120 protein-coding genes, 1 pseudogene and 4 riboswitches (2 of these 125 cut by a window edge) are annotated in these 113,285 nt (G+C 43.3%); of the genes and pseudogenes, 73 read left to right on the forward strand and 48 right to left on the reverse strand.

Annotated features, from left to right (window positions below; genetic code table 11):
• The 3 genes from B5X77_RS08780 to B5X77_RS08790 form a co-directional block, all read left to right on the forward strand.
• Window positions 1-14, forward strand: the 3' end of a protein-coding gene (locus tag B5X77_RS08780; RefSeq protein WP_079507155.1) for a Na+/H+ antiporter family protein. It extends 1,297 nt beyond the left edge of the window; the window shows 14 of its 1,311 coding nt (coding positions 1,298-1,311); the start codon falls outside the window, past its left edge; the stop codon is at window positions 12-14.
• Between the two features lie 284 nt (window positions 15-298).
• Window positions 299-895, forward strand: coding sequence for a sulfite oxidase-like oxidoreductase (locus B5X77_RS08785; protein ID WP_079507157.1), 597 nt, complete (start codon window positions 299-301; stop codon window positions 893-895).
• 95 nt (window positions 896-990) lie between these two features.
• Window positions 991-1,176: a hypothetical protein gene (locus B5X77_RS08790; protein WP_079507159.1), complete on the forward strand. Its 186-nt coding sequence runs from the start codon at window positions 991-993 to the stop codon at window positions 1,174-1,176.
• 231 nt (window positions 1,177-1,407) lie between these two features.
• Here B5X77_RS08790 and B5X77_RS08795 read toward each other — a convergent pair whose 3' ends face one another.
• Entirely contained in the window at window positions 1,408-1,749 is a 342-nt protein-coding gene (locus tag B5X77_RS08795) for a hypothetical protein (RefSeq protein WP_079507161.1), read from the reverse strand.
• Between the two features lie 204 nt (window positions 1,750-1,953).
• On the opposite strand from B5X77_RS08795, the gene B5X77_RS08800 reads away from it, so the two are divergent.
• A complete protein-coding gene (locus tag B5X77_RS08800; protein WP_079507163.1) occupies window positions 1,954-2,592 on the forward strand; it encodes a DedA family protein in 639 nt (212 codons plus the stop codon).
• A gap of 31 nt (window positions 2,593-2,623) precedes the next feature.
• On the opposite strand, the gene B5X77_RS08805 is transcribed toward B5X77_RS08800, so the two are convergent.
• On the reverse strand, window positions 2,624-2,785 hold the full coding sequence (locus B5X77_RS08805) for an asparagine synthase (protein ID WP_079507662.1): 162 nt from the start codon (window positions 2,783-2,785) through the stop codon (window positions 2,624-2,626).
• Between the two features lie 131 nt (window positions 2,786-2,916).
• Here B5X77_RS08805 and B5X77_RS08810 point away from each other — a divergent pair, with 131 nt between their 5' ends.
• Window positions 2,917-3,303, forward strand: a complete 387-nt coding sequence (locus B5X77_RS08810) for a PaaI family thioesterase (protein WP_079507664.1) — start codon at window positions 2,917-2,919, stop codon at window positions 3,301-3,303.
• 104 nt (window positions 3,304-3,407) lie between these two features.
• On the opposite strand, the gene B5X77_RS08815 is transcribed toward B5X77_RS08810, so the two are convergent.
• The 8 genes from B5X77_RS08815 to B5X77_RS08850 all read right to left on the reverse strand — a co-directional run bounded on the left by B5X77_RS08815 (window position 3,408) and on the right by B5X77_RS08850 (window position 10,468).
• The gene (locus B5X77_RS08815; protein ID WP_079507165.1) at window positions 3,408-4,556 is read right to left on the reverse strand and encodes an FAD-dependent monooxygenase; all 1,149 of its coding nucleotides are present in this window, start codon (window positions 4,554-4,556) and stop codon (window positions 3,408-3,410) included.
• 151 nt (window positions 4,557-4,707) lie between these two features.
• Window positions 4,708-5,079 (reverse strand): monovalent cation/H(+) antiporter subunit G, encoded by a 372-nt coding sequence (gene mnhG, locus B5X77_RS08820; protein ID WP_079507167.1) that lies wholly within the window; start codon window positions 5,077-5,079, stop codon window positions 4,708-4,710.
• Window positions 5,057-5,347 (reverse strand): Na(+)/H(+) antiporter subunit F1, encoded by a 291-nt coding sequence (locus B5X77_RS08825; protein ID WP_079507169.1) that lies wholly within the window; start codon window positions 5,345-5,347, stop codon window positions 5,057-5,059. The genes mnhG and B5X77_RS08825 overlap by 23 nt, the downstream gene beginning before the upstream one ends.
• Entirely contained in the window at window positions 5,347-5,823 is a 477-nt protein-coding gene (locus B5X77_RS08830; protein ID WP_079507171.1) for a Na+/H+ antiporter subunit E, read from the reverse strand. Before B5X77_RS08830 ends, B5X77_RS08825 begins: the two co-directional genes overlap by 1 nt.
• Before the next feature lie 6 nt (window positions 5,824-5,829).
• Window positions 5,830-7,311, reverse strand: coding sequence for a Na+/H+ antiporter subunit D (locus tag B5X77_RS08835; RefSeq protein WP_079507173.1), 1,482 nt, complete (start codon window positions 7,309-7,311; stop codon window positions 5,830-5,832).
• A complete protein-coding gene (locus tag B5X77_RS08840) occupies window positions 7,304-7,645 on the reverse strand; it encodes a Na(+)/H(+) antiporter subunit C (RefSeq protein WP_079507175.1) in 342 nt (113 codons plus the stop codon). Before B5X77_RS08840 ends, B5X77_RS08835 begins: the two co-directional genes overlap by 8 nt.
• Entirely contained in the window at window positions 7,645-8,067 is a 423-nt protein-coding gene (locus tag B5X77_RS08845) for a Na(+)/H(+) antiporter subunit B (protein ID WP_079507177.1), read from the reverse strand. Before B5X77_RS08845 ends, B5X77_RS08840 begins: the two co-directional genes overlap by 1 nt.
• Complete coding sequence (locus B5X77_RS08850) at window positions 8,054-10,468, reverse strand: Na+/H+ antiporter subunit A (protein WP_079507179.1); 2,415 nt, start codon at window positions 10,466-10,468, stop codon at window positions 8,054-8,056. The genes B5X77_RS08845 and B5X77_RS08850 overlap by 14 nt, the downstream gene beginning before the upstream one ends.
• A gap of 383 nt (window positions 10,469-10,851) precedes the next feature.
• Here B5X77_RS08850 and B5X77_RS08855 point away from each other — a divergent pair, with 383 nt between their 5' ends.
• Both B5X77_RS08855 and B5X77_RS08860 read left to right on the forward strand, forming a co-directional pair.
• On the forward strand, window positions 10,852-11,055 hold the full coding sequence (locus tag B5X77_RS08855; RefSeq protein WP_079507181.1) for a hypothetical protein: 204 nt from the start codon (window positions 10,852-10,854) through the stop codon (window positions 11,053-11,055).
• Between the two features lie 267 nt (window positions 11,056-11,322).
• Window positions 11,323-11,880: a YufK family protein gene (locus tag B5X77_RS08860; protein WP_079507183.1), complete on the forward strand. Its 558-nt coding sequence runs from the start codon at window positions 11,323-11,325 to the stop codon at window positions 11,878-11,880.
• 648 nt (window positions 11,881-12,528) lie between these two features.
• Here B5X77_RS08860 and B5X77_RS08865 read toward each other — a convergent pair.
• Window positions 12,529-14,346 (reverse strand): transglycosylase domain-containing protein, encoded by a 1,818-nt coding sequence (locus tag B5X77_RS08865; protein WP_079507185.1) that lies wholly within the window; start codon window positions 14,344-14,346, stop codon window positions 12,529-12,531.
• Window positions 14,347-14,561: 215 nt separating this feature from the next.
• Between B5X77_RS08865 and kapD the strand changes: the two genes are divergently transcribed.
• A complete protein-coding gene (gene kapD, locus B5X77_RS08870) occupies window positions 14,562-15,185 on the forward strand; it encodes a 3'-5' exonuclease KapD (protein WP_079507187.1) in 624 nt (207 codons plus the stop codon).
• Window positions 15,186-15,222: 37 nt separating this feature from the next.
• Here kapD and B5X77_RS08875 read toward each other — a convergent pair whose 3' ends face one another.
• Window positions 15,223-15,612 (reverse strand): kinase-associated lipoprotein KapB, encoded by a 390-nt coding sequence (locus tag B5X77_RS08875; protein WP_079507189.1) that lies wholly within the window; start codon window positions 15,610-15,612, stop codon window positions 15,223-15,225.
• 106 nt (window positions 15,613-15,718) lie between these two features.
• Here B5X77_RS08875 and B5X77_RS08880 point away from each other — a divergent pair, with 106 nt between their 5' ends.
• The 3 genes from B5X77_RS08880 (at window position 15,719) to B5X77_RS08890 (ending at window position 17,494) form a co-directional block, all read left to right on the forward strand.
• Complete coding sequence (locus B5X77_RS08880; RefSeq protein ID WP_079507191.1) at window positions 15,719-16,468, forward strand: peptidylprolyl isomerase; 750 nt, start codon at window positions 15,719-15,721, stop codon at window positions 16,466-16,468.
• Window positions 16,469-16,541: 73 nt separating this feature from the next.
• Complete coding sequence (locus B5X77_RS08885) at window positions 16,542-16,754, forward strand: hypothetical protein (protein WP_079507193.1); 213 nt, start codon at window positions 16,542-16,544, stop codon at window positions 16,752-16,754.
• A gap of 290 nt (window positions 16,755-17,044) precedes the next feature.
• Window positions 17,045-17,494 (forward strand): hypothetical protein, encoded by a 450-nt coding sequence (locus B5X77_RS08890; RefSeq protein WP_079507195.1) that lies wholly within the window; start codon window positions 17,045-17,047, stop codon window positions 17,492-17,494.
• A 97-nt stretch (window positions 17,495-17,591) separates the two neighbouring features.
• Here B5X77_RS08890 and B5X77_RS08895 read toward each other — a convergent pair whose 3' ends face one another.
• The gene (locus B5X77_RS08895; protein WP_079507197.1) at window positions 17,592-18,761 is read right to left on the reverse strand and encodes a MalY/PatB family protein; all 1,170 of its coding nucleotides are present in this window, start codon (window positions 18,759-18,761) and stop codon (window positions 17,592-17,594) included.
• A gap of 85 nt (window positions 18,762-18,846) precedes the next feature.
• Here B5X77_RS08895 and B5X77_RS08900 point away from each other — a divergent pair, with 85 nt between their 5' ends.
• Window positions 18,847-19,107 (forward strand): DUF1871 family protein, encoded by a 261-nt coding sequence (locus B5X77_RS08900; protein WP_079507199.1) that lies wholly within the window; start codon window positions 18,847-18,849, stop codon window positions 19,105-19,107.
• Window positions 19,108-19,132: 25 nt separating this feature from the next.
• Here B5X77_RS08900 and B5X77_RS08905 read toward each other — a convergent pair whose 3' ends face one another.
• The 3 genes from B5X77_RS08905 to B5X77_RS08915 all read right to left on the reverse strand — a co-directional run bounded on the left by B5X77_RS08905 (window position 19,133) and on the right by B5X77_RS08915 (window position 21,942).
• Complete coding sequence (locus B5X77_RS08905; protein ID WP_079507201.1) at window positions 19,133-19,990, reverse strand: alpha/beta fold hydrolase; 858 nt, start codon at window positions 19,988-19,990, stop codon at window positions 19,133-19,135.
• Window positions 19,991-20,247: 257 nt separating this feature from the next.
• The gene (locus B5X77_RS08910) at window positions 20,248-20,505 is read right to left on the reverse strand and encodes a helix-turn-helix domain-containing protein (protein WP_079507203.1); all 258 of its coding nucleotides are present in this window, start codon (window positions 20,503-20,505) and stop codon (window positions 20,248-20,250) included.
• A gap of 93 nt (window positions 20,506-20,598) precedes the next feature.
• The gene (locus tag B5X77_RS08915) at window positions 20,599-21,942 is read right to left on the reverse strand and encodes a sodium-dependent transporter (RefSeq protein WP_079507205.1); all 1,344 of its coding nucleotides are present in this window, start codon (window positions 21,940-21,942) and stop codon (window positions 20,599-20,601) included.
• Between the two features lie 282 nt (window positions 21,943-22,224).
• On the opposite strand from B5X77_RS08915, the gene B5X77_RS08920 reads away from it, so the two are divergent.
• The 4 genes from B5X77_RS08920 to B5X77_RS08935 all read left to right on the forward strand — a co-directional run bounded on the left by B5X77_RS08920 (window position 22,225) and on the right by B5X77_RS08935 (window position 26,483).
• A complete protein-coding gene (locus B5X77_RS08920) occupies window positions 22,225-22,782 on the forward strand; it encodes an RNA polymerase sigma factor (protein ID WP_079507207.1) in 558 nt (185 codons plus the stop codon).
• Entirely contained in the window at window positions 22,775-24,466 is a 1,692-nt protein-coding gene (locus B5X77_RS08925; protein WP_079507209.1) for a hypothetical protein, read from the forward strand. Before B5X77_RS08920 ends, B5X77_RS08925 begins: the two co-directional genes overlap by 8 nt.
• Before the next feature lie 121 nt (window positions 24,467-24,587).
• Window positions 24,588-24,980 carry a S1 domain-containing post-transcriptional regulator GSP13 gene (gene yugI, locus B5X77_RS08930; RefSeq protein WP_079507211.1) on the forward strand — a complete coding sequence of 131 codons (393 nt, stop codon included), beginning with the start codon at window positions 24,588-24,590 and terminating at the stop codon, window positions 24,978-24,980.
• Between the two features lie 309 nt (window positions 24,981-25,289).
• Window positions 25,290-26,483, forward strand: a complete 1,194-nt coding sequence (locus tag B5X77_RS08935; RefSeq protein WP_079507213.1) for an ornithine--oxo-acid transaminase — start codon at window positions 25,290-25,292, stop codon at window positions 26,481-26,483.
• A 35-nt stretch (window positions 26,484-26,518) separates the two neighbouring features.
• Here B5X77_RS08935 and B5X77_RS08940 read toward each other — a convergent pair whose 3' ends face one another.
• A complete protein-coding gene (locus B5X77_RS08940; protein ID WP_079507215.1) occupies window positions 26,519-26,752 on the reverse strand; it encodes a DUF378 domain-containing protein in 234 nt (77 codons plus the stop codon).
• A 203-nt stretch (window positions 26,753-26,955) separates the two neighbouring features.
• Between B5X77_RS08940 and B5X77_RS08945 the strand changes: the two genes are divergently transcribed.
• The 3 genes from B5X77_RS08945 (at window position 26,956) to B5X77_RS08960 (ending at window position 30,323) form a co-directional block, all read left to right on the forward strand.
• Window positions 26,956-28,119 (forward strand): iron-containing alcohol dehydrogenase, encoded by a 1,164-nt coding sequence (locus tag B5X77_RS08945; RefSeq protein ID WP_079507217.1) that lies wholly within the window; start codon window positions 26,956-26,958, stop codon window positions 28,117-28,119.
• Between the two features lie 229 nt (window positions 28,120-28,348).
• A complete protein-coding gene (locus B5X77_RS08950; RefSeq protein WP_079507219.1) occupies window positions 28,349-29,695 on the forward strand; it encodes a glucose-6-phosphate isomerase in 1,347 nt (448 codons plus the stop codon).
• A 220-nt stretch (window positions 29,696-29,915) separates the two neighbouring features.
• Entirely contained in the window at window positions 29,916-30,323 is a 408-nt protein-coding gene (locus tag B5X77_RS08960; RefSeq protein WP_079507223.1) for a YugN-like family protein, read from the forward strand.
• Here the strand turns inward: B5X77_RS08960 and B5X77_RS08965 are convergent.
• Window positions 30,320-31,309, reverse strand: coding sequence for a potassium channel family protein (locus B5X77_RS08965; protein ID WP_079507225.1), 990 nt, complete (start codon window positions 31,307-31,309; stop codon window positions 30,320-30,322). The genes B5X77_RS08960 and B5X77_RS08965 overlap by 4 nt on opposite strands.
• A 209-nt stretch (window positions 31,310-31,518) precedes the next feature.
• Between B5X77_RS08965 and B5X77_RS08970 the strand changes: the two genes are divergently transcribed.
• From B5X77_RS08970 to B5X77_RS09000, 7 genes are all read left to right on the forward strand, one after another.
• Window positions 31,519-31,725, forward strand: a complete 207-nt coding sequence (locus tag B5X77_RS08970) for a hypothetical protein (protein WP_079507227.1) — start codon at window positions 31,519-31,521, stop codon at window positions 31,723-31,725.
• 121 nt (window positions 31,726-31,846) lie between these two features.
• On the forward strand, window positions 31,847-32,431 hold the full coding sequence (locus B5X77_RS08975; RefSeq protein WP_079507229.1) for an undecaprenyl phosphate transporter UptA: 585 nt from the start codon (window positions 31,847-31,849) through the stop codon (window positions 32,429-32,431).
• A 123-nt stretch (window positions 32,432-32,554) separates the two neighbouring features.
• On the forward strand, window positions 32,555-34,099 hold the full coding sequence (locus tag B5X77_RS08980; protein ID WP_257391757.1) for a spore germination protein: 1,545 nt from the start codon (window positions 32,555-32,557) through the stop codon (window positions 34,097-34,099).
• A 3-nt stretch (window positions 34,100-34,102) separates the two neighbouring features.
• Window positions 34,103-35,203, forward strand: a complete 1,101-nt coding sequence (locus B5X77_RS08985; protein ID WP_079507231.1) for a GerAB/ArcD/ProY family transporter — start codon at window positions 34,103-34,105, stop codon at window positions 35,201-35,203.
• Window positions 35,187-36,443 (forward strand): Ger(x)C family spore germination protein, encoded by a 1,257-nt coding sequence (locus tag B5X77_RS08990; protein WP_079507233.1) that lies wholly within the window; start codon window positions 35,187-35,189, stop codon window positions 36,441-36,443. Before B5X77_RS08985 ends, B5X77_RS08990 begins: the two co-directional genes overlap by 17 nt.
• 252 nt (window positions 36,444-36,695) lie before the next feature.
• The gene (locus tag B5X77_RS08995; RefSeq protein WP_079507235.1) at window positions 36,696-37,583 is read left to right on the forward strand and encodes a helix-turn-helix domain-containing protein; all 888 of its coding nucleotides are present in this window, start codon (window positions 36,696-36,698) and stop codon (window positions 37,581-37,583) included.
• A gap of 50 nt (window positions 37,584-37,633) precedes the next feature.
• Window positions 37,634-38,011, forward strand: coding sequence for a hypothetical protein (locus tag B5X77_RS09000; protein WP_079507237.1), 378 nt, complete (start codon window positions 37,634-37,636; stop codon window positions 38,009-38,011).
• 156 nt (window positions 38,012-38,167) lie between these two features.
• On the opposite strand, the gene B5X77_RS09005 is transcribed toward B5X77_RS09000, so the two are convergent.
• A complete protein-coding gene (locus B5X77_RS09005) occupies window positions 38,168-38,425 on the reverse strand; it encodes a hypothetical protein (protein WP_079507239.1) in 258 nt (85 codons plus the stop codon).
• A 105-nt stretch (window positions 38,426-38,530) separates the two neighbouring features.
• Here B5X77_RS09005 and B5X77_RS09010 point away from each other — a divergent pair, with 105 nt between their 5' ends.
• The 6 genes from B5X77_RS09010 to B5X77_RS09035 all read left to right on the forward strand — a co-directional run bounded on the left by B5X77_RS09010 (window position 38,531) and on the right by B5X77_RS09035 (window position 44,023).
• The gene (locus B5X77_RS09010; RefSeq protein ID WP_079507240.1) at window positions 38,531-39,109 is read left to right on the forward strand and encodes a TVP38/TMEM64 family protein; all 579 of its coding nucleotides are present in this window, start codon (window positions 38,531-38,533) and stop codon (window positions 39,107-39,109) included.
• On the forward strand, window positions 39,099-40,109 hold the full coding sequence (locus B5X77_RS09015; protein WP_079507242.1) for a F510_1955 family glycosylhydrolase: 1,011 nt from the start codon (window positions 39,099-39,101) through the stop codon (window positions 40,107-40,109). The genes B5X77_RS09010 and B5X77_RS09015 overlap by 11 nt, the downstream gene beginning before the upstream one ends.
• Window positions 40,110-40,291: 182 nt before the next feature.
• Window positions 40,292-40,870 (forward strand): sulfurtransferase TusA family protein, encoded by a 579-nt coding sequence (locus B5X77_RS09020; protein ID WP_079507244.1) that lies wholly within the window; start codon window positions 40,292-40,294, stop codon window positions 40,868-40,870.
• 13 nt (window positions 40,871-40,883) lie between these two features.
• Window positions 40,884-41,273, forward strand: coding sequence for a DsrE/DsrF/DrsH-like family protein (locus B5X77_RS09025; RefSeq protein ID WP_079507246.1), 390 nt, complete (start codon window positions 40,884-40,886; stop codon window positions 41,271-41,273).
• A gap of 31 nt (window positions 41,274-41,304) precedes the next feature.
• A complete protein-coding gene (locus tag B5X77_RS09030) occupies window positions 41,305-42,426 on the forward strand; it encodes an MBL fold metallo-hydrolase (RefSeq protein WP_079507248.1) in 1,122 nt (373 codons plus the stop codon).
• Window positions 42,427-42,592: 166 nt separating this feature from the next.
• A complete protein-coding gene (locus tag B5X77_RS09035; RefSeq protein ID WP_079507250.1) occupies window positions 42,593-44,023 on the forward strand; it encodes a bifunctional metallophosphatase/5'-nucleotidase in 1,431 nt (476 codons plus the stop codon).
• 243 nt (window positions 44,024-44,266) lie between these two features.
• Here B5X77_RS09035 and B5X77_RS09040 read toward each other — a convergent pair whose 3' ends face one another.
• From B5X77_RS09040 to B5X77_RS09070, 7 genes are all read right to left on the reverse strand, one after another.
• Complete coding sequence (locus B5X77_RS09040; protein WP_079507252.1) at window positions 44,267-44,854, reverse strand: peroxiredoxin family protein; 588 nt, start codon at window positions 44,852-44,854, stop codon at window positions 44,267-44,269.
• Complete coding sequence (locus B5X77_RS09045; protein ID WP_079507254.1) at window positions 44,851-45,462, reverse strand: hypothetical protein; 612 nt, start codon at window positions 45,460-45,462, stop codon at window positions 44,851-44,853. The genes B5X77_RS09040 and B5X77_RS09045 overlap by 4 nt, the downstream gene beginning before the upstream one ends.
• A complete protein-coding gene (locus B5X77_RS09050) occupies window positions 45,459-45,872 on the reverse strand; it encodes an OsmC family protein (RefSeq protein WP_079507256.1) in 414 nt (137 codons plus the stop codon). The genes B5X77_RS09045 and B5X77_RS09050 overlap by 4 nt, the downstream gene beginning before the upstream one ends.
• 68 nt (window positions 45,873-45,940) lie before the next feature.
• The gene (locus B5X77_RS09055) at window positions 45,941-47,008 is read right to left on the reverse strand and encodes an ATP-binding protein (RefSeq protein WP_139378324.1); all 1,068 of its coding nucleotides are present in this window, start codon (window positions 47,006-47,008) and stop codon (window positions 45,941-45,943) included.
• Window positions 46,995-47,690 carry a response regulator transcription factor gene (locus B5X77_RS09060; protein WP_257391758.1) on the reverse strand — a complete coding sequence of 232 codons (696 nt, stop codon included), beginning with the start codon at window positions 47,688-47,690 and terminating at the stop codon, window positions 46,995-46,997. Before B5X77_RS09060 ends, B5X77_RS09055 begins: the two co-directional genes overlap by 14 nt.
• A gap of 45 nt (window positions 47,691-47,735) precedes the next feature.
• The gene (locus B5X77_RS09065; RefSeq protein ID WP_079507258.1) at window positions 47,736-48,449 is read right to left on the reverse strand and encodes a cytochrome c biogenesis CcdA family protein; all 714 of its coding nucleotides are present in this window, start codon (window positions 48,447-48,449) and stop codon (window positions 47,736-47,738) included.
• 285 nt (window positions 48,450-48,734) lie between these two features.
• Window positions 48,735-48,920 (reverse strand): hypothetical protein, encoded by a 186-nt coding sequence (locus B5X77_RS09070; protein WP_079507260.1) that lies wholly within the window; start codon window positions 48,918-48,920, stop codon window positions 48,735-48,737.
• A gap of 41 nt (window positions 48,921-48,961) precedes the next feature.
• On the opposite strand from B5X77_RS09070, the gene B5X77_RS09075 reads away from it, so the two are divergent.
• Window positions 48,962-49,864, forward strand: a complete 903-nt coding sequence (locus B5X77_RS09075) for a LysR family transcriptional regulator (RefSeq protein ID WP_079507262.1) — start codon at window positions 48,962-48,964, stop codon at window positions 49,862-49,864.
• A 21-nt stretch (window positions 49,865-49,885) separates the two neighbouring features.
• Here the strand turns inward: B5X77_RS09075 and B5X77_RS09080 are convergent, their stop codons facing one another.
• The 6 genes from B5X77_RS09080 to B5X77_RS23675 all read right to left on the reverse strand — a co-directional run bounded on the left by B5X77_RS09080 (window position 49,886) and on the right by B5X77_RS23675 (window position 54,865).
• Window positions 49,886-51,466, reverse strand: coding sequence for a beta-propeller fold lactonase family protein (locus B5X77_RS09080; protein WP_079507264.1), 1,581 nt, complete (start codon window positions 51,464-51,466; stop codon window positions 49,886-49,888).
• Window positions 51,467-51,493: 27 nt separating this feature from the next.
• The gene (locus tag B5X77_RS09085; protein ID WP_079507266.1) at window positions 51,494-52,105 is read right to left on the reverse strand and encodes a 4Fe-4S binding protein; all 612 of its coding nucleotides are present in this window, start codon (window positions 52,103-52,105) and stop codon (window positions 51,494-51,496) included.
• A 16-nt stretch (window positions 52,106-52,121) separates the two neighbouring features.
• Window positions 52,122-52,517: a c-type cytochrome gene (locus B5X77_RS09090; protein ID WP_176167276.1), complete on the reverse strand. Its 396-nt coding sequence runs from the start codon at window positions 52,515-52,517 to the stop codon at window positions 52,122-52,124.
• Window positions 52,518-52,600: 83 nt separating this feature from the next.
• Entirely contained in the window at window positions 52,601-53,143 is a 543-nt protein-coding gene (locus tag B5X77_RS09095; protein ID WP_079507270.1) for a cbb3-type cytochrome c oxidase subunit II, read from the reverse strand.
• A gap of 15 nt (window positions 53,144-53,158) precedes the next feature.
• The gene (locus tag B5X77_RS09100; protein WP_079507272.1) at window positions 53,159-54,532 is read right to left on the reverse strand and encodes a cbb3-type cytochrome c oxidase subunit I; all 1,374 of its coding nucleotides are present in this window, start codon (window positions 54,530-54,532) and stop codon (window positions 53,159-53,161) included.
• A gap of 210 nt (window positions 54,533-54,742) precedes the next feature.
• Entirely contained in the window at window positions 54,743-54,865 is a 123-nt protein-coding gene (locus tag B5X77_RS23675; RefSeq protein ID WP_257391759.1) for a hypothetical protein, read from the reverse strand.
• A 146-nt stretch (window positions 54,866-55,011) separates the two neighbouring features.
• On the opposite strand from B5X77_RS23675, the gene B5X77_RS23680 reads away from it, so the two are divergent.
• The 7 genes from B5X77_RS23680 (at window position 55,012) to B5X77_RS09130 (ending at window position 61,317) form a co-directional block, all read left to right on the forward strand.
• The gene (locus B5X77_RS23680; protein WP_257391760.1) at window positions 55,012-55,146 is read left to right on the forward strand and encodes a hypothetical protein; all 135 of its coding nucleotides are present in this window, start codon (window positions 55,012-55,014) and stop codon (window positions 55,144-55,146) included.
• Between the two features lie 423 nt (window positions 55,147-55,569).
• Window positions 55,570-56,049, forward strand: coding sequence for a DsrE/DsrF/DrsH-like family protein (locus B5X77_RS09105; RefSeq protein WP_079507274.1), 480 nt, complete (start codon window positions 55,570-55,572; stop codon window positions 56,047-56,049).
• A gap of 27 nt (window positions 56,050-56,076) precedes the next feature.
• The gene (locus B5X77_RS09110; RefSeq protein ID WP_079507276.1) at window positions 56,077-56,655 is read left to right on the forward strand and encodes a sulfurtransferase TusA family protein; all 579 of its coding nucleotides are present in this window, start codon (window positions 56,077-56,079) and stop codon (window positions 56,653-56,655) included.
• Between the two features lie 42 nt (window positions 56,656-56,697).
• Window positions 56,698-57,819, forward strand: a complete 1,122-nt coding sequence (locus B5X77_RS09115; RefSeq protein WP_079507278.1) for an MBL fold metallo-hydrolase — start codon at window positions 56,698-56,700, stop codon at window positions 57,817-57,819.
• A 59-nt stretch (window positions 57,820-57,878) separates the two neighbouring features.
• Window positions 57,879-58,106: a sulfurtransferase TusA family protein gene (locus B5X77_RS09120; protein WP_023626705.1), complete on the forward strand. Its 228-nt coding sequence runs from the start codon at window positions 57,879-57,881 to the stop codon at window positions 58,104-58,106.
• Window positions 58,107-58,197: 91 nt separating this feature from the next.
• The gene (locus B5X77_RS09125; protein WP_079507280.1) at window positions 58,198-58,974 is read left to right on the forward strand and encodes a sulfite exporter TauE/SafE family protein; all 777 of its coding nucleotides are present in this window, start codon (window positions 58,198-58,200) and stop codon (window positions 58,972-58,974) included.
• A gap of 507 nt (window positions 58,975-59,481) precedes the next feature.
• A complete protein-coding gene (locus tag B5X77_RS09130; RefSeq protein ID WP_257391761.1) occupies window positions 59,482-61,317 on the forward strand; it encodes a M6 family metalloprotease domain-containing protein in 1,836 nt (611 codons plus the stop codon).
• Between the two features lie 33 nt (window positions 61,318-61,350).
• Here the strand turns inward: B5X77_RS09130 and B5X77_RS09135 are convergent, their stop codons facing one another.
• On the reverse strand, window positions 61,351-62,247 hold the full coding sequence (locus B5X77_RS09135) for a diacylglycerol/lipid kinase family protein (protein ID WP_079507284.1): 897 nt from the start codon (window positions 62,245-62,247) through the stop codon (window positions 61,351-61,353).
• A 44-nt stretch (window positions 62,248-62,291) separates the two neighbouring features.
• Window positions 62,292-62,861, reverse strand: coding sequence for a GNAT family N-acetyltransferase (locus B5X77_RS09140; RefSeq protein ID WP_079507286.1), 570 nt, complete (start codon window positions 62,859-62,861; stop codon window positions 62,292-62,294).
• 175 nt (window positions 62,862-63,036) lie between these two features.
• Here B5X77_RS09140 and B5X77_RS09145 point away from each other — a divergent pair, with 175 nt between their 5' ends.
• The 13 genes from B5X77_RS09145 (at window position 63,037) to B5X77_RS09210 (ending at window position 80,001) form a co-directional block, all read left to right on the forward strand.
• Window positions 63,037-64,266 (forward strand): ATP-grasp domain-containing protein, encoded by a 1,230-nt coding sequence (locus B5X77_RS09145; protein WP_079507288.1) that lies wholly within the window; start codon window positions 63,037-63,039, stop codon window positions 64,264-64,266.
• A 15-nt stretch (window positions 64,267-64,281) separates the two neighbouring features.
• Window positions 64,282-66,246, forward strand: a complete 1,965-nt coding sequence (locus B5X77_RS09150; protein ID WP_079507290.1) for a hypothetical protein — start codon at window positions 64,282-64,284, stop codon at window positions 66,244-66,246.
• 190 nt (window positions 66,247-66,436) lie between these two features.
• Window positions 66,437-68,266 carry a hypothetical protein gene (locus B5X77_RS09155; protein ID WP_139378326.1) on the forward strand — a complete coding sequence of 610 codons (1,830 nt, stop codon included), beginning with the start codon at window positions 66,437-66,439 and terminating at the stop codon, window positions 68,264-68,266.
• A gap of 282 nt (window positions 68,267-68,548) precedes the next feature.
• Window positions 68,549-68,691, forward strand: a riboswitch (cyclic di-AMP (ydaO/yuaA leader).
• Window positions 68,692-68,870: 179 nt separating this feature from the next.
• Window positions 68,871-70,211, forward strand: a complete 1,341-nt coding sequence (locus tag B5X77_RS09160; protein WP_079507294.1) for a TrkH family potassium uptake protein — start codon at window positions 68,871-68,873, stop codon at window positions 70,209-70,211.
• Window positions 70,212-70,223: 12 nt separating this feature from the next.
• Entirely contained in the window at window positions 70,224-70,880 is a 657-nt protein-coding gene (locus tag B5X77_RS09165) for a potassium channel family protein (protein WP_079507296.1), read from the forward strand.
• Window positions 70,881-71,037: 157 nt separating this feature from the next.
• On the forward strand, window positions 71,038-72,018 hold the full coding sequence (locus tag B5X77_RS09170; protein ID WP_079507298.1) for a BMP family lipoprotein: 981 nt from the start codon (window positions 71,038-71,040) through the stop codon (window positions 72,016-72,018).
• 23 nt (window positions 72,019-72,041) lie between these two features.
• Window positions 72,042-73,697 carry a methyl-accepting chemotaxis protein gene (locus B5X77_RS09175; protein WP_079507300.1) on the forward strand — a complete coding sequence of 552 codons (1,656 nt, stop codon included), beginning with the start codon at window positions 72,042-72,044 and terminating at the stop codon, window positions 73,695-73,697.
• Between the two features lie 379 nt (window positions 73,698-74,076).
• Window positions 74,077-74,652 (forward strand): chromate transporter, encoded by a 576-nt coding sequence (locus B5X77_RS09180; protein WP_079507302.1) that lies wholly within the window; start codon window positions 74,077-74,079, stop codon window positions 74,650-74,652.
• Entirely contained in the window at window positions 74,649-75,179 is a 531-nt protein-coding gene (locus B5X77_RS09185; protein WP_079507304.1) for a chromate transporter, read from the forward strand. The genes B5X77_RS09180 and B5X77_RS09185 overlap by 4 nt, the downstream gene beginning before the upstream one ends.
• A gap of 235 nt (window positions 75,180-75,414) precedes the next feature.
• A riboswitch (SAM riboswitch) is annotated at window positions 75,415-75,519 on the forward strand.
• 75 nt (window positions 75,520-75,594) lie between these two features.
• Window positions 75,595-76,608 (forward strand): methionine ABC transporter ATP-binding protein, encoded by a 1,014-nt coding sequence (locus B5X77_RS09190; protein ID WP_079507306.1) that lies wholly within the window; start codon window positions 75,595-75,597, stop codon window positions 76,606-76,608.
• Complete coding sequence (locus B5X77_RS09195; RefSeq protein WP_079507308.1) at window positions 76,598-77,263, forward strand: methionine ABC transporter permease; 666 nt, start codon at window positions 76,598-76,600, stop codon at window positions 77,261-77,263. Before B5X77_RS09190 ends, B5X77_RS09195 begins: the two co-directional genes overlap by 11 nt.
• Before the next feature lie 19 nt (window positions 77,264-77,282).
• Window positions 77,283-78,113 carry a MetQ/NlpA family ABC transporter substrate-binding protein gene (locus tag B5X77_RS09200; RefSeq protein ID WP_079507310.1) on the forward strand — a complete coding sequence of 277 codons (831 nt, stop codon included), beginning with the start codon at window positions 77,283-77,285 and terminating at the stop codon, window positions 78,111-78,113.
• 628 nt (window positions 78,114-78,741) lie between these two features.
• The gene (locus tag B5X77_RS09210; RefSeq protein WP_079507314.1) at window positions 78,742-80,001 is read left to right on the forward strand and encodes a DUF445 domain-containing protein; all 1,260 of its coding nucleotides are present in this window, start codon (window positions 78,742-78,744) and stop codon (window positions 79,999-80,001) included.
• Window positions 80,002-80,073: 72 nt separating this feature from the next.
• Here the strand turns inward: B5X77_RS09210 and B5X77_RS09215 are convergent, their stop codons facing one another.
• The 3 genes from B5X77_RS09215 to B5X77_RS09225 form a co-directional block, all read right to left on the reverse strand.
• Window positions 80,074-80,844, reverse strand: a complete 771-nt coding sequence (locus B5X77_RS09215; protein WP_079507316.1) for an STAS domain-containing protein — start codon at window positions 80,842-80,844, stop codon at window positions 80,074-80,076.
• A 107-nt stretch (window positions 80,845-80,951) separates the two neighbouring features.
• The gene (locus tag B5X77_RS09220) at window positions 80,952-81,452 is read right to left on the reverse strand and encodes a DoxX family protein (protein ID WP_079507318.1); all 501 of its coding nucleotides are present in this window, start codon (window positions 81,450-81,452) and stop codon (window positions 80,952-80,954) included.
• A gap of 189 nt (window positions 81,453-81,641) precedes the next feature.
• Window positions 81,642-82,157 carry a DoxX family protein gene (locus tag B5X77_RS09225; protein WP_079507320.1) on the reverse strand — a complete coding sequence of 172 codons (516 nt, stop codon included), beginning with the start codon at window positions 82,155-82,157 and terminating at the stop codon, window positions 81,642-81,644.
• A gap of 192 nt (window positions 82,158-82,349) precedes the next feature.
• On the opposite strand from B5X77_RS09225, the gene B5X77_RS09230 reads away from it, so the two are divergent.
• The 5 genes from B5X77_RS09230 (at window position 82,350) to B5X77_RS09250 (ending at window position 89,168) form a co-directional block, all read left to right on the forward strand.
• On the forward strand, window positions 82,350-83,531 hold the full coding sequence (locus B5X77_RS09230; RefSeq protein ID WP_079507322.1) for an MFS transporter: 1,182 nt from the start codon (window positions 82,350-82,352) through the stop codon (window positions 83,529-83,531).
• Window positions 83,532-84,210: 679 nt separating this feature from the next.
• Window positions 84,211-85,596, forward strand: a complete 1,386-nt coding sequence (locus B5X77_RS09235) for an MBL fold metallo-hydrolase (RefSeq protein ID WP_079507324.1) — start codon at window positions 84,211-84,213, stop codon at window positions 85,594-85,596.
• 433 nt (window positions 85,597-86,029) lie between these two features.
• The gene (locus tag B5X77_RS09240) at window positions 86,030-86,728 is read left to right on the forward strand and encodes a response regulator transcription factor (RefSeq protein WP_079507326.1); all 699 of its coding nucleotides are present in this window, start codon (window positions 86,030-86,032) and stop codon (window positions 86,726-86,728) included.
• Window positions 86,718-88,124, forward strand: coding sequence for a HAMP domain-containing sensor histidine kinase (locus B5X77_RS09245; RefSeq protein ID WP_079507328.1), 1,407 nt, complete (start codon window positions 86,718-86,720; stop codon window positions 88,122-88,124). Before B5X77_RS09240 ends, B5X77_RS09245 begins: the two co-directional genes overlap by 11 nt.
• Before the next feature lie 60 nt (window positions 88,125-88,184).
• Window positions 88,185-89,168 (forward strand): Gfo/Idh/MocA family protein, encoded by a 984-nt coding sequence (locus B5X77_RS09250; protein WP_079507330.1) that lies wholly within the window; start codon window positions 88,185-88,187, stop codon window positions 89,166-89,168.
• Between the two features lie 39 nt (window positions 89,169-89,207).
• On the opposite strand, the gene B5X77_RS09255 is transcribed toward B5X77_RS09250, so the two are convergent.
• Entirely contained in the window at window positions 89,208-90,263 is a 1,056-nt protein-coding gene (locus B5X77_RS09255) for a lactonase family protein (protein ID WP_079507332.1), read from the reverse strand.
• A gap of 219 nt (window positions 90,264-90,482) precedes the next feature.
• Here B5X77_RS09255 and nadE point away from each other — a divergent pair, with 219 nt between their 5' ends.
• A complete protein-coding gene (nadE, locus tag B5X77_RS09260) occupies window positions 90,483-91,304 on the forward strand; it encodes an ammonia-dependent NAD(+) synthetase (protein ID WP_079507334.1) in 822 nt (273 codons plus the stop codon).
• 58 nt (window positions 91,305-91,362) lie between these two features.
• On the opposite strand, the gene B5X77_RS09265 is transcribed toward nadE, so the two are convergent.
• Window positions 91,363-91,707 (reverse strand): DNA ligase-like domain-containing protein, encoded by a 345-nt coding sequence (locus B5X77_RS09265; protein WP_079507336.1) that lies wholly within the window; start codon window positions 91,705-91,707, stop codon window positions 91,363-91,365.
• A gap of 538 nt (window positions 91,708-92,245) precedes the next feature.
• Window positions 92,246-92,330: riboswitch (cyclic di-GMP riboswitch) on the forward strand.
• Window positions 92,331-92,602: 272 nt separating this feature from the next.
• Here B5X77_RS09265 and B5X77_RS09270 point away from each other — a divergent pair.
• Window positions 92,603-92,827, forward strand: coding sequence for a hypothetical protein (locus tag B5X77_RS09270; RefSeq protein WP_079507338.1), 225 nt, complete (start codon window positions 92,603-92,605; stop codon window positions 92,825-92,827).
• A gap of 53 nt (window positions 92,828-92,880) precedes the next feature.
• Here B5X77_RS09270 and B5X77_RS09275 read toward each other — a convergent pair whose 3' ends face one another.
• From B5X77_RS09275 to B5X77_RS09295, 5 genes are all read right to left on the reverse strand, one after another.
• Window positions 92,881-94,065, reverse strand: a complete 1,185-nt coding sequence (locus B5X77_RS09275) for an acetyl-CoA C-acetyltransferase (protein WP_079507340.1) — start codon at window positions 94,063-94,065, stop codon at window positions 92,881-92,883.
• 67 nt (window positions 94,066-94,132) lie between these two features.
• Complete coding sequence (locus B5X77_RS09280; RefSeq protein WP_079507342.1) at window positions 94,133-95,575, reverse strand: GntP family permease; 1,443 nt, start codon at window positions 95,573-95,575, stop codon at window positions 94,133-94,135.
• A gap of 39 nt (window positions 95,576-95,614) precedes the next feature.
• On the reverse strand, window positions 95,615-97,210 hold the full coding sequence (locus tag B5X77_RS09285) for an acyl CoA:acetate/3-ketoacid CoA transferase (RefSeq protein ID WP_079507344.1): 1,596 nt from the start codon (window positions 97,208-97,210) through the stop codon (window positions 95,615-95,617).
• A 46-nt stretch (window positions 97,211-97,256) separates the two neighbouring features.
• On the reverse strand, window positions 97,257-97,982 hold the full coding sequence (locus B5X77_RS09290) for a beta-ketoacyl-ACP reductase (protein WP_079507346.1): 726 nt from the start codon (window positions 97,980-97,982) through the stop codon (window positions 97,257-97,259).
• Between the two features lie 197 nt (window positions 97,983-98,179).
• Entirely contained in the window at window positions 98,180-99,064 is an 885-nt protein-coding gene (locus B5X77_RS09295; RefSeq protein ID WP_079507348.1) for a LysR family transcriptional regulator, read from the reverse strand.
• 178 nt (window positions 99,065-99,242) lie between these two features.
• On the opposite strand from B5X77_RS09295, the gene B5X77_RS09300 reads away from it, so the two are divergent.
• Window positions 99,243-99,578 carry a nucleoside triphosphate pyrophosphohydrolase gene (locus tag B5X77_RS09300; RefSeq protein WP_139378327.1) on the forward strand — a complete coding sequence of 112 codons (336 nt, stop codon included), beginning with the start codon at window positions 99,243-99,245 and terminating at the stop codon, window positions 99,576-99,578.
• A gap of 45 nt (window positions 99,579-99,623) precedes the next feature.
• On the opposite strand, the gene B5X77_RS09305 is transcribed toward B5X77_RS09300, so the two are convergent.
• Window positions 99,624-100,139 (reverse strand): DoxX family protein, encoded by a 516-nt coding sequence (locus B5X77_RS09305; protein ID WP_079507352.1) that lies wholly within the window; start codon window positions 100,137-100,139, stop codon window positions 99,624-99,626.
• Between the two features lie 249 nt (window positions 100,140-100,388).
• On the opposite strand from B5X77_RS09305, the gene B5X77_RS09310 reads away from it, so the two are divergent.
• Window positions 100,389-100,841 (forward strand): DinB family protein, encoded by a 453-nt coding sequence (locus tag B5X77_RS09310; protein ID WP_079507354.1) that lies wholly within the window; start codon window positions 100,389-100,391, stop codon window positions 100,839-100,841.
• 109 nt (window positions 100,842-100,950) lie between these two features.
• Window positions 100,951-101,346, forward strand: a complete 396-nt coding sequence (locus tag B5X77_RS09315; protein ID WP_079507356.1) for an HIT family protein — start codon at window positions 100,951-100,953, stop codon at window positions 101,344-101,346.
• 32 nt (window positions 101,347-101,378) lie between these two features.
• Here the strand turns inward: B5X77_RS09315 and B5X77_RS09320 are convergent, their stop codons facing one another.
• Entirely contained in the window at window positions 101,379-101,591 is a 213-nt protein-coding gene (locus B5X77_RS09320; protein WP_079507358.1) for a methionine aminopeptidase, read from the reverse strand.
• Between the two features lie 335 nt (window positions 101,592-101,926).
• Between B5X77_RS09320 and B5X77_RS09325 the strand changes: the two genes are divergently transcribed.
• From B5X77_RS09325 to B5X77_RS09340, 4 genes are all read left to right on the forward strand, one after another.
• Entirely contained in the window at window positions 101,927-102,334 is a 408-nt protein-coding gene (locus B5X77_RS09325) for a DoxX family protein (protein ID WP_079507360.1), read from the forward strand.
• A gap of 15 nt (window positions 102,335-102,349) precedes the next feature.
• Window positions 102,350-103,219 carry a VOC family protein gene (locus B5X77_RS09330; protein WP_079507362.1) on the forward strand — a complete coding sequence of 290 codons (870 nt, stop codon included), beginning with the start codon at window positions 102,350-102,352 and terminating at the stop codon, window positions 103,217-103,219.
• A 19-nt stretch (window positions 103,220-103,238) separates the two neighbouring features.
• On the forward strand, window positions 103,239-103,838 hold the full coding sequence (locus tag B5X77_RS09335) for an NADPH-dependent FMN reductase (protein ID WP_079507364.1): 600 nt from the start codon (window positions 103,239-103,241) through the stop codon (window positions 103,836-103,838).
• A 126-nt stretch (window positions 103,839-103,964) separates the two neighbouring features.
• On the forward strand, window positions 103,965-104,600 hold the full coding sequence (locus B5X77_RS09340; RefSeq protein WP_079507366.1) for an FMN-dependent NADH-azoreductase: 636 nt from the start codon (window positions 103,965-103,967) through the stop codon (window positions 104,598-104,600).
• 200 nt (window positions 104,601-104,800) lie between these two features.
• On the opposite strand, the pseudogene katA reads toward B5X77_RS09340, so the two are convergent.
• Window positions 104,801-106,265: pseudogene (katA, locus tag B5X77_RS09345) on the reverse strand (catalase KatA).
• Window positions 106,266-106,790: 525 nt separating this feature from the next.
• Between katA and B5X77_RS09350 the strand changes: the two are divergent.
• Complete coding sequence (locus B5X77_RS09350; protein ID WP_079507672.1) at window positions 106,791-107,378, forward strand: cell wall hydrolase; 588 nt, start codon at window positions 106,791-106,793, stop codon at window positions 107,376-107,378.
• 146 nt (window positions 107,379-107,524) lie between these two features.
• Window positions 107,525-108,436, forward strand: coding sequence for an NERD domain-containing protein (locus B5X77_RS09355; protein WP_079507368.1), 912 nt, complete (start codon window positions 107,525-107,527; stop codon window positions 108,434-108,436).
• Window positions 108,437-109,275: 839 nt separating this feature from the next.
• On the opposite strand, the gene dacB is transcribed toward B5X77_RS09355, so the two are convergent.
• Window positions 109,276-110,775: a D-alanyl-D-alanine carboxypeptidase/D-alanyl-D-alanine endopeptidase gene (gene dacB, locus B5X77_RS09360; protein WP_079507370.1), complete on the reverse strand. Its 1,500-nt coding sequence runs from the start codon at window positions 110,773-110,775 to the stop codon at window positions 109,276-109,278.
• A 102-nt stretch (window positions 110,776-110,877) separates the two neighbouring features.
• Here dacB and B5X77_RS09365 point away from each other — a divergent pair, with 102 nt between their 5' ends.
• The 4 genes from B5X77_RS09365 to ribE all read left to right on the forward strand — a co-directional run.
• A complete protein-coding gene (locus tag B5X77_RS09365; protein ID WP_079507372.1) occupies window positions 110,878-111,078 on the forward strand; it encodes a hypothetical protein in 201 nt (66 codons plus the stop codon).
• Between the two features lie 119 nt (window positions 111,079-111,197).
• Window positions 111,198-111,539 (forward strand): metal-sensitive transcriptional regulator, encoded by a 342-nt coding sequence (locus tag B5X77_RS09370; RefSeq protein ID WP_079507374.1) that lies wholly within the window; start codon window positions 111,198-111,200, stop codon window positions 111,537-111,539.
• A 57-nt stretch (window positions 111,540-111,596) separates the two neighbouring features.
• Window positions 111,597-111,742, forward strand: a riboswitch (FMN riboswitch).
• 131 nt (window positions 111,743-111,873) lie between these two features.
• Window positions 111,874-112,956 (forward strand): bifunctional diaminohydroxyphosphoribosylaminopyrimidine deaminase/5-amino-6-(5-phosphoribosylamino)uracil reductase RibD, encoded by a 1,083-nt coding sequence (gene ribD / locus B5X77_RS09375; protein ID WP_079507674.1) that lies wholly within the window; start codon window positions 111,874-111,876, stop codon window positions 112,954-112,956.
• 12 nt (window positions 112,957-112,968) lie between these two features.
• A protein-coding gene (gene ribE / locus B5X77_RS09380) for a riboflavin synthase (protein ID WP_079507376.1) crosses the window boundary here: on the forward strand, window positions 112,969-113,285 show its beginning. The gene runs 340 nt beyond the window's last position; 317 of the gene's 657 nt are visible here — the first part of the coding sequence; the start codon lies at window positions 112,969-112,971; the stop codon falls past the right edge of the window.

Consider the following 113,285-nt stretch of genomic DNA (forward strand, 5'->3'; position numbering starts at 1 on the left):
CAATGATTTTATAATCTCAAATAGAGCCGTTCTCCTTTTACAGGCAGGACGGCTTTGTTTATTTTAAAGGGCTCTTTTCTCAAATTTAGTTGCTATTGATAACGAAATCTGATTGAATGACCAATGTTGCTACACTAAAAATTAAAGCTTATTATGAGAAAAGAGCTTGCACACTTAATACCGAACTACATAACTGCATTTTATCACGATAAAATCGGCTTTAGGATTTTAACAACAATCTAACGAAAACAGCCTTTTAAAAAGAAAATTCAGTAGGATAATAAAAAGAGGTGATGAAATGTACTTCGGAAAACCGCGGAAAAAGGGTCCCACGGACAGAGTCCCGCCAAATCAAAATGTGACGACGTCTTTTCCTGTTTTGCATTATGGAAATGTCCCATATTATAAAAATCTTGATGAATGGACACTGAAGATTTATGGACTTGTAGAAAAAGAGGTCACCTTATTATATAAAGAACTGATGTCCTTGCCTCAAACGACCTCTGGCAATGACATCCACTGTGTGACTGGCTGGTCCAAGCTGGATAATGTTTGGGAGGGAGTTCCCACTCAACAGCTGGCCAAAATGGCCCAACCAATGGAATGTGCCAAATATGTCATCCTCCATGCTGAAGAAAATTGGACGACCAACCTTCCTGTTGCGGATTTTCTAAAAGAAACGAGCCTGCTTGCCCATACCCATAATGGTGAACAGTTATCTCCAGAGCATGGGTACCCATTGCGGGCGGTCATTCCTCACTTATACTTCTGGAAAAGCGCAAAATGGATCCGGGGAATTGAATTTACTTCTGAAAACCAGCCGGGATTTTGGGAGGAAAATGGCTATCATATGTATGGAGACCCCTGGAAGGAACAGCGTATGACCTGGGACTAGGCATTTTTTTCAGTATAATGGACAAACGCCTATTCAACTGTCCCTCTGTATGCATATGAAGTAATATAGGCATACAAAATGAGGGAGGTAGCTTGATGAATAGGAGAAGACCATTTTATGGCGGCCGGCGTCCATTCGGTTTTGGTTTTGGGGGTCCTTTTATTGGAGGAGTACTCGGTGGCCTTTTAGGCAGTGCGTTATACCCGGGCGCATATGGCTATGGTTACGGCGGATACCCGCCCTACGGCTATGGTTATGGATATGGATACCCATTTTATTAAAAGGCTGTTTTCGTAAAGATTGTTGTTAAAATCCTAAAGCCGATTTTAACGTGATAAAAGCTATTTTGCAGGTCGGTACTAAGTTGGCAAGCTCTTTTCTCTTATTAAGCGTTAAATTGTGAAGAAACTTAAGTAATTCCATCCTATTTTGTATTCAATAGCAACAAAGTTTGAGAAAAGAGCCTATTAAAAATAATTATAGCCGCTGTTCTAACAGCGGCTTTTTTCAATTCAGTGCCACCTTAGCTGAGTGATAATATGGCAGCATTCTTTTTCCCCTGCATAATCCGTGAAATTCATGGTAATTCCATCGGGGTTATAATCGATTTTAGGCATTTTCTTGATTCCTGTTGCTCTGATCATCCGTTCCACTTCTTTTCTATTTGATTGTTGTGCAGCAGACATCAAATCCCTGGAAAAAGAGGACGAAGATGTGATCTGGGACATTACGATATTTGCATCTTTCATCAGGGCAATTGATTTTTGAGCGGATGTTTTGAACAGGGTTGCATTCACTTCAGGAAATGGACGAGCATCGGAATGTTTATTTTTATAAAAAAATAAACAATGCATAGGTACCTCCCCTCCAGACGGGTAATTTCATAATATGATTCAATGTATGAAAGCCGCCTCCTAAGTATGTAGGAGGGAAAAGCTCAAAAATACTTATATGCTGGAAAAAAAGGGTATACAAACGTAAAAGGAGAATTGTTATACATAATAACTTCTGAGTTGAAATAGAATCGGACCAAGGTATGCATGAAAGGGGGAGACCTCATGGATTTGGATCTGGTCGTCAATATTATTGACGAAAACGGCTATTTAGGTTTGTTTTTATGGTTGTGGTTTGGGGTGTTTATCCTTCCAGTACCAAACGAGGTCATCTTGATGACTGTCGGCCTGGCTTCGTCCCAGGGAGCTTTAACCCCCATGCTTGCCTTTTGTGTTACATATTTGGGTATATCTGCGGCTTTCACTTCCAGCTATATTTTTGGGAGGGTGATAGGAAGAAGATTATTACGGTTAATGCGAAGAAAAAAGCGGTTCGTGAATTCAATTGAATCAGCCATGGGGTTAATGGAGAAATACCATGCATTTTCCCTATCCCTTAGTTGTTTTGTTCCCGGAGCCCGTTATTTGGTGCCATTGCTTTATGGGATCAGCCGGCTTTCATTCAGAACGTTTGCCATCTTTGCATATAGCGGTGCTTTTGTATGGGTATTGATTATTTTTGTGTCAGGCTACCTATTTGGCGATAAAATGGATCTGGTCATGAAGTATAGCGATGAGTTGTGGCTGGTGGTCCTTGCTGGGGTGATTGTCTTTGTCAGCATCATAGTACGGCGGAAAAAAACTATTAAGGAAACAGGCACTGGAATGGAGAAAGCCATTTATCAGGAAAGGCAGCAAAAATAGCTGCCTTCACCTGTAACTTGTCCTTTATTGGCTAAAATTCGTTCCTGTGTTCAACCAGATCGATAGCCCCAAGAACAATATGGGCCAATCCGAAACCGAATACTGTGTTGGAAACCATTTTATCTATTTTGCGATTTTGTTTCATCGCATACCCGGCTGCTGTAACAGCTGTGCCTAAAACGGTGGGAATCATGCCTTCGCGAATTCGGTTCAAATGAATCACCTCGTGTAATAGATACGTCCTTTACTGTGAAGGACAATATTAGCTTTTCCCACAATCACTGTGAATTGTTTGCCAAATATAAGGAGGTTCGGAATATGAATATGAATTTGAACAACACTCTGCTAGGATCCCTAGGAATTGAAGTCACAGAACTGCAAAAAGGAAAGGTGGTCGCCACGATGCCCGTTGATGACAGAACAAGGCAGCCGTTTGGCCTGCTGCATGGCGGAGCTTCGGTTGCACTTGCAGAAACTGTGGCCAGCGTAGGTGCCTTCGAGTTGGTCGACAAAGAAAATGAAGTCGTTGTTGGTCTGGAAATCAACGCCAACCACATCAGGGCAAAAAGAGAAGGAGTGGTCACAGCCGTTGGCACAGTCCTCCACCAGGGAAAAACGACCATGGTCTGGGATATAAAAATAACAGACGAAGACGACAACCTTGTTTCCGTTTCAAGATGTACCATTGCGGTGATTAAACGCAAGAAGTAAACCAGCCGATTTGGCTGGTTTTTGTTTGGACATATTGAATAATAGCGACCTTTAAATCGCAATTCACACAGGGAACCATGCCCGAAGTCTGACAGACCCAAAACTTATTGCATTGCATCCATATCCTCTTCTATTTCAATAACCCTTCGCAATTTCTCGTTATGGAAGGAGGGGGGTGCCATTTTAAGCAGTTTATTTCGAATGGAGCAAAGAATCGGGAAATCGACTTGGGAGGCAAACCCATAAATTTTCATTTCATCTTTAATCATCTTGATCCGTTCTTGTCTGTGCAGAGTGTATTTTATAAAAGCCTCTGACACTGAATCTTCCTTACTCACCCATTTTGCAAGGTACACAGCATCTTCAACTGCCTGTGAAGCTCCCTGGCCTATATTGGGCATTGAGGCGTGAGCTGCATCACCGAGTAATAGAATATTCCCGGATTGCAGAGGGGTTAGTGGTTTCAGTTCATACAAATCGTCGTAAATAATCTGGTCGTTTGGGGTGTTTTCTAATATTTCCTGGATTGGATCATGATAGTAGAAAAAGTTGAACAATAAGTCGATTGGAGCCCATTCGTGCAGGCTGCCTTCTGTCGATTTTATTAATGCGTACCAAAAGATTTGCTGGTCTGGTAAAGGAGCGATGCCGAATCTTCCTCTAGCTCCCCAGGTTTCGGTATAGGCAGAGACTTTGAAAGGGGAATCTTCGATAATTCCTCGCCAGCAAGAAAACCCTGTAAAGCTGAGTGTGCTGTTTGGAAACAGTTTAGAGCGAACGGAGGAGGCTGCACCATCGCAGGCGATCAGATAGTCTGATTCTGCGCTGGTGCCATCTTTAAAAAATAATGTTATGGCTCCATTATCTGTAAAGTCGGTCATATGCTTTTCTAAATGAAGAGAACCTGGAAGGAGCGCATCCAATAGTAACCTTTGAAGGGATGAACGTTGGATGAACAGGTAATTTGGTATATGGGCGGGAGGCTGGTAATGAAAATTGGCAATGGTGTTCCCCAAATCGGATTTCAGCAGACAACCATCTGATTCAAGGCCGTTATTCCGTAATTCGGGTCCCAAACCCATGATGTAAAAAGCGCGCATTGCATTACCGCTTAAAATGATTCCTGTATCCGGTTCACTGACCCGCTTTTCTTTTTCATAAACCTCTGCATGGATCCCATTTTTCTGCAGGGCAATGGCTGTGCATAATCCGCTGATACCGCCGCCTACTATTGCGATTCTGACATCATCCATTATTCTCCCTCCATTCCGCCAGGGCTGAATCTTATGTTATTTCACCTTAACTATACTGCACCGTCACAGTGGTTGGTATGGATAAAATTTGAATTTTCCATGTACAAAAAAAAGGCCATCAGGTGGATGTGCCTGATGGCCTTTCAAATGGTTATTTAAATTGATTTTCAGCCATCTTTTTCCGTGCTTCTGCAAGGTCATCCTGCACAGTACGGTCCGACAGCTTTACACCGCTGTTATATGCTGCTCTTGATATCAGATGCCCGGCAACAGGGGATGTAAGGAAAATGAAGCCTATTCCCAGCAATAATCGGGAATTAAAGTGATCTTCAATAAGCCAAAAATAAAGGAAGGTTCCAAGCAATACAAGCATTACACCCAATGTGGCACTTTTAGATGCCGCGTGGTTCCTTGTATAAACATCAGGCAGCCTGATTAGCCCGAAAGCTGTCACAAGGCTGAGGAATGCGCCGAACAGGATAAACAAGCCTGCAAAAAACTTAACGATCTCCATTTCTGTCATATTCCATGATTACTCCCTTCTCAAGAAACTTTGAAAAGGCGACTGTCCCGATGAATGCCAGTATTCCGATCAGCAGGATGATATCGAGAAAGGCGCTAGTATCGAGAAGGATCGACACTAAAGCAACTACAGAAACCAGACTGATGCCGATCGCGTCCAGGGCAACTACCCGGTCAGCCACCGTCGGCCCCTTGATCACACGGTAAATCAGGCCAATCATCGCAAGTGATATGAAGGTAACTGAAATCCACATAACGGTTTCGAACATTATCGGCTCACCTCCATAATCGCTTTTTCGAACGTATTTTTAATGCTCTCGATGGCTTCATCCGCATCGTTGATATCCATTGCATGTATATATAAAATCTTATTATCTGCAGAAATATCAACAACCAGTGTTCCAGGAGTTAAAGTGATCAGATTCGCCAGCACCGTAATCTCCCAATCTGCTTTCAATTCCGTTGGAAATGCGAAGATCCCTGGTTTGATATTAAGCTTTGGCCTTAGGACGGCCTTTAGGACGTCAATATTTGAAAGAATTAATTCCCTCGTAAAAATGTAGATCAGATTTACAACTGCCACTACCCTCAACAGATAAAACCGGGAAGTGAAAAACCGGCGGAAAATATAAATGATGAGCAGGCCGAAGAAATACCCGACGAAAAACGAGGCCGGGGAGTAGGATGTCTTAAGGAACATCCAGACAAAGGCCAAAATGAAATTCAGCAAGATTTGGAAAGCCATAGCTCATCACTCCTTTAAAACAGCATTGATGTAGATTTCCGGATTGGCCAGTGTTTCTGCAGCTGCAGAAATAACCGGATAGATAGCTTCCGTACCAAAACCGTATAAGACAGCGAACACTGTCAGGACAGCTGGTGCGATCAGAAGCCATTTGACTGGTACCTCATCCTCATCCTTATAAGCTCTTGGAGTTCCCCAGAAGCCACTGATGAAAATCTTCATGATTGAAAACAGAACCAGCAAACTGGACATCAGGACAACAAATGCACCAATATAGCTTTCGTTCTCAAATCCTGCACGGACAATCATAATCTTTCCCGCGAATCCGCTCAGCGGTGGTATGCCGGCAAGAGCAAGGGCCGCGATAAAAAAAGTCCATCCCAGTGCAGGATACCTGTTGATCAATCCGCTTATTTTATTTAGATCACTCGTACCCGTGATTGCAATGATGATTCCTATCAAAAGGAACAGAGTCGCTTTGATATTCATGTCATGGATCAGGTAAAATACCGAGCCAGTTAGAGATTCAGGTGTCAGGACAGATACACCGAACAAGATGACTCCGACAGCCACGATAATATTATAGATAACGATTTTTTTTACGTCTGTATAAGCAATTGCACCGATAACCCCCGCGATAATCGTCAAGACAGCCAGGATCTGGAGCAATTGATGCGTATAGCCGGCATCGTGGTAAAAGAACAGTGTGTAAGTCCTGGTAATAGAGTATACCCCTACCTTAGTGAGCAGTGCCCCAAACAAAGCCATGACAGGGGCAGGCGGGGCGTAATACGATCCAGGAAGCCAGAAATAAAGCGGGAAAATCGCTCCCTTCAGACCGAAGACGATCAGGAATAAAACAGCAAGCACCGTAATGATTCCTGCGCTTCCAACCTCGCTAAGTCTTACTGAGATATGCGCCATATTCAATGTCCCTACGACTGAATACAAATAAGCGACTGCAATGACGAACAGTGCTGATGAAATGACGTTCACAAGTATGTACTTAATCGATTCGCGAAGCTGGATTTTCGTGCCGCCCAGTACAAGCAGTACATATGAAGACATGAGCATGACTTCGAAAAATACAAACAAGTTGAAAATATCGCCTGTGGTAAAGGCTCCGTTCACTCCAACAATCAGGAAGTTAACGACAGGGTAATAGAAAAATCGTTCGCGAGATTCCCCTATGGATTTAAAAGAGTAGATCAAAGCAGCAAAGGCAATGATGCTGGTTGTCAGCACAAGCAGGGCGGAAAGCATGTCCGAAACGAGCGTGATTCCGTAAGGAGCTTCCCAGTTACTGAGATCCATTGTCTGGATGCCGTTTTGATAAACCTGGCTTGCCAGCATGAAGGATACAATTATCGTGATCAGTCCGCTTATCGCTGAAATCCAGCGCTGGGCCATGATATTTTTCGTAAAAAAGATAAGTACAACCCCTGTAATCAGAGGAATCAAGATAGGTAAGATAATTAGATTATTCATGTCCTTCCTTTCCTCTCAAGCGATCCATATTATCGGTTCCAAGCTCCTGATAGGCCCTGTAGGCCAGTACAAGGAAAAAGGAAGTTACACCAAAGCTGATAACGATCGCAGTCAGGATCAGTGCCTGTGGCAGCGGATCGACATAGTTTGGGGCATGTTCTCCCAGGAGCGGAGCTGCACCTCTCTTCAGGCCTCCCATGGTTAAAATCAGGAGATGGGCACCATGGCTCAGCAGTCCTGTCCCGATAATGATTCTGAGCAAGCTTTTTGAAAGCATAAGGTAAGTAGCTGTCATAAATAAAATTCCAATTAGAAAAGCCATTAAGATTTCCATTATTCGCTCTCTCCAATCGTTTGAATAATGGTCATTGTTACTCCAATGACGACAAGGAAGACTCCTGTATCAAATAATACCGCAGTATGCAATGAGGTTTTGCCCAAAAGCGGCAAGTCCACATAGGTATATGCATGTGTCAGGAATGGCATATCGAAAAACAATGCTCCAGCACCTGTTCCAATCGCAAAAAGAAGGCCGACAGCCACCATTTTGATATAATCAATCGGCAAAATCGACTTGACCGTCTTGATATCGAAGGCAAGCAAAAGCAGGACGATTGCTCCGGATGTCATCAGCCCGCCCACGAAGCCGCCTCCAGGATAATAGTGGCCCGCAAAAAACAGGTGGATGGAAAAAAGGATGATGACAAACAGGGTGAACTTTGTAACGGTCTGGAGGATTATATCATTTGTTTTCATCCAATTTTTTCCCCCTCGTCAGCCGAAGCTTGATCATCGCGAAAATGCCAAGGGCTGCGATGCCAAGGACGGTAATTTCAAACATCGTATCAAAGCCCCGGAAATCAACAAGGATAACGTTGACCATATTTTCGCCGCCGGCTTTTTTATAAGTGTTTTCCACATAGTACTCAGCAATGGAGCTGAACATCTTGTTGCTATGCGCGGATAATGCAATCATCGTTACGATTGCTCCTACACCGATCGATATCAGCGCGTTAGTAACCTTGAAACCGATTCGTTCCTCCGTTCTTATCTTCGGCAGGTGGTAAAATGCCAGAAGGAACAGCGCTACAGAAACCGTTTCTATCACAAGCTGTGTAAGTGCAAGGTCAGGTGCCCGGAAGATGACGAAGAATAGTGCGACTGTATAGCCGACAGCACCTAGCAGGATAATAGAAGTCAATCTTGATTTGGCAAACAAAATCATAATCGATGAAAGAGCAATGATCGAAACCAGAATGATTTCCATGATATGTACAGGTGCTATATTGCTTAAATCTAATTTAAAAGCATTTTTATAGAAAAGCGTAAATGCCAGGATCAGAGTAAAGAATGAAAAAATATAAACCAGATATGACCTGATGAACCCTGTCATGTAGGACCTGGTTATTTTCTTGGACACCTGCTGGACGCCTTCAAGCCCTCGGTCATAAAAATGATTCAATGCCAGTCGGTCAGGGAATACACGATAAACGCCTGTCCACTTTGGCATGAACTTAAATAGCAGGATTCCGATTAAAACAACACCGATAGTCATGAATAGCTCAGCAGTCGGTCCGTGCCAGTGCGAAATATGTACATCAAAGCCTTCACCATTTTCCAGCAATGATGGAAGGATGGCCCCCATTGCAGGTGATATGATGTTATGCGACAAAACATTCGGGAAAATACCGAAAATGATCACGAGTGATGCAAGGATAACTGGAGATATGAGCATGCCGATAGGCGCTTCATGCGGTTTCTTCTCCAATTTCTCAGGCTGGTATTTACCCAGGAAGGTTTTGAATACATACATCATGCTGTAAAGGAATGTGAAGACACTTGCTGTCCAGGCAATGACAGGGAACAGGATTCCCCAAGTTTCCATATTGAAAATGTCCATTTCCGCTAAGCGCAGCATGCCTGTGAAAAACATTTCTTTACTCAGGAATCCATTGAACGGTGGAATGCCGGCCATTGAGAATGTTCCGATAATGGCAAGCGTGAACGTGATCGGCATGAAGTTCATCAAACCGCCAAGCTTTCGGATATCTCTTGTACCTGTTTCATGGTCTATGATACCGGTCACCATGAACAAGCTCCCTTTAAAAGTAGCATGGTTGATCAGATGGAAGACCGCAGCAGTGACCGCCACGATATAATAGCCATCCTTAATCGTGCCATAATGCAGCGCGGCGGCCCCTGCCCCAAGAAGGGACATGATCATTCCGAGCTGACTGACCGTTGAAAAAGCAAGAATTGCCTTTAGGTCCGTTTGTTTTACAGCCGAAAAGGATCCCCAGAATAACGTAAGCACCCCTACTCCAGCAACCAGCCATACCCAGGTACCTGAATGTGCGAAAACAGGCGTCATTCGGGCAACGAGATAAATTCCAGCCTTGACCATCGTCGCAGAGTGCAGATATGCACTGACAGGGGTTGGTGCTTCCATGGCGTCAGGCAGCCAGATGTGGAAAGGGAACTGAGCTGATTTCGTAAAAGCGCCTAGCAAGAAGAGAATCAGCGTCGCGGTGAATAAGGGATGATTAACGACCTGATTGGACATCTCGATAGTTTCGGAAATGCTGAAGGTCCCGGTGATGATATAGAGCATCAGAATGCCCCCCAGCATCGACAATCCTCCGAAAACAGTAATAAGCATTGATTTTTGCGCCCCGTAACGGGAGCGTTCACGATGATTCCAGTACCCGATCAACAGGAAAGATGAAAAGCTTGTCAATTCCCAGAAGGAATACAGCACAATGAGGTTGTCGGATAAAACGACTCCCAGCATCGCGCCCATGAACAGAAGCAAATAGACGTAGAATGTATTCAGCTTCTCTTTCTCCGGTGACAGATAATAAATAGAATACAGCACAACCAGAGCGCCGATTCCAGTGATCAGGAGGGCGAATAATAGCCCAAGTCCGTCAACTTTTAACGCGAAATCAATTCCAAGCGAAGAAATCCAGGGCACAGTTTCCATAACAGTGCCGCCATGTCTGGTTGTGCTGATGAACTGCAGGAAATACACAAACAGAACAGCTGGCAGCGGCAACAGGAACCACCCTGTATGGATACTCTTGAAATACTTATGTAAGAATGGAATTAAGATCGCGAGTAAAAGCGGTGATAAAACTGCAAGGTGTAGTAAAGACAAATGATAATACCTCCTTTTTAATTCCATTTCCATGGCTTTAACATTATATTTTTTGCCATTTTAACCAACTTCATGCCCGCAATGCATATATGTAAAAAGTATAGCGTAAAAAAGAAGGGGATGCATGTCATCGGCCTTGATAAATCAGAGTTTTCTTAATAAAGCTCAAGTTCCCAAGCGACCAGACACGCTCCAGACCGAGCGCCAAAACACGAACAACTTAACCGTTCCGTCCTCACACACAACCGGAAGTTAAGCCCTGCCTGCCGCAAAACATCGTTTTAGGCGTAGCTAGGCTTAACGGGTTTGTTGAGCTTTTCGTTAAATGCGGTATAAAAACACGATTCTCTTTGCATACTAACAGAGAATAGGGGGGATAAGCCATGACCCGAAAGCTGATTGTATGCGTTGGGATATTCCTGAGTTTATTTACGGGGTTTATGTTACTTGATCAGAAGGATGACAATGAGTTGTCTAACGAAAGAACTGGAGTACTGAATGTTCAGCAATCTGATATGGACGAGGTTGAAACAGCTGAGAATTTTCCATTCGGCTCAAGAGAATACGTCCGGATTGTGCCACGATAGCACCAGTCTTTACATACGGGAGAAAAGAGAAAAGGTTTCAAAAAAGTGAAAGTTCCTTTATAGGAGCTTTTTTAGTTACGGCACCTGGTCCGACCCAACCTTTGCAAACGCCTACCCAAATCAGCGCTCCCAACATTAAAAAAGCCTTCTTAAGTCAGCCCTCCTACTTTAGTCGAAATCGAGGAGCTGGCACTTTTTCTGTTGCCAGCTTTCACCATTTCTCTCATAATACTTATTGAAGGATTACGAAGGAATGAGTGAAACAACATGAGGAACGCCTACTTTACAAGTTACTTTCCATTGATGTCCATATTGATGTTCAGTTTGGCCCTCTCTGTCCGCACGGAAATGGAGCTGCTCTTAGTACTGAAGAGCGCCGGGATTTATGATGGAATGCTTGAATTCTTTTCTGACACCGGAATCAAACTTTCTCTGCTCGCCTTGCTGATGGTGGTGTTTTTCATGGTAATCGCAGCCATGAAACTCATTGCCGATACGATCAATGAGGTCAGCCTTTTATTGTTTTCCCGAGATCATGAAGGTGAAAGTTTAAAACTGATCCGCAAAGGAGCTGTAATTTATTTTGCAGGCGGGATAGCCTCGCTGGTCAGCTTCTTCAGTTTCATCGGTATTGTGGCCATTTTCTTACTGGCAACAATGGTCTATTTCATTTATTTTGTCTATAAAATCAGCCCAAAGCTTACAATGTCAGGAATGATTGGTACTGTCTTCTTTCAAGTTATTTTTTGGAGCACCCTCGTGCTCGGTATAGTTTATCTCGCAGTTAAAGTATACAACAGCCTGCTCGCAAGCTTGCCCATTTAGTACTGTTTTAGTGGAATTCCTGTCAAAGCTGCCCCAACATGTAGTTAACCTTGGGCAGCTTTTCTGTATACATGTGAAAACTGTCCGATTATGAAGCTGCTTTGGACAGCTTTACCTATAATCTTGCCCAAGATGTCCGATTATGAAGCTGCTTCTGCCAGCTTTTCATGTAATTTCGTCAAAATTGTCCAAACATAGAGCTACTTTGGACAGCTTTTCCTGAAATCCTGCCTAAGCTGTCCAAACACGGATCTACTCCTGCCAGCTTTTCTTGTAATACCGTCGAAGCTGTCCAAACATGGATCTGCTTCTGCCAGCTTTTCATGTAATACCGTCAAAGCTGTCCAAACATAGAGCTACTTTGAACAGCTTTTACTATAATCCTGCCCAAGCTGTCCAAACAGGAATCTGCTTCTGCCAGCTTTTCATGTAATACCGTCAAAGCTGTCCAAACATAGAGCTACTTTGGACAGCTTTTCCTGAAATCCTGCCCAAGCTGTCCAAACATGAAGCTGCTTTTGACAGCTTTTCCAGTAATCCTGATTAAGCAGTCCAAACTTGAGCCGACTTCTGCCAGATTTTTCTCTATTCCCTCCAAAGCTGTCCAAACAGCAAGAAATCAATGGAAAAACCGGGCCATAACCCGGTTTATTTTTTCATGATATCCCGCCAGATCAATAGATGGGGGGACTGGTGGTTGATGTCTTCCATGCTTTGCGGATTGTCTTTGCCTACCCAAACGCCTGCGGTGAGTGGCCCGTTGAATCCGACAATCCAGAAGTCCTTGAAGTCATTTGTTGTCCCTGTCTTTCCGCCAGCTTCTGGCCCAGCGCTTGCTGCTTTTCTTGCTGTTCCCGAGGAAACAGTCTTTTGCATGAGCGACCTTACTTTTTCAATGGTACCTGGATTCCACACCTTAACTGGCGTTTCTTCCCATTCATAAAGAACCTCGCCAGCATTATTGGTTACTTTTACAATCGCATGTGGTTTCAAATAAAGCCCTTTATTGCTGAAGACTGTATAAGCTGAAGTCAACTCTAGCGGGCTTACTCCAGTTGTGAAACCGCCGACGGCTGCGGCGGGAATATGATCCTGGAGCGTTACTTTTTTGAATTGGAATGGCTCCAGGTCACGGAAGGCTTTGTCAACGCCTACTTGCTGCAAAATTCTTACGGCAGGTGTGTTGTATGAATGGGTGAACGCTTTTTCAAGCGTGACCAAACCATAGGTTGAGCCTCCATAGTTTTTTGGGCAATATCCATGCACACAAATTGGGCCGCCATTGATTTTAGTGCCGCTGTTTACATCGAATCTAGCGAAGTAAGGGGCATATACAAGCAGCGGCTTGATAGCCGAGCCAGGCTGGCGGAACGCCTGGTATGCTCGGTTAAAGTCACCAATCTGATAATCCTTGCCTCCAGCCATGGCGATAATCTTGCCGTTCTCATGATTAATTATAGTTGCGGCACCCTGGACCGCAGTATCATGCAGGTGGGAAGCGACCGCTGTTATTGCTCGTTTTTGTAAATCGACATCAAGGCTGGTGTGGATGGTCACGCCAGAACGTAGCAAGGCCTCGACCCTCATACTTATTTCCTCAGGATCATCAAGTTTTTCCTGTTTGGCAATCAACTCCTGCAGCTCGAACAATGCAAAAGAAGAGTAATCAGGATACAAGTTTTTACGTGAATCAACCTTGAGCAGGACAGGTTCACTTTTGAGTTTAGCGGCTTTTTCAGATGTTATGATCCCGTGTTCCTCAAGCTGTTCAATCAACAGTTCCTGCCTTTTTTTTGTCCTGTCAAAATGCTTGATCGGATTGTAATATGACGGGTTATTCGGAATGGCAGCCAGGAAAGCCTGTTCAGCCTCGGACAGATCCTTAGGTGCCTTTTTAAAATAAAAGCCAGCGGCCGCCTTGATTCCGTAGGCATTGTTATGAAAATAGATGGCATTCAAATATTGCTCCAGAATCTCTGCTTTTGAAAAAGTCCTCTCCAGCTGGTATGCATATAAGACTTCACTCAGCTTCCGATTATATGATTTATGATGATTTAAATATTGGTTCCTGGCCAGTTGCTGAGTAATCGTGCTCGCGCCCTGCTCAATGCCATCTGAATGGGCATTGATGGCAAGCGCACGTCCAATCGCCGGCAGATCAAAGCCCGGATGTCTTTCAAAATTCCGGTCCTCAGATACAATGAACACGTCTTTTATAAAATCGGGAATCTCGTGTCCTGCAGCATAGCTCCTGTTCATCGGCCTGTGAATTTCGGTGATGACCTCGCCGTTCTCTGCAAGGATGAAACTTGTCTGTGAAAGCTTTGTTTCTGTGAGGTCTATTTTTTCATCCAATGTTTTGTTGAAGCTGACTGCTTTGCCCGCTTCCGTATAGCTCAAAATGACCACCGCAATAAAAGCGGGAATCAATAGCAAGATCATAAGATAACCTGTGAAAATACGCACGGTAATTCCTTTCTTTCATAAAGAATGATGTTCACTTTAATATCGGAACAGAACTTCAGAAGCTTTACCTTCTTTTTCAGACAAAAAAATGACAAGGATAAATTGCAGAAAATTTAAAAATTTATAAAGAAACGTGCTATAATAGAAAAAATAATGCACCGAAAAGCATATACTGGTTACATACAACTACTGGCTTTTCAGAAAGTTGGGGAAGCATGAGCGAAAGAGAAAGGACAACATTATTTATTGATTTTGAATTTACGATGCCAGACCGCAATAGCAGAAGACGGGGCTTTTATCAGGAAATTATTGAAGCAGGAGCCGTCCTCGTGGAAAATAATAAGGTGGTTGAGGAATTTTCATCTTATGTAAAACCAATGCGGTTTCCCATTCTGACAGAACGATGCCGTTCTTTCCTGAGTATTTCTCAGGATCAGGTTAACTCGGGAATCACTTTCAAGGATTTGGTGGAGAAGCTTAAGTCACTGGGAGGGAACAAAAATTGCCAGGTTGTGACCTGGGGCAATATGGACATGAAGGTGCTTCAGCAAAATTGCCAGCAGGCCTCGGTCGGTTTTCCGTTACCGGGAAAGCAGATCGATCTTTCAATGGAGTATAAGCGTTTCTTTGGCGATCAGAATCAGACTGGACTTTGGAAAGCGGTACAGGAATATGGAAGGGAAGGGACAGGCAAACATCACCGGGCACTGGATGATGCATTGACGACCTACCATATTTATAAGCTTGTAGAAAAAGACAAACAATATCTTCAGAAGCCCGAACCCGCGACAATCGGGGACATGGTCGATTTTTCGAAGCTGCTCAATAAATTTGCATAGAAAAGCCAGATTGGAAAAAACAATCTGGCTTTTGGCGTTATAGAGAGTTTTTAAAATAATCCTTTTCCAGTGAGTCAAGGTTTCTTAAGGATTGCTGCGCCCACGCGGAATCATCACCCTCGAGTTCAGCGCGCAGCTTGTTTGTTGCTTCCCTTAAAGATTCGAGGTAATCAGGTATTTCCCCTTCGAACGGCTTGACCATTTTTTCAGGGATATTGGCCTGTTCACGGAAGGATAGGGCCTTCCTTTCATGAAAAAATCCAACCGCTGCATCCTTGGGGTTGTGTAGGTCGCCCTGCATAGGGTGTTTTGCGACAGCCAGGACACGGACAAGATAATGCTGCGGACGGCGTTCCGTGATTTCGCCTATGTATTTTCCGGTTTTATAAATGCCGGTTACCTTATCGCCAATATTCAATTCAGCCATGGGAGAAGCTCCTTTCTGGATCTTGTAATTTCTTATAGTATAGCAAAAAACAAAGATGCAAAACATTTTGTAATCGTTTAAAGTGTCTATAGGAGGGATACATACAATGACTAAAAAGATACTGGCAGTATTATTTGCGATGATGATGGTTCTTGCTGGCTGCGGCACAGCTGGTGAAAAGCAGGAAGCAGACAATCAGAAGGAAGAAACGACGAATGGTGGACAGGCAGCTGATGAAGATTTGGATTACCCTCAAGCGACTGCTGAAGTTCAGGATAATGAAAGACTTGTTGAAATGGTCACTTCTATGGGGAAAATCAAAATCAAGCTTTTCCCTGAACAGGCTCCAAAAGCTGTAGAAAATTTCATTAAGCATAGTGAAAAAGGCTATTATGAAGGCATCATTTTCCATCGTGTTATCGACGGGTTCATGATCCAGGGCGGCGATCCTGAAGGAACTGGCATGGGCGGCGAGAGCATTTACGGAAAACCGTTTGAGGATGAATTTTCAAGAGAACTTTTTAACATCCGCGGGGCATTATCAATGGCCAATTCTGGCCCGAATACAAATGGAAGCCAATTCTTTATCGTCCAGAACAAGGAGCTGGATGCTAGTTTCCCAGAGAAGTTGAAGCAGGCAGGTTACCCTGAAGAAGTCCTTAAGATGTATGAAAATGAAGAAGTCCTTAAGATGTATGAAAATGGCGGAACGCCTCACCTTGATCACAGGCACACCGTCTTCGGCCAGGTAATCGAAGGCATGGATGTCGTGGATAAGATTGCCGCTGTTCCAACTGCAGCGGGGGACAAGCCGGAAAAAGACGTTGTCATTGAAAAAATCAATGTACTGAAGTAGGCAATGGCCAGCGGTTGGACGAATCTGCAAACCTTGCTATAATGTGTGGAGAGCTGATGAAAGGAAGATGAGAATGAGTAAGTGGTTAGTCATCTCATTGTTTTTATATTTCCCGGAAGATAAAACAGAATATATCCCGGCTGCGATTACTTCACTCGTTTTCCTGATTGGGGCAATCCTGACGATGAGATTCATTATTAAGGTTTCCAAAAAGGAAGCGGAGAAAGCAAAGGAACACGAGCAAGTAATCATAAAGCAAATGAATGAGACAAAGGAGAACAGCTGATTCTTGGCTGTTCTTTTTTTTGCGGAATTACTGGAAGAAACGTCTGGAATTTCCAATTCGTATTTTCGCCATAAAACTTTCAATTTCGCTATTATTCGCTAAAAAATCCCTCGCTCCGCTATATTCCAGTAATGCAGACGTATTTTAAAGCTCAAAGTTCCAAGAATTTTATTAAAAAAGCCATTTGCAGGTTTAGTCACAACAAAATCGGGGTAAATACTATCTTTTAATTATTTTGCTAAAACGTTATAATACAATTTATATTCTAATTTCAAGAGTAGGGGTATAAATTGAAAAACATACAGATAGAGAAGATTGTCGAACGAATTCTTGTCCAATCTGGCAGCAGTGTGAAAGTTGAACTTGAAGGTTTTTTCCCTGGGGACCGATTTGCGGGCGGGAAATATAATTTTGGGAATCATACCATTACTTTATATATCGAAGAGATCAAGGCGCAATGCCAGCAGATTTTTTCATCAATGGATCAATTTGAAGATTATCTTGCCGTTGTTTTCGCCCACGAGATCGGCCATGCAGAAGACCGCGAACTAGCGGAGCTGATTCAGCGGATGGATGGCACCGGCAATGACATATTGAAGAAAGGGATTGCCCTCCAGATTGAGATGAATGCCTGGGATTATGCGAGAAAATTGATTCCGCAAAAGCATCATCCATTTATGGACACAATCATCCACTATTCATTACTGCCATATTATGAAGCCCTTGAAGTGAGTGCATAAAAATGGAGCCATTCCGATTCCGGAGGCTCCATTTGTTATTTTCGGGGATTTGGATTGCATGAACGAAAAGGATTGAGTCAGCTCTTATAAATAGTACTTAACTAAACGCCTTCTTCAGCCTCTCTAGTCCTTCATTCAGGGTTTCGCGCGGACAGGCAAGGTTCATCCGGACGAAACCTTCGCCGCCGGCACCATACTTCGTTCCTGGTTCCAGTCCCAGCTTGCCTTTTTCCAGCAGCTGATCCTTGATTTCCTCATCGCTTAAACCAAGTTCACGACAGTCGATCCAGAGCAGGTAGGTGGCATCAGCTTTCATCGGCTTGAGTGCTGGCAGATGTTCATTCATAAAGTCAGTTGCGATTTTCATATTCTCATCCAAATAGGCCAGCAGCTGGTCAAGCCATTCCTCGCCATAGCGGTAAGCAGCTTCCATTCCTGCAATCGCAAAGGCATTTAGTGTGAAAAATCCTTGCTGCTCCTGGATTTTCTTGAATTTTTCCTTCAGTTCCGCATTCGGGATCAATACGGCAGAAGCCTGCAATCCGGCAAGATTAAACGTTTTGCTTGGCGCAACGAATGTGGTCGTAATATCTCTGAAATCTTCCTTGATCGACGCGATCGGGATATGGACATTCGGCTTAAACACAAGGTCAGAATGGATTTCATCTGATACTATCAGGCAGTCATGCTTTACGCACAAATCGCCGATCCTTTCCAATTCATCCCTCGTCCATACCCTGCCTCCCGGATTATGCGGGTTGCAGAGAATAAACATCTTCACGCCATCCTTTAGTCTAGCTTCAAAATCAACAAAATCGATTTCGAATCGGTCATTCTCAACCTTTAAATTTGAAGTAACCAGTGTGCGGTCATTATTTTTGACCATGTTGAAAAATGGCGTGTACACAGGGGAATGAACAAGCACTTTATCTCCTTTTTCTGTAAATGCACGGATAGCCGTACTGATTGAAGGGACCACGCCTTCGCTAAAAAGAATGGATGATTGCTTAAATTCGCAATCATGGCGATTTTTCATCCAGTTCTGTATGGCTTCTGTCACAGACATCGGAACAAATGTATATCCGAATATCCCATGTTTGATTCTTTCCTTTATTGCATCGGTGACCGCCTTAGGGGGATGGAAATCCATATCCGCGACCCACATTGGCAGGACATCGTCTTTGCCAAACACTTTTCCGACAGCATCCCATTTCACTGAATGCGTATTATTCCGGTCAATTACTTTGTCAAAATCTATTCTTTCCATTATGTAAGCACCGCCTTATCCAGAAAAATTTTTCTCAACCTATGTTTATGATAAAATATTTTTAAAAAATAATCAGGTGATTGAATTGGAATCGAAAGAACTTAGCTATAAATTAATAAAAGTTTTAAATAAATGGGATCCATTCAAGGTTGGCGAAGGCCAGTTCGACCCAGAAATTGCTGATATCCTCCAGGCTGTCCATGATTATGATGAACCCGCAAAAATTGCCCGCAGGATTCAGTCAGTATTCGAATTTTCATTTGAACAATTATTGCCTTATGAACAATGTCTCAAAATCGCAAACACTCTAGTGTCGATCAAAAATGAGGATGCATGCTCATTATAAGAGGCATGAACGGAAACGGCAGCCATCAGCGGCTGCCGTTTGCTGTTGCTTCTTCAACTGTTTCCTCTGCAGCGATGAACCGATTGATAAGTTGATGCACATCTTCTGGCCGCTCCTCAGGGACAAGGTGGCCTGTCTCTTTCAGGATAATGAGTTCGGAATTCTTCAGGTCATTATTCAGCTTCCTGCCAATCCGGACCGGGACGACTTTATCATGCTCTCCCCAGATAAGCAGGCATGGAGCCTTGATTTTTCTCAGTTCTTCTGATGAAAGGTCGCCCTCCCGGTGTCTGATCATCATCGTCAGCGCTTTGAAAATATCGTCCTCCAGAAAGGGCGTGAGATAGCCATACAGCATTTCATCATTGATCATTGAATGATCATAGACGACGTTCTGCAGGTTCTGCTTCACTCCAGAGCGTGCCAGGTGGAACTTTACATACAGGTGGAAATAAGGAATGTAGCTGGACAGGACGAGCGGCAGGCTTGCCTTTTTTAGATATCCTGAACTGCATAACAGTATCCCTTTTTTTGCGTGTCCTGGATGGTGAAGCAGAATATTCATTGCGATTTGGCCGCCCATTGAGTGGCCAACGACTTTGAACTCATGGATGCCAAGGGATTTCATCAACTCAACTACTGTTGCGGCCAGGTTCTCATAGGAATATTTAAAACTCGATATCTTGCCGCTTTTTCCAAAAGGAGGAAGGTCGACAGATATGACGTTATAATCCTCTTTCAGCAGCGGAATCAAATGCCTGAAGCTGAAAGAGGAAGAAAGAAAACCGTGGAGCAGAACGAGGCTTTCCTTAGCGTCAGGGTTATGATAGTGCTCATAATAAAGATCGATTCCTCTTACAGTCTTATTCCTGGCGAATTCCATCGGCTTTCACTCCTGACATTATGAACGAATTGAGATAGGTATGTCTTTTATTTTCCCCGTGAATCGAAAGTTCACACAAAAAATTGCTCTTAAAACAAAAAAAGATGGACACCAAAACTGGTATCCATTAAAAAGGGGGGAATACTAGAAAGCCTTATGGGACTAGGATAGCCAGTTTCGCAGAATCATATACCTTGTTATCGAAACTTTTTGGCAAGAAAATTTAAAAAATAGAGCAGGCATTCATCTTAGCCTGCTCACGTTTCTTTTAATAAACTGGTTGGTTTCTGCTCGAGTTCCGGTGTTGCAGCGTAATAAATTTCCCCCATAAGCACAGATGCCGGGACATCAAGTGCTGTGGAAATCTTTAAAATCGTCTGAGAGTTAGGTGTTTGCTCGCCGCTTTCGTATCTTTGGATCGTTTGAGTACCTACCCTGATTTTTAAAGCGAGCTCCTCCTGGGAAACCCCGGCTCTTTCACGGCACAATTTGATATTCTGTCCAATTGCAGTCATCGCTCTTCACCTCCAAAAATAAAATATCTCTTACTATAAGTTTAACATTAAATTTTTGAAAATATCGACAATAATATGAACGTTTTCTTAACTTTAGATTATACCAATCGATTGCAAAAAAACAATTCCGATCCCAATTGGTACGATGTACCGAATGGAGAAATACCAGATATTGAATAATAATGTGTTTTTTCCGGTGCCTTGCTCCAGTTCTTGCCTGACCATTTTTCTTGGAAGCACATAGCCCACAAATATCGCAATGAAGAAGGCTCCGAGCGGCAGGGCAATATTGCTTGTCATGAAGTCGGCAAGGTCAAAGAATGTCTTCCCGAAAAATTTCACTTCTGCCAGGATACCAAAGGACAGGGCATTCGGAATACCAGCAGCAAATACTAGCAGCCCGCCAATCCAGGAATATTTCTTCCGCTTTCCTTTGTCACCCTTCGAAAGGACGGCGACGATGATTTCAAGGATCGAAAACGCGGAAGTAAGGGTGGCAAACAATAACAAAACCAGGAAAATCGTCAAGAACAATCCGCCAAACGCTAATTGGTCAAAGACGGCTGGCAGCACGACAAAAACCAGGCCAGGGCCTGCTTCCGGTTTAAAACCAAGCGCGAAAACTGCCGGGAATATTACCAGTCCGGCCAGCAGAGAGATGATAATGTTCAAGCCGACTACTGAAAATGCTGATTTAGCGAGACTTTCGCCCTTGGATAAATAAGAGGCGTAAGTCACCATGACGGAAAGACCGACGCTTAAGGCGAAGAAGGATTGTCCAAGGGCCATCAATATGGTTTGCCCTGTAACAGCAGACCAGTTAGGCTTGAGGAAAAATTCCACCCCAGCCATTGCCCCATCCAGGGTCAATGACCTGATTGCCAGGATGATAAACAGGATGAACAAGGCGGGCATCATGTATTTGCTCGCTTTTTCAATGCCCTGCTGCACGCCGCCCTGAACGACCCAGATTGTGAGGATGAGGAATAACAGCTGTACAGCGACAGCCTCAATTGGATTGGAAATGATGCTTTCAAATTTAGCTCCATATTCTTCCTGAGTCAACCCTGAAAGTGATCCCGTCAGGCTCCGACCTAAATAGGAAAGAATCCAGCCGCCAACAACACTGTAAAAAGAAAGAATCAGGAAGGAAGCGATAACTCCGCCATACCCAAGCAAAGGCCATGCGCTTTTTGGAGCCAGGTGCTTATAGGACATTACGGCATCCTTTTGTGTATTCCGGCCGATGATGAATTCAGCCAGTAAAATAGGGGCGCCTATAAAAATGGTCATCAGCAGGAAGAAGATGAGGAATATGCCGCCTCCATTAGTACCTGCCATATAAGGGAATTTCCAAATAGCCCCTAGTCCAATCGCAGATCCTGCCGCGGCAAGGATGAATCCGAGCTTTGATGTCCATTGATCTTGTTTGCTCATGAAAAAACTCCTTTTTTTTAAAGAGACTGAATATTTATATTTTCTGACAAAATCCAAAAATACCTTTTCATGTTACTATTTTTTGTGGGAAAAGCATAGTATTTTCAGGCATTAAACAATTATTTAGCATTTTGTTATTTTTTTGAAACAAAACGGGAATTCTTCCGTTTTACAGGTGAAGTGTTGTTCACAGGCCTCTACTGGACGCTATCGGCCGCAGCCGTCACAGAAGGATCATGTGAAAACACCTAAATAAAGATTGTATCAGTTTGGGGGTTCCAAATGAATGATGATGAATTAGTATTCCGGGCACGAAATGGCAATATGCAAGCATTTGCGGAATTGATTGATATCCATACTCCGACCGTGAAGCGCTTTGCCTTCCAGCTTGGGAATAAATATGACGACATAGATGATATCACACAAGAAGTCTTCGTAAGGGTTTACCGCTTTCTTGATCAGTTCTCACATGCCCAATTCACCACATGGCTTTATAAAATCACCCTTAATGTTACGAGGGATTTTGCCCGGAGTAAACAAAGGCAGATCAAAAAGGTCCTGAAGATCGGCAAGGAGAGAACATATGACGGCAAGACCGCAGAGGAAAGTATCCTGCGGTTCGAAGAGGACAGAGCCCTGCATGAGTGTATCCAAAAACTTGATGAGAAATATCGCATACCAATAATCCTTTTTTATTTTCATGATAAAAGCTATGAAGAGATTGCAGAAATTACCGGAGCTACCCTGCCGAATGTAAAAACCCGGATGCTGAGAGGCAAAGAGCATTTAAAGAAGCTGCTGATTCTGGCTGAAAAAAAGGAGGGTGAAAACCATGGATGATCAGTTATTGGAGAAACGTCTCGACAGTCTGAAGAAAGCATACAATGATATGCCCGAAGAAGAGAACCGTTCAGCCATCCTAGCGGCTATAAAAAAAGATCAAAAAAAGCAGAAAAAGAACACGTGGTTTCACTTGCCATACGCTGCGAGCTTTATCGGAGTCGGCATGATCGCCGGAGTCTTGATGATGCAATATATCGGGGAACATGTGACTTCCGATGAGAAGACAGAGCTTAATCAGGCAGTATCGGATGAAAAAAATGCCGGGGTATTGAAAAGGTCCGATGTGAAAGCAGAATTTGATGCCTTGCAAAAGTATTATGTCGAGAAGGAGCTTAAGACGAAAGAGAAGCTGGGTTTTTTATCTGGATTCGAAAATTCTCTGCACAGGGATATCCCAATGGAGCTTAACGAGGCAGAGACAGCTTTTCTATCAAATCTGGAAGACCAGGAACAAATAGATTTAGAGGAGGTTAGGAAAAGGTATACCAGTGAGATTGACCAGGCGTTTACTCTGCCATCAGAGATTATCGATAGGCTCTTACGTGAAAAAAATGACCAAATTTCATTAAGTGGGCCTGAATATAATCTTCTCAACCAACTAGATTCTTTTATGGGCGCTTATTATCTGTCGATGACCTTTTACGAGGATCATCTAAATAAAGCGGTTGAGCAAGAAGGCGCGGAAACGGTGATCAAAAAAATGAATGCCGGCGGCAAAGGGCTTTCCTCTCCCAGGTTGAAAGAGATGTCTGCGGGGGCTGTAGAGAACGGTTATGCCTTCAAGGATGAAGACGGAAGGATTGTCCCATATGTTAATTTTATGGGGATTGCTGACCGGCTTCGTGGTGAAGTAAATAAAGATTATGTGAAATATCTCGAGCTAAGAAGCAATAGAGTCCATAATGACCAGGGCGAGGTTATTTCCTACAAGAACTTGGCAGATGTACTGGTAAAACTTGAAAAAACAATCGCCACAGTAAAAAATAGCACCATCGAGGAAACTATGAGGAACGACGCCCAGTCACTTTACGCGCTCTTTGTTGCCAGTCCGATCCTATTTGATAAAAGAGATGTTTTAAAAGATGAAGTGAAAACTGCCTATTTATATTTAATTGAAAGCTATCCGGATACCGACACTGCTAATGCGGTTAAGTTGATGTTTGAACAGATGCAAAGAGAAAAATTCCAAAGGCCTGCTGATGAGATGGAGATGCAAAACAATCTTATTTATCCGGGTTATCTGAATATCCGGACTGATATAAAGGAAGAGGATATCATTAACCGAAGAGTGCTTCCGATTTCAGATTTCATGCTGTCCAGCTACAAGAAATTCGCCGCCAATAAGAACTTTGATATCTTGAAACATTACGGACCATTTGAAATTATGCAGCTTTATTTTCACGCGGACCAGATAGGAGATTATGAGACAAAATATGCTTTATACAGTAAGAAAAGCGTGCTTCTGCCAGAGGATCAATATATAAAAGAAATGCAGGAAGCGGAAATGGATATCAGCGAAACGCTTAAAGGATACGAGTTTGCTTCCCTTTATCGCTCGTCAGATCAACCGGAAAACGTGATTGGAGTCCAGCTGCATTTTAAAGATCGGTCGGATGCTCCGGTCTTCCAGATGGTCCAGGAAGACGGTTTTTGGAAAGTACAATATTTGCCATTCCAATAAAAGGATATGGAAACACGACAATTGAATTATCTTATTCCTTTTGATAAATGCTACAGATTATGATATAATTTTTAATTGCGTATTAATGGGATAAAATAAAACAATATTTAGGAGTGTTTCCATGTCAGAAAATATTCAAGTAGGCAGCGTTTTATCAGGTAAAGTAACAGGAATCCAGCCATACGGCGCGTTCGTAGCATTAGATGAAAATACCCAAGGTCTAGTGCACATTTCAGAAATCACACACGGTTATGTTAAGGATATTAACGAGCACCTTTCAGTTGGCGATGAAGTGAAAGTGAAAGTTTTGTCAATTGATGAAGCTGCTGGGAAAATTGGCTTGTCAATCCGTGCAACAGAAGAAGCTCCAGAACAGCCGCAACGCGCAAAGAAGCCACGCAGCAAGCGCCCTGCTGCAGTTGTACAGCACCAGGACGACTCAGCACAAGGCTTCAACACTTTGAAGGATAAGCTTCAAGAGTGGATCAACCAGTCAGATATGGCTAATAAATAAGTTTCAAAGCGGAAACCGGACATTGCGTCCGGTTTTTTTTTTATTGAGTACGTGTCCGTGAGCGGTGCTGGGTGTCGATTTTACTAAAGGATTCCAGGATTAAGTGATTTCAGGGGGATTCAAACGGAAGCACTGAAAGATTGTCCAAACCAGGGCTCACTCCTGAAAACCGCGGCTAAAACTCTGAAAAGCTGTATAGCTTTTATAAGAAAATCCCCTTCAACCATTTTTAGGGGGTTAAAATGAAAGAGCTTACAGGTTACAATATGATTGTCTAACCAATTTTTTCATTGGAACGGAGGAAGGTTCATGACGACAAAAACGAGTTCGCTGATTGAACAGACGCAAAAATACGGTGCGAATAATTATCATCCGCTGCCAATCGTAATTTCCCGGGCAGAGGGTGTTTGGGTAGAGGATCCTGAAGGCAACAAATATATGGACATGCTTAGTGCATATTCTGCAGTCAACCAGGGGCACCGCCACCCTAAGATCATTCAGGCACTGAAGGACCAGGCAGATCGTGTGACGCTTACTTCAAGAGCATTCCATAATGACCAGCTTGGTCCCTGGTATGAGAAGATTTGCTCGTTAACTAACAAAGAGATGGCCCTGCCGATGAACACAGGAGCTGAGGCAGTGGAAACGGCTGTGAAGGCTGCTCGCCGCTGGGCTTATGATGTCAAAGGGGTTGCAGAAAACCAGGCGGAAATCATCGCTTGTATTGGCAACTTCCATGGCCGCACAATGACGGCAGTATCTTTATCCTCTGAGGAAGAGTACAAACGCGGTTTCGGCCCGATGCTTCCAGGGATTAAATTGATTCCATACGGAGATCTTCAGGCTCTGAAGGAAGCGATTACGCCGAATACAGCAGCTTTCCTGATTGAACCAATTCAGGGTGAAGCGGGTATCGTCATCCCGCCCGAAGGCTTCATGAAGGCAGCCTATGATGTATGTAAGGAGAATAATGTCCTGTTCATCGCGGATGAAATTCAGGCTGGCCTGGCAAGGTCTGGTAAGATGTTCGCATGCGAATGGGAAGGAATCGAGCCTGATATGTATATCCTTGGCAAAGCACTTGGCGGCGGAGTATTCCCAATTTCATGTGTCGTTGCGGACAATGACGTTTTGGGCGTCTTCAATCCAGGTTCCCATGGATCGACTTTCGGAGGCAATCCAATGGCTTGTGCGGTTTCCATCGCTTCACTTGATGTGCTGATTGATGAAAAACTTCCTGAACGTTCACTGGAACTTGGAGAATATTTCATTGCCAAGCTGCGCGAAATCGATAACCCAATCATCAAGGATATCCGCGGACGCGGCTTGTTTATTGGCGTCGAGCTTACAGAACCAGCCCGCAAGTACTGCGAAGAATTAAAAGAAGAAGGCCTGCTATGCAAAGAAACGCATGATACGGTCATTCGTTTCGCCCCTCCACTAGTCATTAGTGAAGAAGAACTCGACTGGGCAATTGAACGAATCAAGAAAGTATTATCTTAAAATGATAAAACCCGCCATTCGGCGGGTTTTTTGTATTAGCGAGTAGCACGAGGTTCTGCTGCTCTTTCCTCCCTTTCGCTCGGTGCGAAAAGAAGTCCAATGTTAATTAAACCGGCAAGACCGACCAAACCATAGACGATCCTTGACAATGCTGAATCCTGTCCGCCGAAGATTGCTGCAACAAGGTCAAATTGGAAGAATCCGATTAGCCCCCAGTTGATGGCTCCGATAATGGTAAGAACAAGTGCTGCACGTTGAATACCGCTCATGGATGTTTCCTCCTTAAAATTAAATTTGTTCTTTTATAGAGTGTTTCAGCCCGGTATGAATTATTCATCCTCTATATATTAAAAACTTACCCGAATAAAAAAAGTTGTAACATTTTGCAGCACATTAGAGAACATTAAGAAGTGTATTTTTTGCAATGCTTTTTGAAAAAGAACATAATAATCTCTAGAGGAAGGTGACTTAAATGGATAACTTTACTTTTTACAATCCAACAAAACTTATATTTGGAAAAGATCAGCTAGAAGAACTTAAAAATGAAGTTCCGCAATACGGAAAGAAAGTTCTTGTTGTTTATGGCGGCGGCAGCATCAAGCGAAACGGGCTTTATGATTCCGTCATGAACACTCTTAAAGAAATTGGAGCAGAAGTATACGAGCTTCCGGGTGTTGAACCAAACCCTCGACTCTCGACTGTTCATAAGGGTGTTAAAATTTGTAAAGAAGAAGGGATCGAATTTCTGCTTGCCGTTGGCGGCGGAAGCGTCATCGACTGCACAAAGGCAATCGCTGCAGGCGCAAAGTACGACGGCGATGCATGGGACCTGGTAACCAAGAAGGCTTTTGCTGCAGAAGCTCTTCCATTTGGAACGGTGCTCACTCTGGCAGCAACAGGCTCTGAAATGAATGCTGGTTCGGTCATCACCAACTGGGAAACGAATGAGAAATACGGCTGGGGCAGTCCGGTGACATTCCCGAAATTCTCGATCCTCGATCCTGTAAATACTTTTACAGTCCCGAAAGATCAGACGATATATGGAATTGTTGATATGATGTCCCATGTATTTGAACACTATTTCCACCTGACCGAAAACACAGAATTCCAGGATCGCATGTGTGAATCCTTGCTGTTGACAGTAATGGAAACAGCTCCAAAGCTTCTTGAAGACCTGGAAAACTATGAATACCGTGCAACGATCCTTTATTCCGGAACAATGGCGCTGAATGGAATCCTTAATATGGGCTATCGCGGTGACTGGGCGACTCATAATATTGAACATGCTGTTTCAGCTGTATACGATATCCCTCATGGTGGCGGATTGGCCATCCTGTTCCCGAACTGGATGAAGCATAATCTGAAGGTAAAACCAGAACGCTTCAAAAAGATGGCTGTAAGGGTCTTCGGTGTGAATACGGAAGGCAAGACAGACGAAGAAGCTGGTCTGGAAGGAATCGAAAAGCTGCGCGAATTCTGGAACAGCATTGGTGCTCCATCACGGCTTGCTGATTATGACATCGATGACAGCAAACTGGAATTGATGGCTGACAAAGCAATGGCGAATGGCGAATTTGGAAACTTTGCAAAGCTAAAACGAGACGACGTACTTGATATCTATCGTATGTCTTTATAAAATTGGCCGGATCCGGGTATTTCCCGGATCCTTCTTTTTTAGGGTAAAACAGCACCGTGGTTCTTCATAAAAAGTGTTTAAAAGCGGCCAAATAGGAAAAAGATAAGCGAGTCGCAGAAGAGTAAAAAATATTTCACAATTGGACACGCTTACAAGTTGGGGTGTTTCTTGATTATTGGGATTCATTTCGATAAAGTGATAGAGAATATAAAATATTGGAGGATCAGACATGACACATGTTCGTTTTGATTACTCAAAGGCGCTTAGCTTTTTTGGTGAACACGAAGTTACATACTTAAGAGATTTTGTAAAAGTAGCACATCATTCATTACACGAAAAAACGGGTGCAGGCAGCGACTTCTTAGGCTGGATTGACCTTCCTGTAGATTATGATAAAGAAGAATTTGCCCGCATCCAGAAGTCAGCGGAAAAGATCAAGAATGATTCTGATGTCTTGCTGGTTGTCGGAATTGGCGGCTCTTATCTGGGAGCACGTGCTGCTCTGGAATTTTTACAGCACAGCTTCTATAACGCGCTTTCTAAAGAAAAGCGCAAGACTCCGCAGGTCATTTTCATTGGCAACAACATCAGTTCAACTTATATGACCGATGTGATGGACCTTTTGGATGGAAAGGACTTCTCCATCAATGTTATTTCAAAATCCGGTACAACAACCGAGCCGGCAATTGCCTTCCGTATTTTCCGCAAGCTGCTTGAAGAGAAATACGGGGCAGAGGAAGCACGAAAGCGCATTTACGCCACAACTGACAAAGCTCGTGGAGCACTAAAGACTCTCGCTGACGAGGAAGGCTACGAATCATTCGTGATTCCTGACGATGTCGGTGGACGCTATTCTGTGTTGACTGCAGTAGGCTTGCTGCCAATCGCCGTCAGCGGTTCAGATATCGAAGCTATGATGAAAGGTGCTGCACAGGCAAGGGAAGACTTCAGCAAGTCAGAACTTGAAGAAAATCCTGCCTACCAATATGCTGCAGTCCGTAACGCTCTTTACAATAAAGGCAAGACGATCGAAATGCTGATCAACTATGAGCCATCACTTCAGTACTTCTCTGAATGGTGGAAGCAGCTGTTCGGCGAAAGTGAAGGAAAAGACCAGAAGGGAATCTATCCTTCTTCAGCCAACTTCTCGACTGACCTTCACTCACTTGGACAATACGTCCAGGAAGGCCGACGTGACTTGTTTGAAACAATCATCAAAGTCGAGAAACCACGTCATGAATTGACTATTGAAGAGGCTGAAAGCGACCTTGACGGTTTGAACTATCTAGCCGGCCAAACAGTTGACTTCGTTAACAACAAAGCATTCCAGGGAACAATGCTAGCTCATACAGACGGTGGTGTACCGAACCTGGTCTTGACGATTCCACAATTGGATGAGTACACATTCGGCTACCTGGTATACTTCTTTGAAAAAGCATGCGCAATGAGCGGATACCTGCTCGGCGTAAACCCATTCGATCAGCCAGGCGTAGAAGCATACAAAGTGAACATGTTCGCATTGCTTGGAAAACCGGGATTCGAAGAAAAGAAAGCAGAATTGGAAAAGAGACTTTAATAATGCAGGAACAGGAGTACCCGACAGGTTCGGGTGCTCCTTTTTTCACGGATGAAGAATGGTGAAAATCACGTAAATTTTCCAATTCGAGAAGCCATGACGGCCAAAAAATGGCATCGATACAGAAGAAGTGTCCGTCACCAAGCAGAGCTTTCTGTACTTATTAATTCGTGTCTTTTGGTTAAAACTAAGCAAAACACATGGAAAGGCGGACTAACCATTGATCGAGATACAATCTGAGCTTGAGGGCAAACATTTTGATCTTTTTAAATTGGAACAGATGCTTAAACCGTTAGGATACTCGATAGGGGGTAACTGGGATTACGACCATGGGGCTTTTGATTACAAAATAGATGATGAGGTTGGCTACCAATTTTTGCGGCTGCCTTTTAAGGCTATTGATGGCCAGTTAGACTCAAAGGGCTGCACGGTTGCCTTGCAGCGTCCATTCCTGATTTCGCACAAATATCAGCGAGGAATAGATGACCATGCGGAGATAGGGAATGCCAGCGCATCCTTCAACCAGTTCCAGGAACCGGTGGATAAGGATGCGAGCTTTCCGGAAAAGTACATCGAAGTTGGGCGTTCGCTTGTCCGTGAAGTAGAATCTGCCTTATTGCCACATTAATCGTTTGAAATGGCGAGAAGCTGATCATCATATTTGATCTTGATATTGTTTAGGGGGCTGACGATTACGTTATCCCCTCTTTTTATTCCAATCAAAATAATCTTCCGTTCCCTCTGCAAAAAACTGCTGGCTTCCGGGAAGTCCTTGTTGATCAGGGAAGCTTCTGCCTCAATATAAGACAAGTGTTTCCCGTTTAATTCGCCGAGCAAATCCAATAAAGGGCTCACCACCTCAGGGGAGGAGATGCTGTTTAAAAGGACCGCGCTAGTTAAAGCATTAGTGGGGATCAGCTCATCCGCTCCAGCCCTCCTTGCGTTATTAATCTGTTCGCTAGTTTGAATTTCAGCAATGCAGCGGATATCCGGATTCAATCCTTTTATGGCAAGCAGCGTAAGGATTGTATTCATGTCAGCCTGGAGTTCATCAAGGTTTTGGTCGGAAGTAATAATCACTTTCTTTGCTGTAGAGATGCCGGCATTCAATAAGGTTTCATCCTTGTTTGCACGCCCCCTTATGAAATGGACATTATCATCCTTAATCGGATTAGACCCCAGGGTGTCATCTACAAGGATGAGTGATTCAGTTTTAATCAGAGATCTTAAAATCGTACGAGACCTTTCGTTCCATCCAATGATAATGATATGCCCGTTGCCTTTAAAACCTACTCTCCCCTCCGAGTAAGCATTCTGTTTGTTAACAGTTGCCGCAGAAAGATGGATAAAATAAGATGACAAAAAGCCTGTCCCTACCAGCAGCAGGATCATTCCTGTAACTCTTCCTGCAACAGAAACCGGGTAAAAATCCCCGTATCCGACTGTTGATGCCGTAATGATTGCCCACCAGACGCCATCAAAAATGGTCGGAAAGCTTTTGGGCTCTATATAATGAATGAGCGAGCCAAACAGAAAAATCATCACAGCAGCAATCATCAGGATCCTTGCCAAAATAGGCAGCCTGATAAAGCGCATGTATAAATGGTTCGTCATTTTGATTCCTCCTCTTTTCTTCTTGTTATATGTATGAAAACAATATTTACTTTTCCCTTTTTTCCTACTCAAAAACAGGTGTAGGAAGATTTATGTAATTCTATTCTTGTCGAGCACAATATTTTTTACACAAAAAAGTCAAAATTGTTCATTAGCCCGTACCGAGACAGATGTTCATACATATGCTGGGAGTAAAGGAGGGATAATCAATGTCGTTCAGTAACTCTAATTTGTTTGTATTTCTTGCAGCCATTGTGGCTGGATGGGTACTTTTCAGATTTGCTCCTGCATCACTTGCTGCACTTTTAGGCTTGCCATTCTTAAAATTAATCGGGCTTGTCATCATCCTGATCTTTGCACTTGTCATTATTTACATCGGCCTTAGGATTTTACTGAGAGGCGGCTGGCGCTGCTAGCTTCTCCTTTAAAAAGAACCTGTCCAAAGGGCAGGTTCTTCTTCGTGTACAGGAAAAGTAGAAATAAACTTGGACATACATAAATATATTTTTAAAAGTGAGCGGAATAGGAGTGGTGTAAATGCATGAATTTGTCGGGACTGTACTGGACTGGCTTTCGAGCCTTGGGTACTTGGGAATTGCCCTCGGTTTGATGCTTGAAGTCATCCCAAGTGAAATTGTCCTTGGATATGGAGGGTATATGATTTCTGAAGGCACTATTGATTTTGCAGGTGCAGTAGTCGCGGGAACCATTGGCGGGACGATTGCCCAGCTGTTCCTGTACTGGCTTGGATATTTCGGCGGCCGTCCTGTTCTGGAAAAGTACGGTAAATACTTATTGATCAATCATCACCATCTGGAATTATCGGAAAAATGGTTCAAACAATATGGGTCAGGTGTCATTTTTTCGGCGAGATTCATTCCAGTAGTTCGGCACGCGATATCGATACCAGCAGGAATTGCAGGCATGTCAGCAATAAAGTTCACGCTTTATACGATTGCTGCAATGATTCCGTGGACCATATTTTTTCTATATCTAGGAATCGTTCTTGGCGAAAATTGGTCAGGCATCAAGGACGCCGCCAAACCGTACATAATTCCGATCAGTATTATTGCACTGGGAGCAGGGGCCGTGTATCTGCTGGCGGCACGAAAAAAAAGATAAGGACTAACAAGCTCAGGAAGCCTCCTGAGTTTTTTTATGTGGGTAAACCTCATAAAACATAGCAACTTAGTAAAGGTTAAGATAAGGAAACAAGGTAACTGGAATCGCGGGGAGTAGATTATTATGTTGAAGGAAATGCTCAGGCTGATTACAAAACAGCAAAAGAACCCTGCTCCCGCAGTAGATGATCTGAAGGGAGAGCAGGAGTCCCTTAAGGAAAAGGGATTCAGCAGAAATCTTCAGGAGAATTTATCGATTTTAAAACAGCTTTACAGTATTCCTGAAAATAAGGATATTAAATTGCGAGAATTGTTTCTAGACGGCTTCAATAAGCACGCGGCGCTTGTGTTTATTAGCACAATTACAGATGTTAAGAGTATAGAAGAAAATATCCTAAAGCCTTTAACTGAAAATACTGCTTCTATTAAAAAGGTGAAGGATATAGTTGCGATACAAATGGTGAATGAAATTACCATATTCAAGGATGCAGTCAAAGATATTAACAAAGGCAATGCGCTGCTCATAGTGGATGGAGAACCGAAGGCATATATTTTGGATTGTCCAGACTTTAAAAGCAGGGCGATAGAAAAACCGGATAGTGAAATTCTCATCAAGGGACCCAAGGAAGCGTTCAATGAAAAAGCTGTAGCAAATATTTCATTAATCAGAAAAAAAATCAGGAACGAAAACCTTATGGTTGAAGTAGTGGAAGTTTCGAAGCGGTCCCACAATGATGTTTTTATCCTGTATATTCGCGGCCTTGCCAATGAAAAGTTAATTGACAATATCAAGGAAAGACTGGGCAGCTTAGAGGTGAATGCGATCCAAAACCTCTCACTGCTGGAAGAATACATTGAGGAACGAAACTACTCTTTATTTCCGAGTATGCTTTCAACAGAAAGGCCTGACAGGGCAGCTTCATTTTTAGAGGATGGTTATATCGCCCTATTAATGGATAACTCACCTGATAGTCTTGTTCTTCCGGCAACATTTTGGTCTTTTTTCCATACGCCCGAAGATCATTATCTTAGGTTTTTTTATGGGAACTTTACGAGGGCATTAAGAATGACTGCTCTTTTCATCACGCTTTTCACTTCTGCTATTTACATATCAATAACCACTTTCCATGCTGAAATGATTCCGCCAGATTTGCTCCTGGCAATTGCGGCTTCAAGGGAAAAGGTTCCTTTTCCTGCGGTGATCGAAATTTTAATCATGGAGCTCGCATTTGAATTAATCAGGGAAGCGGGATTGCGTGTCCCAAGCCCAATTGGCCCGACCATCGGTATTGTAGGAGCACTTATCCTTGGACAGGCAGCTGTTGAAGCGAATATTATCAGTCCGATTGTCATTATAGTTGTCGCACTGGGCGGGCTCAGTTCGTTTGCAGTCAGTGATATTAGTTTGAATTTCGCTGTTAGGCTTACTCGCTTTCTATTTATCCTGTGTGCCGCGATGATGGGGATTTATGGTATGACAGCAATATTTGTCGGGGGCTTATTTTATATGGTTTCGATCAAGTCATTTGGTGTGCCTTATTTAGCTCCTATGTCACCAAATTTCAAGTCATCCAAGGATACGATTTTCCGCAGGTTAACGAAAAATGAAAGGTTAAGGCCCGGCTTCTTAAAAACGACAGATTTACAAAAAAAGACTAATGGAGAATAGGCGATGAGACAGGATCAGGGGAAAATTGGCATAAAAGAATATTTCGCGATTATCTCGTTGACCGTTGGAGCGAAGTTAAGTGATGATACCCCTGCGATCATTTACGAAAATGCCAAAAATGCAGGCTGGATGTCAGCGTTGCTAATCGGTATTTTTTCATTTGTTCCTATCATTTTATTAATAAAAGTGTATTCAGCGCATAAAGGGAAAAACCTGCATGAAATTTTGCTGCACCTTTTTGGAAAGGTTTTCGGTACTCTCCTATCTATTGTAATGTTAATTGGCGGGACAGCAGCAGTGATTGCGGATTCAGGGACCTACGTCGACATCATTGGCTCGATGTATTTTACGAAAACACCAGCAATCATTCTTTACATACTTTTGATGGTAATTTGTGCTTATGGAGCAAAGAGGGGCATCGAACAGATAGGGACAGTTTCCTGGCTGCTGCTTCCATATATTAAGATTACTCTGTTCGTAGCGCTTGTGTTTACATTTCGAAAAGGCACAATAGGTTATCTATTCCCGTTCTGGGGTGAAGCGCCTCTTGAAGTTGCAAAAGCATCGGTTAAAAACGTTTCGATCTTTATTGATTTTCTCTATCTTGCTTTAATTATGCCGCTCGTCTCCTCGTATAAGGACATGAAAAAGGGAACGCTCCTAGGTCTTGTTTTTATCACTTTTGAGCTAAGTCTGGCACTTGTGGCGTTCGTTGTTTTATTTGATTACACTACTGCTGAAATGTTGAACTATCCTTTTCACGAAACAATCCGATTTATTCAAATAGGCTTTTTAGCAAACGTAGAGACATTGTTTTTCCCCTTTTGGCTGGTTGCAACTTTTATCCGGTTTTCTTTTTATCTATATCTAATTGCAACGTTACTGGGAGGTATTCTGAAAATTAAGGAGTTTGAATATCTCATTCCATTGATCGCGACAATTATCTTATTAATAGGAATTTCACCGGATGCCCCATCCATTTATCTCTATGTAATAAGGGAAAAAGTACTTGTATTATTGAGCCCTGCCTTCATGATTCTTCCGCCATTGATGTGGATCGTGGCAAAAATTCGGGGGGATTTTAAGAATGAAACTTCACTCTAAAATAATCAAGATGATTATTCTCATGGCCGTTACATTAAGCCTTTCTGGGTGCTGGGATCATAAAGAACTAGACGAAAAAGCCTATGTCATCGGTATAGGGCTTGATAAGCATAAGGCAGAGGGAAAGGTTAAAGTAACCTATCTCATCGCAAATCCTGAGGTAGGTTCTCAGCAGACTGCAGGAGGAGCGAATGAGCCGCCACAGGAAATTGTGACTATTGTTGCCGATGATTTTATTTCATCACGAAATACAGCAAATACAGTAGTGGCGAAGGAAATTTCCTATGATCTCTTGCAGGTTATGATAGTTTCCGAAGAATTAGCGAGTGACCCGGATTTTATCCGGGTGATATACAGCGCAACCAAGGACAGGGAAATTAAGCGAAGTACACAATTCATAGTCACCAGGGAAGAAGCAGTTGAATTTATAAAAGAAAATAAACCAAAAATTGAAACGAGGCCTCACAAATTCTTGGAGCTAATGATTGAACGGGGCCAGGAAACAGGTATGATTCCTGAAGCTGACCTGAATAGTTTTTTTCGGATCACAGAAGCTGATGCGGATTTATATCTGGCCATTTACGCTACAACCCAAAAGATAGAGAAAGATGAAATGCAAACGACTGATGATGACCTGCTGGCCGGGGAGATACAAGTGCAGGGCACGACAACCAATGCCCAGTTCATTGGCTCCGCAGTCTTTAAAGAAGGAAAGATGATTGGGAAAATTACAGGGGAAGAGACAAGGATATCTAGTTTATTGGACAGTACATGGGTTACTGAGGATATCCTGACTGCATTTAAAGATCCGTTTAATGAAAAATATAAGCTTTCGGCAAGAATCTCTCAAAAACGAGATAATAAGTATAAGCTGATAACTGGAAAAGGCAGGCCAATCATTGAAATAGATGTTCCGTTATTTATAGAAGTATACAGTGACCCCAGCATGATCAACTACGCGAAGAATCATGAGAAGGTGGAAAAACTTAAAGAGTCTCTTACTGCTGCCATAGAAAAAAACTTCACTGAATTTATTGCTTATAGTCAGAAGGAGTTTAAAGGAGAAACCTTCAATCTATCCATTCCGATGAGAAGGGAATTTGCTACTCTCCGGGAATTCAGGAAATTTGATTGGATGCACACCTTTCCGGACACGGAAGTGAAGGTGAATGTCTTGATTCGATTTGGTGAATTTGGACGCCAGACAAAACTGCCTAATCTTGAAGAGGTGAGGGATTAGATGATGTTGGTTATGTGGATCGCCATAGCTTTAATCATAGCGTATTATATATTATTCGGTATCGCGCTGTGGCGGCAAAAAAACAAGATTGGATCGCTTGTTGTCATACTTTTGTCGTTAGCATGCATCGCACTCCACTACTTTTCCTATCGATGAGTCTTATAATTGAGCCTGTTTCACCTACAAATTTTTTAATTTTACAAACACTATGATAATATAGAATAAAATCATTCGTTTAAATGGGGTGTAGGGATGGGCCTGGTTGGATATAACTTCGGAGAAATTCTTAGGTCATCAAGAGTTTTTAAAGGATTGACTGCAGTGCAGTTAGCGGACGGTATTTGTTCTGAAGAGGAAATCATTCAATTTGAAAAAGAAGAGAAATATCCAACAATTGATCAATTATTTAAAATCGCATCAAAGCTTGAGGTAGAGCTTAACCATTTTTTCGATATTACTTCCACCGACACGTTTAACTATGCAATCGCTGTCACTGAATTGATCAAAAATTATAAAAGAGAGCGGGACTATGACGCTATCAATGAAATAATCCAGAAGGAACAGGATAATGCCCTTTTCAAGCACACGTCCTTCAAGCAATTCTTAGTATGGCACCAGGGTATCTGCACTTATTACCTGGAAGAAGATAAACTGAAATCCATCGACTTGCTGGACCAGGCATTGGCCATGAGCCATCATGAACAGGCAAACATGACTGAACGCGAAATTGAAATTTTGACCAGTATGGCCATCATCGAAAAGGATAGCGGAAACCTGGACAAGTCTGTTGAACTTTTCCAGAAGGCCTTGAACCAGCTGACAGAGCTTCCGCAGGTCCAGGATTCAAGCATCTGGCTAAGGATTCTTTATGGTCTTGCACAGGCTTTGTCGAAGCTTGAGAAATATGAGGATTCACTCATTTATTGCAGCAAAGGGATTGATAATTGTATATATGAAGAAAATATGTATTTATTTGGAGAACTTCATTACCAAGCAGGCATGAATTTCATTAAATTGGGTATAGAAAACAAAGGCAAGGAATATCTTGAAAAAGCAGTGATGATCTTCAATCTGCAGAAGAATGAGAAGTATGCGAGTTTAGTAAAGACTGAAATGGAAAAATTATTGAAGTTTTGCTGAGTTTATATGATTGTTAAAAATAGGGCTCCAAGAGCAGAGGAGGCATAAGCATGAAGAAAGCTTTCTTAATGATTGCAATAGCCGCGGGATTTGCGGGTGTTATCAATTTAAGTACAATGACTATAAATATTGCAGACCTGCCATCTCAACATTCACCGGAAGGCACCGATTTAGCTGATTTGCCATCCCAGCACTCACAAAGAGGTATCGAAGTAGCAGACCTTCCATCCCAGCACTCACAAAGAGGTATCGAAGTAGCTGACCTGCCGTCACAGCACTCACAAAGAGGTATCGAAGTAGCTGACCTGCCGTCACAGCACTCGCAAAGCGGTATTGAAGTAGCAGACCTGCCGTCACAGCACTCGCAAAGCGGTATTGAAGTAGCAGACCTGCCATCGCAGCATGTTTATAGTGATGTATTCATTTAAGAAGGTTTCTCAGACAGCCTGGACCATTTGTCCAGGTTGTTTTTTATGGGATAAAATATTTGTAGTTTTAACCTTTCTTCTTAATCTTCAGCTAAAATAAGAAAAGGCTCCGGATAAATCCAGAACCTTACTTTTAAAGCTAAAATTGTCCAGTTATCAATCAACAATATCCATATGGCTGCCATCCATCATTTTAAAGTTTTTGCTAGGCATGGCACCAGTTGTTCCGTGGCAGTTATTGTACATTTGCTTGACCTCTTCATTGGACAAGCCCGGGTGCATTTTTTCGATTAAAGGCTTCATCTGGCCAAAATTGAGAATGCCTTTTCCCTCTGTGCCGTCTTCTGCCAGGGCAACAGTAGTTGCACCCAGGATCATTGCTGCACTTAATAAACTTAAAGATAGTTTTTTCATTTTTCAGGTCAGCTCCTTTCGTTTATATATAAATTTTAGCGAGACAGTTTGCAAAAACTTAGCAGAAGCAGTGACAAATTCATGTATTTTTACCGGAGGCTTGGAATGGGGTTATTAGAAACTTTATCTGGCCAGCCAGTATGGCTGGCAATGTTAATCAGCCTTTCAGTCAGTATCACCATTTCGGTGCTGGGTATTATTCCTAGTGCGTTTGTTACGGCCGCTAATATTCTTTATTTTGGATTTGGCGGCGGGCTTGTACTTTCAATTGCAGGTGAAGCAGCAGGTGCCATCATCAGCTTTTTTCTTTATCGAAAAGGCATTAGAAAACTGGGACAAAAAATAAATAACCACAAACCCACAAAGGTATTGGAGCGCCTTAAGAGAACTGCAGGACCTGAGGCGTTTGTCCTCGTGATATTATTGCGGCTTTTCCCATTCGCTCCTTCGGGTTTAGTGACGTTAGCGGCCTCTTACAGTAAAATGGGAGCACCCGCTTTTATGGTATCAAGTACGATCGGAAAAATCCCTGCCCTTTTGATCGAAGCATATTCAGTTAAGACTTTGCTGGGCTGGAAAACGGAGTATCAGCTGGCAATGGCCATTTTTGCGATTGCGGCGGGTGTCTGCTACTATTATTGGACAACGAAGAAAAGAAAACGGAGGAAGACAAATGAAGAATAGAATCATATTTCTGGCCGCAGCTATGGCTTTTATCATGATGATATTTGCAGGTTGTACGGGCACGGAAGAAAAGCAGGAACCCGCTCAAAAACAGGAATCCACTGAAAAACAGCAGAGCACTGACAAGAATATAACAAGTGATATAAGTGAAGAAGAGTTCATCAAAAAAGCATCTTCACAGAAAATTGATCATGTCCATGGATTAGGGTATCCAGGTAATGATAAAGGGCTATATATTGCCACGCATAATGGTCTGAAGATGTTTATTAACGGAGAGTGGCTGGAGACTGCCGGACAAAACCACGATTATATGGGTTTTCAGGCAACAGCAGATGGTTTCTACGCAAGCGGTCATCCGGAAAAAGGTTCAGATTTAAAGAATCCGCTTGGCATCGTGAAAAGTACTGATAAGGGCAAAACACTAGAAAAAATTGCATTTTATGGTGAAAGTGATTTCCACTTCCTTTCAGTTGGCTACAAGGAAAAGGTCGTGTACTTAATTAATGAAGAGCCTAATTCAGAGTTAGAAAGAGGCGTATATCAATCCAAAGATCAGGCAAGAAGCTGGGAGACTGTTAAAATGAACGGTCTGGAGGCAAGCACACTTGGAATGATGGCAGTCCATCCGGAAAATGGCGGAACATTTGCGATGGCAACAAAAGAAGGGATCTTCATGACCGATGATTACGGGGAGAATATGAGGAAGTCTGGAGAATTTGAAATGGTAACTGCAGCGGCTTTTTCCAAGGATGCTCTGTTTATATCTCCGGTTCAAGAGCAAAAGATTAAGATGTTTAAGCTCAATCCCAGCCAGGAAGGAACAGCTGAAGAGCTTTCAATCCCGCATCTTAATCATGATAATCCTATTACATATATAGCCGCTGATCCCAATCAGGAAGGAAGAATAGCTTTCATGACCATCTTGAACGATCTTTACGAGTCAGAGGATGGGGGCAAGACATGGAAGCAATTGCTGGTTAATGGTAAAATTGAGCAATAATTAGCAGCCAATTTATAAGGAAGAAGAACAATGAACAGCAGCCAGGATATTGGTTGCTGTTTTTATTTATTTTTTAAATAATGCGCATAAAATTTACCGTATGAGGTATAAGAGTAAGGGCGATTTTTGCCGTATGGATTGTGCAAATTCATAAATACTAACGAGTAGGAAGGGGGATTACTATGTCGATTTCTGCGGATAAAATACTGGATGCAAAGGGACTGGCGTGCCCGATGCCGATTGTCAAGACAAAGAAATCCATGAATGAACTGGAGCCTGGCCAGGTTATTGAAGTACAGGCAACTGATAAAGGATCAACAACGGATTTAAAAGCATGGGCTCAAAGTACTGGCAATCAATACCTTGGCACAATTACCGATGGAGATGTACTAAAACATTATCTCCGCAAAGCTAGTGAAGATGAACTCAGCAATGAATCGCCTCACCCTTATACAGCCACTCTTGAAGAAGTACTGGCAAAGCTGGAAGGTAATGAAAAAATTACGATTCTTGATGTCAGAGAATCCGCTGAGTATGCATTCGGACATATTCCAAATGCAAAATCTATTCCACTTGGAGAACTGGAGCAGCGTTTCAATGAATTGGATCCTGAAGAGGATGTCTATATCATATGCCGTTCTGGATCGAGAAGTGATATGGCAGCGAAAAAGCTTGCTGAAAAGGGATTTAAGAAAACGATAAATGTTGTTTCTGGAATGAAGGACTGGACAGGCCCTGCCGAAACATCAGTTGAAAAATAGAGGAGGAACCATAATGAAAGTAGCTATTATCGCCTCAAACGGCGGAATGTTTGACGCTTATAAAGTTTTCAATATCGCGACTGCAGCAGCAGCAACAGACGCGGAAGTAGGAATTTTTTTCACATTCGAAGGACTTAACCTGATCCATAAGGAGGCGCACAAGCAACTTCCTATGCCTGCAGGAACAGAGCACTTCCAGGAAGGGTTCAAAAGAGAAAACGTTCCTCCTGTAGAGCAGCTTGTAGAAATGGCTTCAGAAATGGGCGTTAAAATGATTGCCTGCCAGATGACAATGGATGTTATGTCCCTAGAAAAAGACCAGTTTGTCGAAGGGATCGATGTAGGCGGCGCGGCTTCTTTCCTTCATTTCGCAAGCGATGCTGACATTACACTGACATTCTAAATTTATTGCTGAAAAAAATAGGAGGTACAAAATGGCTAAGACCATCTCAGTTAAGGAGCTGGCCCAAAAAGTCATTCATCATGAAGATCTTTTCATCCTCGATGCAAGGAATACGGATGATTTCGATGACTGGAAAATTGAGGGCCGTCATGTAAAAGTCCATAACACACCATATTTTGATCTCCTTGAAGGTGTTGATCCTGTCATGAATGTCCTGCCGAAGGATAAGGACATTTATGTTGTATGTGCTAAAGGCGGCTCGTCTCAGTTTGTTGCTGATCAGATTGAAGAAGCTGGGTTTACGGATGTTTACTCAATTGAAGGCGGCATGAAAGCCTGGAGTGAGCATTTAGAACCTATTAAGATTGGTGACCTTAAAAATGGCGGATCGCTTTATCAATTCGTCCGTATCGGAAAGGGCTGTCTCTCCTACCTTGTTGAATCAAATGGTGAGGCTGCCATCATCGATACAAACAGGATGATTGAACAATACGAGGAGTTCATGTCAGGCCGGGATTTCAAATTGGTCGCCCTGCTTGATACTCACCTTCATGCTGACCATATTTCAGGAGGAAGAAAGCTGGCCGAAAAAGCGGGAGCTAAATACTATCTTCCTCTAAAAGACGCCGAAGAAGTTACATTCTATTATGAACCACTCCAGGATGGAGATGAAATTAAGGTGGGGAACACGGTTATCAAGGCATTGTACTCTCCAGGGCATACAATCGGAAGTACATCTTTTATCATTGATGACCAGTATCTGCTGACTGGTGACATTCTATTCATCGATTCCATCGGACGCCCTGACCTTGCTGGCCTGGCCCAGGACTGGGTAGGCGACTTGAGGAACACCTTATACGGACGCTACAAAGAGCTCGCCGATCAATTGGTGGTCCTTCCAGCCCACTATATGGGAATCAATGAAATGAATGATGACGGCAGTATCTCTGAAAAACTTGGCGTCCTTTATGCAGAGAACCATGGTTTGCAAATAGACAGTGAAGAGGCATTCAGGAAGACAGTAACCGAAAACCTTCCTCCGCAGCCTAACTCCTATCAGGAAATAAGGCAGATGAATATGGGTAAAATAAACCCGGATATCGAAGAACAGCGGGAAATGGAAATCGGTCCTAACCGGTGCGCAGTTCGATAATGGCAAAAGTGGCGAAACTCTTTACAATCGTTTAGAAGAGTTGTACGCTGACTCTTCAAGAAGGGATACCTTATGACAAGGGTATCCCATTTTTCCTAATAAAGCCTTTTCCAAAAGTATCTTGAAGCAGGATGTTTATGAAAATGCTTTGAAAGGAGTGGATTCTATGACAAAGCTGACTATCATACAGCAAAACGATACACATGGGAGCCTGGAACTCCATCATGAATTATTCTGGCGAAAGAAACAGCCTGAACTGCGAAAAACTGGTGGTTTACCGAGAATTGCAAGATATATCAAGGATCTTAAGTTGCACAGTGAGAACGTTTTATTCCTTGATGGAGGTGACCTCTTTCACGGGACACTCCCACTGGTGGCAACAAAAGGCAAAGCTATTGTACCAGCGTTGCAAAAAATGGGATTGGATGCCTGGGTGCCCGGGAATTGGGATTTTGCTTATGGAAAGGAGCAATTATCTTCCCTGGCAAATGCTCTGCCTTTCCCCGCCGTTGCTTGCAACGTAAAAGAACAGAATACCAATGATTCATTTTTGAAGCCTCATATAATCAAACAGTTTAACGGTGTGAAGGTAGGAATCATTGGGCTGACTTATCCGTACGTCCACGAAACCATGCCTGCCAGCTTTTCGGAAGGCTTATCTTTCTCCAAGGTGGTGGAAGAGACCCTGCAAAGTGTCGGCGAGCTAAAAGAAAAGGTGGATCTCATTGTTTTATTGAGCCATATGGGACTGCCGCTTGATGTTGAACTTGCAAACCGTGTCGATGGCATTGATGTCATCTTATCCGGACACAGCCATGACAGGATTGAAAAACCAATCACAGTAAATGGCACATTGGTCGTACAGGCAGGATCCAGTTCATCCTTTCTTGGTAAACTGGAGATCCACCTGGAAGGCGGAAAAGTTGAGAATTACCAGTACGAATTGGTGGCTATCGATGAGAGTTTCCCTGTTGATCAGGAGATGGAGCGAGTTATTGGTGATATCGTTGGGCCATACAGCATGGAGCGGAATAAGGTGGTGGGCGGAACAGAGTCGATTTTACACAGGATGACCTTGAATGAAGCGCCAATGGATCAATTGATCACGGATGCCTACCTGCACAAATTCGATGTCGACCTGGCATTTTCCCATGGCTGGAGATATGGTACACCTTTACCTGAAGGTGATATAACCGAATATGATCTGCATACCATCATCCCGACAAACCCAGAACTATTCACGCTGGAGATGACCGGAGAGCGAATTCTGGAAACTCTCGAGAACAATCTGGAAATGGTGTTCTCCAGGGATCCATTCAAGCAAAAGGGCGGATATATACTAAGATCTTCAGGATTGTTCATGGCCTTTAAACCATATAATCCAGAAGGCAGCAGAATCCACAAACTCCTCGTTGGAGGACAGGAAATCGATATGAAAAAGAACTACTGGATTGCCGGAGCAGGCAAGCAGCTGTTTAAAGACGCAGAAGCAGATAAATCCTACCATGGCGTATATGCCGTCGATGTCATTAAGGAATTTTTAAAAGACAAAGGAACATTCAAGGCCGATGGAGAACCGAAAATCCTCAGCATTTAGAGAACTTTTAGTTTTTATGGACATTTCCCGTGTGGAGCAGCACCAGAATGTCCAAGAAACAGGTTTTAATGGACATTTCAAGTGTGGAGCAGCACCAGAATGTCTAAGAAAGAGGTTTCAAAAAGGATTTTCAAAGCGAAACAGCACCAAAATGTCCAGGAAGGGTTTTAATGGGCATTTCGATGGCAAAGCAGCACCGCGACGGTAAACATAAAAAGTCACAGCCTCTGCCGTGACTTTTCTTTATTTAATACCGGTTAGTTCCTTCATCATTTTCTCATCCATTGGTCCGACAATCTTCTTCGTAATCACGCCGTTTTCGTCGAGGATGTAGCTGGTTGGGATGGTAAATGCCTGATAGGTTGTTCCTGCGTTTCCTGCTTCATCCATAGGAATCGTAAAGGTCAAACCATATTCCTCGACGAATTTTTGGACTTCTTCTACGCCTTTGTCCATGCTCGTCAGGTTGACAGCGAGGATTTCTACACCCTGTTCGTTATATTCTTCATAGAATTTTTGCATATGGGGCATTTCGGCTTTACATGGAGGGCACCATGTAGCCCAGAAGTTCAGGATGACCTTTTTGCCTCGATAATCAGACAGCTTGATTGTCTCTCCTTCAAGGGTCGTCAGTTCAAAATCCGGTGCCTCTGCACCTTCACGCAATGAAGATAACTTCGCCCCCGGAATATCTTCCGTAGATTCAGCTGACTCTTTTGCAGGTGCGGTTGTTTCCTTTTCGCCCTCAGTCGATCCGGGTTTCCAGATATTCACGACCAGAATGACGACAGCCAGTGCTAAAATCGCGAATGATAAAAGGTTTTTATTCAAAGTTGTAATTCCTCCTTGTTTAAACGATGAAATACTATTAAAAATATTCCGAGTGCAAAGATCAGCATGTTCTCCACTGTCAGCAAATCGGAAAAAAGACTGAGGATTAGTGCTTCAAGCATAAGGAATAATATCGCATATTCCATGGTAAGCCAAACTTTTTTAAAATAAAGCGCAGCAAAGGCTATCCATAGGATTGCCTGCACACATGCAGCGGTATAGTCCTCTGAAAATACGAATAGTCCAGTCCAATAGAGCAGGTAGAAAAGGAAATAGGCCGGCAGAAATTCTTTTCCATTAACCATGTTATCCTTTTTCTTAGAAATCATAAACAAGTAAATGGCAATTCCTGCGAAAGCAAGGATCTGTCCTTCAGTCCCGCCGTTAAAATAAAGGAGCGAGAAGGGTGTGTCAAGAAACATCTTAAAATTAAATACGGCATAGCTCAGCTTGTAGATCGCTATGTAGAGGAAAAAGCTGTTCCAATACCAATCACCAATGCTCTTTTTTTCCCTGGAACGGTAGATGAGGGCCCCGATAAAAATGGCAGCAAAGGCGGCAAGCAAATCTGCAGGCAGCGTGAATCTTCCAATCGTTATATAATTCAAGCAACATCACCTTTTTTGGGCTGGTCTGGCGTGAACTCGATCTGATACTGGATGTCAATGTTCCTAATGACAGACTGGATCATGCCGCAATTTTTCACGACAAGGCCGGCAATCTTTTCAGCTTGATTGGCCTTATCCGATGTGTCAGTCTGGACATCCACAGCGAATGTCAGTTGTTCAATCCGGTTTGCTTCTTCGGGATTCCTGACTGCTGAAACCTTTACGTCCATTCTTTTATAGTCTATTCTCTTCTTGGCAAGAATATTTGCCAGCACCGCGGTACTGCATCCAGTCAATGAGGATACGAACAGTTCCATAGGCCTGTAGCCCATCTCGGTGTTCGGTGATATTGGAAGAAATCCATATTCCATTTGGCCGATCAGCTTATCATTATAGTAAGTAAATTCCACGATAATCGCTCCTTTTTTACGATAAATAGATATACTCACCAGTATGTATTCGTATTGTTAAGGGTTGATTAAGAAATGGAACGGGTTGGAATGTTAATCCAGAATAAATGATGATAACCATCTGTTTCAAGGCCGATTTGACCTTTATGCGCATCGATGATACTTTTTGCAATGGCCAGCCCCAGTCCGGCACCTTCCGCTTTTGTGCTTCGGGATTCTTCCAGCCGGTAAAATCGTTCGAAAATAAGCTCTTTTTTTTGCGGATCGATGTATGTTCCTTCATGTGAAAAAGTAATCCTGTACCCCTCCGTATTACGCTGTCCCTTAATGGTTAAGTATCCGCCGGTGTCATAATCGATGATGTTCTGCAGCAAGTTGGACAGGACTTGCTTCAAGCCGTCTCTATTTCCAAGGACTAAAGCGTGTTCGGTTTGTTGGCTGAACGACTCGAACCTGCTGGTCAGCTTTAGTTGGAAGGCTGCAAATGATGCGTCCAAAATCTGTTTTATCTCAATTTCCTCGAACTTTCTCTCAGGAAAATGAGCCTCCTGGCTCCACGCATCAAGCTCGGCAATCAGGTCGACGATCCTGGTAATCCGTCTGGACTCATCAAGAAGCGATCCGAAAAGCTCCCGGTCACCCTTCAGAACACCTGTGTGAAGGGCCTCAAGATAGCCATTGATATTTGTCAGCGGCGTCCTTAGTTCGTGAGCGATATCTCTCAACATTTCTTCACGCCTTGTTTGGACAACAGAAAGTGTCTCTGTCATGGCATTAAAGTTTGTTACGAGTTCACCCAGTTCACCGCTCGCGTCTACATCAAGTCTGGCAGGAATTTTTCCTGCTTTTACTTGATTCGCTGCAGCAGCCATCGCTTTAACAGGGTCAACAATCCTTTTTACTGAAAAATAGTGCAAAAGCCCGGCTGCGATAAAAGCAATGACGCTTACCTTGATAAGGAATGCATTCAACGTATCTACAAGTTCAGGACCGGTCACTTTTTCATGATTGACGAGAAAGCAGGCATAGTCTTTAACAGAAATGCCTGCCAGCATGATGACCAGCAGGATGACGAGGCTGTTGACTGCTACCAGCTTCGACAGTAACAGGTTTGCGATGCTTTTAATTCGCCGCAAATTTATACCCCATTCCTCTTACAGTTTGAATATAATCCTTCGGCGTTTTTTCTTTGATTTTTTCACGAAGATTCTTGATATGGACATCGATCGTCCGCTCTGTTACTGCCTTTTCGTTATTTTCGTAAATGGTGTCGAGTATCTGTGTGCGTGAAAGGATCTGTCCAGGATGTTGCATGAACATATGGAGAAGCCTGAATTCAAAATTAGTCAAATCGAGAGCTTGCCCATCTATCAGCGCCTGGCCTTTTGCAGGTTTAAGGGTAAGGCCAGTAAAAGTCAGCTTGCCGCATCTGCTCGCAGTCCGTCTTAATACTGCCTCGATCCGGACCATCAGCTCAGCAGGGCTGAAAGGTTTAACTACATAATCGTCAGCACCTAGCTTGAAACCTTCAATCCGGCTCTTTTCAGAAGCCTTTGCCGTAAGCATGATGACCGGCATCATGCTTTCAAGGTCATTGCGGAGCCATGTGCAAATCTCTTCACCGCTTTTTCCAGGAAGCATCAAATCAAGTAACAGGATGCATGGGTCATATTTCTCGATCATCTCCTGGGCGTCAATTCCATTATCAGCTTCGAGGACCTCATAGCCTTCATTCGTTAAATAAATTTTGACGAGTTTTCTTATTTTAGGATCATCTTCAACTACCAGCACACTTTTGCCAATCAGTTCTTTAATCACAAAATTAGATCACCCCTTCAGCTCTTAAGGCAGTTCCTGAAAATTTTAAAACTGAAACAAACTGTATGCTGACAGCCAGGCACTGATTTTCTGCATCTGGCCGGACAGTACGAGGAAGCCCATGCCCACCATAATCATACCATTTACCAATGCCAGCTTAGATAGGTATTTGTTGATCTTCTTGATCGCTTTTAGTGAATAAGAAATAACAAAAGAGATCACCAGGAAAGGCACGGCCATTCCAAGTGAGTAAGAAGTCAGCAGGTACATTCCTTGATATAAAGTATCAGAAGAACTTGCCAGCAGAAGGATGGAGGAGAGAGCAAGCCCGACACATGGTGACCATCCGCTTGCAAACGCCATTCCAAGGAAGACGGAGCTGAAAGCGCCTTTTGGTTTGGTCTCCGATTGAACTTTTTTCTCCATCATTAAAAATTTAATATTCAGCAGTCCGGCCATCTGCAGGCCGAAAACAATGATCAGCAAGCCGGCAATTTGCATGACGATTGTCCTGTAATTAGCGAAAACCTGTCCCAGGAACGATGCCGAGGCACCCATGATAATAAAAATCAAGCTGAATCCAATTATGAATCCAAATGAACGAGTGAAAAGCGTCGCCCGATCAACTGCAACCTTTGAACCTTCAATTTTCCCTCCTGTTAAATGGGTTATGTAAGCAGGGAGGAGAGGGAATACGCATGGGGAGAAAAATGATAAAATCCCAGCGGTAAAAGCAAAAAATAATCCAATATCAGTCATTGTCGTGTTCACTCCTTTTCTATCATCTATAATGTTATTTCTTTGTTAAGGAATAATTAAGGTAGAAATAATGTTTTATACCCCTATTGGTATTTTTTTATAATATATTGTATAATGACCGTGAGTGACTTTCAATTTATAGCTCTTTTTTCGGGAAAACATTAATAATCCCATTCGCTTGTTAGTATACTGTTTCATTTAAAAAAATAAAACCCAGGAGATTTCCCAGGTTTTAAAATCATCAAGGTTTAACAATAAAATAAACCCTGTGTGGTATAATGCTAATTAATGATTCAGGTTTCTTCTGATTCCGAAATAAGTGAACAGCGACACGGTTAATAAGATAACCATTGAAGCGATTTCAAACTTTACATCTCTATAGGTAATGGAATCCTCCTTGGTGAAGTACATTAAGCCAAAAATAAATACTGATAATACAATTACCGTCACGGCAATATCTAATTTCTTCAATTTATTCCCTCCAATCTATTAAGTAAAGGGGTGCGATCATTATGAATCTGGAACACTTAAAAACATTCATGGCTGCGGCAAAATATGAGAGCTTCTCCCAGGCAGGCAAGATGCTGAACCTTTCCCAACCTGCCGTCAGCCATCAAATCAGCCAATTAGAGACTTATTATAATAAACAGCTGTTTATAAGAGCCAATCGCAAAATAAGACTGTCAGAAGCCGGTAAGACCCTATACGAGCATGGCCAGCAGCTTCTTGCGTTAAGTGATAAACTTGAAAGCCTTCTCGCTGAGGGAGATTCAAATGAAACAATCAAGGTCGGCTGCAGCCATACAATTGGTGAATGCCTGATATCAAAAATGATCCAGGACTTCATAAAGTTGAATCCTGATATAGCCAGCCACCAGATCCAGGTCACAATCGGAACGTCCATCCAGATCACTGATTTGCTTTATGCGTCGGAAATCGACCTTGCTCTTGTCGAGGGACAAGCCGGCCGTTATAATTTCATTTCCCATGAATTCTATGATGACTTGCTCGTTCTTGGTGTAGCACCCCAGCTGAGGATGGATCCGGCAAACCAGGACCCTGAAAAGCTTGAGAAAATGACCTGGCTGATCCGAGAACCTGGCTGCGCTATGAGACAGGCTACGCTCGATTTATGGAAAGGCCTAAACATCGAGCCAAAATCCATCCTGATGTATAATAGCAACACACTCATCAAGGAAGGTGTTAAAAACGGGCTGGGTGTCGCTGTTTTTTCAAAGCTGGCCATCTGTCCTGAAGTTCAATCCAGACAGCTCATTGTCAGTCCTTTCAAAGACAGGGCACGTTTCCGCCCATTCTATCTGTTAAGGAAGGATAAACAGTTTAAGTCCAGCCTCCATGAAAGAGGATGGAATTTTATAAGAAATTTAGATGAAAATCCTAATGCTTCCTGTTAAAAAGACATTAGGATTTTTCTTTTATTCTTTATTTTGTTCAGCAATCTCCAGTTCAAGCTCAGTTTGGATCTTAAGGGCCTTGTGTGCATCAGATGCAAGATAATCGATGATCTGCTGTCTTTGTTCATCGGTCATTTTTGCTCCATTACCGGCCATACGGTCCACTACGGATGTCCACTGTTCTGCGCCTTTGCTTGAATTTTTCATGATTCGGCCAATATCGTGGCACTGCAGGCATGTTCCGAGGAAAGCTTCTTCATTAACGTCTTTTGGCTCTGGGAAAACTAGGGTAGAGGCTTTTTTAATCCTGTTTGCTTCTTCTTCATTCCCTTTTTGATAAGCCAGAATCTGCTCTTTTGGAACATTTGTTTTAAGTGCGATACCGTTTGGGTTCAACCCTACAGGAATGGTCTGTCTGAAATCCTTCTTTTTTGTTAAATCAATTTTAGTGAGCGTTTTATCGCCCCAGTTAGATCCGAACATCATGCTCCCGTCGGGACTCCATGACAGCCAGTGAATATTCTGTACTCCCCAGATCTTCCGGACAATTTTGTAATTATCCTTTGGATCAAGGACTGTCAAAAAGCCAGCGCCGTTTTGTGAAGTATACCAGTATCCATCTGGACCAAGGTAAGCAATGTTTGTACCCGCTCCGGTTTTTACTGTCTTGATAAACTTTAGTTTTGCAGTGTCAATGATTGAAATCGACCCATCATTACGGTTGCCTGTAACCAGATCATGCGTATTGCCCATAAAGCTTAAGTTAACTGGTTTAGGAATATCTCCAAATTTCTTTAAAAGCTTTTCTGTTTTAGCGTCATAAATCGCGACTTCATCGTCAGCAGTGTTGGCAACTGCCACATATTTTCCGTCATTGGACATGTCAAGACCGGAACCCGTCCCTTTGCCATAGTCAGTTTCTGTACGTTCAAGGTGTCTCATTTCCCCGGTATCAATATCGATAACAGTGATGAATGGTTCTGCCTGCAGGCTGACAAAGAGTTTTTTGCCATCAGGAGTCACATTTAAATCCCTGGGTTTTTTACCGACATTTTTGAACACCTTAATGAGCTTCGCTGTTTTTGCGTCAATCATGCCGACGGCTTCTACACCATTCAAGGAAGTGAAGGCGTATTTCCCGTCAAAAGAAAAGGTCATATGCTGTGGTGCAGGAGGCTTTTCGAAGCCAGGAAAATCAATGTCATGAGATTCTAAAGTTTCCATATTGATGGCTAAGACGCTCGTTCCGTAACGCTGTGTGGCATAAGCCCATGTTTGTTCCTTATTAAGGTGGATATGGTGTGGCGTACCTGAGCTTTGGATGTATTTTACAGGATTCCCGGTTTTGATATCCGCGATGGCAACCCCGTTACTAACTTCGTTAGCTGAAAGGATCCAGCCCTCGCCGTCCCAATCCATATTGTCTTCCGCATTTCCGTTCGGCTGGTCTTTCCACCAGTTAGAAGAATAGTCTTCGTGGAGTGGAGGAAGTTCCTTCACGTTTTTATTATCAAGTGATGTATCTTTTACTGCTGCCTCAGAACAGGCAGTAAGTGAAATTGACAGAAGTGCGAAAGCTGATAGTTTCAGGATATTCTTCATTTATGATTTCACCTCGCTTTGGATTCTTTAGAACCAACCAACAAGCAGGACTAATACGAGGGCAGCTGTTGTACCCCACGTAATCCATACTCCTGGATGTGTTAACCATTGAGTCTTATCATCCACACGTGAGATGCCCTGGGCCAGTCCGTACGGGCACACCTTACAGAATGAGTTCCTTGCCTTGTAGGATAAAGCTGTATATAAAACAGCAGTGGAAGTGACAAGGAAGAAATATTTATTCATTTTAAAGTTAACGATCGATTCCCAGATCGTAATGGGGTTATAGAAGTAACTTACTGTTGCGTAAGCCATGAAGAAGCTTACAATCATGGCAAGCAGGAATGTTACAGTCTTGCCTTTCTCTCCTAGTTTTGCTTCAATCTTATTCAAAAGCATGCTGAAGGTATTATGCGGGCATGCATACTGGCAAAACGCCCTGTACACGATCATCGATAGTGCCAGGAAAGCCATCAGGAACAAGAATAAGAAAACAAAGAATAAATAGCCGGCTTCATAGGATAATTCGAAACCGAACAAATACAGCTTTTCGTTGTCTATATCCATCCGGAAACCGTTCCAGAATGGAAGCGTGAAAATAATGATGAAAAATGCCCATCTTGAGATAGTTTTGCCCACGAGAATCCTCCTTTCCTTATCTGTAGTCCTTTAAGTATTCGTAGACCAGGTCGATTTCCTTTTCAGTGTAGAGGTGTCCGATAGCCGGCATTGTATTGCGGCCTTTTTTAATAACATTTTTAATATCTTCTTCTGTCATCCTGTCAGTCACCCCGCTAAGGTCCGGTGCTGCGCCAGTAGCGTGGCAGTTCAGGCATGTGCCCTCGAAGATCAGCTCTCCTTTATTGTCCTGTGGCGCCGCTGCAGGTTCGACCGCCAGTTTTCCCGGCATGAAGATCGCATATCCGATCGCCCAAATCGCTACAACGTAAAATACAGCTACAAGGAGCTTCGGCACTTTATTGTGTTGAATCTCAATGCCCGAGACAATGTCTGCCTCTTTGCTGTCATGCTGCTGATATTCTTTTTTCATGTTTTCCACCTGCCTTTTAATGGTGTGATAGGAACCCATCCCCTTAACTCGCCATGAGTCAGGGAATGGGCATTAAGACAATCTCAGTTATGGTCCATTGATTTTGCTTCTTTTTGTTCATTCTTATACTCTTCCAATCTTTCTTCTGTTGGCTTGAGGCTCATCAAGTAAGCTACAAGGTCATCCAGTTCCTGATTGGTCAGATAATCGAAGGATGGCATGATCGATCCAGGACTTGTCGACTGTGGATCGATCAAGTGCTGGCGCTGCCAGTCTTCATTGTATTTCAGGCCAACCCACATTAAATCTGGTCCTGTGCGGTTAGAACCCAAAAGATGGGGTAAATCATATTTGTAGTCGCCGCCCTGTGATACTGGTCCAAGGTTCTGGTTGGTATCTGCAGGCAATGCCCTTACGAATTGTGTATGGCACGTCTGGCAGCCGTTCTGGATATATACATCTCTTCCTCTTGCTTCAGCAGAATCCTCTGGATAGTTGCGGAGCTCGCCGCTCGCAGTCGCAGAGTTGATTTCCTGGTCGAAGAGGGGAAGGATGACCGTTCCGGCTACACCGAAGGTCCATAAAATCAATGCAACAATTAATACAGCTGATGGTTTACGTTCCAACGTGTTCCCTCCTCATTAAGCAGTAGCAGCTTGATGCTGTGCTTGTTGTTTTTTCTCAAGTTTCGCAAGTTTAATAGTTTTATACATATTCCAGGCAAGGAAGAACTGGGCTACATACATCATGGTTCCGCCAATTGCGCGGCCTTGTACGTATGGTTCCATCATCAATACAGTCTGCAGGAATGGAACACCTTCGATCCATGCGAATCCTTGAACAACACCCGCAATCCATAGTGAGAATGCGAATACCAGGAAGCCGACAGTAGAGAACCAGAAGTGAGCCTCCATTGCTCTCTTGCTGAACATTTCGCGTCCAACGATTTTAGGCAGAATATAGTAGATGGCAGCGAAAGATGTGAAAGAAAATGCGCCGAAGGGTCCCATATGTGCATGCCCGACTGTCCAGTGTGTGAACTTAATGACTGAACTTACAGATGGAAGGGCTTGCAAAGGTCCTTGAAGACATGCGAACAAATAGAAAATCGTACCCGCCATGGTAAAACGAAGCGGCACGCTAGACCTTGTCTGTGACCATGAACCTTTCATCGTCCCCCAGAAATTTGCCAGTACGGCCCAAACAGGAATCAACAGGACAATTGAAGGAATGACTCCAGCCTTAGAGATCCAACCAGGGATTGGCCCATTCATCAAGTGGTGAGGACCGTTCCATACATAGAAAGTAGCAATTGCCCAGAAACCAATCATGGATAACTGGTGGCTGTATAGCGGGCGGCCAGTCAATTTTGGCAGCAGGTAGTATATTTGCCCGACGCCGACTGTCGTCATCCAAAGACCGATTGCGTTATGTCCAAGGAACCACCCCATTAACCCCTGCTGTACGCCGCTTGGAATCCATTGTGCCGGGAAGTTGCCGACAATCCAGGTCAAAGGCAGCCATAGCAATGATCCAAGGAAATACCAGAGGCTGACATAAAGCATTTTCTCTGTTCTCTGGCCGACCGTCTTGAACAGGTTATAAGCTACAAGTCCGATTGCGACAAGAAGCTGAACATCAACCCAGAGCGGAAATTCACCATACTCGATGACCTCGGTTTGGCCGAATAGTAGTGCGAAGAAACCTTCCAAAATGACTATATTATAAAATACTAGTGCGAAATTCCCTAACTTTTCGCTATAAACTTTGGTTTTAGCGAGCTTAGGAATCATGTAAAACATTGATCCTACATACGCCATGGATAACCACGCGTAAATGACAAGCATTACGTGGGCAGAGCGAACGTGCCCGTAAGTTGTCCAGCGATTGTTCAACAATTCTGGCCAAATTTGTTTTGTTGCAGTAAGAAGTCCCATGCTCATGCCGATAATGATCCAGAAGACAGCAGCGATGAACCAATTCTTTGAAGAACTCCATTTTTCGTCTGTAAACATTTTGACACTCCCCTGTTCATAAAATAACCACAAATATTTCACAATTTCTTCACAATCTGCTATGTTACATGATACATCCGGAGGAGAAATAAAGTTATTCGAGTTTTTTATAGTGTTATCCAATTGTTTTATACATGCTCTCTAACTGGTGAAAATCGAGTTTTGGCAAAAAAAAACAGAGCGAAGATGATTCGCTCTGTTGGTGGAAGTTTAATTTTGTTCTTCTTTTTTATTATGCTTTTTGCGCAAAGTATCCAGGATGAAGATTATCAGGATAGGCACTCCGATGTAATAGAGGAAATCGAAGTAAAATCCCAGGGATTGATGTTCCATTTGTGTACCTCCCGAATTATTTTGAACACATTGTAATCCGAACGATTTTTTTTTACAACCCCCCTTTAATATACTCTGGACGGTTTCCGGAATTTCTGTTAGAGTAATTCGATAGTAATGAATGAAGGAAAAAAGGAGGTGTAGAAATGGCACCGGGAGCATGGATTTTACTATTTGTTATGATTGCATTCACCGCTTCAGCAGGGATCATCTGGGCCTGGAGCAGAAAAAACGGGCTTTATGATGAAAGTATTAAATATAGAATGCTCGATGAAGATTAATAAGCCTGATGATCACAATCTTTACAATCTGCTAAATTATAAGGGTTCATCGCATCAGGCCTTTTTCTTTTTGATTCCACTATAACTTCTTCTATTGAATTCTCTGTTCTTCTTCTATCTTTTCTTCTATTAAATAAAAGTATGTATATTCAAGCAGTCACTTTATTTTTTTTTTAATATAGCTTTAAGGGTTGGGTAAGTAGCAGTAAGTTGCTCTGCCATCAGAATATCTGTTTTATGAGCTTAAACAATACACAAATAAAAAAGTCACATAAAATTCATAAATACTGTTGACATCGAGATGGATATTTTATATTATATACCCTGTGAGGTATTAACAACGTAATCACGTTAGAAAACAAAATTATATTTTTTTAAAATAAATTATACCCTTTACCGTAATTTAAGAAAGGGAGTTAGATAATGGCAGAACAGAAAAAAACGACAATCATTTTATTCAGTGGGGATTATGACAAGGTCATGGCCGCTTACATCATTGCAAACGGAGCAGCTGCTTATGATCATGAAGTGACAATCTTCCACACATTCTGGGGATTGAATGCTTTAAGAAAAGATGAGCCAATTCAGGCTGACAAAGGCTTCATTGAAAAAATGTTTGCCAAGATGATGCCAAGAGGCGCGAACAAACTTGGATTATCAAAAATGAACTATGCAGGCTTTGGGCCAAAAATGATCAAGGATGTAATGAAGAAGCATAATGTAATGCCGCTTCCTGATTTGATTGAAATGGCTAAAGAACAGGATGTTAAGCTTGTTGCATGTCAAATGACAGTAGACTTATTTGGTCTTACGCAAGAAGAAATCATGGAGGGCGTAGAGTTTGCTGGAGTAGCCGCTTACCTTGCTGATGCAGAAGACGGGAACGTTAACCTGTTCATCTAATAGATACTTTAAATTGGAGGTCTACAAATGGAATCTGTAAAAACAAATTTCACAGTCGACGCAAAAGGGCTTGCATGCCCAATGCCGATTGTCAGGACGAAGAAAGCAATCAACAATTTAAATCCAGGCGAGGTTTTAGAGGTGCTCGCAACGGATAAAGGTTCTAGGGCGGATATCCAGGCTTGGTCTAAAAGCTCAGGAAACCAATATCTAGGAACAATTGAAGAAGGCGATGTCCTTAAGCACTATATCCGCAAGGGCGGATCAGGTGAAGAACAAGAAGAAACAAAATATCAAAACATAGTCTCAAACGAAGATGTTGTCAAAAAGCTTGAAGCAAATGAGGATGTTGTTGTCCTTGATGTTAGAGAGCCGGCTGAATATGCTTTTGGACATATTCCAAATGCGATTTCCATTCCTTTCGGTGATCTGGAAAATCGCGTGGCGGAACTTGATAAGTCCAAAACAATCCTTGTTGTTTGCCGCACCGGCAATAGAAGTGATATGGCATCACAGACACTTGCTAGCCAAGGTTTTGAAAAGGTATGGAATGTTGTGCCAGGAATGTCTGTATGGAATGGACCAACTGAGTCTAAAGTAAAATAAATTTTTTTGACAAAATGAATACCTTAGGAGGTAAAGTGGATTATGAGACCTATGACGTCTAAAGAAGTTACTAAAAAAGTTTTCAATAAAGAAGCACTTTTCATTCTTGATGTCCGTAACGAGAGCGACTTCAATGATTGGAAAATCGAAGGCGAGAACTTTGATTATTTGAACATCCCTTACTTCGATCTTCTTGACGGGGTAGAAGAAATCCTTGACCAAGTACCTGCAGATAAAGAAGTCCTTGTAGTTTGTGCTAAAGAAGGTTCTTCTGTGATGGTCGCTGAAATGCTTGAGGAAGCAGGACGAGAAGTGTCTTATCTTCAAGGCGGTATGAAAGCGTGGAGTGAACACCTTGAGCCAGTCAAGGTTGGCGATTTAAAGGATGGCGGATCAATGTACCAGTTCGTCCGCATCGGAAAAGGATGCCTGTCTTACGCAGTCGTTTCTAACGGTGAGGCTGCTCTAATCGACGCGACTAGAATGACTGATGTATACCTTGATTTTGCTAAAGAACTTGGCGTGGAAATCAAGCATGTATTCGATACACACTTGCACGCAGACCACATTTCCGGCGGCAGAAAAATTGCTGAAGCAACAGGTGCAACATACTGGCTGCCTCCAAAAGATGCTGATGAAGTAACATTTAACTACCAGCCTCTGGAAGATGGCAACAATGTAAAAATCGGTGAAACAAACATCGATATCAATGCGCTTTACACACCAGGCCATACAATCGGATCGACTTCATTTGTAGTAGATGAAAAATATCTTCTGTCTGGGGATATACTATTCATCGATTCAATTGGACGCCCAGACCTTGCTGGTAAAGCAGAAGACTGGGTAACGGACCTTAGAAACTCGCTGTACACACGTTACAAGCAGCTTTCAGATGACCTGGTGGTTCTGCCAGCGCACTTCATGATTATCGAAGAACTGAACGAAGATGGAAGCGTATCTGAAAAATTAGGCACGTTGTTCGCAAAGAACCATGGCTTGAATATCGAAGACGAAGCAGAGTTCAGGAAGCTCGTTACTGAGAACCTGCCTCCACAGCCAAACGCCTATCAGGAAATCCGTGAAACAAACATGGGCAAAATCAGTCCGGATGATGAAAAGCAAAGAGAAATGGAAATCGGACCAAACCGCTGTGCAGTAAGATAATTCTGTCCAGGGACGGTAATCGAAAAAATAATTTATAAACAACCAAGGAGGATTTTAACATGAACGTAGCAAAAGTATTAGACGCAAAAGGACTAGCTTGTCCAATGCCAATCGTAAAAACTAAGAAGGCAATCACAGACCTTCAATCTGGAGAAGTTCTGGAAATTCATACAACTGATAAAGGCGCTGTAAAGGATCTGGCAGCCTGGGCACAGTCAACTGGAAACGAACTGCTGAAGCATGAAGAGGAAAACGGTGTGTTCAAATTCTGGATGAAGAAGGCCTAATTGAACGAAAGGGGAGCTTGTCTCCCTTTTCTTTTGGCTTTTTTAAGACGGCTGTCCATGTAAGTAGTTTTTATAAAAAGGAGGAAGCCCGATGGATTTCACGTATCTTATTGTCATCTTTCTTATTGGTTTTATCGGCTCTTATATATCCGGGATGGTTGGAATCGGCGGTTCAATCATTAAATACCCAATGTTATTATACATTCCGCCATTGTTCGGCATTGCTGCATTCAGTGCGCACGAGGTTTCGGGAATCAGTGCTGTCCAGGTTTTCTTTGCAACCATTGGCGGTGTCTGGGCATACCGCAAAGGCGGCTACCTGAACAAGACATTGATCATTTATATGGGATCCGCAATCCTAGTCGGTTCCTTGATCGGAAGTTATGGTTCACGCTTCATGTCTGAGGGCGGCATCAATCTAATTTACGGTATCCTTGCATTGATTGCAGCCATCATGATGTTCGTCCCAAAGAAAAACGTCGATGATATCCCGCTTGATCAGGTAACATTCAATAAATGGCTGGCCGCATTCTTCGCGTTCATCGTTGGTGTGGGAGCAGGTATCGTTGGTGCAGCCGGTGCGTTCCTGCTAGTGCCAATCATGCTGGTTGTGTTAAAGATTCCTACTCGAATGACAATAGCAACATCACTAGCGATTACCTTCATTTCCTCAATCGGATCAACTGTCGGTAAGCTAGCAACCGGCCAGGTAGAATTTTGGCCAGCGTTGATCATGGTAGTAGCAAGTCTGATTGCCTCACCACTTGGTGCAAATGCAGGCAAAAAAGTTAACACGAAGATTCTGCAATACATCCTTGCAGTACTGATCCTCGGTACAGCAATCAAAATCTGGATGGATATCCTTTAAGACACGAAAAAGACTTCGCTCCGGCGGAGTCTTTTTTAGTGTTTTGATACCTTATGGTGTGTTACTGGTTTTGTTAAAGACTTCGGAAAACTCTAAAGTCAGTAAGTTTTTAGGCCTTGAGAGGAAATTGGGAAATGACTTTAGACAGCTTTTGAGGAGGAGAAGCCTGCGCTGTCGAGAAATCTCTGCTATTAAGACAGCTTTTAAGGCAGAGCGGCGAAAGCTGTCAAGAAACGTCTGTAATTAAGACAGCCTTCATGATGAAAGAGTGAAAGCTGTCAAGAATCTCCCGTTATTAAGACTGCTAACAACCAAAGTTGTCTAAAAAGTTATGTCTAAGCAGCAAAGGCAGTTGTAATTACTCTACAGAAAATTGGTTTATTATGGCAGTATAATGAAATTAAGTCTTTTGATTCACCTATAAAACTAGCAAATAAGTAATTCTCCCTATTTAGAATATACTGAATATTTTATATTATTTAGGAAATAGAAATATTCCAATAGGGAGTGAATGAATTGTTAAAAGTCCTTTCCACTTCGGCGTTATCCCTTGCTTTAGCGGGCAGCGCAGTATTTGCGGGAGTCCATGCTAATGATTCCGCAGTCAAACCACAAAGTAAATATGAACTAAGCCTTGCTCACCATGTAGGTGCTGCGCCAGAGCTTGTTGATAGAGCCAAGGAATTAGGAATCGATATTTCCAAGGTCGATCCTGCAGAGAAAATTGCCCAGACTGGAGCGAAATTCCAGGAGCCTGGTGATAAGCATGTAGCTTACAAGGAAGCAACTGGTGATATCCCGGTACTGGTTATTTTGGCTAAGTACAAGGATGGAGATGAGCCGGTTGGCGACATGAAGGGTCAAGTCCCAGCTCATTATTATGAAGATTTAATTTTTGGAAGCGAATATAATCCTTACGAGCTGCCACAATTCCAAAAGTATGATGGCCCAGATGTTCCAAAAGATCGTACGATGCAAAATGCTTATAAGGAATCAAGTTACGGAAAAACAAACCTTATCCGCAAAGAAAACACTGAATTTGTTTGGGTTGAGCTGCCAAAGGGTGCCTCTTACTATCTTGACCAGGAAGGAACATACGCTGAAGGCGGAGTGTACAAGCTTGGTAACGTAAATGGAGACGCACATACTGGCGAATTCATCCGTGACCTGTTAAAAGCAGCGGATGGTCAAGTGGATTTCTCTAAGTATGCAGATGAGAATGGAGAGGTTCCAAACGTATTCGTCGTCCACGAAGGAACTGGAGCGGAATACAGCCGTGACCCGGCACAATTCTGGTCTCATAAATGGAGCCTGTTAAGTGCACTTTACTATGGAAAATACTATGAAACTGGCAAGACTGCACCTCAGTATGAAGGAATCAGCCAGGGCGCATGGATTGACAGGACAGTCAAAGAAGACATGACATACGATGGAGTAGTCGTTAACAACTACAATATCCAGCCAGGTATCGGCGGTAACGTAGCTGGTTTCGACGCAGCGACAAACACTTATAAAGAAGAAGCGAAGACAGGTCCATTCCCAGTACAGACTGGCGTTTATGCACACGAATTTGGACATGCACTAGGATTGCCTGATTTCTATGACACTCTTTACTCATCAGAGGGAGTAGGAAACTATTCCATGATGGCAGGCGGATCATGGATGCGCTATCCGAATAAGGCGGAGTACGGCGGAAACTCACCGACACACTTCGATCCATTCTCAAAGGTTTTCCTTGGATGGGCTAATCCAATCGAAGTCAAGCCAGGTGAAGTTAAGCAAATCACCTTGCCTGCTGCAAACAAAGCAACAGCAGATAACGGTATCGTGAAAATGGAAGTGCCGGGTTCTAATGGCACTGAATACTTCTTGTTCGAAAATATGCAGCAGGATGGCTTCAACAAAGGTATGGTCCGTCAGGGTGAAAACGCTCATGGTTTAGTGGCATGGCATGTTGACGAAAATGTCATCAACCTGTACCAGACAGCTGGCTTCCGTCCGAACAATGTTGAAAACTGGATGAACAAGCGCTTCCAGTACAATCAGTCACAGACTGCGAGCAATGGGGATGTGGTAACTCACTACGGATTGTCAGTCCTTCAGGCAGATGGCTTGTATGACCTTGAGAAGAACCTAAACCGCGGTGATGCTGGTGACTTCTTCAAGACTGGCAGCAAGATCACTCCTGTTTCAGGAAATGTACACACTGGTTCTTACTACTTCTGGAAAGGCTTAAGTGATACACCTGCTGATTCCGGAATCCATGTGACTGATATCAAGGAAAACAAAGATGGTTCCATCTCAGCCAAATTCTTCTATAACTTTAATTCAAGTGTAAAATAAGGCTAAAAAAACCTGAGCAGGAGATATTCCAGCTCAGGTTTTTTTGTTGCTCGGCACATAAATATCCAGATGACCTGGAAGGACTTTTGCGCTGAATGGAAGCGGTTCGCCTTCTTCACCGTCGATATTGACCGCATGTGCTTTGTCGGACGAAACATTAAGAAAGGAAGTCCGGAAATATTCCACATCCTTGCTATCTTCCAATTCCCCCCTCAAAAGTGAAGGAATGAGTGTGGCGATTTTTGGGACAGACATCTTTTTTATGATGAAAGTGTGCATTTTGCCGTCATTCACATTCGCTTCAGGTGCAAGGGCCTCGAAACCGCCAACGGAATTAGTGAGGGCTGCAAGCAAAAGGAAAGTCTGGCCTTCCCATTTCCCGCCGTCATGTTCAACACAGATCTCAATAGCTTCCCCACTCAGGAAGGATTTTGCTCCTTCCATAAAATAAGCCAGTGATCCGAGTCTGGTTTTTTGTTCCGGGCTGACATTATAAGAGGCTTCCGCTATCGCGCCAACAGCTAAAACATTGGCAAAATAATACTCATTGACCTTCCCGATATCTACAGGACGAAGATATTGTTCTTTCAAAGTGGCAATCGCCTGATATGGCTCGAGCGGAATATTGAGCGCCCTGGCAAAATCATTGATGGTGCCGAGCGGGATGATACCAAGAACGGGACGATGTGCCTGTTCGGCAAGACCGTTGATGGCTTCATTGATCGTCCCGTCACCGCCCATTGCAATTACTGCATCATATAAAGCCACACAGGCTTCGGTGGCAAACGCGGCAGCATCGCCTTCTTTCTCCGTTTCTTTTACATCAATCATGTGAAAAGCTTCTTGCAGGGTTTCTTGTATTTTCTCCACATAGTCCTTCGCTTTTTCTTTTCCAGACGATGGATTGACGATAATCATAGCCTTTTTCATGTTCTTACCTCCGTTGCTGGCTTCCGCGTTACTGAGGCCAAAATTCATTTAGCCTTGCTGAAGCTTTTCTTCCTCAGCTGCAATACGTCATCAGCAGGCTGAGGATTCTTGCCATATAACTTTTTCGAGTTAAAAGCATGGATTTCCTGGTAAACGTATTTCATCCGTTCGAATACCCATTCGTCGGTTCTTGGCGATGGAGCCCAGCTATAAATATCCATTTTATTCAGTTCCCCAGTGACAGCATGGATTCTTTCATACTGAATAGAACCCATTTCCTTGAATCCATTTCGCTGGTAAAAATCGATCCGCTTTAAAGAATCGGGATCGCTGGCATTTTCCGGCTCGACTTCGAGAATGATGGCTTTATTCTTTTGTTTAAGTCTGTCCAAAAGCCTGGAACCTGTACCCCTGCTTCTTCTGCTGCCGCTTACCAAAATATAATCAATAAAAATAAAATCCTGCTGTTCAAGGTAAACAAGGACATATTCCGGTCCTTCTTCTTTTTTATATACTTTTTCCTTTTCGGTAAAAAGGGATTCAAAATGTTTTTTTGATTTCATTTCACGGGCCGGGAAGTATTCCAACAGCTTTTCATGCCAGTCTTTAATCACGTTTGGTGCTCCTTTATAGTAATTTGGATTTACCATCTTGATGGAAACTATAATTACATACCTGAAAAACAAGAATATTAAACCATTTTTTTGAAAATAGTAGTTTGAAAAATTACTATTTTGGAAATATATAAGTCGTTATACTACTTTTTTTAGTGGAAGCGGGGAGCTTTTAATGGAGAATACAGAAAATAAAAAAGAACAGCTAACAGCCATATTGGGATGGAGTCTTCCTGCGATCGAAGCTATGGATAAGCTTGGCCGTCCATTCGTCGTAGTAGGTCCGCCTGATTTCCAGGAGTTTGCGGATAAGCATGAAATTCAATTTATTGGCTGGGAATTCGACCGTTTAAATGAAAAATCGACCGAGCTTTATGAAAAGCTCAGGATGCTCAACACTAGGCTCGCTGTCCCGATTTATGAAGAAACGGTCGAATGGGCCGGGGCGCTAAATGCAAGATTTACAGGAGACCCTAGAATCTTTAATCGTTCACTTCTGCTTCGGGACAAAGGGCTGATGAAACGTAAAGCACAAATTGCAGGTATGAGAGTCGGAGTTTTTGAAGAGGCATATGACAAGCAGGATGTATACAGATTCCTGAAGCGGGTTAATGAGGCATTGATTAAGCTGGATGGCGATCCGAATGACCCTATTCATGTAAAGCCGCTTAATAAAGCGGGTACAGTCGGGCACAGGATGATCAGGGAAGCAAAAGAGATTGAGATGATGGATGACTCTGAGTTTCCATGTCTGATGGAAAGCCATCTTGATGGCCAGGAATTCTCTTGTGAAGTTTTTATCCATAATGGAAAAATTCGCTTTCTGAATATCACGGAATATGTACAGCTAGGCCATTCGAATTTTGTGCCAGCCTCTCCTTCTCTAGAGGAATGGAGACCGCAAATCAGGGCAGAGATTGAGAAACTGGTAGAGTCCTTCGAAATAAAATACGGCGTCATCCACCCGGAATTTTTCATTTCCCCGGACGGAAAAATCAATTTTGGCGAAGTGGCTGCCAGGGTTCCGGGAGGGCATATTTTCGAACTGATTGAAAGGGCTTATGGCTTCAGTGCTTTTCAGGCGCAAATTCTCTGCAGTGATCCACTGACAACCGAAGAGGAGCTCGAAGCCTTTTTCCCTGAAGAAGTTGTATCTGCAAAAGGGTTTGCGGGAAGCCTCATGGTCTATCCCCGTGTACAGCTGATTGAAAAGCTGAATGTCCCAACTGAATTGAAGGAAAATCCATACTTCGAAAGACATGATATGTTCATCCCTGTTACTTCAAAGGTGGCTGAGCGGGTAGGGTTCGGAAACCATTACGGAACGATCTTTTTCTTTGGCGATGACAGCACAAAGATGAGAGAGCTTTTGAAAGAATACGAGAATTACGATTTTTATTTATAAGGGAGAAGAGCAGCGATGAGCAATGATATGACTATTATAAAAGACAGATTCAACCAGGCGCTCGACACTCTTGACCAGGCAAGACCCTTCGCCAAAAGCATGTACCAGACAAATGTATTCCAGCTTGCAATAGAACTGGCCTCAACGGACGAAGGACTGTCTCATCTCTATGACAAGGCCTCTTTATTTGATCAGGCTGGTGTTTTTAACAGCGGTCCCTGGGAAAATCCTGAAAAATTGCAGCCTCCCTTTGTTGGTGGTTCCCTGAAGGTTAAGGGAGTAAACTCCATTGTGGAACTTCTTAGCGAAATGAGGATGCTCTCGATTGCGAAAGGTGACTATCAGCATGAGCTGGTTTCAGCGGAGGAAGCGAGGGAATTTTTGAATGAGGTACTGGCGCTGAACCTGGACCTTCTTTTTCCTCCTGAAACCGAGGAGGCGAGGATTGAACATGGTGAACATATTGAAAGGGCACAGCGGTTATTCCGTTTTCTTGGCGAAGAATTAAGCTTTAAGGCGATTGCCAATAATCTTGTGGAAGAGATTGAGCGGCTGGCCGTCCAAAGACCGATCATGGTCAACAGGATCATTAAGATGATTGAGTCGGCTGAACAGTTAATGGAAACCGGAATTGAGGGCCAGGAACAAGAAACAATCAGAAAATACCATAATGCTTTTCAGGCTCCAAGCCCTTTGAGCCGGGAAAATCAAAGCCAGAGAGATTACCGGGTCAGACTGAAGGATGCCTATCAGGAAGAGCTGGAAACTGAAGCAAAGGCTTTTGCGGCTTCAATGAAGGATACTGGTCTTGTTTCCCCATATCATGCCGTTTACATTCGGTTTATAAACCGGGCGCATCCAGAACTGGTGCCGCTTGCGCTTGATTTGTCTGAGACTGGCGTTGCCAGCTACAATGCCAACCAGCAGTTGGTTCATGACTTGATTCAGCTGTCGATTTTTCCGGAAACAAGGCAATCAATTTATGGCCTTGCCAAAATGCTGGACAGGGGCGTCCTGACACAGGAGCCCATTCTGCCGGGAATTCGCCGGCTATTCGAGCTTCCAATCCATCATGAGGTCAAGAGGGCCCTGATGAAGAAAGAATTTGAGCAAGGAGGCATTTCTCCGAACGGAGTTCTTGTGGCCGGAACAGTCAGCGTGCTTGGCCAGCCACTTGGAATCGGACAGGGCCTGAATCCTACATGCCAGTCTGCAAGGGCGATCAGCCTTTGGGCGCAGCATGGAATCGGCCAGCTGTTAGAGTATATTGCCAGAGCTGCAAGGGATAATGATATTGATATGACCTTCGAGGGAGAGACAATCCATTCGAGCCAGATTGAAGGCGGTGTAGCGGACAAGATTGACATGGAGCTGGATCCCGTTTCCGTCGTACTCGTTCCGCATCTTGATAAAATCTATAACGAAATGATGAAAAGAACACTTCTCAGGGGAGAAGATGGGCATAAATGGGTGAACCCTGAATTTTATGGAGAATGGATCCCAAGGGGGTTCATCAATGTAGTCGATCCCATAACAGGAGCAGTTTCCAATTATCAGGCATTTGTGAAGCTCTTTTATGCCACCCACCATCCAGACTACAATGAGGGATATGAAATGATCTATCCTAATCCAGTGGGGATTTTCATTACAAGTGTAAATGCGGAACTAATGGGGCTGCATGCAGTTTCCATTCAGCGAATCACCAGGGATGAGCAAGGGGAGTACCGGGTTTATTTCTATAACCCTAATAATGACAGCGGCCAAAATTGGGGGCAGGGCATTTCGCCTGCGGTCCAGGGAAATGGAGAATTAGAAGGGGAATCCTCTCTTCCATTCCATGAGTTCCTGGCACGTATGTATGCATTCCATTATAATCCTTATGAACAAGGAGAGACCTATATGGTAGAGGACTCGCTTGTAAGTGAAGTTGAAGCGCTGGCAAAGGAAAGCTGGGGCAAGTCCTACCCAGCCTGGATATAAAAAGTTTAATATGGAACAATTACCTGTTATCGGCAGTATGCTGATAACAGGTTTTTTATTATGTCTTAAAGGGTTCATCTACTCGAAGCAGAATATAAAGTATACGTCTATTTTTCAACTTACCCAGTATTTCAGTCTTTTTTTGGCCATTATGATTAAGGGAAGGATTCGATCAGAAAGGGTAGGAGATATGGGATATATATTGAAAACTGCAGATTCCTCGTTCCGCAGAGCTTTATACCAGCTATGGGGCTGTGCTGAAGAGCAAAAAATACATTTTCGGGAGACGGTGCTGGAAGAGGCGGCAATGCTGCTGGGTGAAAAAAAAGGGTTGGAATTTCTGTATAGCTACGCAGCTGTCTTTGAACCCGCAGGAGTTTTTACTGGTACCGTCTGGGAGGATTTAAAGGGATTGAATCCCAGTCTTACAAGGGGAACACTGCTGGCAGGAGGGACCATGGCTGCAGCTGAAGCGCTGAGCAATTTGAGGATCCTGGCATTGGCAAGAGGGGTATATATTAATCCTGAGATGACTTCATCAGAGGCGACAGGATACCTTGAGAACCTGCTGGCCCTGAATATCGACATACTGGCATTGGGAGAGACGAAAAAGAGTCAAAAAAGGTGGAAAGATAAAGATGACTGCGCGGGTTCATTGATGAGATATCTGGCTTCATGCTGTTTTTCTCCGAAAATTTTCGATTTACTGGAACAGGATATAACCAATCTTGTAGCTCAGAGGCCAATAATAGTCCGCGAAATAATCAGCATGGCCAATAGTGCGTGCAATCTGGCGCATGGGAATGTCAGCAGCCACCCAACCCTTCATGCATGTCAGCGCTCTCTCTTTTTCCCCTCTGAACTTGCCCGAAGGCAGGGGGACTATCTTAAGGAATTAAAAAATGCAGGTGATCTTGTTCTATTAACAGAGGCTTCACAATTGAGGGATTCAATGCTGGAGTCAGGTCTGGTATCATCTTATCATGACACTTTCCTCCAGTTTATTTCTAAAGAAAAACCATATCTTCTTGAGGTCTTTTTCGGTAAAAGCTCCGCTGCTAGAGCGGCTCTTAAAAGAAATTTTCCATTAATCCGCAAGATTACAGAGGAAATCACCGGTAAAGAAGCAAGCCAGAGTATTTATGGTTTATATCATATGTTTGAGCGGCAGGTATTTAGTGCTGAAGTAGTCAGAGAGCTTGAAGCATTAGTCAGTGACCAATCAGCAATGGTTAATCTCTTTAATGAAAACAACAGCAATCGCCTGACGCTTAGAGACCAAATTTTAACAGGGCTGATCAGCATTTTGGGGCATCCGCTAGGAGCAGCACAAGGATTTAATCCGACATGCCAATCAACAAGGCTTCTGAGTTACCTGTCTCAGAAATATCCTTATAAATTGATCAGCATGGCCCGGAGATTATTGACTAGCGGAGAAATCGAAATTCAATTTGAGGGGAAAGCAATTTCTTCATCAGATCTCGTGCGTTGCGAGCTAAAAGATGTAGGTCATATTGACTCTCTGTCAGCAGTCATGCTTCCTCACCTTGATGCTATTTATGGCGAGATGCTTAAAAGAGCTGCCGGCAGGGATTCCGATCCCCACAAGTGGGTCAATGGCCAATTCCATATGGCAGGTGTTTTACCAGGCTTTGCAGAACGGAATAAGTATAATGAACAGGAATTTGCAAATCTTTTCCAATATTTTTATGTTGCAGGGGCAGAAAGTATAAACAAATATTTGCCGCAGCCAGCAGGAATCCTGATGTACGACAGGAACGGCAACCTTCTTGGCCCGCATGCCATTCTTATACAAAGAATTGAACCCACACAAGATGGGGATTTAAGGGTTTACTTTTTTAATCCTAATAATGACAGCCATCAGCACTGGTACAATGGCGTCATGACGAGTGTTAAGGATTACGGTGAACGACATGGCGAGGCATCACTTAGATTTGATGATTTTATAAAATGCTTGTATGCCTTTCATTTTCCTGAACAATCCTCTGCAGACCAATAACCTGGCCGGGAAGCATATGCTGTCCCGGTTTTTCATTTGGTTTGGTTTCTAAAGGTAGTTGCCATGATCTTTTAAAAAAACGAAGAAATACTGTGCTTCAGTGAGCTAGACAGTGATTTTCCTGCAGTATCCATTTAAATTGGGTTAAAAGGGCTGTTTTGCTGTTCTTTTCCTGCTTTACAACTCGAAAGGCAGAGGAGTATGATTACTACAGTTTTAAAAAATATACTCTCTTTTTTGGCTAAGGTTTTACGAAAAAGAGTCTGATTCAATGAGTTTCATATTTCTAAATCGCTGAATCCAAAAAGGAGCGGGGGAACCAACTGCGTGGATTTAATCCACTTGGGGTGAAGTCTTGAAAAAGGCGGGGCTATTCTGAGCCCTAATCCGACAGCTAACTCCGCAAGCGTTGCAGAAGAGGAAGATGAAGCTTGTGTGACGATTATCCAAAAGTCCACAAGGCTGCTATCTTTTAGCCTCTGGGGGCTTTTTTGTTTTGCGTGATTTTAAAAAGGCCGGCTTTTTATAATCCCTAAAAGACAAAGTCCCTGCTAAGAAATATTAGACGCATAATTCCTCATACTAAGGAAAGAAGGAAGACACCATGCGCAGGAAATTGTTTATTATGCTTGACCCTCCAAAGATACTTGTCTTGGGTTTCGGAGCGATTATCCTGATTGGGGCATTGTTGCTGTCACTGCCATCTGCAACAACTGATGGCAAGGGACTTTCGCTGCTTGATGCATTATTCACAGCAACATCCGCCACCTGTGTGACAGGACTTGTAGTTGTTGATACCGGCGACACGTTCACCACCTTTGGAGAAGTGGTCATCCTGTCGATGATTCAGGTCGGCGGATTGGGATTCATGAGCTTCGCTACATTGCTCGCATTCATTCTAGGAAAAAGAATTTCATTAAAAGAAAGATTGGTCATCCAGGAAGCGTTCAACAACGCAACGGTTGAAGGAGTCGTAAGGCTTGTAAAAAGAATCCTGATTTTTACAGCCGTCGCCGAAATTGGCGGGGGAATCCTTCTGTCATTGAGATTTTCACAGGACATGGCTGCTGGAAAAGCTATTTATTTCGGTTTCTTCCACGCAATTTCAAACTTTAATAATGCCGGGTTTGACTTGATGGGAGATTTCAGGAGCCTTACCGCCTATGCTGAAGATCCCATCGTAAATATTACGGTGATTTCACTGATCAGCCTGGGAGGCATAGGCTTCATCGTAATGAATGAATTGTTTGAATACCGAAGCACCCGTCGGTTGTCCCTCCACTCAAAAATGGCACTGGCTGTTTCGGGTTTTCTGGTAGCTGGCGGTACCATCCTGGTTTTTATTCTGGAGTATAATAACCCAGCTACCCTGAAGCCGTTATCAGCGGCTGGCAAAATATTCGGGGCTTTTTACCAGGCTGTCACACCAAGGACCGCCGGATCTAATACCTTAAGCATTCCGGATTTACAGCAGTCAACCTTGTTTTTGATCATCTTCTTGATGTTCATCGGCGCTTCACCGGGATCAACTGGCGGAGGAATCAAGACAACCACGCTTGCCGTCTTGATCGGTGCCGTCAAATCGCAAATTCGCGGCAGGGAAGATGTAACTTTCTTTGGAAGAAGGATGGATTACAGTATTGTTTCGAAATCTTTGACTGTTACTCTCATAGCTATTTTCTTGGTAATATCCATGACAATGGTGTTGACCATCACAGAGCAGGGAAAAGACTTTCTGATGATTTTTTTTGAAGTGGTGTCAGCCTTTTCAACGGTTGGGCTTTCAATGGGCTTGACGCCGGATTTGTCACCATACGGAAAGATATTCATTTTAATTACAATGTTTGCAGGCCGGGTTGGTCCATTGACACTCGCGTATGCAGTGGCAAGAAAAAGAAAAGAGGATCATTATCGTTATCCAGCTGGAAAAGTGATGATTGGGTAGGAGGATTATATTATGGCAAGGCAATTCGCAGTAATCGGGATGGGCCGTTTCGGGTCCAGTGTAGCAATCACCCTGTATCATGAAGGACATGAAGTACTGGCTATTGATAAGAGTGAACAGCATATCGAGGAATATAAAGAGTTTGTCACGCATGCAGTAATCGGGGATTCGACCGACGAGCAAACATTGAGGGCAGTCGGGATCCGTAACTTTGATACCGTCATTGTGGCAATCGGTGATGACATTCAGGCTAGTATCCTAACGGTTCTTATTTTAAAAGAAATGGGTGTATCCAATGTCGTAGCAAAGGCCCTCAACAAGCACCATGCACAGGTGTTGTTCAAGGTTGGCGCGGACAAAGTCATCTTCCCGGAACGGGATATGGGGGAGAGGGTTGCCCACCAGCTGATGGCTTCACCGAATGTATTGAATTTCATTGAGCTTTCCGATGACTACAGCATCGAAGAAATCAAGCTGCCAATGAGCATGGCCGGCAAAAATCTGATTGAAATCAATCTTCGTGCTAAATACAATATCACGGTAATTGGCGTTAAAACTGGGAACAAGGTTGATATTTCGCCAGATCCGGAGAAGACGCTGAGAGCAGAGGATATCCTGATTGTCCTTGGGGAAAATGGCGATTTGAACAGGTTTACAAAAATTAAATAATAACGTCAAGCAGGCTGGGAAAACGGCCTGCTTTTTCTATGTGAACATTATTTTGAAAATTAGTAAAAGAAAGACTTTGGGTTTTGCCATTAACAAAAATGGGTGCTGGTCGATGAAAAAGATATAAATTTTATTGAAAAAGGGGCAGGACAACAAGATGAAACGAATCATGCATATGTTTATAAGTGCGATTTTACTCTTAGGAGTGCTGGCGGGATGCACGAATACAGAGTTGAAGGCAAAGGAAAGGGTGAAGATTGGCATTATGTTGTCTGACGTCGGACTTGGTGACCAATCTTTTAGTGATGCCGCATTTGCGGGACTGACAAAAGCGAGGGACGAACTCGATATTCTTTTTGATTATCGGGAGCTGAAGGAAGTCGGCAGCTATGAAAAGGGATTTACAGAGCTGGTGGAGGAGGGAAATGACCTTGTCATCGGGCTCGGTTTCATGGTCCTCGAAGACCTTGAAAAAGTCGCGAAAAAATATCCGGAACAGCAATTTGTTCTGGTCGACTCGGTATCAGAGCTAGATAATATCACATCCATTATTTTTAAAGAAGAACAGGGCAGCTTCCTGGCCGGTGCGGTTGCCGGGATGGCCACCAAATCAAATGTCGTCGGTTTTGTCGGCGGCGCCGATGTTCCGCTGATCCGCAAGTTTAAAGCCGGATTTGAGCAGGGTGTAAAAGCAGTGAAGCCTGATGCAGAGGTAAAGGTTGCCTATGCCAATGATTTTGGCAATGCCGAGCTTGGAGGCAAGATTGCTTCCGGTATGGTGGATGACGGTGCGGATGTACTATACGCTGCGGCTGGTTTTACCGGAGTAGGCGTATTGAAGGAAGCGCAAGCCAGGAAAAAATTTGCGATTGGCGTGGATAGTGACCAGTACTTTTTTGCCGAAAAAGCGATCATTACGTCAATGCTTAAAAATGTGGACATCGCTTTATATGAAGCCGTAAAGGAGTTCCAGTCAGGGAAGAAGCTGAAATCAAGGCAGATTGAGCTCGGCATTAATGAGAAGGGTGTTGGGCTTGCCCCGATCCGTGTGATCAAGCTGACTCCAGAACAAGAAAAGGACCTGAAAGAACTGGAAGCAAAATTATCGACGAATGAAGTTTCAATTCAGCTGGATTAACAGCTGCAACTGGGGGAACCAACATGACAATCAAAAAGAAATTACTATTGAATTTATTGCTCGCTATCGGCTTATCGATTGTGATGATTTCTTTTATCATCTATAGAATGCTGATGGTCCAATCATCCAATCAAGACTATGTGCAGGTTCTGCTTACGGTACAGAATCTCCAGGCTGAAACCTCGGCCACGAAGCAATCGCTCAGCAATTTTTCCTTCAATCCAACCGAAGGGAACAGGCAGGAAGCTTTGACGAAAATGAAGAAAACCTCGGATATTTTCACACAGGCTGAAGGATTGATCCAGCAAGAGGACAGCAAGAAAGTGTTGGGTAAAGCTTTTGAAAAGTTCACAGCCCTTAAGTCAGAAGCTGAAAAAGCACTTGATGGCAAGGTCAGTGCTGAAGTGAAGCGTCAGTCGCTGCGCAGTGAAGGTGTCCTGAACGACTTGCACCTATTGAATATCCAGGTTAATGACTATTACGATTATCTGCAGGAGGACTTGAAAAACCAAATTCAATTCATCATATTGTCGGCCATCATCGGCAGCATCCTGCTAGTAGTCATCGCCGGGGGAATCGGGATCAGGCTGACAAGCTCAATCACAAGGCCCTTGAAAAAGATCGCTATTAACGCCCAAGAAATTGCCAAAGGCAACTTAATGATTGAAAAAGTCTCATACAAGCATAAGGATGAGCTTGGAACCTTGAACGAGTCATTCGACATGATGGCAGCACAATTGACATCCTTGCTGCAAAAGGTGAATATGGCCAGCAAGGAAGTGGAAGATTTCGCGCAGGAAATAGAACAGGAAAATGTATCGCTTACAGAGATTTCGAATCAGGTTGCTGTATCAACGGATGAGCTATCCGCAGGAGCCCAGACTGTCTCTGAAGATTTACAGCAATCTGTCGAACTGATTGACGAAATGGATAAGGAAATCATGCTGAATCTAGATCACACCCAGGAATCTTCTTCATACAGCAAGGAAGCCGTGGAAGCAATCAGCAAAGGCAGAAAAGCGATAGAGGGGCAAAAGGTTTTGATAACGGAAAACAAAGAAGCCTCGTATTCTATCCAGGCAGCAACAGATCAATTCGTAGGATATGCAGCAAAAATTGAAGACATGGCCAAGTCTGTTTCAGCCATCGCTGCCCAGACCAACCTGCTTGCGTTGAATGCAGCCATTGAAGCTGCAAGGGCCGGCGAGGCGGGCAAAGGGTTCGCGGTAGTTGCTTCAGAGGTGAGGAAGCTGGCTGAAGAATCAAATAAAGCAACAACGCAAATTTTTGATATGGTCAACCTTCTAAAGACAGGTCTCGATGAGATTGGGGAAGCGGTGAACAAAGGCGGGGCAATCGCTGATGAGCAAATGGCATCGATGAATCTGACTATGTCCGCATTTGAAAATATCGAAACAAAAGTAGGCAGCATCTCGGAAAAGGTATTCCAGCTTGTGAAAGGTATGGAAGCTTCGAAGGAACTAGGAGCCAGGGTTCTCCATAATGTCGAATCTATCAGTGCTGTCGTCGAAGAAACCGCCGCTGGAAGCGAAGAAATCTCGGCATCCACAACTGAACAATTATCCGCATTTGGCAACCTGTCCAAAAAAGTGACAGACCTGAGGAAGCTGACAAATGAGCTAAACGGATCCGTTTCCGTATTTAAATTTAATAAGTGATTTTAAAAGTATCATAGCTTGGGCTATGGTACTTTTTTATGCTAAGGAGTAAAAGCGATGGCGTTACAGATAGATTTCAATTCTATGTAAATCAAAGTTTGGCCGATGTATGATTAGGTGGTTGATATAATTAAGAATGTGGTCGATATACTCTGAAATATGGTCGATATAATGAAAAATCCGCTGATATATTTTAAAAAGTGGTCGATAAATTAGAAAAATCGCCAATATAACAAACATGGCACATGAAATTCCGGAAAATCCAAAGAAAATGAGCCAGAGTCAAAAAAAGTCACATCAATTTGACATGCAGTTTCCAACACATGAGTCTATAATAAAATAAAATGGCACCAGGCTAAAAATAAGAGAAGGTGAAGTTTTGAAACAAAGAGATTTATTCATGGTTTTTTTTCGGGTGGGAATCCTCGGATACGGCGGCGGCCCATCCTCGATTCCGCTTGTACATAAGGAAGTTGTAGATAAGTATAAATGGATGGACGCTGATGAGTTCGGAGATATCCTTGCTCTGGGAAATGCGCTCCCTGGTCCGATTGCGACTAAAATGGCCGGCTATATAGGCTATCGAGTTGGCGGAGTCCTTGGCATGCTCAATGCCCTGGCCGCCACGATGGTTCCGACGATTCTCCTGATGATTTTTCTGCTTACCGCTCTGAACTCATACAAGGATCAGCCCTGGGTAAAGGGGATGGCCGAAGCGGTCGTTCCGGTTGTTGCAGTCATGCTTGCCGTCCTTACATGGGATTTCATCAATAAATCTGGAAAATCGAAGCTTGGCTGGATTTGGACCATAGTGGCGCTCATTGTCAGCCTCGTCCTGCTCCAAATGATGAATGTGCACCCTGCCATTTTAATTTCTGTCCTGCTTCTCGGTGCTTTGTTTAAAAAAGACTCTTCTCCATCCGAACAAAAACAAGGGGGAGGAGATCAAACATGATTTATATCAAAATATTTCTGGCATTTTTCATACCAGGAATTTTAGGATATGGCGGCGGGCCAGCCTCCATCCCGTTGATTGAGAATGAAGTAGTGGACCGTTATGAATGGATGACTGTCAATGAATTCAGTGAAGTACTGGCAATGGGCAACGCTCTTCCTGGACCGATTGCGACGAAGATGGCCGGGTATATCGGATATACAGAAGGCGGCGTCCTTGGCGCGATAGTCGGGGTATTTGCATCGGTTGCCCCTTCATTGGTTTTAATGATCGGCCTGCTCGGCCTGTTGATGAAATTCAAGGATTCTGCTCGTGTAAAAAGGCTGACAATCGTTGTACGGCCGGTAATAGCTGTACTTCTCGGGGTCATGACCTATGATTTCTTTTTTTCCTCCTATGAAGGGATTGGCTTAACACAAACAATTCTGCTTGGAGGAATCAGTTTTGTCCTGATGGAAAAATTAAAAGTCCACCCAGCCTATGTAATTGCCGGTGCACTTGTATATGGAGCCCTTGTTTTGGCATAAACAAGGGTTTTTGTTTTGCTGCCTTGTATTAGTTTTTAAGGAGGAAAGAATCTTCCTCTAATCAAATCAGATCAAGTCATGTAAAAAGGTGCAGTTTAAGCTTTTATTGTGAAAAATAATTTCCTTACTCTGCCAGCACTGTAAGCGTTATCACCAGCAAAACACAGAAAAAACTATATTGACAAATTAAACTGAGAGTTTTAATATTTCAATTATTGAAATGAATTTAATAAGTTACTTATCAAGAGAGACTGAGGGATTAGGCCCAATGACGTCCGGCAACCTCCTTTATGGAAAGGTGCCACTTCCTGCAGAATGTGTTCATTCTGAAAGATAAGTCGTATAGTTGTTTACGATGCCTCTTTCTATGAATGAAAGAGGCATTTTTTTATTGAGCGAAAATGGGGGTGTAAACATGATTGAAGTGAAGAATCTGGTCAAGGTGTATAACACGAAAAAGGGATCGGTGACTGGTGTTGACGATGTTTCGTTAAAAGTAGAAAATGGCGAAATTTATGGGATTGTCGGATACAGCGGCGCAGGCAAAAGTTCCTTGTTGAGATGCCTCAATCTTCTGGAGCAGCCGACGTCGGGAGAAATTTATATAGATGGTGTCGAGCTTACATCCTTAAGCAAGGGGGAGCTAAGGAAGGCACGACTTAAAATCGGGATGATTTTTCAGCACTTCCATCTAGTTAGCGCAAAGACTGTCAGTGAGAACATCGCTTTTGCGCTTAAAGCTGCAGGTACTCCAAAAGCGAGAATAAATGAAAGAGTACTTGAGCTATTACATATGGTGGGTCTGTCGGACAAAAAAGATGTCTATCCGGCTCAGTTGTCTGGCGGTCAGAAGCAGCGTGTGGGCATAGCAAGGGCACTTGCGAACAACCCATCGGTTCTGTTATGCGACGAAGCAACATCCGCCCTGGACCCGAGCACCACTCGCTCTATATTATCTTTGCTGAAAAAGATTAATAGAGAGCTAGGAATCACTATTGTCCTGATCACTCATGAAATGGAAGTAGTCAAGACGATTTGTGACAGGATGGCCGTTATGCAGGACGGGAAAATCATTGAGGAAGGAAATGTCTATGATGTTTTTGCGAATCCACAAGAGCCGCTGACAAAGGATTTCGTTAACTCCATCCTTCAATTCGAACTGCCTGATAGGCTGATGAAGGAACGCAAAGGAAAACTGATCAAGATTTACTTTCAAGGTGAGATTGCTGAGCAGGGTGTGATTGCCGATGTGTTCCAAAAATTTAATGTCCGGGGAAATATCCTGCACGGAAAGATTGAGTATATACAGGATACTCCACTCGGAATCTTTATTATGGAAGTTTCGGGCGAAACGCTGGAAATCGATCGGGCCATTGACTATATTGCGGCAAGAACGAGAAATCTGGAGGTGATTGGCGATGCTGCTTGATAACCTGGTTGCCCTTCTCCCGGAGCTGAATAAGGCCTTCTTTGAAACAATCTATATGGTTGGCATCTCCATACTGGTTGCAGTCATTGTAGGCTTGCCTACAGGTGTCCTGCTTTTTGTCACTGACAAAGGACTATTCCTCGAAAACCAGCTCTTTAAAAATATTGCTGGCTTCATCGTGAACATGATTCGCTCGGTACCTTTTATTATCCTGCTGATTGCCTTGCTGCCGCTTGCGAATTTAATCGCCGGCACGACAATCGGGCCGACTGCAGCGTCTGTTTCCTTATCGGTCGCGGCGATTCCCTTCTTTGCGAGAATCGTAGAGCAAAGTTTTCGTGAAATTGATAAAGGAGTCATCGAAGCCGCTGTTGCAACCGGAGCAACTCCCTGGATGATCATCAAAGATGTATTGATTCCAGAGGCCAAACCTGGCATTGTCCAGGGTGTAACCATCACCATTATCAGCCTGGTGGCGTACTCAGCAATGGCTGGTATTGTCGGCGGCGGCGGGGTCGGTGACCTGGCAATCCGCTTCGGCTATTACCGGTACGATAATACAATCATGATTACTACCGTTATTATTTTAATCTGCCTCGTCCAGCTGATTCAGTTTGGCGGAGACAGGATTGCAAGATTAGTAGACAAAAGATAAAATTTGGGGGTTTTTTGAAATGAAGAAATTATTATTCTCTTTACTGCTGCTTTTATCAATCGGAATGTTGGCTGCATGTGGCAGTGACTCTGCATCAAACGGTGATGCCAAGACGGCTGAAGATAAGCAGGTTACACTTGGTGCTACATCTGGACCATACAGCGACATGGTCACCAAAGGCATCAAGCCTCTGCTCGAGAAAAAAGGCTATGAGGTAAAAGTTGTAGAATTCAGCGATTACATCCAGCCAAACCTGGCACTCTCAAAAGGGGATCTGGACGCCAACCTATTCCAGCACAAGGTATACATGGAAAACTTCGCGAAAGAACATAAGCTTGAGCTTTCGGAAGTTATTGTCGTGCCAACAGCACCAATGGGAATTTACTCAAAGAAGTTTAAATCCCTTGATAAAGTCGCAGAAGGTTCTGCTATCGCAATTCCGAACGATCCAACCAATGCAGCTCGTGCATTCCTGATCCTTCAGGATGCTGGCCTCCTTACACTTGATCCTAACGCTGACCCGCTGACAGTTTCTGAAAAGGATGTAAAAGATAACGTCAAGAAGCTGCAGTTCAAGCCTATTGAAGCTGCACAGCTGCCAAGAGCAGTAGAAAGCGTTGACCTTTCAGCCGTACCAGGGAACTTTGCCCTTGCAGCAAAAATGGATCTGCTGGATGCGCTTCAGCTCGAAAACATGCCTGACCAATATCGTAACCGCATCGTTATAAACAAAAAGGACCAGGATGCCCAATTCGCCAAGGACATCAAAGAAGTCGTAGAATCCGATGACTTTGAAAAAATCATCGATAAAGAATTCAAAGGCTTTGGAAAGCCAGAATGGATGAAATAGATAAGGATATATTTAAGTCCCAGCAGCCATAAGCTTCTGGGACTTTTCCTTTTTTATAGCTTTCTCCCCTATAAATTGGTTAAAATATTGAAGAGACCCTTTTTATAAAGCTCTTTTGTTATTTTAATATTACGGATTTTGGATTGGTAACACCTACAAGCACAGAAGGTGACACAGAAAAATTCTATAAGCCCAAACGAGGCTTCAAGCGGAAAAAGGTCACATAGAAGAATTCTATAAGCCCAAATAAGGCTGCCAAGCGGAAAAAGGTCACATAGAAGAATTCTATAAGCCCGAATGAGGCTGCCAAGCGGAAAAAGGTCACATAGAAGAATTCTATAAGCCCAAATGAGGCTGCCAAGCGGAAAAAGGTCACATAGAAGAATTCTATAAGCCCGAATGAGGTTACCGAGCTCAAAAAGGTCACATAGAAGAATTCTATAAGCCCGAACGAGGTTACCGAGCTCAAAAAGGTCACATAGGAAAATTCTATAAGCCCGAATGAGGTTACCGAGCTCAAAAAGGTCACATAGAAGAATTCTATAAGCCCGAATGAGGTTACCGATTAAATATTGCACCAACAGCCAGTAAATTGCTCATTTAATCAAACAGTAACAGAGGGAGATATATGGAAAAACGAGATAAGAGATCAAGACATTTAGCAGCTATTTCGCTTGCGATTATGGGAGTCGGCTTCCTCGCAATGATTCCGTTTCAGGATTCATTGATTGGGAAATTGCTGATGGGCGGTTTTGAAGCAGGTCTGGTTGGCGGTCTTGCTGACTGGTTTGCTGTGACCGCACTATTCAGGCATCCGCTAGGCATCCCGATTCCACATACAGCACTTTTGCCTAAAAACCGCGATAAAGTGACGCGTGCCTTAATCAATATGCTCGAAAATGACTGGCTCACGAAAGAGAGCATCATGGACAAGTTCAAGCAGATTCATATTTTGGATAAGATTTTTGAAACAATTGAAAAGGAACTGCACTCTGAATCTGTTAAAAAAAGCATCCAGGCATTCAGTCTTGATGTGGTAAAGAAAATCGAGGTTGAGCGTTTTGCACCAACCATTGAACAGGAAATCAAAGGCTTCCTGCTTTCAGCGGATTCTTCCGAGTTTTTGCAAAAGGCCTCGAGTCATATATTGGCGAAGGAATATGATTCGGCTGCTTTTGACTATGTACTTCAAGAGACGGAAAAATGGGCGTCGCAAAATGAAGCAAAAATAGTGCTCGGAAAGCTTGGAAAACAGGCAATCGATACAACCGAGGCGGACGGACTCCTAAAATTTGCAATCCAATCATTCAGCAATATGATTACGGAAGAAAAAGTTGGAAATATCCTGCAGTCGTTCATTTTAAAAAGAATGAAAAACCTTCAGCAGGATGATAATCGATACCGGCATATGATTCTGGATAAGATTCGTAAAGAGCTTGGAAGCATTAATGAGCGAGAGGCTCTTATGTCGGAAATCCAATCCTGGAAAAACAAGATGGTCGAGGAAATGGCTTTAACCGGACAAATCAAGGATGTTCTGGCAAAGTCCAAGGACCGGGTAATTTCCCTTATCGAAAAAGACAGCTTTGTCGATGATACTGTTACTCCTATAGTCAAAAAGTTCATCAATGAAATCAGGGCAGACGATCAAAAAGTAATAGCAATCGAGAGCTGGCTCCATGCAAAGATAGCTGGACTTATTGAAAGAAACCACTCTAAAATCGGGAAGCTTGTCAGAGAAAACCTTGATAAGCTGGATACGGAAACACTCATTGATATGATGGAAAACAATGTAGGGAAAGACCTGCAATGGATCAGGGTAAATGGTGCGGTGTGCGGCTTCCTCATCGGGCTTGCCTTAACGATTTTTAAACTAATCGTCATGTAAATAAGACGAATCTGATAATGGATCTTCAATCGTTATAAATGTAAAGGCCTGGTCATGGACCAGGCCTTTTTGCTACTCATCTCTCTTAACAAGCTCATAACCAGTCTGTTTCCAGACATATCGGATTCCATGGACGAAGGTGTTGAACATAGGGACATTTACGTGCAAACCATTCTGTACAATGGATTTGGCCATTTCGGGACGTATGCCAACATAGATGGATAGGACGCCCATCAGCTTTAATGCGTTTATAACCTGCTGCAATCGAAATGCAATATGTGCGTCCATTTCATCTGAAACACCAGTGAAGTCAAAAATGACATATTCATTTCCTTGTTCGGCACTGTGCGAGAGGATTTTTTCACCGAGAAAGGCCAGGCGATCTTCAGTCAATTTCCCCATTACGGGCACCAGTACTGCTGTGTCTACTGACAACGGGATGACAGGCATATCAAGGATTTGAAGCTGTTTCCTGATTTCCTTTAACTGCTCTTCAAATTCGGTTACATCCTTCCATGTCAGGATATACCCTTTGTTGTTACCTTTTTCGTCGGTTAATTGATCGATCCCAATCTCCGCGTAAAATTTATTGAACAATCTAATGCTGACAGTACAAGGAAAACTTCCATTGTTCTGGATTTTCTGTTGAAGGCCGAATACTCCAAGGCTGCTGCCAAGAAACTCCTCTGGCTCACTAAACCCTGCATATGGGCCAATTTGCGTTAATAATTTTCTTGCAGAATCGTTGAAAAATACAATGTTATATTCTTTATCCGCTATAAAAATATTTTCGTTGATTTTATGTAAAAGCTCGTAAGTTTCGCTTGCATTGAATCTGAACAAAGAAATCGCTCCTGTTTTTTAGGCGTCTGTAAAAATTATAGCTAAGTTTTCCAGTTGGTACAAGAAATACCAAAAACCCCCTGAAGTTGCTCAGGAGGCTTGATGATTCATTTTATGGCTGCCTTTTTCCTTGCAATTGCTTTTTGTAAAAATGGAATCACCCAGCGGTCTAAACCATACCGTCCTGCGTTATAGCCAGCGAACAGGATGATGAAGCCGAGGAATATATCTGTAGGATTGTGGGATACGGTTCCGGCAAGGAAGAAGCTAAAGTTCATTACCAATCCGAAAAACATCGCTGCGGTTGTTAGACATCCCAATATAAGTCCCAATCCAACCAGGAATTCACCGACAGGGACAATGAAGTTAAAAAGCTCGATGTTTGGAAGTGCGAAGTTTTCCAAAAAAGACACATACCAGCCATAAACCATATTGCCATCAGGACCCTTTACCGGATTGGCGACAGCATTCTTCAGGTATCCGGCAGCATCAAAACCATCAGTCAATTTGTGCCAGCCTGCAACCATCCAGTTGTACCCAAGCCATATACGAATGAACGTCAGCAGGCCAGCCGCCACATTGTTTTCCCTTAACCATTTTGCGAACATATGAATCGCTTCCCTTCAAAAATGAATGATTTTTTGATTACACTACAATATATTGATTTTCCTTTTTTAAATGAGGGCATTAGGACGTTGTTCACAAAATAGCAATAACATATTGTCGGCATTATGAACGGTGAACTATTTCAGCGCAAAAAAAAGAACCTGCAATAACAGGTCCTTTACAGATCGTAGTTAAACGGCTTTATGTGCAGCTTCGGGTTCTCTTTTTATGACAGTTTTGCGGATGAAAGGAACCACCCAGCGGTCTAAGCCATATTTTCCAGCATTATAGCCAGCGAACAGGATGATGAAGCCGAAGAAGATGTCAGTTGGGTTATGAGATACAGTTCCGGCAAGGAAGAAACTGAAGTTCATCACAAGACCGAAGAACATTGCTGCTGTTGTCAAACATCCAAGGATCAACCCAAGACCTATTAGGAATTCCCCAAGCGGAACGATGAAGTTGAACAGATCTACATTCGGAATCGCGAAGTTTTCAAGGAAGTTCACATACCATCCATAAACCATGTTTCCATCAGGACCTTTCACCGGATTGGCAACTGCATTTTTCAGATATCCGGTAGCATCGAATCCTTCACCAGTCAATTTACCCCATCCAGCAGTCATCCAGTTATATCCAAGCCATACCCTGATGACAGTCAACAGGCCAGCAGCAATATTGTTTTCTCTTAGCCATTTCGCAAACATATAAATCGCTTCCCTTCAAAAATAAGTAATTATTGATTACACTTACAATATATCAGAATTGGAAAGAAAAATGAGTTGGCTGTGAAGTTGTTCACAAAAATGCAACAACAAATTGACAGAATATTGAACATGATTCTTTTTGAAAAGGATAGGGTGCCTAAAGAACGTTTTTAATCGAAAGGATGAAAGCAAATGGATCAATCAGGAGGAGCAGCTCAACAGGGCACTGAAAAGATTTGGAGCAAGGATTTTGTGTTTATATTCCTGGCAAACTTCTTTATTTTCTTGGGCTTTCAAATGACCTTGCCAACTATCCCGCTGTTTGTCGAGCATTTGGGCGGAAATGACCAGCTGATCGGTTTTGTCGTTGGGATATTCACATTTTCTGCATTGCTTGTCCGCCCATATGCAGGCCGCATGCTTGAAACGAAAGGGAGAGGGTTCATTTACTTAATTGGTCTGGTAATCTTCGTGATTTCTGTAGGATCGTTTGGATTTGCCCAGGGAATTGCCTTCTTGTTTTTGATGCGCATCGTACAGGGGGTTGGCTGGGGATTTTCAACGACAGCATCAGGCACAATTGCAACCGATTTAATCCCGCCACGCCGCAGGGGAGAAGGGATGGGGTACTTTGGTCTTTCCGGAAATATAGCGCTCGCTATGGGGCCGACGCTTGGCCTTGCGCTGGCTGCGGCAATCACATTCAAGCAGTTATTTTTAATTAGTGCTTGTCTTGGCCTTGCAGCATTTCTGCTGGCATCCAGGATTACCTATAAAAAGGTGGAGAAAACTGAAGAGAAAACAGTGAAGCGGAGATGGGATGTGTATGAGAAGTCTGCATTGCAGCCGTCCTTGTTATTATTGTTCATTACGATCACCTTTGGAGGCATTGCCTCATTCCTGCCGCTCTACTCGGCTCAGAAGGGGATAGAGGGCATTGAGTGGTACTTCTTCATTTTTGCCATGACCCTAATGCTCTCCCGGTCCTTTGCCGGCAAACTCTATGATAAAAAAGGGCATGGCGCTGTCTTCCTGCCCGGGACCTTTTTGATTATGGCGGCGATGATCCTTTTAGCTTGGCTGCCAAACAGCCTGGTCATGTACATTGCAGCTGGTCTATACGGATTCGGCTTTGGTTCCGTTCAGCCGGCACTGCAGGCATGGGCCGTCCAGGATGCACCGATGAACAGAAAAGGGATGGCAAATGCAACGTTCTTCTCCTTTTTCGATTTAGGTGTCGGAGTCGGGGCGATGGCTTTTGGCCAAATCGGCCACTGGCTTGGATATGGAAGCATTTATATTGCCTCCGCCATTTCCGTATTAGTTTCTATTATTCTATATGTTTTAATAGCGAGAAGGCCTGTAAGAAACTAGACCTGTTCCGATTGGAGCAGGTTTTTTTTGTAAAAACAAGGAGGATCTTCTTTTCACAAGCGCGATAAGCTAGTTACATACTTATGCAGCGTATTCGGTTCACAAAAGGGAGAGTAGGAGTATAAAACACCCTGATAAGCACGTTTGCACTACATAAGGGTCTATTTAGAAGCTAATGACACCCTTATGAAGCCGGAAGTCGTTGGATAAGGGTGCATTTAAGGGTGAAAGACACCCTTATGCAGCCTGATATCGTTGGATAAGGGTGCATTTAAGGGCAAAAGACACCCTTATGCAGCCGGATGTCGTTGGATAAGGGTGCATTTAAGGGCAAAAGACACCCTTATGAAGCCTGATGTCGTTGGATAAGGGTGCATTTAAGGGTGAAAGACACCCTTATGCCGTCGGACGTCGTTGGATAAGGGTGCATTTAGGGGTGAAAGACACCCATATGCAGCCGGATGTCGTTGGATAAGGGTGCATTTAGGAGAGTGCTTGTAGTCTTGACATATTTCAATTTGGAGTTAGTTTTTACACTTAAGGAGATTTGACGAAATACTGCGGGTATTTAACATAGCAAACAGCACAGGTATAATTTTTACTTTTAAAAAATATGGTATGGGGTATAAGTAGAGTATAGTTTTCATAAAACCTATTGATATATGAAGGGAGTATTCACATGTATTTCAAATCCTTTTTTGATGACCAGCTGGCACATATGTCTTATTTGATTGGCTGCCAGAGAACGGGTGAGGCAATTGTCATTGACCCGGCAAGGAATATCCAGCCATACCTGGATATCGCCAAAAAGGAAGGACTTAAGATCTCTGCTGCTGCTGAAACCCATATTCATGCAGATTATCTGTCTGGCGCAAGGGAGCTAGCTCACCATCATGGCGTCAAGCTTTTTGTATCAGATGAAGGTGATAAAGAATGGAAGTATCAATATGTCGACCAGTATGAACATGAATTGCTGACAGAAGGTTCAAATTTCAATATCGGGAATGTTTATTTTGAAGTTATCCACACGCCAGGACATACACCGGAAAGCATTTCATTCCTGTTGACGGATAAAGGCGGAGGTGCCAATGAACCAATGGGCATTTTCTCAGGGGATTTCCTGTTCGTTGGCGACGTCGGACGTCCGGATCTTCTCGAAAAAGCTGCAGGCATCAAGGATACTTCTGAAGCCGGGGCACGCCAGATGTTCGAATCACTCCGCAAAGTCGAAAAGCTGTCAGACTTCCTCCAGGTGTGGCCTGCACATGGGGCAGGAAGCGCCTGCGGGAAATCTCTTGGTGCGGTGCCAATGTCCACCCTCGGTTATGAAAAAAAATTCATCTGGGCTTTCCAGGTCAAAGAAGAGGAAAAATTTATGGAGGAGCTGCTTGCCGGCCAGCCAGAGCCTCCAAAATACTTCGCACAGATGAAGAAGCAGAACAAGGAAGGCCCTGAACTGCTCCGCCGCGAAGAAACCCCTAGAGTATCACTGGCAGAGGCGGAGAATTCAGCGGTCGTTGACACCCGTCCGGCCGGGGAGTTCGCCGAGCGACATCCAGAAGGAACCATCAATATCCCATACAATAAATCCTTTACTAACTGGGCTGGCTGGCTATTGAACTATGATGAGGATATCATGTTGATTGCTGATCCAAAGGAACTGCCAGATGTGAAAAAATCACTGCAATCAATCGGATTAGACCAGGTAACAGGCTATGTTGATCCGAAAGAGCTCAGCGGAAAATTGGAAGAATACAAGTCGGTAACCGCAAGTGAAGCAAAAGAACTGATGGAAGACGATAACTACTTCGTCATTGACGTCCGAAACGAGAGTGAATGGAACAGCGGCCATATTCCAGGGGCCCATCACCTTATGCTAGGGAACCTGACCGATAACCTTGAAAAAGTGCCTAAAGACAAGAAAATCATCGCACATTGCCAGTCAGGCGCCCGCTCCGCAATCGGAACAAGCCTGCTTCTGAAACGTGGCTTTAAAAATGTCCTTAATCTTGAAGGCGGCTTCTCCGCATGGGAAAAAGAAGGCCTCCCTGTAAAAAAAGATTAAAACCCGTGCCAGCTCGGTTGTTAAGCTGGCTTTCTGTATTTTATTAAACGGAATGAGTTCAAAACATGAACAAACTATGACCAAACGATTAAATCTTCTGTCCAAGAGGGTGAAACGATTGATTCTTACCTCGTTGCGCTATAATTTAGATGTAACAGATAATGTATAACGATAATGATTTACTTAAGTTCATAAGAAGGAATTATTGTCACGTCAATTGCTTTAATCTACGGATAAAAAAGAAGCAGCAAGGATTATCGTCACACAAATGCCTTTAATAAAAGGATAAAGAAGGAGCAGCTGAGGTTATCGGCACGTAAACGACTTTAATATACGGATAAAGAAGGATCTGCGAAGATTAAGGTCACATAAAGCAGGGACAACGAAGTTCAATGTCATATTAATTGATACAGAAGAAATTGAGGGGGTTGCCGTGAAGATATTAGTGATTGAGGATAATGAAAGTGTCTGCGCGATGATTGAGATGTTCTTTTTAAAAGAGGGCATTGATGGCAGGTTTGTGAATGATGGACTCAAAGGTTATGAGGCTTTTAAAAGTGAGCAATGGGACCTGCTGATAGTGGACTGGATGCTGCCGGGGATGGATGGAGTCAGCTTATGCAGGAAGATCAGGCAGGAGGACAGTGATGTGCCGATCATTATGCTGACTGCCAAGGACAGTGAATCGGACCAGGTTCTTGGTTTGGAGATGGGGGCGGATGATTATGTGACGAAGCCCTTCAGCCCGCTTGCTTTGATGGCGAGGATCAAGGCTGTCGCCCGCCGTTATCAAAAACAGAAGCCTGACGAGAACAGCGATATCGGGACAGGGCGCTTGAAGATCAACAAAGAAACCCGTGAAGTGAGCCTGGATGGGAAACCAGTTACAAATTTGACGCCAAAGGAGTTTGACCTGCTTCTATTTTTCGCCCAGCATCCCCGCCAGGTTTTTACAAGAGAGCAGCTTCTCGAGCGGGTGTGGGGTTATCAGTTTTACGGGGATGAACGTACGGTGGATGTTCATATCAAACGTTTAAGAAAAAAGATCGGCACCGCTGAACAGCCATTTTTCCATACTGTCTGGGGAGTTGGCTATAAATTCGATGAATCGGTGGATGGGCATGAAGGTTAAGTATATTTACCAGCAATTCCTGAGCCATATCAGCATCATTATTGTCGCCTTCCTTATCTTGAGCCTGGTTTTCACGCAGTATGTTGAAACACTTGTTTATAAAAACAAGACGGAGGAGCTGATTTCCTACGGTGATAACATTCTCCGTGATCTCGACCGCGGTACGGAAAGGCCGGACCAGGTGATCAATCAATATGCGAGGGTCTTGTTTGGACGTGACATTCAATTCAGTGTGTTCGATGAGAATATCCAGCTGCTGAACCCAATCAGATGGAGAGGGCCAGCTATTGAATTATCGGAGAAAGAGTGGAGCCAGCTAACAAACGGGGAGCCCATTGTGAAAAATTATGACCTAAAACGTTATGACCGTGCTGTAACCCTGGTTGTTCTGCCGTATATAAACCGCGGCAACTTCATTGGCGGCATTCTCCTGACCTCTCCGATCAGCGGGACAAGGGAGATGATTACCGAAATCAATAAGTACTTGTTTTATACGGTGCTGATTGCGCTTGCTGTTTCATTCCTTCTGAGCTGGCTGCTGTCACGCATCCATGTGAACAGGATTAAAAAACTCCAGGAAGCAACCTCGGCCGTTGCAGCCGGGGATTATACGGTGAAAGTTCCTTCTTCTGATTTTGATGAAATCGGAGAATTGGCGAATGATTTCAACGGGATGGTGGACAGGCTGAATGCCTCGAAGTCTGAAATCGAAAGTCTGGAAAACCGGCGCCGCCAATTCATGTCCGATGTGTCCCATGAATTGAGGACACCGCTAACGACCATCAGCGGGATGATTGAGGGACTCAGGAATAATATGATCCCTGAGGCGGAGAAAGAGCGGGGCATCAACCTCGTCAGCCAGGAAACGAAGAGGCTGATCAGGCTGGTCAATGAAAACCTTGATTATGATAAAATCCGCTCCAATCAGGTGCAGCTTCATAAAGAGGAAATCGAGCTGATCGAGGTGCTTGAAATCATTCAGGATCAGTTGGAATTGCAGGCAGAGGAGCGTAATAACCGAATTGAGATTGAATCCGGGGATTCGGCAATTGTCTATGCGGATTATGACCGTCTCGTTCAAATTCTGATCAATATTACGAAAAATAGTATCCAGTTCACTGAAAACGGGACAATCACGTTACGTGGCAGGAAGAGTGGGCAGATGACAGTAATTGAAATTGAGGACACCGGCATTGGCATCGAACCCGCTGAAATCGAAAAAATCTGGCATCGTTTTTACAAAGCCGATATTTCGAGGACGAGCAATCCTTTTGGGGAATTCGGTCTTGGTCTATCCATCGTTAAGCAGCTGGTACAGATGCACGATGGTAAAATTACAGTGGAGAGCGAACAAGGAAAAGGGACAAAATTTGTGATACAACTTCCTTTTCGATAAGATAAAAAAGGAGCTGCGGGCATCGTCCCCGGCTTTTGCTATTTGAAAGGGTGAAGCAACATGGTGCGTTTCGGAGTAGTAGGTACGAATTGGATTACAGAATCATTTATTAGAGGAGCAAGCCACCATCAGGATTTTCAGCTTGTTGCAGTTTACTCACGCACAGAGGAGCGAGCTGCAAAGTTTGCCGGGAAATATGATGTGGATAACATTTTTACAGACCTGGAAGAAATGGCGAAAAGCGATGCAATTGATGCTGTCTATCTCGCCAGTCCTAATTCTTTGCATGCCAGCCAGGCAATTACCTTTATGAAAAATGGGAAGCATGTTCTTTCCGAAAAAGCGATTGCGTCCAACAGCCAGGAACTGGGCGATATGATCAGGACAGCAAAGGATAATCGGGTAGTTTTGATGGAGGCGCTAAAATCAACCCTTATGCCAAACTTTAAGGCAGTCCAGGAGAATCTGGATAAAATCGGTACAGTCAGAAGATACTTTGCAAGCTATTGCCAGTACTCGTCCCGCTACGATAAATATAAAGAAGGTACATTAATGAACGCCTTCAATCCGGAATTTTCAGCAGGTTCCTTAATGGATATCGGGATTTATTGTATCTACCCACTCGTCGTCCTGTTTGGAGAGCCGAAAACGATTCAGGCGAACGGCTATGTACTTGAATCTGGAGTGGATGGAGAAGGCAGCCTTATTTTGAAATACGATGAAATGGATGCTGTCATCATGTTTTCAAAAATCACCGATTCAACACTTCCTTCTGAAATACACGGAGAGAATGGAAACATCAGGATTGATAAAATCAGCACGCCTGAAAAAGTGGAAATCATTTATCGTGATGGCAGAAGTGAAGATTTATCAAGAAAGCAGCTGGCCGATAATATGTTTTATGAGGCAGAGGAATTCATTACACTAATTCAGCAGGGAAAAATGGAATCCGAAAACAACTCGCTTGAAAACTCGAGGATCACGATGAAGATTCTGGATGAGGCCAGGTTGCAAATGGGTGTCAAATTCCCAAGTGATAAATAAAAAGTTAGGCAGGTGCCGTAGCAGCACCTGCCTTGTTTTTTAGTAATTCAGAAACTTTACACAAACCGGATCCGGAATCTTTACATCAGACTGCAACAAAGTTAACTCGCCTGTTTCAGCGTCCCGAGAGTAGAGCGCCACATTGCTGGAATTTTGGTTTGTGGCAATCACGTATTTTTCGCTAGGATCAAGGACAAAGTCCCGTGGCCAATTGCCTTCTGTTGATGTATGTTCAACAAAAGCAAGCTTGAAGCTTTCTGGATCCACCCTGAAAGTAGCGATACTATCATGGCCGCGGTTGGCTGCATAGACGTATCTCCCATCAGAAGAAATATGGATCGCACTTCCCTGGTTGTTTTCAGTAAAATCTGCAGGAAGGGTAGAGATCGCCTGGAGCTGTTCAAAGCTGCCATTTTCCGACTGGTATTTTAAGACAAGAACCTCAGAACTGAATTCGGTCATCAAATAGGCGATTCTGTTGTTTGGATGGAAAACGAGATGTCTTGGACCGCTGCCAGGTTTAATAGGCAATATACTCTTTTCAATCAGCTGGCCGTTGTCGAGAGTGTAGGTAATCAACTGATCGATGCCAAGATCGATCACTGCCGCATATTTCCCGTCTGGGGTGAAACCGGCATAATGGGTATGCGCTTTTTCCTGGCGCTCATCCGGACCGGAGCCTTCATGGACCGCGCTTGAGAGCACCGCTTCAATACTTCCTGTTTCAGCGTTAAGCAGATAAGAATCAGCTGAACCTTTATGGTAATTGGCTGATAAAAGAAGGTTGTTTTCCTTGTTCACGCTTACGTGGCATGGTGAAGCTCCTGCCGCAAGCTGTGAATCAATAAATGATAGCTTTCCGGAATCGAGGATGCTGAAGCCTGCAACACCCCCCGAACCACCTTCTTTAGCGACAGCATAAAGGAAGCGATTATCATTGCTGATCGACAGATAAGTAGGGTTCTCCAGGGCAGCTGCTGGTTCCACATCCATGATTTTTCCATTCACAGCATCGAGGGTGAAAGAATAGATTCCCTCACTGTCACCTTTTGTATAGGTACCGAAATACCCTTTGAATTTTTCATGATTAGCCATTATGAATGCCTCCAATTCGATTCAAATAATCGTATGAATCCTAGTCTAGCAAAAAAATCATAGGAGACAAAATGTTACGTCAATCAAGGGAATGGGTAAAATAAATTTGAGCATTGTGGAATTGTTGGAATGTCAGGTTTCCTGACTAACATCTGGACTTTGAACCTTGGAAGGGATATGCTCTTTTTAAATAGTTTCTCGTGAATTAGGAGGGTTATTATGAGTTTACAAAAACAGATTATCGAGGCTTTAAATGTGAAGCCGCAAATTGATCCCCAGCAGGAAATCAGGAACAGAATCGACTTTTTAAAAGAGTATTTACTTACGGCAAAGGCGAAAGGATTCGTGCTTGGAATCAGCGGCGGCCAGGATTCCACTCTTGGTGGGAGACTTGCCCAGTTGGCTGCAGAGGAATTGCGGTCAGAGGGTAAGGAGGCCAAATTTGTGGCTGTCAGGCTTCCCTATGCTGTGCAAAAGGACGAGGAAGATGCTCAAAAAGCACTGGACTTCATCCAGCCTGACCAAACGATCACTTTCAATATTCAGCCTGCGGTCGATACATTCAATACACAATTTGAAGCAGCGATCGGCGACAAGATGACCGACTTCAATAAAGGGAACGCAAAGGCAAGGATGAGGATGATTACACAGTATGCAATTGCCGGGCAGGAAGGCTTGCTCGTGATTGGGACAGATCACGCTGCCGAGGCAGTAACCGGTTTTTACACAAAATACGGAGATGGCGGAGCTGATTTGCTGCCTTTATCAGGCTTGAACAAGCGACAGGGCAGGGAGCTGCTGAAGGCTTTGAACGCAGAACCGAGATTGTACCTGAAAGAGCCTACTGCCGACCTTCTTGACAATAAGCCGCTTCAGTCAGATGAAACGGAGCTTGGTGTCAGCTATGATGCAATTGATGATTACCTTGAAGGAAAGCAAATTGAAGAAGCAACAGCTGCCAAAATTGAAGGCAGATATCTAGTTTCAGAGCATAAACGGCAGATGCCCGCATCCATGTTCGACTCATGGTGGAAAAAATAATCACAAAAAAAGGCCTGGCTTCCGATTTTCGTTTCAATCAATCAGCCAGGCTTTATTTTTATTCAGTTTGCGCGATTGCGAAGTGTGGCACATCTTCTTTTTCAGTCACCTTGTCAATTTTATCCGTGAACATTTGAAAAACTCGCTTTTTCTCTTCCAGCTCCTTGATATATTCTTTCAGATCATTGAATCTCTCTTCAAACGGCTGATGATACAGTTCCAGAATTTTCCTGTTCAAGTCGGGGTTCACTGTTGACTGGACGACCTGCTTCGTGATGTTGAATTTATATGTATATACTTGTAACTCATTTTTTACTTCTTCATATTCTGCGTCAATCTCTTTTAAAACTTCTTCGATTTCCGCTTTCCATTCATCTAGCGACTTCTTAACATGCTGTTCCATAAGGATCCCCCTGCCATTCGCCTTAATAAAGCTTCTTCCTTTTATTCTAGCAAGCGAATTTTACATAGAGATTGCTGGTATATTACATTGTGAAAACAAACTATTAATAGGAAGGAAGCGGGGAACTTTATTTAATAAAGGTGCTTTTGCTAGAAAACCTGAGTCAGGATTGCCTTCGGATAAAAATCCGTTAAGAACACTCATATTATCTGAACCCGGACTGCCTTCAGAAAGAATATCCATTAAGTCCATTAGTATTGCCTAAACCGGGTTTCTTTTGGACAGAGTACTCATCAAGCCCTTGAGTATTGGCTGAACCTTATTTGCCTTCCAACAACAGACCTATGACGGTAAAGTCTGAGTGTAGACCAAACACGATGTGAAGTCTCGGTTTTACGAGAACTTCACCATCATTTCTTTTGTACGACAAAGCCGGTTCTCGATGCATTGAAAAAGTTATAGGAAAATAGACTCATCTTTGTAATTAATTGGCGAATTTTGTTGAAAGAATAGTACTAAAGTTTTATATTTGAATTAGAACTGAAAAAGGCAAACTTATCGAAAGGTGAGGACGCAAAACTACGAGTCTAAGGCCAACGGGCTATGATCGTCGGGTTGCCATAAAAAGATCGGATGAGAAATAAAGTATAGGTGAATAGTTATGTGTTAACTGTTTTGCCAAATGAAATCCGCCATCTTTTTGGGGGATTCTTTTATTTAACTGTCTTTTTCTCCTTCAAAAAATGGCAAAAGAGATAAATTTCACGTTTGTCGGTTGTGATAGAGGATAAATAATACTTAAGATACTTGACAGGATAAATGAAAGTAATCCTTTTGGCAGGTTTTGTATTTGGTGTAAAGGATTTCAAAAAATGGAATGAAGGGTGGAGGGAACGTGACTGTTTTATTTGGAACGGTAGAATATTTTGAACGGGAAATTGAGTTTCATTTATCTGAAGTTGAAAAAAGAGAGAGATTTCGGGAAGAAATACAGCAAATTCAAATGAAGCTGGAAGAAGAGCTTCGGAATGATTTTATCTGCGACGAAAAGTTAAGGATGGAGTGTCTCGACAATCTATCAAACGCTTGCAATAAGTTAGCTGAGGATTACGTAGTTTGAAAACTACTATAATATGAAAGCCTGTGGTGCGTTCCACAGGCTTTTTTTATTGGTTAAATGTTTTCGATAATTGTTGCTACGCCCATTCCGCCGCCAATGCAAAGGGTGGCCAGCCCGTATTTTTGTTCACGCTTCTTAAGTTCATGAATAAGTGTGACCAGAATTCTTGCTCCGCTCGCGCCAATTGGGTGGCCAAGCGCAATGGCTCCTCCGTTGACATTGACATTCTCCTCACTCATGTCCAGTTCCTTCATGACCGAAAGAGCTTGTGCGGCAAATGCTTCATTTGCCTCTACTAAATCGATATCCGTTAACTCCATGTCTGTTTTCTTAAGGGCTTTCTTTACAGCATTAACTGGTCCAATTCCCATGATGGATGGGTCAACACCTGCGGAAGCATTCGCCTTGATTGTTACTAACGGGGTAATTCCTAGTTCTTTTGCTTTTTTGCCGCTCATGACAACAACTGCAGCGGCACCATCGTTGATTCCAGAAGCATTGGCTGCTGTTACGGTTCCGTCCTTCTTGAATGCAGGCCTTAACTTGCCAATCTTCTCAATAGTGCTGCCGAATTTTGGATGCTCATCCTGATCGACGATGATGGGGTCACCTTTACGCTGCTTTACTTCAACAGGGACAATTTCATCCTTGAAGCGGCCGGAAGTAATCGCTGCTTCAGCCCGATTCTGGCTCTTGACGGCGAAAGTGTCCTGTTCGCTGCGTGAAATTTCATATTTTTCCGCAAGGTTTTCGGCAGTAATGCCCATGTGATAATCATTAAATGCACATACGAGTCCATCGCCAAGCAATGTATCTACTAGCTTTTGGTCGCCCATCTTGAAGCCTTCCCGCGCACCTTTAAGAACGAAAGGTGCCTGGCTCATGTTTTCCATGCCGCCAGCGACGACGATGTCGGCTTCACCTGCGGCAATGGCCTGATATGCCAGGTGAACCGCCTTCAAACCTGATCCGCACAGTTTATTGATCGTCATGGATGGACAGGTTTCAGGGAGCCCAGCTCTCATGGCAGCCTGGCGGGCAGGGTTTTGGCCGAGCCCAGCCTGAAGCACATTCCCCATGATGACTTCGTCTACAACATCAGTGCTTACATTCGCTTTTTCCAGTGCAGACTTAATAGCCGCTGCTCCGAGATCCACTGCTGATACTTTCGAAAAAGCTCCGCCAAATGCTCCGGTCGCCGTTCTTACCGCACTTGCAATAACAATTGTATTTTCCATTTTTTACTACCCCTTCCGAATTGAATTTAAGAAAGGAGGATGTTCTCCTCCTTTGCTGTTGTTATTATTATACTAGTCCAGTTAACTTGTAGACTGCAATAATGAAGAATACAGCCAAAGTTTTAATGATGGTGATGGCGAAAATATCTTTATAAGATTGTTTATGAGTCAATCCAGTAACCGCAAGCAATGTGATGACTGCTCCGTTGTGCGGAAGTGTATCCATGCCGCCGGACGCCATCGAGATGACACGGTGCATAACCTCTGGCGGAATATTGAACTCTGTGATTGCTTTCATATACGTATCTGCCATTGCACTCAAAGCAATTCCCATTCCGCCTGAAGCGGATCCAGTCACACCAGCAAGAGTGGTCGTCGTCACCGCTCCATTAATCAGAGGGTCTGTGAAAGTAGTAGAAATTCCTTTACTAACAACCGAGAAGCCAGGCAGAGAGGAAATGACCCCGCCGAAACCATATTCAGCACCAGTGTTCATCGAGGCAAGCAAAGCACCGCCAATCGCCGTGTTGATCCCAACCTTGAAGCCGCCGGTAACCTTTTTCCAATCATAGAGAAGTGTAGCCAGGATACCAAGGATTAATGCCAGCTCAACGGACCAGATTCCTACTACTCCGGACATTTGGACAGTACCGTAAGATTCTAGGCCGATTTTTGAAAAATCAAAGCCATTAGGATACCATTTTGGCAGATTCACGGTGAAGAACTTGTTGGCAACTCCTACAAGCACCAATGGAACAAAAGCCAAAACAGCCCTTAAGGTGTTTGTTTTAGCTGTCATGTCAATGCTGCTGCCACCTTCCTCCAGTACATCAGCTTCAGCTGCAGCAGCAGATTCGGCGTTATCAAATCCGTAGAATCCTTCACCGCGTCTTGCAGCTTTTTTGCGGAGGGTTTCGAGATAGAGCATACCTAATGCGAATACCAGGATTGCCCCGATGATTCCAAGGGCAGGTGCCGCGTAAATATCAGTGCCAAAAAAGCTTGTCGGAATGACGTTCTGGATCTGTGGCGTTCCTGGGAGCGCATCCATAGTGAAAGTGAACGCACCAAGTGCGATTGTCCCCGGAATAAGTCTTTTCGGAATATTCGCCTCTCTGAATAAGTTTTTAGCAAAAGGATAGATTGCAAAAACGACAACGAAAAGGCTGACACCGCTGTATGTTAAAATGGCGCCCATCAGAACAATTGCCAGGATTGCGCGAGTGCCGCCGACAAGTTTAATGATTGATTTGGCGATTGATTCGGCAATCCCTGACATTTCAACGACCTTTCCGAAAATCGCACCCAGCAAGAATACCGGGAAGTAGTTCTTAATGAATCCAACCATCTTCTCCATGAAGATGTTGCTGAAAAAAGGAAGCACGTGGCTTGGATCCGTCAGCAGCACCGCCAAAAGGGCTGCAATCGGGGCGAAAAGGATAACTGAATACCCTTTATAAGCCGTGAACATCAATAATCCAAGGGCCAAAAGTATAATGAATAGCTCCATTTAGGGAACTCCTTTCTAAAACACAGGTTTTTATTTTGATCAGATTGCCGCAATATTACGAAAGCCAGCAGTCTTTTTATCTTTTAAACCCATCGGCTGATCCATGAATATCCTGCTGTCCATCAATTTCAGGTCTTTGGCGATCAATGGCCTGAAATCCATCAGGGAAAGGATATCTCTTTCTAAGTTGATGCCCGGCGCGATTTCTGTAAGTGTTAATCCCTCAGGCAAAAGTTCAAAGACGGCACGCTCGGTGATATAGATGACCTTTTTGCTATTTTCCCGTGCCACATCACCGCTGAAAGTAATTTGCTCGACTTCTTCAATAAATTTCTTTGCCTTGCCCTCCTGGAGAATTTGCAGTTTCCCACTGCCTGTCTCCACCTTCAGGCCTCCGGCAGTGAACGTTCCGCAAAATGCGATTTGCCTTGCGTTTTGGGTAATATTGATGAATCCGCCGCAACCGGCAATTTTAGGTCCGAACTTTGAAACATTAATATTCCCTTTTGTATCACATTGAGCCAGGCCAAGGAATGCAGCATCAATTCCGCCGCCATCATAATAGTCAAACATGTAAGGCTGGTCAATGATTGCCTCTGGTCCAATCGAGCAGCCAAAGTCGAGTCCGCCAGCTGCAGTGCCGCCAATGGCACCCGGTTCCAGCGTTGGAGTGAACAGGTCATTCATTCCTTCTTCCTGAAGTACATGTGCGATGATTTCAGGCACACCGATACCGTAATTTAATACTTTTATATCTTTGTTTAAAAGCATGGCTGCACGCCGCGCGATCACCTTGCGTTCGTTAAGAGGATATTTTGCAGCTGATTGCTTGTGGACGACATCGCTTCTGTAAAAGTCTTCGTTGTGCTGCGTACCGAATGTTTGCATATGGTTTGCCGGATTCTCAACAACCACCACATAGTCGACCAGTATTCCCGGAATAGCCACAAGCTTAGGGTCGATTGAACCATTTTTGACGATTTTTTCAACCTGGACAATTACTTTGCCGCCGCTGTTGCGCGCATTCATGGCAATGGAGAGGATCTCCAAAGTAAGCGGTTCCTTTTCGAAGCTGATATTGCCATTTTCGTCAGAAACCGAACCCTTCAGCAAAGCGAAATCAAGCTTTTGTGTTTTATAGGCAAGATAAGGTTTACCATCAAAGCTTACTTTTTCAACAATCTCATCTTTTGTTGCATCATTGAGTTTGCCGCCATCAACATCAGGGTCGACAAATGTTCCAAGTCCAACATGCGTAATCGTGCGCGGCTTGCCGGCGGCGCCGTCCCGGAACATTTGTGAAATGACACCCTGTGGCAGGTTATAGGCTTCAATTTTATTATTTACAACAAGCGGCTGGAACTTCGGTGCAAGCCCCATATGTCCGCCAATGATTCTTTTCACAAGTCCTTCGTGAGCATAATGATTCATGCCGCGGTCTATCCCATCACCATTCCCGGCAGCATAAACCAGGGTAAGGTTTTTAGGGGAGTGGTTTTCAAGGAACCTTTTTTCTACTTCAATATAAATCTCTTCGGCAACGCCTACGCCGATAAAACCGCCGAGGCCAACAACTGCGTTATCGGTGAACAGATTCGCTGCTTCCTGTGAGGAAATGATTTTTATAGAAGACATTTTCAACACCTCATTGTCGTATTTCTAGTCCTGTCCAAAATCCCGACTAAAGTCTTAATCCGCCAGTCACTTCAAGGACGTGCCCATTAACATAACTTGACTCATCGCTTGCAAGGAACAATACTGCATTGGCAATTTCCTGCGGCTTGCCAAGACGTCCAAGCGGAGTTTTCTCTCTGATTGGCTGGAGGACTTTATCAGGAACCGTTGCCATCATTTCAGTTTCCACATACCCTGGGGCGATTGCATTTGAGCGGACTGCCGCACCTTTGCGTGTGAATTCCTTCGCCCATGTATAAGTCATGCCGATTACACCGGCTTTTGTTGCGGCATAGTTCGTCTGTCCAACGTTTCCATAAACTCCTACAACAGAAGAAATGCTGACGATGGAGCCTTTTCCATTTTCCATCATGATTGGAGCGACTGCCTGAGTCAGGTTGAACACTCCCTTTAGATTCACATCTATTACTGCATCCCACATATCCTCAGTCATTTTTTGAATTAAAGCATCACGGGTGATGCCGGCATTATTTACAAGCACATCGATTTGGCCCACTTCATTTTTTACTTCTTCGACAAATTTCGCAACCTGGTCACGATTCGTCACATTCAATTGAATATGGCGTACATTTGAAAATTCATACTCTCCGTTCCCCATATCGAGAGAATAGATTAGTTTGGCGCCTTCTCGCGCAAGCGTTTCCACTATCTGGCGTCCGATGCCACGTGCTCCCCCTGTCACAATAGCCACTTTACCTTCCATTCTATTCATAATGTAAGCCCCCTACAGGATTTAAAATAAGTACACCATTAATGTAAGCGGTATCAGAAATAAAATAAAATACATATAAATCATGATTGCTATAACTTCTGGTTATGGAATAAAAAAGCAGGAGTGTAGGTTGGTGATAACCTTTCACTCCTGCCTGTATGAATGTTTAATGATATGGAATAGTTTGAAGCTAATCATTACTTAATATTTTCCTTAACATACTCAATGAATTTCTTCGCTGCAAAAGAGATGTATCGATTTTTTTTCAAAATGATTGCAATCCGCCATTTCATTTCTGGATGTTCAATCGGGATTTGCCGAATATTTTTGCTGTTGAATCTCGCCAGAATTGGCCGCGGCAAAATGGAAACCCCCTGGTTAAGACAGACCAGTTCGGTAAGAAAATCCCATTGTGAGCTCTTAAAATAAACATTGGGTTCGAAGCCGGCTTCTCGGCAGGCTTTGATAACATGATGGTGAAGAAGAAAGGTCTCATTGAGGAGAGCGAAGGTTTCATCCTTCAAATCCTCGAATACAACTTTTTCCTTTTTAGCCAGAGGATGATCGTTATGGACGATTAAAACAACTTCATCTTCTGTCACGGGGATGTATTCAATACGGTCAGAAAGCTCTGGTAAAATGACGAGGCCCAGGTCGACATAACCCTTCTCCACCATTTCGTACACAGTTACTGCCCCATTTTCAATTATAGAAAGGTTAATTCCCGGGTATTCTTGCCTGAAATTGGCAATCAGCGGAGGGAAATAACTGGTTCCAATTACAGGAGGTATTCCAACGCTCACATTGCCGGTCCTTAAATTTTTTGTATCCTGAATCGCTTCCGTGATCGAGTCCATCTCAAGGAGCAGTTTTTGTCCCTCTTCGAAGAGCTTTTCTCCTGCATCAGTCAAAGCCATTTTATGCTCAGATCGGTCAAAAAGCTGGACACCGAGTTCTTCTTCCAGTTTTTTGATCATTTTGCTCAAAGCGGGTTGAGAGAGATGGAGTTTCCTCGCTGCTACTGTAAAGCTGTTATCCTTTGCAACCTGGACAAAATACGCTAACTGCCGTGTATCCATCATTATTCCTCCGTATCACTCCATGGTATCGTTATTGTAACATAAGCAGTCCTCAGATAAATATCTATAGAGGTAAACCTTTAAAGAGGGAGAAGGTTGGTGGCTGGATTTCACGAAACGCGTTTGAACATGTGGATTTAAGGTTATGTTTATGAATATGACAGCTAAAGGGGAAATCGCCATGGAAAAGATAGAATATAACAAACTCGTAAGGGACTATTTTCCGGATCTGATGAAGGATAAAGGGAAGAAAGTTGAATTTGAAGTTTTAGAAGGCAGTGAATATAGCGAGAAACTCATGGAGAAATTCAATGAGGAAGTTGAAAAGTTCCGCAGTGCAGGAACGGACAGGCTGCTGAGTGAAATAGTTGATTTGCTCGAAGTGGTCTATGCTATTGCCGAGCACAGAGGAATTACCGAATCGGAAGTAGAGTTCATGCGCCAGCTGAAAAAGAACCGCAGCGGAGGCTTCCGGAAAAAAATCCTCCTTAAGTCGATTGGAGAATCTCAAAAATAAAAATTAAGCCCTCTGCTGACTTGGCAGAGGGCTATCTTTATATCGTTAAACCGCTTTATGTGCTGCTTCTGGTGTCTTTTTGAACACAGTCTTGCGGATGAAAGGAACGACCCAGCGGTCTAAACCATATTTGCCAGCGTTGAAACCTGCAAACAGGATAATAAATCCGAAGAAGATGTCAGTTGGGTTGTGGGATACAGTACCGGCAAGGAAGAAGCTGAAATTCATCACGAGACCGAAGAACATGGCGGCAGTAGTCAAACATCCAAGGATCAAACCTAGACCGATAAGGAATTCGCCAAGCGGAACGATGAAGTTGAACAGATCCACATTTGGAATCGCAAAGCTTTCAAGGAAGTTTACATACCATCCATATACCATGTTACCATCTGGTCCTTTTACCGGATTAGCTGCAGCATTTTTTAGATAACCAGTTGCATCAAAACCCTCACCAGTCAATTTTCCCCATCCAGCAGTCATCCAGTTGTATCCGAGCCATACACGAATTGCAGTCAACAGGCCAGCAGCAATATTGTTTTCCCTTAACCAATTAGCGAACATCTAAATCGCTTCCCTTCAAAATATATAATGATTACACTTATAAGATATCAAAGCAATAAATGGAAATCTGTGAAGAAAGTGTGAAGACACACATCAGCCATAATGTTATGAACAAATTTTGACAGCAATTTTCCTTTAATGGCACCAACACCCTAAAGGGTATTTATTTCTAATTTTTTTCTTGTCTCATATATTGGAAATATATAGAATAAACATAAAGTGAATACAGGCAGGAGAGGGGAAGATAAAATGAGTGAGCTATTATTCAAGCAATTTGAATTAACCAGAGGTAATTTCTTAAAGCATATTGAGGGATTAGCTTCTGAGCAGGCAAGTTTTAAGCCTGAAGGCTTCAATAACAATATCCAATGGCACATTGGGCATGTGCTAACAGTGGCAGAACAGTTCATGCTTGGCTTTCCTAAAAAATCAAACCATCTTCCTTCAAATTACATAGAGCTGTTTGGAAATGGCACAAGCCCATCAGACTGGGAAGGCGATGTTCCATCTGTGGAGGAATTGGCTAACCAATTGAAAGCGCAGCTCGGAAGAATCAAGGAGGTGCCGGCATCAATGCTGGATCAAAGGCTTAAACAGCCTTTTCTTGGGTTGGAGACGTTTGGAGAGATTGCCAATATGGCTTTATTTCATGAATCCTATCACCTTGGTCAAATCCATGCCATGAAAAAGTTATTGAAATAGAATACTGAAATTGCAGCGTTCAAGATGGGCGCTGCTTTTGGCAATTTGCAGGGTTATGAGAATGGATTCGGGCCGTACTGGAAATTTTCGAAAATGGAGGCAGCAGATTTTGAATCAGGAGACTTGTCCATATTGCAACTTGCACTCTGATGCTGAGCAGCAAATTGTATTAGAGAATGAAACTTGTTATTTCATCCAAAAGGGATCAGAACAACGAATCCTGCAGGGAAGCGGACTGATCATCCCAAAACAGCATAAACGGGATGTATTTGAGCTGTCAGAACAGGAGTGGAAGGATTCGGGGCAACTGCTGAAGGCGGCTAAGGAGCTGCTTGACAGGCAGTATTCACCAGATGGCTACAGTGTAGGATGGAATACTGGCAGAGCAGGCGGCCAGTCCATTTTCCATGCGCATTTGCATATCATTCCGCGGTTTAAAGATGAGCCTTTTGCCGGCAGGGGAATCAGGTATTGGATCAAACAGGAGAGTAATAAAAGAAATTAATAAAAATGGCCTCTGCACATGCAGGGCCATTTTTAGGTGGTACCTTCGTTCCAATCTGTATATAAACCGCTTCCATTACAGCCAGGACATTCATAAGGTGCTGCGTAATAGACAAACTCATTCGCGGAAAAAGCATAATAACCCCTGCCATGGCAATCAGGGCATTTATTTTGATCCTTCATGTTCGCCAGGTGACTTTCGTATCTGGCACTTCTCCATTGATTAAGCGCATTGAATAACCCCATTCTAACACCTCCCGTTCTATGCATAGTTTGGAGAAATTTACTTATTTTTATGTATAGTATATGGAGATTTTTGGTTTTTGCCTCTGATAGAAGCACAAGACTTGTCTGAAAAGATGACCATACTGTGGGCAGGCCGGCCCTAATCATTGAGGTATTGAAAGGCCAGAAAGCAAATGATGACGAAGCAATTAGCTCCTTTTTTCTCTGTTCCAAGAAAGTTTACTTGACGTAAATTATTAACTAAAATATAATTACTTACATAAAGTAACTTACTAACGATTATGTAACTGCAGTGCAATTTTCGTTAAAAAGAATGACAAAGGGGAATTTGACTAATGTTAAAGACGAATGAAGCAGGAGCAACGATTTTAAGGATTGTTTTAGGAGCTACTTTTTTAATCCATGGAGCATCAAAGTTCCAGGGAGGCATCGGAAACACTGCTGGTTTCTTTGAAAGCCTAGGCCTGCCAGGTTTCTCGGCGTACATTGTAGCTTTAATAGAATTAGTCGGCGGCATCGCGATGATACTTGGATTAGGAACAAGAATTGTTTCGATTTTATTTGCCGCAGTTTTAGCAGTAGCAGTTATAAAGGTTAAGCTTGCTGGAGGGTTCCTTGGAAATGGCCAGATGGCTGGATATGAACTTGACCTGGCATTGATGGCAATTTCAATTTATTTGGCAATATCAAATAAATCACTGTTCGCTATTGATAATGTAATTTTCCCGTCAAAAAATGCCTAAAGGGAGGAATAGTAATTGAATTTTCATCAACCACCGGTATCTTTTGTAGGCCAGGTAAATTTAAAAGTGCAGGATCTAGAGAGATCAGTTGCTTTTTATCAAGAGGTAATCGGGTTTCAAATCTTAGAAAAAACGGAAAGGTCAGCGAAATTAACAGCAGATGGAAAGACTGTCCTGCTGGCAATTGAACAGCCAGATAATGTTCAGCCAAAACAGAGAAGAACTTCAGGACTATACCATTTCGCACTATTATTGCCTCGTCGTGCTGATTTAGCCAATATACTGAAGCATTTTGTGCAGATAAAATATCCGCTGCAGGGAGCATCAGACCACCTTGTGAGTGAGGCACTGTATCTGGCAGACCCAGATGGAAATGGTATTGAAATCTACTCGGATCGCCCAGCAGCCATGTGGGAATGGAATGAAAATGAAGTTGTGATGACCACTGAGCCATTGGATGCAGAAAGTCTGCTTTCAGAGGTAGAAGAAACGATATGGAATGGATTGCCTGAAGGCACGTTAATGGGACATATCCATCTGCATGTTTCTGAATTAGTTAAAACCGAAGAGTTTTACACTAAAGGGCTGGGCTTTGAGGTAGTTACCCGTTATGGTTCACAGGCTCTCTTCATTTCATCAGGTAAATATCATCATCATATCGGACTGAATACGTGGAATGGGGTTGGAGCGCCTAAGCCCGCTGATAATAGTGTGGGACTTGAATCATTTAGTCTGGTACTCCCTAATGATGAGTCAGTATATGCAACGATTGCCCGACTAAAGGAAATTGGTGCTTCAGTTACAGAAGACAATGGTGTATGGGTTACGGTGGATCCTTCCGGAAACAAGATTAGATTTGAAACAGCTTTAAACAAAAACAAGTGAATCGCAGGCGGTGGAAATTATGGGACTATTAAATAAACTATTTGGAAGTAAAACGAAGGAGGATAAAATCATGGCTGCAGAAAAAATGAATATCGGGATAATTCTAGGAAGCACAAGGCAGGGACGTGTGAGCCCGCAAGTTGGAGAGTGGGTTAAGGAACTGGCGGACAAACGAGGGGACGCGAATTATGAAATCGTGGATATCGCGGACTTCAATTTGCCCTTCTTAGGAACAACAGACGGTACTGAACCGGGAATCGCTGCATGGAATGAAAAGCTTTCAAGCCTCGATGGATTCGTGTTCATCGTTCAGGAATACAATCACAGCATTACTGGAGCTTTAAAAAATGCACTTGATTTTGCTCGTGAAGCATGGAATAACAAGGCAGCAGGAATTGTCAGCTATGGATCAACAGGCGGTGCTAGAGCAGCTGAACATTTAAGAGGGATTTGCGGAGAATTAAAAATTGCTGACGTCCGTACACATCCAACCTTATCACTGTTTACCGACTTTGAAAACGGCTCAGAATTTAAACCGCAGCCTCTCCATCTTGATAATGTCAATGCCATGCTTGACGAAGTAGTGGCCTGGAGCGGGGCATTAAAGACTTTAAGATAGCCAAATGAGCATATAAATTGACCAGTATTTTTATACGCGGTAATATCTCGAAGTGAGCTATTTTAACTTCGAGATATTTTTTTGAAATAGCTTATCAAATATATATAGGATAGGTGGAATTACATCATGGCCAAAGTTTTATATATTACCGCTCATCCGCTGACTGAGGAACAATCCTTCAGTCTGGCAGCAGGTAAAGCTTTCCTTGAAACCTACAAGGAACAAAACCAAAATGATGAAGTCGTTCATCTCGATCTATTTAAGGAAAATATTCCTCATATTGATGCCGATGTATTGGGCGGCTGGGGAAAACTGCAAAAGGGCATTGAATTTTCAGCCCTAACTGCAGAAGAGCAGGCAAAAGTCGGCCGTCTTGCAGAATTGGTCGACCAGTTCACATCTGCAGACAAATTCGTTTTCGTGACACCGCTATGGAACTTCTCATTCCCGCCAGTCATGAAGGCTTACTTAGATTCAGTAGCAGTCGCAGGCAAAACATTCAGATATACCCAAGAAGGACCTGTTGGTTTAATGACCGATAAAAAAGCCCTTCATATCCAGGCGCGAGGCGGATATTACTCTGAAGGACCGGCGGCAGACATGGAAATGGGACACCGTTACATTCAAACAATGATGAACTTCTTCGGTGTACCTTCAACTGAATCCCTTGTTCTTGAAGGCCACAATGCAAACCCTGAGAAAGCACAGGAAATCAAAGAAAACGGAATTGCGCGTGCAAAGGATCTGGCACACACATTCTAATTTTGATATTAGACGAGTTATTCATATCTATACGGAAGAAAGCTGGCCTGATTGGCCAGCTTTTTTATTTTACAAGCCAAGCTTTTTCGATTATAGGTATTTGATGTTTCAAAAGCCTGAGTAAGTCCCCATGTAGATATCCATATCCCTTTAAATACAAAAAGCCGAAAAGGATGCCCGCCAAGGACATCCTTTTTGTTCTATCTTTTAACTTCCTGTGGCACCCTCAGTCCAAGCCCTTGCGCGATACGAGATCCGTACTCAGGATCCGCTTTGTAAAAGTGGCCGATCTGGCGGAGTTTGATGTCATCGCGTTCGACCGGCATCATCGCAGCGACAATATTAGAGACAAGGCGCTCCCTTTCTTCCTCGCTCATCAGACGGTAAAGGTCACCAGCTTGTGTGTAGTGGTCATGGTGATCGTAGCCAACATTTTCGGCCACGCCGCTAACAGGGAAGGATGCCTGTTTGTGTTCCTTGACTTCCGTTGGGCCTCCGAAACTATTAGGCTCGTAATTCACAGCTTTGCCCCCGTTGCCGTCAAAACGCATCTGGCCATCACGCTGGTAGGAGTTCACTTCGGACTTCGGCCTGTTGATTGGCAGGTGCTGATGATTTGCGCCTACACGATAACGGTGTGCGTCAGCATAAGCAAACAAACGGCCTTGAAGCATTTTGTCTGGAGAGACATCGATACCAGGCACTAGTGTTCCAGGAGAGAATGTTGCCTGTTCGACTTCCGCGAAGTAGTTTTCTGGATTGCGGTCCAATACCATCCGGCCGACCTCGATTAATGGATAGTCTTTTTGTGACCAAACCTTCGTAACATCGAATGGGTCGAAGCGGTACGTATTCGCATCCTCCAGTGGCATGATTTGGACATACAGCCTCCATGCAGGGAAATCACCTGCTTCAATTGCATTAAAAAGATCTTCAGTGTGGAAATCAGGATTTTCTCCAGCAATTTTAGCTGCTACATCGGCCGTCAGGTTCTTCACTCCTTGCTCAGTCTTAAAGTGGTATTTAATCCAGACGCCCTTCGCCTTCAGCATTGGTCCATTTAAAAGTATGGCTGCCAAAACCGTGCATATGGCGGAAGGTAGCCGGTATACCGCGGTCGGACATCAAGATCGTTACCTGGTGCAAGGCTTCCGGGGAAAGTGACCAGAAGTCCCAAACTGCATTTGGATCCTTTAGATGAGTCTGCGGGTTCCTTTTTTGTGTATGGATGAAATCCGGGAACTTGATGGCATCACGGATAAAAAATACAGGTGTATTGTTCCCGACGATGTCATAGTTTCCTTCCTCTGTATAAAACTTCACTGCAAAACCGCGCGGGTCTCTTACTGTATCAGCAGAGCCCAGTTCACCGGCAACCGTTGAAAAACGGATGAATAAAGGTGTCTTTTTCCCAACCTCTGACAGGAAAGCAGCTTTTGTATATTGTGTTACATCAGTTGTCACTTCGAAATAGCCATGTGCGCCCGCGCCTTTAGCATGCACGACACGCTCCGGCACACGCTCGCGGTTAAAGTGTGCTAACTTCTCCAAAAGATGAACGTCCTGAAGTAAAGCAGGACCTCTTTGTCCAGCCGTCATAGAGTTCTGGTTGTCGCCAACGGGCGCTCCCCAGCTTGTAGTTAAATGCTTATTTTGATTGCTCATTTAGATAACCTGCCTTTATTAAGATTTGTTGATAACTAAATGATAACACTTTTCATTTAGAAATCAATACTAAATTATAATTATTTTAAAAAAGAAATTAATATTAATAGAGTTTATATGGCATACCCTGCATTTTTTTGGAGGAACTTGGTTATGAGTTGGGTGATCGATATATTTCAAGATATGGTTGATATATCAAGAAAAGTGGTCGATATAATGGAAAATCCGCTGATATAATCTGAAAAGTGGTCGATATATTTTGATTTTCGCCATAAAACGTTCCCGGTTACATATCTGTAACACTATGTAAAAATTGAACCGTAAACTTACAGCGCTGGTTAGTTAAGGAAGAGTGAGCCGATTGGAATAAACTACTAGGTTTACATAGAAACAAGCGTTGTCAATAGCTTTAGGCAGTTTCTCCCGATTGGCACTTATTGGACGATGAATCACTATGTTACAACTGCTAGCCTTAATAGTAGAGAAATAGAGCAATTCTACTGGGAGGTTTGGAGAATGAGAAAGATGAAAAAAACTTTGGCAGCGCTGACAGCTGTTGTGTCACTATCTTTATTTTCAATGGGAGCGGCTGCAGAAGCTGCAACGCATCAGGTGAAAGCAGGAGATACTTTATGGGGCGTTGCCAGTAAGTATGGAGTGCCAATCACCAAGTTGAAACAAACGAATAATAGAACTAGCAATCTACTATATCCAGGACAAAAGTTGACGATTCCAGCTGCAACGGTATCTGCAGCAGATCAGGACTTGCTTGCAAGACTGGTCCGCGCCGAGGCTAAAGGCGAGCCATATGCAGGGAAAGTAGCAGTAGCAACTGTTGTCTTGAATAGAGTAGCAAGCTCTGAATTTCCGAATACAATTAAGGGTGTAATCTATCAAAAATCAAACGGTTATTATGCATTCACACCTGTGAAAAATGGTGCGATCAACAAGCCGGCTGACGCCGATTCCAAGAAAGCCGTAAAAGAAGCCCTTGCATTCAGGGGACAGGGGAATGGCTCATTATTCTTCTTTAACCCAAAAACGGCTGTAAGCAAATGGGTATTTTCAAGAGAAGTAACCGTAACAATTGGCAATCATAGATTTGCGAAGTAACAAGAAAAAGCTGTGCAGATTCTCAATCTGCACAGCTTTTTCTCAATTAAGTAAGCTGATGCCCTGGTATTAAGAATTAAGCTTGTTAAATATTCAAATAAAACATAATATTAAATTGCAATACATAATGATAGGAGGAATCTTTTTTGATAGTTAAATCGCGTGTTGAATCCTTGGAACTGCAAATTCTGAGAATGCTGAATGCTCGAATGAACTTGTCTCCGAAAGAACACAGTAACTATCTATACCTGGAAAAAGGTTATGAAGGAGAGGTGATTTTTGATCACTGGATGGAGGAGGTTGAAAAAGGCTTTCTGGTTTTGAATGATCTGCTCCTTGAACATGGAAATACTAAATTTCAAATCGACTCCTTATTCCTTTCCCAGATCATCCATATGTTTGAAGTGAAGAATATGGAAGGAGATTATTATATCGAAGGCGATAGGTGGTATACCAACACAGGAGCAGAAATTAAGAATCCTCTAATACAAATGGAAAGAGCAGAGTCTCTTCTGCGAAGGATGGTACGAGAGCTTGGATACAATATTAATATTGAATCGACTCTAGTCTTTGTGAACCCAAACTTTTACCTCTATCAAGCACCACGCAATTTACCAATTATCTTTCCGAACCAAATTCCACGACTTCTAAGAAACCTTCAAAAACAATTCGCTCCAATAAAGAATACCCACACAAACCTAGCAGAACGGCTGGTTTCCCTTCATATCCATGAATCACCGTATAACAGGCTGCCTGAATATAGTTACGACCGGCTTGAGAAGGGAATAACTTGTTCGCATTGTCATACCATGAATACTACAGTTACTAGAAAAACATTAATTTGCAATAGTTGCGGAAGACGGGAAAATATTCATCAAGCAGTATTAAGAAGTATCAGGGATCTCCAATTACTTTTTCCAGAAGAAGAATTAACAGTCAATAAGATCCAAGGATGGTGCAATTCGATTAAAACAAAGAAAGCCATGAGGAACATTCTTTCAGAAAGCTTTACCTTAAGCGGCTATGGCCGTTCTGCACACTATATAAACAAAGAGTAGGGTAAAGTGCGAGGCAAGAAATAAGCAGAAAAAATATAACTTATCTGTATAAGGGTCCATTTCAAGGTTAAAGGACCCTTATTTAGTCTAACCGAACTGCATAAGGATCCTGTTCGAGGTTAAATGGGACCTTATGAAGGTAAATCCAGCTACATAAGGGTGCCGTTGGAGGTTAAAAGGAGTCTTATGAAGTCAAAGCGAGCCATATAAGGGTGCCGTTGGAGGTTAAAAGGAGTCTTATGAAGTCGAAGCGAGCCAGATAAGGGTGCCATTGGAGGTTAAAAGGAGTCTTATGAAGCCAAACCGAGCCAGATAAGGGTGCCGTTGGAGGTTAAAAGGAGTCTTATAGAGCCAAAGCGAGCCATATAAGGGTGCCGTTGGAGGTTAAAAGGAGTCTTATGAAGTCAAAGCGAGCCAGATAAGGGTGCCGTTGGAGGTTAAAAGGAGTCTTATGAAGTCAAAGCGAGCCAGATAAGGGTGCCGTTGGAGGTTAAAAGGAGTCTTATGAAGTCAAACCGAGCCAGATAAGGGTGCCGTTGGAGGTTAAAAGGAGTCTTATGAAGTCAAACCGAGCCAGATAAGGGTGCTGTTGTAGGTTAAAAGGAGTCTTAGGAAGTCAAAGCGAGCCATATAAGGTTGCCGTTGGAGGTTAAAAGGACCCTTATGAAGTCAAAGCGAGCCATATAAGGTTGCCGTTGGAGGTTAAAAGGACCCTTATGAAGTCAAATCCAGCTACATAAGGATCCCGTTCCAGATTAAAAGGAGTCTTTGCGTCTTGTACGAGGTTAAAAGCCCCTTACAAATACAACCCCATCTACATAAGGCCACCGCTCAATCCTTTACCTTGGTTGTTTTGCCAGTATCCTAATAATCTGATCCTCGACCTCCCTTCCATTTCTGTCATCCAGCAGATTATTCAGCAGAATGGTGAAAATGACGGTTTCGCCTCCGGCTGTTTTTACGTATCCAGCCAGAGTGCTTACTCCTGTAAGCGAGCCTGTTTTGGCCTGTACTACAATTCGTTGCGATTCATCTTTTAATCGATTCCGCATCGTCCCGCCAACCATTCTGTCCTTTTCCCCGGCGACTGGAAGTGACTGCAAAAATACCGGAAACCATTTCTCCTTTTGGACTTGAAATAGAAGCTTTGTCATTTCATTTGCTGGTATCAGGTTTGCATGGGAAATGCCTGATCCATCACGCAGAACGATCTGGCTGGTATCAATCCCGAAACGCTCCAGCTCATCTGCCACGACCTCGAGACCTTTATCCCAGCTGCCGCTGCCATGGACAACTTTCCCCATTTCTTTTATGAGTACTTCGGCGTGGCCATTATTGCTGAGCTTCATGAAGGGTATCATCAGCTCGGCAAGGGGAAGTGATTTATGAAAAATTAATACTGGCATGGCATTTGAAGCCTTACCATTTTTTATTTTCCCAACTACTTGGATTCCCTGTTCCTCCAGAGCCTTTTTAAAAAGGCTTCCGGCATAATGCGTCGGGTTCCAAACGGCAACCCACTCTCTCGTCTTAGGTGAATCAGCAGGAAATGTACCTGTTACCTTGATTGTATTGGTGCCATGTTCCCGTTCGAAGCGGATATCCTGTTTTCCTTTGGAATCTACTGTTTTAGTTTCATTGACAATCGTGACAAAATCAGTGTCAGGTTCTAGTGAAATCTCAGCGGCTGCCCCTTTTTTGCCTTGAGAAACGTTAACTATCACTGTTCCGGCGTCATAATCTTTATTTGGAGAAGCTGTCAGTGCCGATATTTGCGCCCCATAATATTGATGTTCATCATTCCAGGTTAGATCCTCTGAATATCGTACATCGTCATACCAGCTGTCATCGGTGATGAGATCGCCATCGATTTTCATGATTCCTTCGTTCTTCAGTTTTTTTGCCATTTCAGCAAAGTCTGCCGGCAGCAGTGTCGGATTTCCTTTGCCTTTTAAATAAAGGTCGCCTAAAAGAGTTCCGCCGGTTATTTTTCCTTCTGTTAGTAATTCAGTTGTAAAGCGGTAATCCTCCCCTAAGACTGAAAGTGACGCAGCAGCCGTGAGAAGCTTCAGAACGGAAGCAGGCTGCATTCTTATACCGCCATTATGCTCATACAGCAGCTTTCCATCCTCTGCTGACCTGATGCTGATTCCAGCCAAAGCCCCCTTCAGAATCGGTTCTGTTTTTAAAAGGCCATTGATTTCTTCTTGCATTCCCACTTGGGAGGAGACAGCCTTTGCAGGAGGCTCTTCAGTATAAAAAAGTGCGTTCAAGGCTAAAATGCTAACAAACATGAACAGGATGATTAATGTAATTTTTTGTTTCAAGATTTCGTTCATTCCCTTCATATCTCTTCTGTTTTCGACAGGAATTTTCCCAATAAACAACTAGTAGAGTCTATGATAATGTTTAATTTAATAGAAGGTTGAGGAGGAGAAAAAATGTACCGATACTTTTGGAATACTTTATTCATTGTAGCCATCGGAGCAGGATTTTACTTCTATGTTCAACTCATTTTTTCAAAGGTTACGGATCCGCTGTATGGCACATTGGCACTTCTTGCGGGCTGTCTGTTTGCGGCAGGGATATCCAGGGAGCTGCTGCTGCACGTGCCGATCAGAAATGAAAATAGGCAAGTTTAGAGTCGAGTGGCATGCACCCTTGTTATAGGGTGTTTTTTTATTTGGAAAACAGTTTTTATGATAAGTACGTGAAGGGGGTATGATAAAATATAAGGAAACGGATAAAAGGGGGTTATTAGATGGACATTTTAGAGCCCAAAGTCAACCCATCTGAATGTGCGGACAGCTGCTGCTCATCAGAGAGAAAAAGCCATCACTCTGAAAAAACGAAAAAAAATCTTGTGACAAGATTGAATCGGATAGAAGGACAAATTCGCGGCATCAAAGGCCTGATTGAAAGGGATACGTATTGTGATGATGTCATCACACAAATTTCTGCGACACAGGCTGCATTAAATAGCGTCGCCAAGCTATTGCTTGAGGGTCATATGAAATCATGCATTGTTGAACGGATTCAGGAAGGCGATCATGAAGTGGTTGACGAGCTGCTTACGACCATTGAGAAGTTGATGAAAAAATAGTCGAACAATTTGTTTTTATTTTAAGATAATGTTAGGTATAATTACTTTAACATAATATAATTCCTTCGGGGTCGGGTGAAATTCCCAACCGGCGGTGATGAAGCAAGAGCTTCTAAGTCCGTGACCCGCTTAACATTTGTTAAACGGTGGATCTGGTGAAACTCCAGGGCCGACAGTTAAAGTCTGGATGGGAGAAGGAAAAAACGAGGATTAAAAAAACGGGATTAGTATACCCTTTTTTAACCCTCTGGTTTGACATTGCCTTTTTTAGGACCCCGAAGCAATTTTGTTTCGGGGTCTTTTTATTTTTACTTTTTAAAAAGGAGGGATTATGGTGGACAACCGTGACTATATGGCTCTTGCCATCAATCTTGCCAGTGTGACCGAGGGCCAAACAACGCCTAATCCGCGGGTTGGGGCTGTCCTTGTAAAAGATAGCCAGATCATTGGGATGGGCGCCCATCTGAAGGCGGGTGAGCCGCATGCTGAGGTTCATGCAATCGGCATGGCGGGGGAAAAAGCCAATGGCGCAACGCTCTACGTCACACTTGAGCCATGCAGTCATTTCGGGAAGACGCCTCCATGTTCCAATCTGGTGATTGAGTCCGGCATCAAGAAAGTCTTTGTTGCTTCGGTGGATCCTAACCCGCTTGTCGGCGGGGCAGGAATTAAAAAAATGCTTGATGCAGGCATTGAGGTTGAGGTTGGCTTATTGGAGGAAGAAGCGACTGCCCTAAATAAGGTGTTTTTTCATTACATAAGCACAGGGCTCCCGTATGTAACCCTCAAATCAGCCACCAGCCTTGATGGCAAAATAGCGACAGTGGCCGGTGAGAGTAAATGGATCACCGGAGAAGGAGCGAGGAAGGATGTCCACCAATTCCGCCATACACATGATGCGATACTGGTCGGCGTCAATACCGTTATCAAAGATAACCCGAGCCTGACGACCAGACTAGAAACTGGCGGAAAAAACCCCATCCGCGTGATTCTGGATTCCAAACTCAGAGCTCCTTTGGAAGCAGGGATTTTCAATGACAAAGCTGCTGAGACGATTATTGTGACAGGGATAGACGCCGGGCCTGAAAGGGAAAGACAGTTTTTAGAGCGGGGCATCGAAATCATTAAGCTGGACACTGTAAAAGTCGGCATAAAAGACATGCTAAAGAAATTAGGCAAACGCGGTATCACCTCCCTATATGTTGAAGGCGGGGCAGAGGTACATGGCAGTTTTTTAAAGGAAGAAGCTTTCCAGCGCGTAATAACCTACATCGCTCCAAAGTTGATTGGCGGAAAAAATGCTCCGGCTGCTTATGGAGGCGAAGGAATTCCACGGCTTGAGGATACAGTGCCTTTGGAGATCGTGGATGTAAAACAAATTGGCCAGGATATCAGAATCATTGCTGAGCCGGTTTAGAAGGAGGTTTGTATGTTTACTGGGATTATTGAAGAAATCGGGACAGTAGCCAATATTCAGCATAGCGGTGAATCATTTGTCCTGACAATAGACGCAAAAAAAGTCCTGTCTGATGTCCATCTGGGAGACAGTATTGCTGTAAACGGAGTTTGCCTGACCGTCACTTCCTTCACCGAAAACCGGTTTACCGTTGATGTCATGCCGGAAACGGTTAGAGCATCGAGCTTGAAAACCGTTAAAAGAGGCTCGAAGGTGAACCTGGAAAGAGCAATGGCAGCGGGAGGACGCTTTGGCGGTCACTTTGTCGCTGGCCATGTAGATGGAGTCGG

The organism is Mesobacillus jeotgali (assembly GCF_900166585.1).
Classification (GTDB): Bacteria; Bacillota; Bacilli; order Bacillales; family Cytobacillaceae; genus Mesobacillus; species Mesobacillus jeotgali_A.

What these genes read in the sequence shown, in the direction of transcription:
- B5X77_RS08785 (WP_079507157.1), top strand. Translation starts at nt 299, where the DNA reads ATGTACTTCGGAAAACCGCGGAAAAAGGGTCCCACGGACAGAGTCCCG.
- B5X77_RS08790 (WP_079507159.1), top strand. Translation starts at nt 991, where the DNA reads ATGAATAGGAGAAGACCATTTTATGGCGGCCGGCGTCCATTCGGTTTT.
- B5X77_RS08795 (WP_079507161.1), bottom strand. Translation starts at nt 1,749, where the DNA reads ATGCATTGTTTATTTTTTTATAAAAATAAACATTCCGATGCTCGTCCA.
- B5X77_RS08800 (WP_079507163.1), top strand. Translation starts at nt 1,954, where the DNA reads ATGGATTTGGATCTGGTCGTCAATATTATTGACGAAAACGGCTATTTA.
- B5X77_RS08805 (WP_079507662.1), bottom strand. Translation starts at nt 2,785, where the DNA reads ATGATTCCCACCGTTTTAGGCACAGCTGTTACAGCAGCCGGGTATGCG.
- B5X77_RS08810 (WP_079507664.1), top strand. Translation starts at nt 2,917, where the DNA reads ATGAATTTGAACAACACTCTGCTAGGATCCCTAGGAATTGAAGTCACA.
- B5X77_RS08815 (WP_079507165.1), bottom strand. Translation starts at nt 4,556, where the DNA reads ATGGATGATGTCAGAATCGCAATAGTAGGCGGCGGTATCAGCGGATTA.
- mnhG (WP_079507167.1), bottom strand. Translation starts at nt 5,079, where the DNA reads ATGACAGAAATGGAGATCGTTAAGTTTTTTGCAGGCTTGTTTATCCTG.
- B5X77_RS08825 (WP_079507169.1), bottom strand. Translation starts at nt 5,347, where the DNA reads ATGTTCGAAACCGTTATGTGGATTTCAGTTACCTTCATATCACTTGCG.
- B5X77_RS08830 (WP_079507171.1), bottom strand. Translation starts at nt 5,823, where the DNA reads ATGGCTTTCCAAATCTTGCTGAATTTCATTTTGGCCTTTGTCTGGATG.
- B5X77_RS08835 (WP_079507173.1), bottom strand. Translation starts at nt 7,311, where the DNA reads ATGAATAATCTAATTATCTTACCTATCTTGATTCCTCTGATTACAGGG.
- B5X77_RS08840 (WP_079507175.1), bottom strand. Translation starts at nt 7,645, where the DNA reads ATGGAAATCTTAATGGCTTTTCTAATTGGAATTTTATTTATGACAGCT.
- B5X77_RS08845 (WP_079507177.1), bottom strand. Translation starts at nt 8,067, where the DNA reads ATGAAAACAAATGATATAATCCTCCAGACCGTTACAAAGTTCACCCTG.
- B5X77_RS08855 (WP_079507181.1), top strand. Translation starts at nt 10,852, where the DNA reads ATGACCCGAAAGCTGATTGTATGCGTTGGGATATTCCTGAGTTTATTT.
- B5X77_RS08860 (WP_079507183.1), top strand. Translation starts at nt 11,323, where the DNA reads ATGAGGAACGCCTACTTTACAAGTTACTTTCCATTGATGTCCATATTG.
- kapD (WP_079507187.1), top strand. Translation starts at nt 14,562, where the DNA reads ATGAGCGAAAGAGAAAGGACAACATTATTTATTGATTTTGAATTTACG.
- B5X77_RS08875 (WP_079507189.1), bottom strand. Translation starts at nt 15,612, where the DNA reads ATGGCTGAATTGAATATTGGCGATAAGGTAACCGGCATTTATAAAACC.
- B5X77_RS08880 (WP_079507191.1), top strand. Translation starts at nt 15,719, where the DNA reads ATGACTAAAAAGATACTGGCAGTATTATTTGCGATGATGATGGTTCTT.
- B5X77_RS08885 (WP_079507193.1), top strand. Translation starts at nt 16,542, where the DNA reads ATGAGTAAGTGGTTAGTCATCTCATTGTTTTTATATTTCCCGGAAGAT.
- B5X77_RS08895 (WP_079507197.1), bottom strand. Translation starts at nt 18,761, where the DNA reads ATGGAAAGAATAGATTTTGACAAAGTAATTGACCGGAATAATACGCAT.
- B5X77_RS08905 (WP_079507201.1), bottom strand. Translation starts at nt 19,990, where the DNA reads ATGGAATTCGCCAGGAATAAGACTGTAAGAGGAATCGATCTTTATTAT.
- B5X77_RS08910 (WP_079507203.1), bottom strand. Translation starts at nt 20,505, where the DNA reads ATGACTGCAATTGGACAGAATATCAAATTGTGCCGTGAAAGAGCCGGG.
- B5X77_RS08915 (WP_079507205.1), bottom strand. Translation starts at nt 21,942, where the DNA reads ATGAGCAAACAAGATCAATGGACATCAAAGCTCGGATTCATCCTTGCC.
- B5X77_RS08920 (WP_079507207.1), top strand. Translation starts at nt 22,225, where the DNA reads ATGAATGATGATGAATTAGTATTCCGGGCACGAAATGGCAATATGCAA.
- B5X77_RS08925 (WP_079507209.1), top strand. Translation starts at nt 22,775, where the DNA reads ATGGATGATCAGTTATTGGAGAAACGTCTCGACAGTCTGAAGAAAGCA.
- yugI (WP_079507211.1), top strand. Translation starts at nt 24,588, where the DNA reads ATGTCAGAAAATATTCAAGTAGGCAGCGTTTTATCAGGTAAAGTAACA.
- B5X77_RS08935 (WP_079507213.1), top strand. Translation starts at nt 25,290, where the DNA reads ATGACGACAAAAACGAGTTCGCTGATTGAACAGACGCAAAAATACGGT.
- B5X77_RS08940 (WP_079507215.1), bottom strand. Translation starts at nt 26,752, where the DNA reads ATGAGCGGTATTCAACGTGCAGCACTTGTTCTTACCATTATCGGAGCC.
- B5X77_RS08945 (WP_079507217.1), top strand. Translation starts at nt 26,956, where the DNA reads ATGGATAACTTTACTTTTTACAATCCAACAAAACTTATATTTGGAAAA.
- B5X77_RS08950 (WP_079507219.1), top strand. Translation starts at nt 28,349, where the DNA reads ATGACACATGTTCGTTTTGATTACTCAAAGGCGCTTAGCTTTTTTGGT.
- B5X77_RS08965 (WP_079507225.1), bottom strand. Translation starts at nt 31,309, where the DNA reads ATGACGAACCATTTATACATGCGCTTTATCAGGCTGCCTATTTTGGCA.
- B5X77_RS08970 (WP_079507227.1), top strand. Translation starts at nt 31,519, where the DNA reads ATGTCGTTCAGTAACTCTAATTTGTTTGTATTTCTTGCAGCCATTGTG.
- B5X77_RS08975 (WP_079507229.1), top strand. Translation starts at nt 31,847, where the DNA reads ATGCATGAATTTGTCGGGACTGTACTGGACTGGCTTTCGAGCCTTGGG.
- B5X77_RS08980 (WP_257391757.1), top strand. Translation starts at nt 32,555, where the DNA reads ATGTTGAAGGAAATGCTCAGGCTGATTACAAAACAGCAAAAGAACCCT.
- B5X77_RS08985 (WP_079507231.1), top strand. Translation starts at nt 34,103, where the DNA reads ATGAGACAGGATCAGGGGAAAATTGGCATAAAAGAATATTTCGCGATT.
- B5X77_RS08990 (WP_079507233.1), top strand. Translation starts at nt 35,187, where the DNA reads ATGAAACTTCACTCTAAAATAATCAAGATGATTATTCTCATGGCCGTT.
- B5X77_RS08995 (WP_079507235.1), top strand. Translation starts at nt 36,696, where the DNA reads ATGGGCCTGGTTGGATATAACTTCGGAGAAATTCTTAGGTCATCAAGA.
- B5X77_RS09000 (WP_079507237.1), top strand. Translation starts at nt 37,634, where the DNA reads ATGAAGAAAGCTTTCTTAATGATTGCAATAGCCGCGGGATTTGCGGGT.
- B5X77_RS09005 (WP_079507239.1), bottom strand. Translation starts at nt 38,425, where the DNA reads ATGAAAAAACTATCTTTAAGTTTATTAAGTGCAGCAATGATCCTGGGT.
- B5X77_RS09010 (WP_079507240.1), top strand. Translation starts at nt 38,531, where the DNA reads ATGGGGTTATTAGAAACTTTATCTGGCCAGCCAGTATGGCTGGCAATG.
- B5X77_RS09015 (WP_079507242.1), top strand. Translation starts at nt 39,099, where the DNA reads ATGAAGAATAGAATCATATTTCTGGCCGCAGCTATGGCTTTTATCATG.
- B5X77_RS09020 (WP_079507244.1), top strand. Translation starts at nt 40,292, where the DNA reads ATGTCGATTTCTGCGGATAAAATACTGGATGCAAAGGGACTGGCGTGC.
- B5X77_RS09025 (WP_079507246.1), top strand. Translation starts at nt 40,884, where the DNA reads ATGAAAGTAGCTATTATCGCCTCAAACGGCGGAATGTTTGACGCTTAT.
- B5X77_RS09030 (WP_079507248.1), top strand. Translation starts at nt 41,305, where the DNA reads ATGGCTAAGACCATCTCAGTTAAGGAGCTGGCCCAAAAAGTCATTCAT.
- B5X77_RS09035 (WP_079507250.1), top strand. Translation starts at nt 42,593, where the DNA reads ATGACAAAGCTGACTATCATACAGCAAAACGATACACATGGGAGCCTG.
- B5X77_RS09065 (WP_079507258.1), bottom strand. Translation starts at nt 48,449, where the DNA reads ATGACTGATATTGGATTATTTTTTGCTTTTACCGCTGGGATTTTATCA.
- B5X77_RS09075 (WP_079507262.1), top strand. Translation starts at nt 48,962, where the DNA reads ATGAATCTGGAACACTTAAAAACATTCATGGCTGCGGCAAAATATGAG.
- B5X77_RS09080 (WP_079507264.1), bottom strand. Translation starts at nt 51,466, where the DNA reads ATGAAGAATATCCTGAAACTATCAGCTTTCGCACTTCTGTCAATTTCA.
- B5X77_RS09090 (WP_176167276.1), bottom strand. Translation starts at nt 52,517, where the DNA reads ATGAAAAAAGAATATCAGCAGCATGACAGCAAAGAGGCAGACATTGTC.
- B5X77_RS09100 (WP_079507272.1), bottom strand. Translation starts at nt 54,532, where the DNA reads ATGTTTACAGACGAAAAATGGAGTTCTTCAAAGAATTGGTTCATCGCT.
- B5X77_RS23675 (WP_257391759.1), bottom strand. Translation starts at nt 54,865, where the DNA reads ATGGAACATCAATCCCTGGGATTTTACTTCGATTTCCTCTATTACATC.
- B5X77_RS23680 (WP_257391760.1), top strand. Translation starts at nt 55,012, where the DNA reads ATGGCACCGGGAGCATGGATTTTACTATTTGTTATGATTGCATTCACC.
- B5X77_RS09105 (WP_079507274.1), top strand. Translation starts at nt 55,570, where the DNA reads ATGGCAGAACAGAAAAAAACGACAATCATTTTATTCAGTGGGGATTAT.
- B5X77_RS09110 (WP_079507276.1), top strand. Translation starts at nt 56,077, where the DNA reads ATGGAATCTGTAAAAACAAATTTCACAGTCGACGCAAAAGGGCTTGCA.
- B5X77_RS09115 (WP_079507278.1), top strand. Translation starts at nt 56,698, where the DNA reads ATGAGACCTATGACGTCTAAAGAAGTTACTAAAAAAGTTTTCAATAAA.
- B5X77_RS09120 (WP_023626705.1), top strand. Translation starts at nt 57,879, where the DNA reads ATGAACGTAGCAAAAGTATTAGACGCAAAAGGACTAGCTTGTCCAATG.
- B5X77_RS09125 (WP_079507280.1), top strand. Translation starts at nt 58,198, where the DNA reads ATGGATTTCACGTATCTTATTGTCATCTTTCTTATTGGTTTTATCGGC.
- B5X77_RS09135 (WP_079507284.1), bottom strand. Translation starts at nt 62,247, where the DNA reads ATGAAAAAGGCTATGATTATCGTCAATCCATCGTCTGGAAAAGAAAAA.
- B5X77_RS09145 (WP_079507288.1), top strand. Translation starts at nt 63,037, where the DNA reads ATGGAGAATACAGAAAATAAAAAAGAACAGCTAACAGCCATATTGGGA.
- B5X77_RS09150 (WP_079507290.1), top strand. Translation starts at nt 64,282, where the DNA reads ATGAGCAATGATATGACTATTATAAAAGACAGATTCAACCAGGCGCTC.
- B5X77_RS09155 (WP_139378326.1), top strand. Translation starts at nt 66,437, where the DNA reads ATGGGATATATATTGAAAACTGCAGATTCCTCGTTCCGCAGAGCTTTA.
- B5X77_RS09160 (WP_079507294.1), top strand. Translation starts at nt 68,871, where the DNA reads ATGCGCAGGAAATTGTTTATTATGCTTGACCCTCCAAAGATACTTGTC.
- B5X77_RS09165 (WP_079507296.1), top strand. Translation starts at nt 70,224, where the DNA reads ATGGCAAGGCAATTCGCAGTAATCGGGATGGGCCGTTTCGGGTCCAGT.
- B5X77_RS09170 (WP_079507298.1), top strand. Translation starts at nt 71,038, where the DNA reads ATGAAACGAATCATGCATATGTTTATAAGTGCGATTTTACTCTTAGGA.
- B5X77_RS09175 (WP_079507300.1), top strand. Translation starts at nt 72,042, where the DNA reads ATGACAATCAAAAAGAAATTACTATTGAATTTATTGCTCGCTATCGGC.
- B5X77_RS09185 (WP_079507304.1), top strand. Translation starts at nt 74,649, where the DNA reads ATGATTTATATCAAAATATTTCTGGCATTTTTCATACCAGGAATTTTA.
- B5X77_RS09190 (WP_079507306.1), top strand. Translation starts at nt 75,595, where the DNA reads ATGATTGAAGTGAAGAATCTGGTCAAGGTGTATAACACGAAAAAGGGA.
- B5X77_RS09195 (WP_079507308.1), top strand. Translation starts at nt 76,598, where the DNA reads ATGCTGCTTGATAACCTGGTTGCCCTTCTCCCGGAGCTGAATAAGGCC.
- B5X77_RS09200 (WP_079507310.1), top strand. Translation starts at nt 77,283, where the DNA reads ATGAAGAAATTATTATTCTCTTTACTGCTGCTTTTATCAATCGGAATG.
- B5X77_RS09210 (WP_079507314.1), top strand. Translation starts at nt 78,742, where the DNA reads ATGGAAAAACGAGATAAGAGATCAAGACATTTAGCAGCTATTTCGCTT.
- B5X77_RS09220 (WP_079507318.1), bottom strand. Translation starts at nt 81,452, where the DNA reads ATGTTCGCAAAATGGTTAAGGGAAAACAATGTGGCGGCTGGCCTGCTG.
- B5X77_RS09225 (WP_079507320.1), bottom strand. Translation starts at nt 82,157, where the DNA reads ATGTTTGCGAAATGGCTAAGAGAAAACAATATTGCTGCTGGCCTGTTG.
- B5X77_RS09230 (WP_079507322.1), top strand. Translation starts at nt 82,350, where the DNA reads ATGGATCAATCAGGAGGAGCAGCTCAACAGGGCACTGAAAAGATTTGG.
- B5X77_RS09235 (WP_079507324.1), top strand. Translation starts at nt 84,211, where the DNA reads ATGTATTTCAAATCCTTTTTTGATGACCAGCTGGCACATATGTCTTAT.
- B5X77_RS09245 (WP_079507328.1), top strand. Translation starts at nt 86,718, where the DNA reads ATGAAGGTTAAGTATATTTACCAGCAATTCCTGAGCCATATCAGCATC.
- B5X77_RS09250 (WP_079507330.1), top strand. Translation starts at nt 88,185, where the DNA reads ATGGTGCGTTTCGGAGTAGTAGGTACGAATTGGATTACAGAATCATTT.
- B5X77_RS09255 (WP_079507332.1), bottom strand. Translation starts at nt 90,263, where the DNA reads ATGGCTAATCATGAAAAATTCAAAGGGTATTTCGGTACCTATACAAAA.
- nadE (WP_079507334.1), top strand. Translation starts at nt 90,483, where the DNA reads ATGAGTTTACAAAAACAGATTATCGAGGCTTTAAATGTGAAGCCGCAA.
- B5X77_RS09265 (WP_079507336.1), bottom strand. Translation starts at nt 91,707, where the DNA reads ATGGAACAGCATGTTAAGAAGTCGCTAGATGAATGGAAAGCGGAAATC.
- B5X77_RS09275 (WP_079507340.1), bottom strand. Translation starts at nt 94,065, where the DNA reads ATGGAAAATACAATTGTTATTGCAAGTGCGGTAAGAACGGCGACCGGA.
- B5X77_RS09280 (WP_079507342.1), bottom strand. Translation starts at nt 95,575, where the DNA reads ATGGAGCTATTCATTATACTTTTGGCCCTTGGATTATTGATGTTCACG.
- B5X77_RS09285 (WP_079507344.1), bottom strand. Translation starts at nt 97,210, where the DNA reads ATGTCTTCTATAAAAATCATTTCCTCACAGGAAGCAGCGAATCTGTTC.
- B5X77_RS09290 (WP_079507346.1), bottom strand. Translation starts at nt 97,982, where the DNA reads ATGAATAGAATGGAAGGTAAAGTGGCTATTGTGACAGGGGGAGCACGT.
- B5X77_RS09295 (WP_079507348.1), bottom strand. Translation starts at nt 99,064, where the DNA reads ATGATGGATACACGGCAGTTAGCGTATTTTGTCCAGGTTGCAAAGGAT.
- B5X77_RS09300 (WP_139378327.1), top strand. Translation starts at nt 99,243, where the DNA reads ATGGAAAAGATAGAATATAACAAACTCGTAAGGGACTATTTTCCGGAT.
- B5X77_RS09305 (WP_079507352.1), bottom strand. Translation starts at nt 100,139, where the DNA reads ATGTTCGCTAATTGGTTAAGGGAAAACAATATTGCTGCTGGCCTGTTG.
- B5X77_RS09310 (WP_079507354.1), top strand. Translation starts at nt 100,389, where the DNA reads ATGAGTGAGCTATTATTCAAGCAATTTGAATTAACCAGAGGTAATTTC.
- B5X77_RS09320 (WP_079507358.1), bottom strand. Translation starts at nt 101,591, where the DNA reads ATGGGGTTATTCAATGCGCTTAATCAATGGAGAAGTGCCAGATACGAA.
- B5X77_RS09325 (WP_079507360.1), top strand. Translation starts at nt 101,927, where the DNA reads ATGTTAAAGACGAATGAAGCAGGAGCAACGATTTTAAGGATTGTTTTA.
- B5X77_RS09335 (WP_079507364.1), top strand. Translation starts at nt 103,239, where the DNA reads ATGGGACTATTAAATAAACTATTTGGAAGTAAAACGAAGGAGGATAAA.
- B5X77_RS09340 (WP_079507366.1), top strand. Translation starts at nt 103,965, where the DNA reads ATGGCCAAAGTTTTATATATTACCGCTCATCCGCTGACTGAGGAACAA.
- B5X77_RS09350 (WP_079507672.1), top strand. Translation starts at nt 106,791, where the DNA reads ATGAAAAAAACTTTGGCAGCGCTGACAGCTGTTGTGTCACTATCTTTA.
- dacB (WP_079507370.1), bottom strand. Translation starts at nt 110,775, where the DNA reads ATGAACGAAATCTTGAAACAAAAAATTACATTAATCATCCTGTTCATG.
- B5X77_RS09365 (WP_079507372.1), top strand. Translation starts at nt 110,878, where the DNA reads ATGTACCGATACTTTTGGAATACTTTATTCATTGTAGCCATCGGAGCA.
- B5X77_RS09370 (WP_079507374.1), top strand. Translation starts at nt 111,198, where the DNA reads ATGGACATTTTAGAGCCCAAAGTCAACCCATCTGAATGTGCGGACAGC.